Annotated in this window: 98 protein-coding genes, 2 tRNA genes, 2 pseudogenes and 1 CRISPR repeat array (2 of these 103 only partly in view); of the genes and pseudogenes, 63 read left to right on the top strand and 39 right to left on the bottom strand. The window is 43.3% G+C overall.

Annotated elements, in window-relative coordinates; translation table 11 throughout:
• The 3 genes from BLQ60_RS01855 to BLQ60_RS01845 all read left to right on the top strand — a co-directional run.
• On the top strand, positions 1-1,264 hold the 3' portion of the coding sequence (locus BLQ60_RS01855) for a 3-oxoacyl-ACP reductase (RefSeq protein ID WP_092615140.1). It extends 131 nt beyond the left edge of the window; 1,264 of the gene's 1,395 nt are visible here — the last part of the coding sequence; its start codon lies off the left edge, out of view; it ends in the stop codon at positions 1,262-1,264.
• Between the two features lie 119 nt (positions 1,265-1,383).
• Positions 1,384-2,241 (top strand): MaoC/PaaZ C-terminal domain-containing protein, encoded by an 858-nt coding sequence (locus BLQ60_RS01850; RefSeq protein ID WP_092615138.1) that lies wholly within the window; start codon positions 1,384-1,386, stop codon positions 2,239-2,241.
• 234 nt (positions 2,242-2,475) lie between these two features.
• Complete coding sequence (locus BLQ60_RS01845; protein WP_378235162.1) at positions 2,476-3,744, top strand: serine hydrolase domain-containing protein; 1,269 nt, start codon at positions 2,476-2,478, stop codon at positions 3,742-3,744.
• 118 nt (positions 3,745-3,862) lie between these two features.
• Here the strand turns inward: BLQ60_RS01845 and htpX are convergent, their stop codons facing one another.
• Both htpX and BLQ60_RS01835 read right to left on the bottom strand, forming a co-directional pair.
• A complete protein-coding gene (gene htpX, locus BLQ60_RS01840; protein ID WP_092615132.1) occupies positions 3,863-4,762 on the bottom strand; it encodes a protease HtpX in 900 nt (299 codons plus the stop codon).
• 209 nt (positions 4,763-4,971) lie between these two features.
• Positions 4,972-5,772 carry a lytic transglycosylase domain-containing protein gene (locus tag BLQ60_RS01835; RefSeq protein ID WP_244515952.1) on the bottom strand — a complete coding sequence of 267 codons (801 nt, stop codon included), beginning with the start codon at positions 5,770-5,772 and terminating at the stop codon, positions 4,972-4,974.
• A gap of 879 nt (positions 5,773-6,651) precedes the next feature.
• Here BLQ60_RS01835 and ttcA point away from each other — a divergent pair.
• The 7 genes from ttcA to prpF all read left to right on the top strand — a co-directional run bounded on the left by ttcA (position 6,652) and on the right by prpF (position 14,993).
• Entirely contained in the window at positions 6,652-7,509 is an 858-nt protein-coding gene (ttcA, locus tag BLQ60_RS01830) for a tRNA 2-thiocytidine(32) synthetase TtcA (protein ID WP_092616001.1), read from the top strand.
• Between the two features lie 175 nt (positions 7,510-7,684).
• A complete protein-coding gene (gene cgtA, locus BLQ60_RS01825; protein ID WP_092615126.1) occupies positions 7,685-8,896 on the top strand; it encodes an Obg family GTPase CgtA in 1,212 nt (403 codons plus the stop codon).
• Between the two features lie 185 nt (positions 8,897-9,081).
• Positions 9,082-10,215, top strand: coding sequence for a glutamate 5-kinase (proB, locus tag BLQ60_RS01820; protein ID WP_092615123.1), 1,134 nt, complete (start codon positions 9,082-9,084; stop codon positions 10,213-10,215).
• Positions 10,216-10,544: 329 nt separating this feature from the next.
• On the top strand, positions 10,545-11,585 hold the full coding sequence (locus BLQ60_RS01815) for a serine protease (protein WP_244515928.1): 1,041 nt from the start codon (positions 10,545-10,547) through the stop codon (positions 11,583-11,585).
• Between the two features lie 87 nt (positions 11,586-11,672).
• Positions 11,673-12,290, top strand: a complete 618-nt coding sequence (thiE, locus tag BLQ60_RS01810) for a thiamine phosphate synthase (protein WP_092615117.1) — start codon at positions 11,673-11,675, stop codon at positions 12,288-12,290.
• A gap of 54 nt (positions 12,291-12,344) precedes the next feature.
• Positions 12,345-13,646: a glutamate-1-semialdehyde 2,1-aminomutase gene (gene hemL, locus BLQ60_RS01805; RefSeq protein WP_092615114.1), complete on the top strand. Its 1,302-nt coding sequence runs from the start codon at positions 12,345-12,347 to the stop codon at positions 13,644-13,646.
• A 138-nt stretch (positions 13,647-13,784) separates the two neighbouring features.
• Positions 13,785-14,993 carry a 2-methylaconitate cis-trans isomerase PrpF gene (gene prpF / locus BLQ60_RS01800; RefSeq protein ID WP_092615111.1) on the top strand — a complete coding sequence of 403 codons (1,209 nt, stop codon included), beginning with the start codon at positions 13,785-13,787 and terminating at the stop codon, positions 14,991-14,993.
• Positions 14,994-15,060: 67 nt separating this feature from the next.
• On the opposite strand, the gene BLQ60_RS01795 is transcribed toward prpF, so the two are convergent.
• From BLQ60_RS01795 to trxB, 3 genes are all read right to left on the bottom strand, one after another.
• The gene (locus tag BLQ60_RS01795) at positions 15,061-15,864 is read right to left on the bottom strand and encodes an arginyltransferase (protein ID WP_092615108.1); all 804 of its coding nucleotides are present in this window, start codon (positions 15,862-15,864) and stop codon (positions 15,061-15,063) included.
• A gap of 69 nt (positions 15,865-15,933) precedes the next feature.
• Positions 15,934-16,686, bottom strand: a complete 753-nt coding sequence (gene aat, locus BLQ60_RS01790; RefSeq protein ID WP_092615106.1) for a leucyl/phenylalanyl-tRNA--protein transferase — start codon at positions 16,684-16,686, stop codon at positions 15,934-15,936.
• Positions 16,687-16,802: 116 nt separating this feature from the next.
• The gene (trxB, locus tag BLQ60_RS01785) at positions 16,803-17,750 is read right to left on the bottom strand and encodes a thioredoxin-disulfide reductase (RefSeq protein WP_092615103.1); all 948 of its coding nucleotides are present in this window, start codon (positions 17,748-17,750) and stop codon (positions 16,803-16,805) included.
• 462 nt (positions 17,751-18,212) lie between these two features.
• Between trxB and BLQ60_RS01780 the strand changes: the two genes are divergently transcribed.
• Positions 18,213-21,203: a DNA translocase FtsK gene (locus tag BLQ60_RS01780; RefSeq protein ID WP_092615100.1), complete on the top strand. Its 2,991-nt coding sequence runs from the start codon at positions 18,213-18,215 to the stop codon at positions 21,201-21,203.
• 151 nt (positions 21,204-21,354) lie between these two features.
• Positions 21,355-21,990, top strand: a complete 636-nt coding sequence (locus BLQ60_RS01775; protein WP_092615096.1) for a LysE family transporter — start codon at positions 21,355-21,357, stop codon at positions 21,988-21,990.
• Between the two features lie 178 nt (positions 21,991-22,168).
• On the opposite strand, the gene BLQ60_RS01770 is transcribed toward BLQ60_RS01775, so the two are convergent.
• The 8 genes from BLQ60_RS01770 to cas1f form a co-directional block, all read right to left on the bottom strand.
• Entirely contained in the window at positions 22,169-23,566 is a 1,398-nt protein-coding gene (locus BLQ60_RS01770; RefSeq protein ID WP_092615092.1) for an amino acid permease, read from the bottom strand.
• 196 nt (positions 23,567-23,762) lie between these two features.
• A CRISPR array of direct repeats spans positions 23,763-24,031; the repeat unit is 29 nt; unit sequence TTTTCTAAGCCATCTATGTGATGGGACAC.
• A 131-nt stretch (positions 24,032-24,162) separates the two neighbouring features.
• Complete coding sequence (gene cas6f, locus BLQ60_RS01765) at positions 24,163-24,774, bottom strand: type I-F CRISPR-associated endoribonuclease Cas6/Csy4 (RefSeq protein WP_092615089.1); 612 nt, start codon at positions 24,772-24,774, stop codon at positions 24,163-24,165.
• A 2-nt stretch (positions 24,775-24,776) separates the two neighbouring features.
• The gene (csy3, locus tag BLQ60_RS01760; RefSeq protein WP_092615086.1) at positions 24,777-25,793 is read right to left on the bottom strand and encodes a type I-F CRISPR-associated protein Csy3; all 1,017 of its coding nucleotides are present in this window, start codon (positions 25,791-25,793) and stop codon (positions 24,777-24,779) included.
• Between the two features lie 88 nt (positions 25,794-25,881).
• Complete coding sequence (gene csy2, locus BLQ60_RS01755) at positions 25,882-26,856, bottom strand: type I-F CRISPR-associated protein Csy2 (RefSeq protein WP_092615083.1); 975 nt, start codon at positions 26,854-26,856, stop codon at positions 25,882-25,884.
• Positions 26,856-28,232: a type I-F CRISPR-associated protein Csy1 gene (csy1, locus tag BLQ60_RS01750; protein WP_092615999.1), complete on the bottom strand. Its 1,377-nt coding sequence runs from the start codon at positions 28,230-28,232 to the stop codon at positions 26,856-26,858. Before csy1 ends, csy2 begins: the two co-directional genes overlap by 1 nt.
• A gap of 270 nt (positions 28,233-28,502) precedes the next feature.
• Positions 28,503-31,097: a type I-F CRISPR-associated helicase Cas3f gene (gene cas3f / locus BLQ60_RS01745; protein ID WP_378235138.1), complete on the bottom strand. Its 2,595-nt coding sequence runs from the start codon at positions 31,095-31,097 to the stop codon at positions 28,503-28,505.
• The gene (locus BLQ60_RS14245) at positions 31,087-31,950 is read right to left on the bottom strand and encodes a P-loop NTPase family protein (protein ID WP_378235137.1); all 864 of its coding nucleotides are present in this window, start codon (positions 31,948-31,950) and stop codon (positions 31,087-31,089) included. Before BLQ60_RS14245 ends, cas3f begins: the two co-directional genes overlap by 11 nt.
• A complete protein-coding gene (gene cas1f, locus BLQ60_RS01740; protein WP_092615080.1) occupies positions 31,950-32,912 on the bottom strand; it encodes a type I-F CRISPR-associated endonuclease Cas1f in 963 nt (320 codons plus the stop codon). The genes BLQ60_RS14245 and cas1f overlap by 1 nt, the downstream gene beginning before the upstream one ends.
• Before the next feature lie 300 nt (positions 32,913-33,212).
• Here cas1f and rraA point away from each other — a divergent pair, with 300 nt between their 5' ends.
• The gene (gene rraA, locus BLQ60_RS01735) at positions 33,213-33,716 is read left to right on the top strand and encodes a ribonuclease E activity regulator RraA (protein ID WP_092615077.1); all 504 of its coding nucleotides are present in this window, start codon (positions 33,213-33,215) and stop codon (positions 33,714-33,716) included.
• 45 nt (positions 33,717-33,761) lie between these two features.
• Positions 33,762-34,553, top strand: a complete 792-nt coding sequence (locus tag BLQ60_RS01730; protein ID WP_092615074.1) for a glutathione S-transferase N-terminal domain-containing protein — start codon at positions 33,762-33,764, stop codon at positions 34,551-34,553.
• A 191-nt stretch (positions 34,554-34,744) separates the two neighbouring features.
• Here the strand turns inward: BLQ60_RS01730 and BLQ60_RS01725 are convergent, their stop codons facing one another.
• A complete protein-coding gene (locus BLQ60_RS01725; RefSeq protein ID WP_092615070.1) occupies positions 34,745-35,719 on the bottom strand; it encodes a LysR family transcriptional regulator in 975 nt (324 codons plus the stop codon).
• Positions 35,720-35,810: 91 nt separating this feature from the next.
• On the opposite strand from BLQ60_RS01725, the gene BLQ60_RS01720 reads away from it, so the two are divergent.
• The 8 genes from BLQ60_RS01720 (at position 35,811) to BLQ60_RS01685 (ending at position 44,917) form a co-directional block, all read left to right on the top strand.
• The gene (locus BLQ60_RS01720; RefSeq protein ID WP_092615067.1) at positions 35,811-37,046 is read left to right on the top strand and encodes an acyl-CoA dehydrogenase family protein; all 1,236 of its coding nucleotides are present in this window, start codon (positions 35,811-35,813) and stop codon (positions 37,044-37,046) included.
• An 80-nt stretch (positions 37,047-37,126) separates the two neighbouring features.
• Positions 37,127-38,236, top strand: coding sequence for a phosphotransferase family protein (locus BLQ60_RS01715; protein ID WP_092615064.1), 1,110 nt, complete (start codon positions 37,127-37,129; stop codon positions 38,234-38,236).
• Between the two features lie 45 nt (positions 38,237-38,281).
• A complete protein-coding gene (locus BLQ60_RS01710) occupies positions 38,282-38,980 on the top strand; it encodes a histidine phosphatase family protein (RefSeq protein WP_092615997.1) in 699 nt (232 codons plus the stop codon).
• Positions 38,981-39,024: 44 nt separating this feature from the next.
• On the top strand, positions 39,025-39,768 hold the full coding sequence (locus BLQ60_RS01705) for an SDR family oxidoreductase (protein ID WP_092615061.1): 744 nt from the start codon (positions 39,025-39,027) through the stop codon (positions 39,766-39,768).
• Between the two features lie 119 nt (positions 39,769-39,887).
• Positions 39,888-40,646: a Nif3-like dinuclear metal center hexameric protein gene (locus BLQ60_RS01700; RefSeq protein WP_092615995.1), complete on the top strand. Its 759-nt coding sequence runs from the start codon at positions 39,888-39,890 to the stop codon at positions 40,644-40,646.
• 192 nt (positions 40,647-40,838) lie between these two features.
• Positions 40,839-42,914 carry a DNA polymerase III subunit gamma/tau gene (gene dnaX / locus BLQ60_RS01695; RefSeq protein ID WP_092615058.1) on the top strand — a complete coding sequence of 692 codons (2,076 nt, stop codon included), beginning with the start codon at positions 40,839-40,841 and terminating at the stop codon, positions 42,912-42,914.
• 218 nt (positions 42,915-43,132) lie between these two features.
• Entirely contained in the window at positions 43,133-44,284 is a 1,152-nt protein-coding gene (rhlB, locus tag BLQ60_RS01690; protein ID WP_092615055.1) for an ATP-dependent RNA helicase RhlB, read from the top strand.
• 207 nt (positions 44,285-44,491) lie between these two features.
• Positions 44,492-44,917 (top strand): hypothetical protein, encoded by a 426-nt coding sequence (locus BLQ60_RS01685; RefSeq protein ID WP_092615051.1) that lies wholly within the window; start codon positions 44,492-44,494, stop codon positions 44,915-44,917.
• A gap of 94 nt (positions 44,918-45,011) precedes the next feature.
• Here the strand turns inward: BLQ60_RS01685 and BLQ60_RS01680 are convergent, their stop codons facing one another.
• Positions 45,012-45,428 carry a hypothetical protein gene (locus BLQ60_RS01680; RefSeq protein ID WP_244515927.1) on the bottom strand — a complete coding sequence of 139 codons (417 nt, stop codon included), beginning with the start codon at positions 45,426-45,428 and terminating at the stop codon, positions 45,012-45,014.
• 269 nt (positions 45,429-45,697) lie between these two features.
• On the opposite strand from BLQ60_RS01680, the gene BLQ60_RS01675 reads away from it, so the two are divergent.
• Entirely contained in the window at positions 45,698-47,203 is a 1,506-nt protein-coding gene (locus BLQ60_RS01675; RefSeq protein WP_092615048.1) for a cation:proton antiporter, read from the top strand.
• A 116-nt stretch (positions 47,204-47,319) separates the two neighbouring features.
• Here BLQ60_RS01675 and BLQ60_RS01670 read toward each other — a convergent pair whose 3' ends face one another.
• Positions 47,320-48,513 carry a sugar transporter gene (locus tag BLQ60_RS01670; protein ID WP_092615045.1) on the bottom strand — a complete coding sequence of 398 codons (1,194 nt, stop codon included), beginning with the start codon at positions 48,511-48,513 and terminating at the stop codon, positions 47,320-47,322.
• Positions 48,514-48,773: 260 nt separating this feature from the next.
• Positions 48,774-49,664: a pseudouridine synthase gene (locus BLQ60_RS01665; RefSeq protein WP_244515951.1), complete on the bottom strand. Its 891-nt coding sequence runs from the start codon at positions 49,662-49,664 to the stop codon at positions 48,774-48,776.
• Between the two features lie 213 nt (positions 49,665-49,877).
• Here BLQ60_RS01665 and BLQ60_RS01660 point away from each other — a divergent pair, with 213 nt between their 5' ends.
• The gene (locus BLQ60_RS01660; protein ID WP_213030454.1) at positions 49,878-50,387 is read left to right on the top strand and encodes an SRPBCC family protein; all 510 of its coding nucleotides are present in this window, start codon (positions 49,878-49,880) and stop codon (positions 50,385-50,387) included.
• Positions 50,388-50,405: 18 nt separating this feature from the next.
• On the opposite strand, the gene BLQ60_RS01655 is transcribed toward BLQ60_RS01660, so the two are convergent.
• Both BLQ60_RS01655 and BLQ60_RS01650 read right to left on the bottom strand, forming a co-directional pair.
• On the bottom strand, positions 50,406-51,317 hold the full coding sequence (locus tag BLQ60_RS01655) for a LysR family transcriptional regulator (RefSeq protein WP_092615039.1): 912 nt from the start codon (positions 51,315-51,317) through the stop codon (positions 50,406-50,408).
• A 116-nt stretch (positions 51,318-51,433) separates the two neighbouring features.
• Positions 51,434-52,180, bottom strand: coding sequence for a YebC/PmpR family DNA-binding transcriptional regulator (locus BLQ60_RS01650; protein WP_092615037.1), 747 nt, complete (start codon positions 52,178-52,180; stop codon positions 51,434-51,436).
• Between the two features lie 242 nt (positions 52,181-52,422).
• Between BLQ60_RS01650 and BLQ60_RS01645 the strand changes: the two genes are divergently transcribed.
• Both BLQ60_RS01645 and BLQ60_RS01640 read left to right on the top strand, forming a co-directional pair.
• Positions 52,423-53,052 carry a glutathione S-transferase family protein gene (locus BLQ60_RS01645; RefSeq protein ID WP_092615034.1) on the top strand — a complete coding sequence of 210 codons (630 nt, stop codon included), beginning with the start codon at positions 52,423-52,425 and terminating at the stop codon, positions 53,050-53,052.
• A gap of 119 nt (positions 53,053-53,171) precedes the next feature.
• Positions 53,172-54,050 carry a DUF4349 domain-containing protein gene (locus tag BLQ60_RS01640; protein ID WP_171259026.1) on the top strand — a complete coding sequence of 293 codons (879 nt, stop codon included), beginning with the start codon at positions 53,172-53,174 and terminating at the stop codon, positions 54,048-54,050.
• Between the two features lie 98 nt (positions 54,051-54,148).
• On the opposite strand, the gene BLQ60_RS01635 is transcribed toward BLQ60_RS01640, so the two are convergent.
• The gene (locus tag BLQ60_RS01635) at positions 54,149-54,694 is read right to left on the bottom strand and encodes a 1-acyl-sn-glycerol-3-phosphate acyltransferase (protein ID WP_092615989.1); all 546 of its coding nucleotides are present in this window, start codon (positions 54,692-54,694) and stop codon (positions 54,149-54,151) included.
• 147 nt (positions 54,695-54,841) lie between these two features.
• Here BLQ60_RS01635 and BLQ60_RS01630 point away from each other — a divergent pair, with 147 nt between their 5' ends.
• On the top strand, positions 54,842-55,198 hold the full coding sequence (locus tag BLQ60_RS01630; protein ID WP_092615028.1) for a VOC family protein: 357 nt from the start codon (positions 54,842-54,844) through the stop codon (positions 55,196-55,198).
• Between the two features lie 115 nt (positions 55,199-55,313).
• Here BLQ60_RS01630 and BLQ60_RS01625 read toward each other — a convergent pair whose 3' ends face one another.
• Positions 55,314-57,920 (bottom strand): AAA family ATPase, encoded by a 2,607-nt coding sequence (locus BLQ60_RS01625; protein ID WP_451916699.1) that lies wholly within the window; start codon positions 57,918-57,920, stop codon positions 55,314-55,316.
• Between the two features lie 384 nt (positions 57,921-58,304).
• Here BLQ60_RS01625 and BLQ60_RS01620 point away from each other — a divergent pair, with 384 nt between their 5' ends.
• From BLQ60_RS01620 to rpmE, 4 genes are all read left to right on the top strand, one after another.
• The gene (locus tag BLQ60_RS01620; protein WP_092615025.1) at positions 58,305-60,575 is read left to right on the top strand and encodes an AmpG family muropeptide MFS transporter; all 2,271 of its coding nucleotides are present in this window, start codon (positions 58,305-58,307) and stop codon (positions 60,573-60,575) included.
• Positions 60,576-60,603: 28 nt separating this feature from the next.
• A complete protein-coding gene (gene gloA, locus BLQ60_RS01615; RefSeq protein ID WP_092615022.1) occupies positions 60,604-61,005 on the top strand; it encodes a lactoylglutathione lyase in 402 nt (133 codons plus the stop codon).
• Between the two features lie 149 nt (positions 61,006-61,154).
• Positions 61,155-62,138: a bile acid:sodium symporter family protein gene (locus tag BLQ60_RS01610; RefSeq protein ID WP_092615019.1), complete on the top strand. Its 984-nt coding sequence runs from the start codon at positions 61,155-61,157 to the stop codon at positions 62,136-62,138.
• A 276-nt stretch (positions 62,139-62,414) separates the two neighbouring features.
• Entirely contained in the window at positions 62,415-62,639 is a 225-nt protein-coding gene (rpmE, locus tag BLQ60_RS01600) for a 50S ribosomal protein L31 (protein WP_092615012.1), read from the top strand.
• A 157-nt stretch (positions 62,640-62,796) separates the two neighbouring features.
• Here the strand turns inward: rpmE and BLQ60_RS01595 are convergent, their stop codons facing one another.
• The 3 genes from BLQ60_RS01595 to epmB are packed head-to-tail and all read right to left on the bottom strand — an operon-like array spanning position 62,797 to position 67,796.
• Positions 62,797-64,995 (bottom strand): EAL domain-containing protein, encoded by a 2,199-nt coding sequence (locus BLQ60_RS01595; RefSeq protein ID WP_092615009.1) that lies wholly within the window; start codon positions 64,993-64,995, stop codon positions 62,797-62,799.
• Entirely contained in the window at positions 64,992-66,740 is a 1,749-nt protein-coding gene (locus BLQ60_RS01590; protein ID WP_092615006.1) for a hypothetical protein, read from the bottom strand. The genes BLQ60_RS01595 and BLQ60_RS01590 overlap by 4 nt, the downstream gene beginning before the upstream one ends.
• A 24-nt stretch (positions 66,741-66,764) precedes the next feature.
• Complete coding sequence (gene epmB / locus BLQ60_RS01585; RefSeq protein ID WP_092615003.1) at positions 66,765-67,796, bottom strand: EF-P beta-lysylation protein EpmB; 1,032 nt, start codon at positions 67,794-67,796, stop codon at positions 66,765-66,767.
• An 82-nt stretch (positions 67,797-67,878) separates the two neighbouring features.
• On the opposite strand from epmB, the gene efp reads away from it, so the two are divergent.
• From efp to BLQ60_RS01555, 6 genes are all read left to right on the top strand, one after another.
• Positions 67,879-68,448: an elongation factor P gene (gene efp / locus BLQ60_RS01580; RefSeq protein ID WP_092615001.1), complete on the top strand. Its 570-nt coding sequence runs from the start codon at positions 67,879-67,881 to the stop codon at positions 68,446-68,448.
• Positions 68,449-68,640: 192 nt separating this feature from the next.
• On the top strand, positions 68,641-70,743 hold the full coding sequence (locus BLQ60_RS01575) for a carbon starvation CstA family protein (RefSeq protein WP_092614998.1): 2,103 nt from the start codon (positions 68,641-68,643) through the stop codon (positions 70,741-70,743).
• A gap of 188 nt (positions 70,744-70,931) precedes the next feature.
• Positions 70,932-71,195, top strand: coding sequence for a YbdD/YjiX family protein (locus tag BLQ60_RS01570; RefSeq protein ID WP_378235160.1), 264 nt, complete (start codon positions 70,932-70,934; stop codon positions 71,193-71,195).
• A 216-nt stretch (positions 71,196-71,411) separates the two neighbouring features.
• Entirely contained in the window at positions 71,412-72,419 is a 1,008-nt protein-coding gene (locus BLQ60_RS01565) for an AAA family ATPase (protein WP_092614995.1), read from the top strand.
• Positions 72,420-72,456: 37 nt separating this feature from the next.
• A complete protein-coding gene (locus BLQ60_RS01560) occupies positions 72,457-73,377 on the top strand; it encodes a DUF58 domain-containing protein (RefSeq protein WP_092614992.1) in 921 nt (306 codons plus the stop codon).
• 2 nt (positions 73,378-73,379) lie between these two features.
• Entirely contained in the window at positions 73,380-75,554 is a 2,175-nt protein-coding gene (locus BLQ60_RS01555) for a transglutaminase TgpA family protein (protein WP_092614989.1), read from the top strand.
• Between the two features lie 86 nt (positions 75,555-75,640).
• Here BLQ60_RS01555 and BLQ60_RS01550 read toward each other — a convergent pair.
• The 3 genes from BLQ60_RS01550 to ychF all read right to left on the bottom strand — a co-directional run bounded on the left by BLQ60_RS01550 (position 75,641) and on the right by ychF (position 77,591).
• Positions 75,641-75,717: transfer RNA gene (locus BLQ60_RS01550), tRNA-Val, on the bottom strand.
• A gap of 274 nt (positions 75,718-75,991) precedes the next feature.
• The gene (locus tag BLQ60_RS01545) at positions 75,992-76,357 is read right to left on the bottom strand and encodes a hypothetical protein (RefSeq protein ID WP_092614986.1); all 366 of its coding nucleotides are present in this window, start codon (positions 76,355-76,357) and stop codon (positions 75,992-75,994) included.
• Between the two features lie 142 nt (positions 76,358-76,499).
• Positions 76,500-77,591: a redox-regulated ATPase YchF gene (ychF, locus tag BLQ60_RS01540; RefSeq protein ID WP_092614982.1), complete on the bottom strand. Its 1,092-nt coding sequence runs from the start codon at positions 77,589-77,591 to the stop codon at positions 76,500-76,502.
• 293 nt (positions 77,592-77,884) lie between these two features.
• Between ychF and BLQ60_RS01535 the strand changes: the two genes are divergently transcribed.
• The 3 genes from BLQ60_RS01535 to epmA all read left to right on the top strand — a co-directional run bounded on the left by BLQ60_RS01535 (position 77,885) and on the right by epmA (position 80,821).
• The gene (locus tag BLQ60_RS01535) at positions 77,885-78,652 is read left to right on the top strand and encodes a glutathione S-transferase family protein (RefSeq protein WP_092614979.1); all 768 of its coding nucleotides are present in this window, start codon (positions 77,885-77,887) and stop codon (positions 78,650-78,652) included.
• 62 nt (positions 78,653-78,714) lie between these two features.
• On the top strand, positions 78,715-79,818 hold the full coding sequence (locus BLQ60_RS01530; protein ID WP_092614975.1) for a 4-phosphoerythronate dehydrogenase: 1,104 nt from the start codon (positions 78,715-78,717) through the stop codon (positions 79,816-79,818).
• Between the two features lie 46 nt (positions 79,819-79,864).
• Positions 79,865-80,821, top strand: coding sequence for an EF-P lysine aminoacylase EpmA (epmA, locus tag BLQ60_RS01525; protein WP_092614972.1), 957 nt, complete (start codon positions 79,865-79,867; stop codon positions 80,819-80,821).
• Between the two features lie 64 nt (positions 80,822-80,885).
• Here the strand turns inward: epmA and BLQ60_RS01520 are convergent, their stop codons facing one another.
• Complete coding sequence (locus BLQ60_RS01520) at positions 80,886-81,110, bottom strand: hypothetical protein (protein WP_092614969.1); 225 nt, start codon at positions 81,108-81,110, stop codon at positions 80,886-80,888.
• Between the two features lie 73 nt (positions 81,111-81,183).
• A complete protein-coding gene (locus tag BLQ60_RS01515; RefSeq protein WP_213030457.1) occupies positions 81,184-81,681 on the bottom strand; it encodes a thioesterase family protein in 498 nt (165 codons plus the stop codon).
• 112 nt (positions 81,682-81,793) lie between these two features.
• Between BLQ60_RS01515 and hemB the strand changes: the two genes are divergently transcribed.
• Positions 81,794-82,807, top strand: coding sequence for a porphobilinogen synthase (gene hemB / locus BLQ60_RS01510; RefSeq protein ID WP_092614963.1), 1,014 nt, complete (start codon positions 81,794-81,796; stop codon positions 82,805-82,807).
• A gap of 95 nt (positions 82,808-82,902) precedes the next feature.
• On the opposite strand, the gene yaaA is transcribed toward hemB, so the two are convergent.
• Entirely contained in the window at positions 82,903-83,679 is a 777-nt protein-coding gene (gene yaaA, locus BLQ60_RS01505; protein ID WP_092614960.1) for a peroxide stress protein YaaA, read from the bottom strand.
• Between the two features lie 224 nt (positions 83,680-83,903).
• On the opposite strand from yaaA, the gene BLQ60_RS01500 reads away from it, so the two are divergent.
• From BLQ60_RS01500 to BLQ60_RS01475, 6 genes and pseudogenes are all read left to right on the top strand, one after another.
• Positions 83,904-84,530: an alpha/beta hydrolase gene (locus BLQ60_RS01500; protein WP_092614957.1), complete on the top strand. Its 627-nt coding sequence runs from the start codon at positions 83,904-83,906 to the stop codon at positions 84,528-84,530.
• Positions 84,531-84,697: 167 nt separating this feature from the next.
• Positions 84,698-86,035, top strand: a pseudogene (locus BLQ60_RS01495) (CitMHS family transporter).
• 253 nt (positions 86,036-86,288) lie between these two features.
• Positions 86,289-87,296, top strand: coding sequence for a quinone-dependent dihydroorotate dehydrogenase (locus BLQ60_RS01490; protein WP_092615980.1), 1,008 nt, complete (start codon positions 86,289-86,291; stop codon positions 87,294-87,296).
• Between the two features lie 61 nt (positions 87,297-87,357).
• Complete coding sequence (locus BLQ60_RS01485; protein WP_092614954.1) at positions 87,358-87,942, top strand: CvpA family protein; 585 nt, start codon at positions 87,358-87,360, stop codon at positions 87,940-87,942.
• Positions 87,943-88,063: 121 nt separating this feature from the next.
• On the top strand, positions 88,064-89,608 hold the full coding sequence (gene purF, locus BLQ60_RS01480; protein WP_092614951.1) for an amidophosphoribosyltransferase: 1,545 nt from the start codon (positions 88,064-88,066) through the stop codon (positions 89,606-89,608).
• A gap of 236 nt (positions 89,609-89,844) precedes the next feature.
• The gene (locus BLQ60_RS01475) at positions 89,845-91,707 is read left to right on the top strand and encodes a M48 family metallopeptidase (protein WP_092614948.1); all 1,863 of its coding nucleotides are present in this window, start codon (positions 89,845-89,847) and stop codon (positions 91,705-91,707) included.
• Between the two features lie 129 nt (positions 91,708-91,836).
• On the opposite strand, the gene BLQ60_RS01470 is transcribed toward BLQ60_RS01475, so the two are convergent.
• The 3 genes from BLQ60_RS01470 to BLQ60_RS01460 all read right to left on the bottom strand — a co-directional run bounded on the left by BLQ60_RS01470 (position 91,837) and on the right by BLQ60_RS01460 (position 94,193).
• A complete protein-coding gene (locus BLQ60_RS01470; protein ID WP_092614945.1) occupies positions 91,837-92,475 on the bottom strand; it encodes a 3-oxoacid CoA-transferase subunit B in 639 nt (212 codons plus the stop codon).
• Between the two features lie 3 nt (positions 92,476-92,478).
• On the bottom strand, positions 92,479-93,183 hold the full coding sequence (locus tag BLQ60_RS01465) for a CoA transferase subunit A (RefSeq protein WP_092615977.1): 705 nt from the start codon (positions 93,181-93,183) through the stop codon (positions 92,479-92,481).
• Between the two features lie 122 nt (positions 93,184-93,305).
• Complete coding sequence (locus BLQ60_RS01460; protein ID WP_092615974.1) at positions 93,306-94,193, bottom strand: LysR family transcriptional regulator; 888 nt, start codon at positions 94,191-94,193, stop codon at positions 93,306-93,308.
• Between the two features lie 216 nt (positions 94,194-94,409).
• Here BLQ60_RS01460 and BLQ60_RS01455 point away from each other — a divergent pair, with 216 nt between their 5' ends.
• From BLQ60_RS01455 to BLQ60_RS01425, 7 genes are all read left to right on the top strand, one after another.
• Positions 94,410-95,396 carry a quinone oxidoreductase family protein gene (locus tag BLQ60_RS01455; protein WP_092614942.1) on the top strand — a complete coding sequence of 329 codons (987 nt, stop codon included), beginning with the start codon at positions 94,410-94,412 and terminating at the stop codon, positions 95,394-95,396.
• 79 nt (positions 95,397-95,475) lie between these two features.
• Positions 95,476-96,324, top strand: coding sequence for a TauD/TfdA dioxygenase family protein (locus tag BLQ60_RS01450; RefSeq protein ID WP_092614939.1), 849 nt, complete (start codon positions 95,476-95,478; stop codon positions 96,322-96,324).
• Between the two features lie 91 nt (positions 96,325-96,415).
• Complete coding sequence (locus BLQ60_RS01445; protein WP_092614936.1) at positions 96,416-97,465, top strand: beta-keto acid cleavage family enzyme; 1,050 nt, start codon at positions 96,416-96,418, stop codon at positions 97,463-97,465.
• 241 nt (positions 97,466-97,706) lie between these two features.
• Positions 97,707-99,029, top strand: coding sequence for an MFS transporter (locus BLQ60_RS01440; RefSeq protein WP_092614933.1), 1,323 nt, complete (start codon positions 97,707-97,709; stop codon positions 99,027-99,029).
• Positions 99,029-99,685, top strand: a complete 657-nt coding sequence (locus BLQ60_RS01435) for a DsbA family oxidoreductase (protein ID WP_092614930.1) — start codon at positions 99,029-99,031, stop codon at positions 99,683-99,685. Before BLQ60_RS01440 ends, BLQ60_RS01435 begins: the two co-directional genes overlap by 1 nt.
• A gap of 86 nt (positions 99,686-99,771) precedes the next feature.
• Entirely contained in the window at positions 99,772-100,095 is a 324-nt protein-coding gene (locus BLQ60_RS01430) for a Rieske (2Fe-2S) protein (protein ID WP_244515949.1), read from the top strand.
• Positions 100,096-100,132: 37 nt separating this feature from the next.
• On the top strand, positions 100,133-101,119 hold the full coding sequence (locus BLQ60_RS01425; RefSeq protein WP_378235159.1) for a YeiH family protein: 987 nt from the start codon (positions 100,133-100,135) through the stop codon (positions 101,117-101,119).
• A 232-nt stretch (positions 101,120-101,351) separates the two neighbouring features.
• On the opposite strand, the gene BLQ60_RS01420 is transcribed toward BLQ60_RS01425, so the two are convergent.
• On the bottom strand, positions 101,352-102,371 hold the full coding sequence (locus BLQ60_RS01420; protein ID WP_092614922.1) for an AraC family transcriptional regulator: 1,020 nt from the start codon (positions 102,369-102,371) through the stop codon (positions 101,352-101,354).
• 428 nt (positions 102,372-102,799) lie between these two features.
• Here BLQ60_RS01420 and BLQ60_RS01415 point away from each other — a divergent pair, with 428 nt between their 5' ends.
• The 5 genes and pseudogenes from BLQ60_RS01415 (at position 102,800) to prpC (ending at position 108,849) form a co-directional block, all read left to right on the top strand.
• Positions 102,800-103,438: an RBBP9/YdeN family alpha/beta hydrolase gene (locus BLQ60_RS01415; protein WP_092614919.1), complete on the top strand. Its 639-nt coding sequence runs from the start codon at positions 102,800-102,802 to the stop codon at positions 103,436-103,438.
• 340 nt (positions 103,439-103,778) lie between these two features.
• Positions 103,779-105,546, top strand: a pseudogene (locus BLQ60_RS01410) (DUF1302 domain-containing protein).
• Positions 105,547-105,640: 94 nt separating this feature from the next.
• Positions 105,641-106,666 carry an AraC family transcriptional regulator gene (locus BLQ60_RS01405; protein WP_092614916.1) on the top strand — a complete coding sequence of 342 codons (1,026 nt, stop codon included), beginning with the start codon at positions 105,641-105,643 and terminating at the stop codon, positions 106,664-106,666.
• Between the two features lie 159 nt (positions 106,667-106,825).
• Positions 106,826-107,713: a methylisocitrate lyase gene (prpB, locus tag BLQ60_RS01400; protein ID WP_092614913.1), complete on the top strand. Its 888-nt coding sequence runs from the start codon at positions 106,826-106,828 to the stop codon at positions 107,711-107,713.
• Positions 107,713-108,849 (top strand): bifunctional 2-methylcitrate synthase/citrate synthase, encoded by a 1,137-nt coding sequence (prpC, locus tag BLQ60_RS01395; RefSeq protein ID WP_092614910.1) that lies wholly within the window; start codon positions 107,713-107,715, stop codon positions 108,847-108,849. The genes prpB and prpC overlap by 1 nt, the downstream gene beginning before the upstream one ends.
• Before the next feature lie 196 nt (positions 108,850-109,045).
• Here prpC and BLQ60_RS01390 read toward each other — a convergent pair.
• The 5 genes from BLQ60_RS01390 to BLQ60_RS01370 form a co-directional block, all read right to left on the bottom strand.
• Positions 109,046-109,119 (bottom strand) — tRNA-Trp (locus BLQ60_RS01390).
• A gap of 125 nt (positions 109,120-109,244) precedes the next feature.
• Complete coding sequence (locus tag BLQ60_RS01385; RefSeq protein WP_092614907.1) at positions 109,245-109,658, bottom strand: HIT family protein; 414 nt, start codon at positions 109,656-109,658, stop codon at positions 109,245-109,247.
• Between the two features lie 168 nt (positions 109,659-109,826).
• Positions 109,827-110,102, bottom strand: a complete 276-nt coding sequence (locus BLQ60_RS01380; RefSeq protein WP_213030453.1) for a YARHG domain-containing protein — start codon at positions 110,100-110,102, stop codon at positions 109,827-109,829.
• A gap of 175 nt (positions 110,103-110,277) precedes the next feature.
• A complete protein-coding gene (locus BLQ60_RS01375; RefSeq protein WP_092614904.1) occupies positions 110,278-111,150 on the bottom strand; it encodes an NAD(P)-dependent oxidoreductase in 873 nt (290 codons plus the stop codon).
• Positions 111,151-111,290: 140 nt separating this feature from the next.
• Positions 111,291-112,448 (bottom strand): alpha/beta fold hydrolase, encoded by a 1,158-nt coding sequence (locus BLQ60_RS01370; RefSeq protein WP_171259025.1) that lies wholly within the window; start codon positions 112,446-112,448, stop codon positions 111,291-111,293.
• Between the two features lie 202 nt (positions 112,449-112,650).
• Between BLQ60_RS01370 and BLQ60_RS01365 the strand changes: the two genes are divergently transcribed.
• The 4 genes from BLQ60_RS01365 to BLQ60_RS01350 all read left to right on the top strand — a co-directional run.
• Entirely contained in the window at positions 112,651-113,850 is a 1,200-nt protein-coding gene (locus BLQ60_RS01365; RefSeq protein WP_092614898.1) for an O-succinylhomoserine sulfhydrylase, read from the top strand.
• Between the two features lie 202 nt (positions 113,851-114,052).
• Entirely contained in the window at positions 114,053-114,382 is a 330-nt protein-coding gene (locus BLQ60_RS01360; protein WP_092614895.1) for a YbaB/EbfC family nucleoid-associated protein, read from the top strand.
• 219 nt (positions 114,383-114,601) lie between these two features.
• The gene (gene recR, locus BLQ60_RS01355) at positions 114,602-115,204 is read left to right on the top strand and encodes a recombination mediator RecR (RefSeq protein ID WP_092614892.1); all 603 of its coding nucleotides are present in this window, start codon (positions 114,602-114,604) and stop codon (positions 115,202-115,204) included.
• A gap of 95 nt (positions 115,205-115,299) precedes the next feature.
• Positions 115,300-115,343, top strand: the 5' portion of a protein-coding gene (locus BLQ60_RS01350) for a ribonuclease D (RefSeq protein ID WP_092614890.1). It continues 1,084 nt past the right edge of the window; the window shows 44 of its 1,128 coding nt (coding positions 1-44); it begins with the start codon at positions 115,300-115,302; its stop codon lies beyond the right edge, outside the window.

Here is a 115,343-nt window from a genome sequence, read left to right as displayed (position 1 = left end):
ACTTGGCGCAGCAGTCAATAGTACCTTGTCTGGGGCGATCAGTCAGGTGTTGAGTAATATTCATGCAGACACCTATGCAGGCAACAATGCTCAGTTGCAACAAGCTGCGGCGGATGTGGGGTTGAATCTGCGTGCATTTAATAGCGGCGATAAAGAGTCAAAGTTTAAAGCCTTGGTGTTTGATGCATCAGGTATTGAAAACGCAGACCAATTAAAAGATTTGTATAACTTCTTCAATCCTGTTGCGCGTCAGATTTTATCTTCTGGTCGTGTCATTGTGATTGGTACGACACCAGAAACTGCGGGTAGTGTTTCTGCTGCGATTGCACAGCGTGCGCTTGAAGGCTTTGTCAAATCAGTCGGTAAAGAATTTAAAAAAGGTGTGGCTGCGGAATTAGTCTATGTTGATCAAGGCGCAGAAGCCAATCTTGAATCGACTTTACGTTTCTTATTATCACCACGTTCTGCTTATGTGTCAGGGCAAGTGATCCGTGTCTCTAAAGCCGATGTTGCCAAAGAAATCGATTGGAGCAAACCGCTTGCAGGCAAAACTGCGGTGGTCACGGGTGCCAGTCGTGGGATTGGTGAAGCGATTGCGCATGTATTGGCACGTGATGGCGCACATGTGATTTGTTTGGATATTCCACCACAACAAGCCGATCTTGAACGTGTTGCAGGGGAAATCGGTGGTTCGGTATTGGCGCTCGACATTACTGCGGCAGATGCAGGTGAGAAAATCAAAGCAGCGGCAGCGAATAAAGGTGGTCTGGATATTATCGTACATAACGCTGGGGTGACGCGTGACAAGACTTTGGCGAATATGAAGCCTGAGCTTTGGGACATGGTGGTTAACATCAACCTTGCATCCAATGAGCGTGTCAACGACTACTTATTGAATAATGATGGCTTGAATGCCAACGGTCGTATCGTATGCGTGTCTTCGATCAGCGGTATTGCAGGCAACTTGGGTCAAACCAACTATGCGGTATCTAAAGCAGGGGTAATCGGTTTGGTGAAATTCACTGCACCGACCTTGAAAAATGGCATTACCATCAATGCGGTTGCGCCTGGTTTTATTGAAACGCAGATGACTGCTGCGATTCCATTTGCGATTCGTGAAGCGGGTCGCCGTATGAACTCGATGAGTCAAGGCGGTTTGCCAGTCGATGTCGCAGAAACGATTGCGTATTTTGCATCGACTGCATCAACAGGTCTCAATGGCAATGTGGTACGTGTTTGTGGTCAGAGCTTGCTGGGCGCATAAGCTCCTAAGCATGAGTTATTGATGATGAATAATTTAAGAAGGGTGCATGTCACCCTTTTTGATTGAGAGATAACAATAGACTATTTTTTATGATTTGAATGAATGTTGAGAGTACAGCAATGAAAACACGTCATTTTGAGCAATTACCAAAAGCCTATACCGCTTACCCAAAGGTCATTCAAGGGCTGATTAACAAAGGCAAAAGTAAAGCCAAAACCTTGCCACAAGTGGAATACGTGGTGGATCGTTTAGCGATTGATGCTGAACATCTGCATAAATATCAAAAAATCTGCAATTTCCCTGTGAATAATGACGTGCCTGCGATGTATTTGGCGGTGTTAGCGCAGAGCCTACAGATGCATATGATGACCAGTGAGCCATTTCCTTTTGTATTATTAGGTTTGGTACATATCCGTAATCAGATTACCCAGTACCGTCCTATTTTAGCCACTGAAGTGCTGCAACTGAGCTGTCAATTTGGCGAATTAACACCACATGATAAAGGTGTGCAGTTTGACTTTATTATCAGTGCAAAAGTTGCTGATGAACTGGTCTTTGAAGGTTTAACCACTTATTTATCTCGTCAAAAAGTCACTGAAAAACCAAGTGAAAATAGCAAAACTGACAAAAAGCCTGATTATCAGCTCAAGCAAACATGGCGTTTGGCAGAAAATACAGGGCGTCGTTATGCGATGATTTCGGGTGATTTTAACCTGATTCACATTCACGCACTCACTGCAAAAGCCTTCGGTTTTAATAACGCAATTGCACATGGCATGTGGAGCAAAGCACGTGCATTGGCAGATTTGGCGCCACTGCCAAGTAGCTATCGTGCAGATGTATGGTTTAAATTGCCAATGAAACTGCCATCCCAGGTGGCGTTATTGACCGCAGCATCAGGTAAGACTACTGATTTTCTGGTGGAAAATGTACAAAGTAAGAAACCGCACTTGGTCGGTGAGCTCAGCGCATTATGATTGGTTGAGTCGTATGCGCAGATCAAATGATCAAAAAACGGGTGTTGAACACTCGTTTTTTTATGCTGAACATTGCGAAATGAAGATGGATAGGATGTATTTTTATGCTTAGTAATTTCTAGCACATTCCTGTAAATTCGATTGATTCTGCAATTGCCATTAGTGCTAAAATTGGTCAACAATAAAAAGCATGGTGACAATTGAGTGGTGAGTGAGTCGATGCAAAGTTTAAAAATTCTCAAGAAAATAACACACGGCAAAAAAGATAATTATCGTGGTGAATGTATTGAGCAGTTTCTCCCATTGGCGAATGTGTTGAGTCAGATTCAGCCTGAAAGTACTCCAGGCGGTGCGGCGATTAGTGTGTATTACCAAGGTCAGTCGATTGCTGAGCTTTACACAGGTGAAGCGAATGCGGGTGAACTTTGGGACGCGCAGCATATGGCACTGAGCTATTCCACAGGCAAAGCGGTGATTGCCACGCTCACACATATTTTGGTCAGTCAGGGGTTCCTCAGCTACGATACACCGCTTATGCAATATTGGCCTGAGTTTGGACAACATGGCAAAGAGAAAATTACCTTGCGCCATGTGTTAAGTCATCAAAGTGGATTATTTGATATACGCCACACCATTGAAAATGCACAGGTGATGCTCGATTGGCAGGCGATGTTGCATGCCTTTGAGCAAGCTACACCTCGCTTTGCAGCAGGGACGGCTACAGCATACCAAGCGATGAGTTTTGGTTGGTTGATTGGCGGGACGATCGAAAAGGTCATGAACAAGCCACTCGCTGATGTGCTCAAACAATACTTGGTCGAACCACTTGGTTTGGATGGGGTGTATTTTGGTGTACCTAGCGATCAACTGCATCGTGTTGCTCGCCCAATTAAAAAAGAAAAAAGTGCAATTACTAACGCATCACAAGTACAAAAACCACGTAAACCATTGAATAGCGATGGACGACGTCCGCTTAGTTTTACCGAACGGGTGATTAGCCTCAGTGGTATTAATCCCTATGATGCTGAAGATGCCTTGGTGCCACGCAGTATGGGTAAGTTTGACTTTTTCAGTGATCAAGGTCTGCAAGCGGTGATTCCGTCTGCCAATGGCGTATTTAGCGCTGATAGTCTTGCAAAAATGTACGCGATGCTCGCCAATGGTGGCGTGTGGCAAGATCAAGTGTTGATTAAACCAGAAGTTTTTCAAGAATTAAGCACTATTCAAACTCATGCACGAGATCGTGTCATGCCGATTCCGATGCATTGGCGTCTAGGCTATCATCGTGTCTTTACCCTCGGCAAGCGTGTACCTACTGCATTTGGGCATATTGGCTATAATGGTTCAGGCGCTTGGTGTGATCCAACCCGAGAGCTGAGCTTTGCGTATATACATAATTTTAAATCGGGCAATATCACTGGCGACTATCGTCTTTGGTGGCTCACGCAAACTGCATTGCAATGTGCGGATCAGCTGATTCAAGGCAAAAAGTCTTGGTTTTAAACTGATGATCTCTTTGTTTCTTAGAGAATTTAGATAAAAAATTTTCATAAAAAAACGCCTCTCATAGTGAGAGGCGTTTTTCATATTTCATATGACTACATTACAAATCACATTTCATTTATTGCACTTGTAGTTTTTGTAGCGCTTCTACACGTTGCTCAATGCTCGGGTGAGAGTGAAACAACGCTGCAAAACTAAAGCCTTGATGTTGACCTTCAGCAATCGCAAGTGCTTGCATTTCTTTAGGCATTTGATCAGGTAGGTTTTGCTCATCACGTAGACGAAGCAATGCATTGATCATGTTTTGCTTACCTGCTAAGCGTGCACCTGCTTCATCCGCACGGTATTCACGATAGCGAGAAAACCACATCACGATCGCAGACGCCAAGATACCAAACACAATGTCTAACACCATGGTAATCGCAAAATAAGCCAGTCCTGGCGCTTCACCATCACCACGACCAAATACTGCACGATCAATGAAATCACCAACGATACGGGCAAAGAACATCACAAAGGCGTTGACCACACCTTGAATCAGCGACAAGGTCACCATGTCACCATTGGCAACGTGACCAATCTCATGCGCAAGTACCGCACGCACTTCATCCGCAGACATGCGTTCCAGCAAGCCTGATGAGACTGCAACTAAGGCGTCATTTTTATTCCAACCTGTGGCGAAGGCATTCGACTGAGTCGAATAGAAGATCCCGACTTCAGGCATTTTGATCCCAGAACGCTGTGCCAAATCAGCAACTGTAGTGAGCAACCATTGCTCTGCTTGGTTACTTGGAGATTCGATGACTTGTGTGCCAGTGGTTTTTTTGGCAATCCACTTTGACATAAAAAGAGAAACAAAAGAGCCTGCCATACCAAACACAAGACAGAACATCAAAAGATTCGTAAGATTTAAACCGCCCGCACCGTGATAGCTACCAACGCCCAATATCGATAAAATTAGACCAGCGACAACGAGTACCGCGAGGTTGGTAAGCAAAAACAAACCAATCCGCATCATGGACTTTTTCCTCAAAATAATAATAGAAATTAGATGTGCGACTGAAAGTTAAAGTTCACGTCACATCAGTGATTGAATATATCACTAAAATGTTATGGGGCAATTAAAAATGATTTCAAGCGGTGTAACGAAAGATAACGTATACATCTCAGGTCGATTCATACTGAGTCTAGTTTAGATTTCAAGCCATGAAGCATCTGAACATACAGTTAATCGCTGATGGTGATATTGGATGAGGTAAAGGCATTTTCATTGGCAAAGGTGCGACGTGCAGCACGATCAGTAAAGTTACCATCACTCAGTGCAATGATTTCACGGCGTGGTAAATCCGTTGGGCTTGGCGTGTAATTTTTAGAAGTCGCCACGACTTTAACAGGATTGTCCGTACTAGATAATGCCAAGCCAGACGCATAGAGATTTTGATAACGGCTCATCACTCGGCGCACATAATCTTGGGTCTCACGAAATGGCGGGATGCCATTATATTTGTCAACATTCCCTTCACCAGCATTATAGGCTGCAAGTGCCAGAGACGTATTGCCGTTAAAGCGTTTGAGCAACCAGCTGAGATATTTGGTACCACCATAAATATTTTGCGTGGCGTCAAAAGCATTGGCAACATTAAAACGACGGGCAGTCGCAGGCATCAGTTGCATCAAACCTTGTGCACCAACAGGTGAGCGCGCATTCGCGTTAAAGCTCGATTCGGTATGCATGATGGCTTTGACCAAACCTTCAGCAACACCGTACTGCTGTGCTGCCCCACGAATAATACTGTCATAGGCGTCCTTTGAACGGCTAAAACTCGGTAAAACGGATGATTCAGAATTGCCCCAATTGTTATAGTTGTGGACATTAGTATCTTTGTAGTAGGTCACTTTTTCTTGGTGGTAGCCTGAACTGCTTACTTTTTTGTTGGTCAACAATGCCGTACCTTGATGGTCGCGATAGACATACAAATTGCCAGCTTGCGCAAGACTCGGCAAGCCAATCACAATACTACAGGTCATTAGGATCGGTCGAATCATGTTATTCCATTGCATATTATTATTTTCCAGCAGTTGTTACAAAACACGCCAAAAATAGCGAAACCCCACAGCATTGTAGCAAAAAATCAGCAAAAGGTAATATAAAATAACATTATGGTAATTAATTGATTGATTTTTAACCACACTGTTTTGCGACGATGACCATTGCGAAAATATCTGAAAATTTTTTCGAAAAAAACGCTTGCATTAGATAAGTTGTTGTAAATAAACATTAAAAATAAGTGGTTAAAATTTAACCAATTTAAGGTGATGCCTTAAATTTTCTTGGAAAATCGCTGTCAAGTATCTAGATATCCATAAAGTTATCCACAGCTTTTGTGGACAACTAAAAAACTGTTTACACATCAAGCAATTTAGCTAATTGAGAAGCATTATTAATTAAATAAGGTGTTGATGACAAGCCGATGAACATGACATAAATTTTTTTTGACAAATGCCATCGAATGCGCCTTGTTTTGTTTCTTTAGGGCGAGTACTCGCTACTTTCAAATTTATTGTGTTATTGCAGCTTAAGTTTCATTGATTTTTTCTCGGTAATTTTTCTTGATCAAGGCTTGGGTATCCTAAGCTAAATACGTTAGAATAGCCGACTTTGTTTAAATATGTACGGATTTCCTCGTGTCTAGTAACGCATCTCAAGACGCTGTGCTGAATATTTTTAGCCCAGAACAATCGACGCCATCGCCAAAATCATCGGATGCTGTGTTTGAAACTGTCGATGCGGTGCAAACGACGTTGTCTGAGGATTCGCAGCACGACGGGCAGGATGATTCTTTTGATGACGATGAATTTTATGCAGATGATTTTCAAGATGAGAGTTTTCAAGGTTTTCAGCCTGATTTGCCGACCAGTGCAGCCTATTATAAATTATTAAAAAAATTACGCCGTCAGGTGGGACATGCCATTCGTGATTTTAATATGATCGAAGATGGCGACAAGGTCATGGTCTGTATTTCTGGTGGTAAAGACAGCTACACTTTATTGGATATTATGTTGCAGTTTAAGCGCATCGCACCGATTAATTTTGATGTGGTGGCGGTCAACTTAGATCAAAAACAGCCGAATTTCCCAGAAGATGTTTTGCCGAAATATTTAGAAGAAAACAACATTCCCTATTATATTTTGGAAAAAGACACCTATAGCATTACCAAGCGTTTAACGCCTGAAGGCAAAACCTATTGCGCCGTATGTTCACGTCTGCGTCGTGGTTCGCTGTATGGTTTTGCGCAAGAGATTGGCGCGACCAAGGTGGCGCTCGGTCATCATCGTGATGATATTTTGGCGACATTTTTCTTAAATCTGTTTCATGGTGGAAGTCTAAAGGCGATGCCACCGAAACTGTTGTCTACGGATAAGAAAAACATTCTGATTCGACCACTTGCTTATGTGGAAGAAAAAGACATCATCAAATATGCGGAAATGCGTCAGTTCCCAATTATTCCGTGTAATTTGTGTGGTTCTCAAGAAAATCTACAGCGTGCCATTATCAATGACATGCTCCGAGATTGGGATAAGGCGCATCCAAAGCGTTTGCACAGTATTTTTGGTGCACTGCAAAATGTCTCGCCATCACAGCTCGCTGATCGTGAGTTGTTTGATTTTGAAGTCTTAGATTCACAGCGGGAATTTGATCTCAAAGATCCTGAAGAAATGAAGAATCGTTTGGATGTGGTGAATTTAAGCCTTTCAGCTGACTAAGTATTTTAGGCTGATTTTAAATTGGACTAAAGATTGGACTTTAGCTAGACCGATTTTATTTTATGTGATTGTTTTTTCACAGTACTTTTTATTTTTAATTTAGGCATTGTCACAGTGTGCTGAATGCAAACTGTGGCATAATAAGCCGTTTTTATTCATGTCGAGGTTGGTGCGCATGCGCTTTGTAGATGAAGCAGTCATTACGGTAGAGGCAGGTGATGGCGGCAATGGTGTTGCCAGTTTTCGCCGTGAAAAATTTGTGCCTTTTGGTGGTCCGGATGGTGGTGATGGAGGTCGTGGCGGTAGTGTCTATCTACAAGCCGATGATGATACCAGTACCTTAGTGGATTTCCGCTATACTCGCCGTTTCCGAGCGGAGCGTGGCAAAAATGGTGCGGGTGCAAACTGTACTGGTCGTGGCGGTGAAGATGTCATCTTAAAAGTGCCTGTTGGTACCACCATTGTCGATATGGACAGTGGCGATATTATTGGTGACTTAGTCGCTGATGGTCAGCGCGTTATGGTCGCTTGCGGTGGTGATGGTGGTTTGGGCAATACCCATTTTAAATCGTCAACTAACCGTGCGCCTCGCCAATGTACCCATGGTCAAAAGGGTGAAGTACGAGAAGTTCGCCTAGAGCTCAAAGTCTTGGCGGATGTCGGTTTGCTTGGTATGCCTAACGCAGGGAAATCAACCTTTATTCGTTCGGTCAGTGCGGCGAAACCTAAAGTTGCGGATTATCCATTTACCACGATGGTGCCGAATCTTGGTGTGGTCGATGTCGATCGTCACCGTTCATTTGTGATGGCGGATATTCCTGGGTTAATCGAAGGTGCGGCGGATGGTGCAGGGCTTGGGATTCGATTCCTGAAGCATTTGGCACGTACACGTATTTTACTTCACATTGTCGATGTACAGCCGATCGATGGCTCAGATCCTGTACATAATGCACGTGCGATCTTGGCTGAGCTTGAGAAATTTTCACCGACCTTGGCACAGTTACCTATCGTTTTGGTGTTGAATAAACTTGATCAACTCGCTGAAGACACGCGTGACGAATGGTGTCAGCACATTCTTAAAGAATTACAGTGGGAAGGTGCGGTATTCCAAACTTCTGGATTATTGGATCAAGGCACTAAAGAAGTGGTTTATCACTTGATGGGTCAAATCGAAGAGCAAAAAATGCTTGAAAATGATGATCCTGAATATGCAGCTGAAGCCAAAGCATTCCGCGAGCAGTTAGAAGAAGAAACCCGTGAGCAAACACTAGCTGCCAAAGAGGCGTATCGTGCAAAGCGTAAGGCGCAACGAGATGGCACGGATGTGGATGAAGACGACGATGAAGATGATGATAGCGACATGGAAGTGGTCTATGTGCGTGATTAATGATTGATAATTAATGATCAGTATCAAGTAATTCGTCGATTTGGCGCACGATGCGGTGCGCTATTGAAGCGGGGCATCGTCATTGCATGTGATTGCGTACACGTCCAGTCAAAGGGGCTTAAGTCATTATGGCTTAAAAGTTTAGACAGGTTTTGCACTCAGAGAAGGAAGTAAGTTAAATCATTATGATTGAAGTATTCGAAGATAAGCGTGTATTGACTCAAAGCAAACGTATTGTGGTCAAGATTGGCTCAGCATTACTCACTGCCAATGGTGAAGGGCTTGATTTAGAAGCGATTTCTCATTGGGCTGAACAATTGGCACAGTTGCATTTCCAAGGGCATGAAATTTTATTGGTGTCCTCTGGTGCAGTCGCGGAGGGCATGGTGCGTATGCAGTTGCCTGCACGTCCGACAGATTTGCCAGGACTTCAAGCCTGTGCTGCGATTGGTCAAATGGGCTTGGTACAAGCGTGGTCGAGTGTATTTGAGCAACATCACATTCGCTCAGCGCAGATTTTGATTACCCATGATGATTTGGCAGATCGCCGTCGTTATTTAAATTCTTGCGATGCATTGCATCATTTGATTGATTGGCGGGTGATTCCAGTGATCAATGAAAATGATACGGTGGCGACCAATGAAATCCGTTTTGGTGATAATGATACGCTTGCGGCAATGGTGGCAGCACAGGTACAAGCTGATTTACTGATCATTTTAACCGACCAAAATGGCATGTATGACGCAGATCCTCGGAGTAATCCTGAGGCAAAATTGATGCATACCGTGCGTGCCATGGATGAGCAACTGTTCGAAATGGCAGGCGGTGGCGGTGTGCTGGGTCGTGGCGGTATGGTCACTAAGGTGCGTGCTGCTCGCTTGGCGGCGAAAGCAGGTTGTCCAACCATTATTGCCAATGGTGATACAGAAAATGTCTTACACCGTCTGATGAAGGGTGAGGTGATCGGGACATTATTTACTTCGGATAATGATCGCATCACGGCACATCAGCAATGGCTTGCAGCACACCTACAAATGGCGGGTCGTTTGGTCTTGGATGATGGTGCGGTACGTGCCATTAAAAAAGAAAAGCGCAGTCTATTGCCTGTCGGTGTCAAAGAAGTCGAAGGGCACTTTGACCGTGGTGATGTGGTCGAGTGTGTCGACTTGCAAGGCGTGCGGATTGCTGTTGGTCGGGTGAATTTTAGCTCTCGTTCGGCAGCGTTGATCAAGGGCTTGAGCTCGGATAAAGTACAACAAGTGCTTGGACAAGTGCGCTCGCTAGAAATGATTCATCGCAACCACATGGCGATTTATTAACATCTTCTGTATTAGCGATCGTGAAAGTAAAAAGGCTTAATCTGTGAGTGATTAAGCCTTTTTAATTTAAAAAAATAATGTAACTCGCTGTTATTTATTGAGAACAATAATTTCAAAGTGAATAATGTTTTAATAATTATGCGCATTCCTAGGCGTAGATTGTAACTTAAATCTCAATGCAATTTGATTAAATAATGTCATTCATACATATGAATTTATTGTTATAATATGTAAAATTGGTTGGATTGTTTTAAGCAAAAATCTCTACTAAGCGTCGGACAAAGTAATTATGGTCAAAAACTATTGATAAAATATTGGGGCAAGTTTTGATGAGATTTATTTTTATAATTCTTTTTGCTTTAGGTGTTGTACAAATGACTCAGGCGAGTGATTCACTTAAGCCAAGAATCATTAATGGAAATACTGCATCGGAAGCTCAGTTTCCTTGGCAAGTTGCGATTACCATTCATCCAGATTATCCATATCCCGCATATGTTTGTTCTGGTAGCATGATTTCTGATCGTTGGATCTTAACTGCTGCACATTGTGTGGAAGAGCAAGAATTAGATGGTCAAAAAATTGATTATTATATTGTGGCTGGAACGAATGCGCTTGATTCAACACAAGGGCAAACAATTAAGGTCAAACGTAGCTTCATGCATGAGCAATATAATAGCACTGCATTTTTTAATGATATTGCAGTACTTGAGCTGGAACAGCCTATAGACATGCAAAAATGTGGTGCAAATTGTCAGATTATTGAGCCAATTAGCCCATCAATAGAAACGCAGAATTTACGTGCATCGACCAATTTGCTTGCAGCGGGTTGGGGTGTAATTGAAGATTGCGAGACGAGTGGCTCAGCATATTGTACATCTAGCGAAGATGAGATAACGCCTGAAGAGTTCTATGCGACGCATCCATATACATTGCAATACACGACATTAAATCTTGTTGAGTGTATTTCTTCTACATCAAATTATCATCCAGCACAGATTGGTCAAAATATGTTTTGTGCAGAATCCAATGCGACACCAAAATCGGATACATGTTTTGGCGATAGTGGTTCATCACTCACATTAAAAAATCGTGCTGGAAAGTCGTATGCTGTAGGGATTACAAGTGCGGGAGAAGGTTGTGCGCAGGAAGGATATCCTGGGGTATATACTAAAATCTCTAGCTATCAAAAGTGGATTCAAAACACCACGGGTATTCAACTCATTGAGCGAACAGAAGAGCCAGCAACCGAACAACCGACGAACAATTCAAGCTCGAGCAAAAGTAGTGGCGGCGGTAGTATGGGAATCTTCACTTTAATTGGTTTGATCGGTTTGAGTTTATTACGTTACCGTAATCGTACTGCGCTGTGATCAGGTCAAGTTAATTATTAGTTGCTACTTGGTTTGGAGTGTTGATGGGTTATAATTCTACGCATCAACACTTTTTCAATTGATATTATGCACGGCTTATACCTCATCACCAATGATGATCCATTCGATCTATTATTAGAAAAAATCTGCGTTGCACTTGCGACACAGCAGATTGCGCTGTTGCAATATCGCCGAAAAAAAATCAATAAATCTGATCAAGATGCTGAAATTGAAAAAATTTTAGCCATTTGTAATCAATACAATGTACCGCTCATTATCAATGATGATCTTCAGCAGGCACAGCGCTTTGGCGTCCATCTGCATCTTGGGCAGGATGACGGCTCAATGGTTGAAGCACGACAGCTTTTAGGTGAATCTGCGATCATTGGTCGCACTTGTTTAAACGATTTATCTTTAGCCGAGCAAGCAATCAAAGATGGCGCAAGCTATGTGGCATTTGGTGCGATCTATGGCTCAAGCACCAAGCCTGAAGCGGGTAATATAGGCTTGGATGTACTCAAGCAAGCCAATGCACAATTCCAAACGCCGATTTGTGCAATCGGTGGCTTAACGGCGGAGAATTCTCAAGCGGTCGTGAGCGCAGGTGCTGATTTGTGTGCTGTGGTCAGTGATATACTTGGGCTTGAACCATCGCAAATTGCACAGCGCATAGAGACATGGTCTGCTTTATTTAAATCTGCGTAATTTATTCTGATCTTGGTCAGCATCCTATTTAAGTTATTGAAATCGAGAAATTTTATGTTTACTTCTGCCAAACAAGCACAACTTTTTGAAGAAGCCTCGAAGCACATTCCAGGTGGCGTGAATTCTCCTGTACGTGCTTTTAAAAGTGTTGGTGGTACACCTGTATTTATCAAACGGGCAAAGGGTGCATATTTGTGGGATGAAGACGACAATCAATATATCGATTATGTCGGCTCTTGGGGGCCGATGATTTTGGGACATTCTCATCCTGACGTGGTGCAAGCGGTGCAACGTGCCGCAGAAGATGGCTTGAGTTATGGCGCACCGACGGTTGCGGAAACTTCGCTAGCCGATGTGATTTGTGAAATTCTGCCATCGGTCGATTTGATTCGTATGACCAACTCAGGCACAGAGGCCACCATGACCGCCATTCGTCTAGCACGTGGCTACACTGGACGAGATAAAATCATCAAGTTTGAAGGCTGTTATCACGGTCATTCGGATTCACTTTTGGTCAAAGCAGGCTCAGGTTTGTTGACCTTGGGTGAACCAACCTCAAAAGGTGTCCCAGAAGATTTCGCCAAACACACCATCGTCTTGCCATATAACGACATTGAGGCATTAGAGCAATGCTTTGCAGAATATGGTGAGCAAATTGCAGGGGTGATCGTTGAACCTGTGGCGGGCAATATGAATTTAGTCTTGCCGAAAGATGGCTTTTTACAGGCGATTCGTCGTGTTTGCGATCAATATAAAGCAGTGTTTATTATTGATGAGGTGATGACAGGCTTTCGTGTGGCACTTGGCGGTGCGCATACGCTGTACAATGTCGAACCTGATTTGATTACTTTAGGAAAAATTATCGGTGCAGGGCTTCCTGTCGGTGCGTTTGGTGGTAAGCGTGAAATCATGCAATGTATCGCACCACTTGGTGGCGTCTATCAAGCAGGCACATTATCAGGCAATCCGCTGGCAATGCGTGCTGGTTTGGCGATGTTTAAACATATTCGTCAAGATGGGTTTTATGCAACACTTGAAGCGCAATTGGCAAAACTGTTGGCAGGATTGCAAGCAGCTGCGAATGACGCTGGTATTGCTTTTAAAACCCAACAAGTCGGTGCCATGTTTGGACTGTACTTCACCGATCAAGACGATTTATCGAGCTTTAGTGCGATGCTGAAATGTGATGGTGACGCTTTTAAGCAATTTTTCCACGGCATGCTCAAACGTGGTGTCTATCTTGCGCCATCCGCATTTGAAGCGGGTTTCATTTCTTCCATGCATAGCGATGAAGATATTGAAAAAACCATTGCTGCAGCAAAAGCAACTTTTGCTGAAATGGTAGAAAATGTCTAGTTTTGGTATTTTTTATCAATTTTCCCCGTAAAGTCTAAATGCTACACTTTGCTCGGTTTGCTTTGTTTGATGTGGTTTGATTCACTGCTGAGACAAAGCCAGTCGAGCATGTTTTGAATAATGAAAAAAGGATTTTTTATGTCAGTTTCTTCCGATACAACCCCACAAAAACAAATCAAAATCCCTGCAACCTATATGCGTGGTGGCACCAGTAAAGGGGTATTTTTTAGGCTGGATGATCTGCCAGCGGCGGCGCAGTCAGCAGGGCGCATTCGTGATCAACTTCTACTGCGGGTGATTGGCAGTCCTGATCCTTATGCTAAGCAAATTGATGGCATGGGCGGAGCGAGCTCAAGTACCAGCAAAACAGTAATTTTGTCGAAAAGTGAATCACCAGAGCATGATGTGGATTATCTGTTTGGGCAAGTGTCGATAGATAAAGCCTTTGTTGATTGGAGTGGCAACTGTGGCAATCTCACCGCTGCGGTGGGAGCATTTGCGATTAGCAATGATTTAGTCGATGCAGATCGCATTCCTGAAAATGGGCTATGTACAGTACGCATTTGGCAGAAAAATATTGAAAAAACCATCATTGCGCATATTCCGATCACTGATGGCGAAGTGCAAGAGTTGGGAGATTTTGAACTGGATGGCGTGACCTTTCCTGCGGCAGAAGTACAAATCGAATTTCTGGATCCTGCCGATGATGGTGAAGATGGCGGTGCGATGTTCCCAACGGGAAATGTGGTGGATACCTTAGAAGTACCCAATATTGGTAGTTTTCAGGCAACCTTTATCAATGCAGGCATTCCAACGATTTTCTTAAATGCGGAAGATTTGGGCTATACAGGCACAGAGCTACAAGATCAGATTAATAATGATAATGATGCTTTAACAAAGTTTGAAACAATTCGTGCCTATGGTGCGTTTAAAATGGGTTTAATTCAAGATGTTGCAGAAGCGGCATCACGTCAACATACCCCTAAAATTGCCTTTGTCGCCAAACCGATTGACTATGTATCATCAAGTGGCAAACAGGTTTTAACGGCAGATATTGATGTGCTAGTACGAGCGCTATCGATGGGTAAACTGCATCATGCCATGATGGGTACGGCGGCGGTGGCAATCGGTACGGCGGCAGCGATTCCTAATACATTAGTCAATCTTGCTGCTGGTGGTGGTGAGCGTCAAACTGTGCGTTTTGGTCATCCATCTGGTACGCTCAAAGTCGGTGCGGAAGCGATACAACACAATGGGCAATGGCAAGTGAAAAAAGCCATCATGAGCCGTAGTGCACGTGTGATCATGGAAGGTTGGGTACGAGTGCCTGCGGATACTTTAAAATAAATTCTCAGTTTGAAGAAGTTGCGCAAATGATTTTGGGCAACTTTGTGTTGTTTTGGAGAATTTTAAATCACCGACTTAAATGAGATGGCAACGTGGTCAGTAACGAATCGCCAAGCCGTTGGATTTCATCCGCATTGAGGTGTTGATTCAAGCGATGCCATTGTCCATCGAGTAAAATTTCAAGTGGCGCATAGTGCGATTTATAATTCATCTTATTGGAATGTGGCACCCAATAACCGAGATAGAGATAACTTAAGCCCTGACTTTTGACATAATTGATTTGATTGAGAATGGAATACACACCCAAACTGCGTTTGGCTTCTTCAGGCTCAAAGAAAGTATAGACCGCAGATAAACCATCATCGAGTTGATCGCAGGTCGCCACACTCATTAAGCGATCACCTTTCCATAGTTCCAGAAAAAAACTGTCGGTACAGCTATGCACAAGGAATTTTTCAAATTGCTCATAGCTCGGCGGAAACATATCGCCATCATGATGACGCAGACGAATATAGCGTTCATACAAATCATAATGATAATCTTGCGCCTGAGAAGTCGGGGTAATGCGCATTTCCAAATCTTGATTGCGCTTAATGGCTTTTTTTTGTTGACTATTTGGCGTAAAAAGCGCAGCAGGCACACGGGAAGAAAGGCATTGCCGACACAGGTGACACTCTGGGCGATAAATAAAATCACCACTGCGGCGAAAACCAGAACGAGACAGTTCAGACAGTGTGACGGTGTCAATGCGCTGCATTGGATCAAGAAAAACCATACGTGCCGAACGCTTCACCAGATAACTACAGTCATGCGGTGGCGTGATGTAATATTGCAAATCATCTAAAGAGGTGAATGGCGTATATGATTTCATTGGCAATACCTGTATTGGTCTAGGTTGATTGTCAATTTGATGATACTGATGAATCGTCGCAGATGAGATTCATAATGATTGTATCATTGCAAGTCCTTTCGTAGAAAATACACTGTTTTGATATGGTTGCCAATCGATATTGGGCTGAGTGATGGTTTTTTCTAAAGATTGTAAAAAATCAGCTCGAGGCAGGGCAGTCGCACCGAGGCTCATCAGGTGATCATTGACTAATTGACAGTCTACCCACGGCAATTGTTCTTTTTGGGCGAGTAACATCAGCGTATAAAATGCCATTTTTGAGGTATCGACACGCAGATTAAACATCGATTCACCAAAGAAGCCACGTCCAAAATTCAGTCCATACAATCCGCCAATCAGATCTTCGTCATCCCACACCTCAACACTATGCGCAAAACCCAGCTGATGTAGCGCCACATATTGCGCAATGATTTCCTCACTAATCCATGTCTCTTGGGCGTAGCTACGCGGTGCTGCACATTGCGAAATCACTTTTTCAAAGGCTTGATCAAATCGGATCTGATAATCAAATTTTTTCATGTTGCGTAGCAGACTTTTACTCGGTTGAAATTGCTCAGGATAAATTACACAACGTGGCTCAGGACTCCACCAACAGATCGGATCATCCTCATTAAACCACGGAAATAAACCCTGTTGATAAGCACAAATCAAGGTGGACGGTTGCAAGTCACCGCCAATACAAATCAATCCCTGTCCATGCGGATCAGCCTCGTTAATATCAGGAAAATCATACACACAAAAGGCATTGTGCAGATTGTCTTGATTGGTGTGAGAAGTGGACATAAAACGCCTTGTTTAAGACTATTGTTGAAAAAGTATAAAGCAATTTCAGACAGTAAAAAACCAAAGCAACTGACGTCACTTTGGTTTTGAATGATTGATCTAATAACAGGTGTAGATTACAGATTATCTAAATACACATCCGCATCTAAGGCAGCCATACAGCCCGAACCTGCCGAAGTAATCGCTTGGCGATAAACATGATCGGCAACATCACCCGCAGCGAATACACCGGCAACACTGGTTGCTGTGGCATTGCCCTGTAGACCGCTGTTAATCACGATATAGCCGTCTTTCAAAGTCAACTGATCTTGGAAAATTTCGGTATTTGGCTTATGACCAATTGCCACGAATAAACCTTGTACATCAATATCTTGGGTCGAACCATCTTGGGTAGACTTGATGCGTACGCCAGTTACACCAGTTTGGTCGCCAAGCACTTCATCGACTTGGTTGTTCCAAAGAATTGAAATTTTACCTTCCTTCTCTTTGGCAAAGAGGTGATCTTGCAGAATCTTCTCAGAACGCAAGCTGTCACGACGATGCACCAACGTCACATGCGAGGCAATATTGGATAAATACAAGGCTTCTTCCACCGCAGTATTGCCACCGCCAACGACCATGACTTTTTGATTTTTATAGAAAAAGCCATCACAGGTCGCACACGCACTGACACCTTGACCTATGAATTTTTGTTCAGATTCAAGACCGAGATATTGTGCAGTTGCACCTGTGGCAATAATTAACGCATCACAGGTATACTCGCCCATATCACCTTTGAGGACGAACGGACGGGTTTTTAAATCGACTTCATTGATGTGATCATAGAGTAGCTCTGTGCCAAAGCGCTCTGCATGCGCTTGCATACGCTCCATCAACGCAGGACCGGTTAAACCTTCTTCGCCACCTGGCCAGTTATCAACTTCGGTCGTGGTGGTGAGCTGACCGCCCAGTTGCATCCCAGCGATCAATAAAGGTTTTAAATTGGCACGTGCTGCATAGACCGCTGCGCTATAGCCTGCAGGACCAGAACCGAGAATAATCAATCGTGAATGACGCGCACTCATTTTGCTTTTCCTTAAATTAATTGCTTTCAATATCTTGAAACGATGGCGCAAGTATACGTGATTTATGCAGAAATTTGGGACTTTGTTCGACGTGTAATTTTAATCTTGAAGATCAGCTTTTTCGATGGGCGCTGTTTTTGCTCAGTTTTTTTAACTTTGCTTTTTGTTTTGTTATTTAGCTAGTTATTTGCAGCTGTACGGGGCAGAGTCAGGATTGTGCTGATTTTAGGCAAGTGCACTTTTTTTGTATGCAAAGCTAGACAATTGCATAATTTGACAAGATTTTCGCTGCAAAGCTGTGCATAATATAAAGTTGCTGTTTTTATTGCATTCTTCAGCGCTTTTTTCTCTGGAATACCGTGAGATGCACTGATGAAACTATCGAATTTAAGACAGTTTGCAGGTCAAAGTCTGATTTTTCCAAAATCATGGCTGGAAGGTTGAATAATAATAGGATCATTCATGAGTGTAGCAACTGGTCAATATGCACATCGTGTCATCAGTACCATTTTCCTCGTATCATTTGGTATTTATCTGTTTTTGGCGACGGTGACATATACCCCTTTTGATCCAGGTTGGATGCGTGTATCGAGTGACACGCAACAGGTGAGTAATGCCAGTGGTGTCGCAGGCGCTTGGCTTGCCGATATGCTCTATGGCTTATTCGGTTGGGCGGCGTTGCTTTTGCCATTGTTCTTGATCATCGAAGCGATCCAAGTGTGGTGGCCACGCAGTTATTTGACCCGTCCGTTTCGCTACGCAGCACAGTTTTTTATTATTCTGACCACATCTGCGCTATTGTACTTTTTTTGGCAAGTGCCAACCGATTCTTTGGTCAATGCTTCGGGCGGGATTATTGGTTATGAAGTGGGACGCAGTCTGTCGAGTATGGTGGGCTTATATCTCGCTGTGATTTTCTTGGTGCTCTTTATTTTTGCTTTGTGGACTTTTGCCTTTAAAATCGAATGGCTGAAAACAGGGCAATTGATCAAAAATATTCCTGACTATCTGAATGATTTATTTTATAAAAATGTGCCAAGTGACGCCGAAGATTTTGATCTTAGTCTAGGTAAACAATCTGCATCGAGTAAAATACAGACAAAATCACCTTCTAAAAATAGCGATGATGGGTTAATTCAAGAGCATCATGCGGTGCAAAGTGAGGATGATCAGTCGGACTTGCATCAGCATCTACAACAACAGATACAAAATGATTTTAGCGAGCATCAGCTTGAACGAAAAATTGCTGCTCAGCCGAAAACCACCACTGCGCAACCACCTCAAGCAGAAGCGATGCACAGTTTGCATGACTTACAAGCGTCGAGTCATGTTGCGGAGTCATCTCGCCCACAAGCGAGTGAAGTGCGTCCACAACATGATCTGCATACTGCGGTGCAGAATGATCAGCATCAGGTGACAGACACTGACTTTGATCCATCACATGATGAAATTAGCCAGTTGATCGCAGAAGCCGATCGTCATTTGAGTGAGCAACACGCTCGACCACACTCAGTGTCCAGTACGTCTGGGCATGATCAAACCATGATTGATTGGTCGGATGACGAAGTTTTTGATGAATTGCTCGCCGCCGTGCCAGAAGCACAGTCTGATACGCCACACACGAAGCAAAATGTCGCAAAGCACCCGATTTTTGATCAGAAACCTGTCGAAGAAGCGGATTTGGATGCTGAGCAACGTGCCTATTTGAACAGTCGTTTTACCCAAGCTGAGCAACAGCATCAAGTGCTTACGCAAAGTGAAAATGCACAAAATGAACTTCCACAAAGTGAGCAGAAAGACTTACATGCCTTAAATAAAGAAGAATTTATCGAGGCGTGGCAAGAAACCGCAGGCAAACCTGATGACGAAAAAAATGATGCATTTTGGGATGATTTAGATGCGCCTTTAACCGATGCCTCAGGTCGTCCAGTGTCGGCTGCCATGCAAGTGGTCGAGCGCCGTAAGCATTTATCTAAACTGCCTGAAATGGAATTGCTGGATAAAGTTGATCCGAATAAAAAGGTCAATTTCACCAAAGAGCAGTTGGATCGTTTGTCTGAGTTGTTAGAAATCAAATTACAAGACTTTAATGTCAAAGCAACTGTAGTGGAAGCACAGCCCGGTCCTGTGGTCACACGATTCTTACTTGATCTTGCACCAGGGGTAAAAGCCTCGAAAGTCACTAATATTTCTCGAGATTTGGCACGTTCTATGTCGATGGCATCGGTACGTGTGGTCGAAGTGATTCCAGGTAAACCGTATATCGGGATTGAGATTCCAAACAGCGCTCGTGAAATGGTACGTTTGATTGAATTGCTGGAAACGCCAGTTTATCGTGATCCAAATGGATTGATTAGCATGGCGATGGGTAAAGATATTTCAGGTAATCCTGTACTAACTGATCTTGCCAAAGCACCACATATGCTGGTTGCGGGGACAACAGGTTCAGGTAAATCTGTAGCTGTCAACGCCATGATTCTGTCGATGTTGCTCAAATACACCCCTGATCAATTGCGTTTGATTTTGATTGATCCGAAACAGCTTGAACTTGCTAACTATAATGATATTCCACATTTGCTTACACCCGTCGTGACCGACATGAAAGATGCGGTCAGTGCACTCAACTGGTGTGTCAATGAGATGGAACGTCGCTATAAACTGATGTCATTTATGAAAATTCGTAAGATCACCGACTACAACCGTAAAGTGGAAGAAGCGTTGATCAATGGTGAAGATTTGATCGATCCAACGTGGAAGCCAAGTGATTCAGCGACGCAAGATCGTGCGCCACGCTTGACGCCATTACCAATGATTGTGATCGTTGCCGATGAGTTTGCGGACATGATCATGCAAGTCGGTAAGAAGGCGGAAGAAATGATTACCCGTCTTGCACAAAAGTCACGTGCTGCAGGGATTCATTTATTACTTGCGACACAGCGTCCGTCGGTCGATGTCATCACAGGTTTGATCAAAGCCAATATTCCGACTCGTGTTGCATTACGAGTGAACAGTAAAATCGACTCTCGAACCATTCTCGATGCAGGTGGTGCAGAGGACTTGCTTGGTCATGGTGATATGCTGTTCTTAGGCCCTGGGAAAATTGAACCTGAGCGGGTACATGGTGCATTTATCAGTGATGATGAAGTGAATCGGATCTGTGATGCTTGGCGTGATCGAGGTTCGCCAAATTATGTTGATGAAATCTTGACGCCTTACGATGAGGAAGGTGGCGCTGCGGGCGGTTATGATTCTGGTGAGGGTTCATCTGAGCGTGATGCACTGTATGATGACTGTGTGTCATTCGTGCTGGAGTCCCGTAAAGTCTCGGTCTCCTCGCTTCAGCGCAAGTTTAGCTTAGGCTACAACCGTGCGGCACGAATTGTTGACCAAATGGAAGAAAATGGTTTGGTCAGCCCAATGGGCGCCAACGGTAAGCGAGATATTTTGGTTTAATTTCGTGTCTCGCTGTACTACACTGATGGTCTAAATCTCTAGCGATTTAGACCATTTTTTATGGATTAGAAGTTATACTGATTTTTACGATCCGATTTTGCGATCCGAATTTGCAAATTATTTTTTGTACACTGATTTTGTGAGTAGTCTGATGTTCATTGCCTTAGCAACCCTGATTTTCATTCATTTTTGTGCCTTGATTACCCCAGGCCCAGATTTTTTCTTGGTCTCACAAACGGCGATTAGTCGTTCTCGACGGGACAGTCTGATGGTGGTTGCAGGGATTACGCTGGGTGTGATGGTGTGGGCGATGCTGGCATTGCTTGGCTTAAATATTTTATTTGAACAAGTACATTGGTTGAAGCGGTTACTGTTCGTTGCTGGTGGTTTGTATCTGTGTTGGCTCGGCTATCAGATGCTACGTGCGGCGTTTGCCAAACAAGACCAAGATGCAAATCAAGCGAATGCAGTCAATATCACGACTTTGCCACAAACGGCTTGGCGCTTTTTCTTGCAAGGCTTTTTGACTAATATCTTAAATCCCAAAGCAGTGATCTATTTTGGCAGTGTATTTTCGCTATTTTTAAATAATCCAGCACTGGATAATTTGCACGGCTTACTTTTTGTCATTGTTTCGATTGAAACCTTTTTGTGGTTTACCTTGGTGACCTTTGTCTTTTCATTGCCAAAATTTAAGCGTGGCTACGAAAAAGCACGGCAATGGATTGATGGTTTTTCAGGGGGGATTTTTACCGCATTTGGTTTGTATTTGTTGGGTCAGAAGTAACTGTTTAGAAGTGCGGATTACTTATAAGTGCGCATGACGTTGACATGGCTGATTATTATCAGCCACATTTCAATGTAAAGATCAGCATCAGCATGAATAGAATAAAGCACATAAAAAATGCGAGTAATTTGCATTGAACTCGCACATTTATTTTAGAACAATTGGCTAATCGTCATATTTAAGCAGACCGATTGGGTTTGATCCGCCAGTAATAGTGCACATAACATAACAGCATAATCAGCAAACAACCGGCAAAGCTGGCACGCATGCTTGGATCATACGCCATACTCAAACAGGTAATCACACAAAACACACCACCAAGTATCGGCACGATCGGATACAGTGGTGCAGAGAATTTCAACTCTTGGCGAGTCCGACCAGACTGATACCATTGACGGCGAAAATTAAACTGGCTGATACAGATCGAAATCCACACAATGACCATGGTAAATGCGGCGATATTGAGCAGATTCTCAAAAATAACCTCTGGTGCATAAAACTCAGATAACAGTCCTGGCAATGCACCCATCATGGTCGCCATAATCGCAAGTAACGGCGTGCCTGATTTGGTCAATTTGGAAAATGCTTTCGGTAATTTATCCTGATCAGACAACGACCATAGCATGCGTGATGCCGCATAAAGCCCTGAGTTGGCAGCAGAAAGTAGCGCAGTGATAATCACAAAACGAATAATATCTTCAGCATATGGAATCCCGATACGTGAAAATACGCTGACAAATGGACTGTGGCTAAGTCCATGTGCGCTATCCACCGCAGTGGCTTGATACGGCAATAGGGCGCTGATAATGACAATTGTCCCGACAAAGAAAATTAGCAAACGCCAAATCGCCGCATTAATCGCTCGTGGAATATTTTTTTCAGGATGTTCTGCTTCACCTGCAGCAACACCGATCAACTCTGTCCCTGAAAAAGCAAAATTCACCACCAACATGGTCGCAAAGATCGGCCAAAGTCCTTCAGGGAACCAGCCATGTGCGGTGAGATTGGAGAATAATGGGGCAGTGTCGAAACCCTGCATCGGTAATACACCGAAAATCGCCATACAGCCGAGCAAAATAAATACGACAACGGTGACCACTTTGACCATTGCCAACCAAAATTCAGATTCGGCAAAAAAGCGGGTAGAGCTGACATTTAAGATAAACACAGTCGCCGCGAATATCACCGTCCAAATCCACATCGATACATGTGGAAACCACTCCTGCATGAGCAGTGCCGCCGCAGTAAACTCTGTACCGAGCGTGACCGTCCATGTCAGCCAATACATCCACGTGATCATATAGCCCGTGGCTGGATTGATATAACGATCTGCATAAGCCCCAAATGAACCTGCAACAGGCATATGCACAGCAAGCTCACCCAAGCACAGCATGACCATATAGGCGATCAGACCGCCAAGCGCATAGGAAATAATGGCGCCGATCGCACCAGTCTGAGAAATGACTTCACCTGAGCCAAGAAACAAACCCGTACCAATCGCCCCACCTAAGGATAACATCACCAGATGACGCCGTTGCATGGCACGTTTTAACTGTGGAGTAGCAGTGTTCGACATGTGTTTTATCAAAGCGCAAAGGAGGCTATTCTAGTCGTTGTGTCCTAAAGAATAAAGATCAATGCTTGAGTCTGTATAGAAACACAGCGATTTCGGTGAGTTATCCGATCAAGGGGCGTTGGATGTTTAAAAAATCGAGATTCAGCCATCTATGTGATGGGACACAGCACAGATGCTGTCATCTTGATGTCTTCTTTTTTCTAAGCCATCTATGTGATGGGACACCAAACGGAGGCTCGTTGCTTGCTTCTTCTGCTTTTCTAAGCCATCTATGTGATGGGACACCAGTAGCCGCTGCCACGGCAGGCATGTTATATTTTCTAAGCCATCTATGTGATGGGACACACCTCATCAACAAACAAACGAGGTGGGGAAATTTTCTAAGCCATCTATGTGATGGGACACGTAGATCGCATGACCAAAGCCCATAATCTTTTTTTCTAAGCCATCTATGTGATGGGACACTATAAATTATCACAAAAAAATAAGCCATAACAGTGCCTTAACCCTAAAAAGTATCAAATACCCAAAATTTTTGGCACATGTTATAACTTATTGATTTTATTAAGCTGTTAAAGAGTCAAAAAAATAATGGGTCAAAACTCGGGAACAGTTGAATTTTGACTTAAACCATACGTTCCAAATTTCCCGAGATGTTCAGTTTCTACATTTTGCTTAGAAATGTACAAATTAAACGCATGCTTTGGCTGATCTACATCACTGCTACTTTGGCTTTTTAACTGGATAAATGGCTCACCACGCTTGCGTTCTGCAAACAGTTCAAAATACTTTGCCGATTCTTCCACAGAAATATTGCGTCGCTTCGCTTGGTGCAAAATGCGAGTCTGCTTATTTTTGAGGGGTCGAATACGGCTATAGACTGCATATCCAGTAATTTTGTCCTTCGGAACATCTCTAGGTCGAGTGACATGCACATAGTCTTCGAGTCGATCTAACCATTTTTGCAAATTGAGTTTTTCGAGTTCTGCAGGACTATTGGCAAAGATACGGATTTTACTGCCCAAGTGTCCAAGTTGTTTTTGTTCGTGCAGACGATACTGCGGAAAAGATACGCCGTAAGCAATCTGTTCTGCATCGTCTTTTTGCTCGACAAAGGCGAGATGGAGTTGGGTGTAGAGTTTTGACCAGATGAAATATAAGGGGATCTCCGCCTGTTCAATGATGGTGATTTCTTGGTAGAAGTTCATAATTATTCCTTACCACTTTCACCAAACACGCCACCACGAATTAATACGCTCATGACATAATGTTGTTGTTCAACTTCAGGTGCTTCGGCTTTGAGTACCCATTTGTCAAATAGGCTATAAAAATCCATTTTTTGCTTAGGTTGGCGAAATGCAGTACCCATTGTGGTCACGGCACCATAGGGCTCAATGGCAATCGGAAATTGATTTTCTTCAAAATCTGGATACCAAGTATCAATCGTGCGAATGGCATTGCCAATTTTTTGTGAATGCATGCCTGCTTTATCATTGATTTTATACAGCTCTTTGCTTTTGGTCTTGCCAGTATCAAGCACTAATTCTTGAGAAGGGTAAACCTCTTGACCATAGCCCATGACGGCTTTGGCTTCGATATATAAAATGACAAATGCTTTATCGCTTAGCCCTTGTTCAATCAAACTGGCAAGCGCTGTTAAATGATCATTTGTATAATCAAAGTTTTTTAGGGTAATGGCTTTAGCATCATCAAACTGCATGACTTTTTGCTCACCATCCACTTTACATTTCACAGTCACACTAATTTTTTCTGCGCCAACACGGTTGCGCCATAACCAACGTGCATTGGCGATATTGGTCGCATAGCGTTTCGCCAGTTCACTCACGCCGTGATCTGATAGATAGGCTTGTACAGTTTGTTCCAAAGCCTTTTGATAATCACGGTCGTTACAGACATTTGGTTTGCCAGTAAAAGGCAAAACCTTGCAACTCCATGATGCGATTAAGGTATCACAATCCTCATGCAGTGCTGCAGCATCGACTTTTTGTAGATTGGCTTTTTCGATTTCTGCATCGAGTTTGGCGGGGTCGTTAGCAATCGCATTTTTGAGTCGATTACTGATCGTGCCTCGGACAGATTTTTCTGAAATAGTCACAGGCAGGATTTGTTTTTTATCATCAGCGCTATTACTTTGTGAGAAAAATGCATCTGAAATATCTAAGTTACGTTCAAATGCCAAAACGCTTGCTGTTTTTAAATTACTCATGTTATTGCTCCATGTATTGGTTTGTTTACAAAATTATGATTGGGGTTGTTGTACCAAAAATAAGGTACTGTGGTTGGTTGGTATCGCTTTATACAAATTCAAAAGGATCACTTTGGCGTACCAAATACAGCGACTTTTCAGCATCATGTTCGTACCGCCAAAATGCCGTAGAGATTTGATCATTTGCTTTAAGGTGATATGGATACAGCCACTTCCCTAAGCCATAGATGGCTTCAACATATTGGCTTGGATATTCTGGATTTCGTACATTTTGCATGACACCAGCATCAAAGCACTCTGAAATACCCTGATAGCCAATAGGCATCGGCACAAGCCAACCGTAGCCAGTTTTGGCAGAAGTTGCAGACCATTTTACGTCGCCATTTTCTGTGGCTTCGGGAATATGGTGAATGGTACAGACATCAAGTAATGCATCTAAAGCCGTTGCATTAGGATATTTGTCTTGGAATGTTTCAATGATTTGTGCAAAGTCATCTTGAGCGTCCATCAAAACAAACGCAGGCATCAACGATGGAATCACATCATCGAGCTGATGACTTTGAAAAAATTCTACAGGCTTGTATTTTGAGAGACCATGCACACTGCCACCTGCGATGCGTTGTTGTTGAATCCATTGGGTGGTTTGATTGACTAATAGGTGACTTTGTTCATCACTCAGATGTGCCGTACCAAGCACTTCAACCACAAAAGACATGGTGAGATGACATTTGCCTTCTTCGATAATTGATGCAGTATCACCATTTTTCTTAAGTGGGTTGCGTGTTTGGTTAAAGGTGTAGTTACTATATTTGCTTGAACGATAGACTTGTGGCTGACAATCGTGGCAAGCGAGTAGAACACCACTCAGTGAAAATCCTTTAAATACCTCATGTGCCTGTAACTTGCGAGACATGGCGTGGAATGCACCTAAAAAACCTGTAATCGCAGGGAAGCCGTAGGTGATTGGACTGGAGATACTATTGGCGCCAGTGATCTGTACTTGACGAAATAGTATGTAGCCAACTGTTTGCGCTAACTCATTTTGATGTTGTTGATCTTGCATTAGAAAATCCCTCGACCTTCACGTTCGTATTGTTTTTTCAAGGCTTCAATTTCACGTTTCCACTCCTTGTGTTCTGCTTGGGAAAAATCCGAGGCTTGCTCAGGAAATTCTTGTTTAAGCAAAGCATTTAACCAATCAGCAAAGTGATTGATAATGATTTCGTGCCAGTCATCTTTTGCTTGCTCAATGGCAAATTCCTGTTCATCAGGCAGGGCAGCACGCTTTGGATCAAGCCAGTATTTGTAAGGCATATCGAGTGCAAAATCTTTTGACCAACCTGCAGGTAATGTCGTGCGAATGCTATGCACTAAAGCAAAAAGAATATGTAGTACGTTATCAATTGCTTCTTTACGTGTATCACGCACATCGACCGTATTCTTAATTTTTTTCATCACACCAAAAATATCTTGAATTGCTTCTCGTGCTGGATAAATCAGTGCATTATTATCAAAAATCGAACGCTTAAACTTAGATAACCTAAAGTTGAAATCTCGTCCGATCATCGGTGGAAGTGAAGGTAATAAATAATTGCGTCCGCCTTGCTTACTCATCAGTTGGCTGACGTTTTGTGGTTTTGTCCCGCCGAGTTTTACCGTCGCCAAATTAAGCATACTGACATAAGGTCTTTGCTCAGCATTTTTTTTAAAACGGTTTTCTAGAGCAGATTTATTTTCTTCAGAATAGCGTAATTGATTGATTCGTTGATAGGTTTCAAAGGTCAGCACCGAAGGATATAGTGGAACAATGGCAATGTATTTTAAATCATCAATATTTGAGCAATCGTAAGGATTCATCGCCCACAATGTCTGCTTATTACGCTCGTGGCTACTTGGTTGATCAATACTACTCTGCAATGTATCTTTAAAAACTGCATGATAATTCTGCGCTTGCTGAGGATTACTTGCTAATGAATCAATAAAGTCACTATTGTCACTCAAAACTAAATCACGAATCTTGATGCCGTCACTCACCTGAAAATCAAAAAAGGTGGCTAAGGGCAGGGCGGCTGCACTACCATTGGCATCCAAATACTCACTTTGAACGGAATGTGTGCCGACAATCGATGACGATAATTCGTGGTTCGGTTTAAAAGTGACGTTATCACCTTTGGCATCGGGATGAACGCCCTTGCTAATGTGTGTCCCGAAGTTGAGCTGTTTTGCCATACGATTGACCGCATCATCTAGCCAAGCGTCACGCTGATATTTCTCTTTGATTTCAGTAATACTTGTTTCTAATTCGGTAATTTTTACGGTGTCGCCATCTTCTTTTGCTTTAGCAAGTTGCTTTTGTTCAGTTTCCGACTTTTTCATAAACTGACTATGTAAAAAGTTGGGAATAGCAGATTTTGCTTGTTCGGACGTTTTTTCATTCATTTTATTTTTCACCATTTCAATGATCTTTGAATCATAGTAAAGCATAAATCAAAAAACACTCCATACTATTTATAGTATTTAAAAAAATAAGTTGTTAATAAATATTTCATTAATGTTGGACGAATTAAATGTATATCAGTAATATTCAAAACCTACCTCAGTGGTAGCTTAGAAAATACTATTTATAGTATTCTCCGTTCCCCACCGCACAGGTGGCTTCGCTAAAAGGCATGAGGTCAGACTTCATGCCTTTCTCCTTTGTGTCAAAACTCATTGCCTGATAAATCCCAAATATTCACTAAATAACCAGCCACGACTATTTTGCTTATCTATTCGATCCAAAGATACGCTGGCATAACGGATCGCCATGCTATTGATGCTGTATTCAGGTTCGTGCTGTTGTAGGTTCAGCAAGGCTTGCTCAAGTGTGGTATTGAGCCATGGGCTGATTTGACTGTGCTCAAAATCAAAGTCGAGATTTTTAAAAGATTGATTTTGCGGTGTAGAGTCGTTGAGTGTATTGGCATAGACATCTTCGGCATAGTAAGCATCAAAACCAATTGGACTTTCCTCATTCGGGATGACTAACCAATCTTCTTGTGCAAAACCAGCATTATCTCGAAAAGAGCTCAGCTGTTGCAGATGTGTGTTGGCTCGATGTGAGGCGCTGTGATCTTGCCAGTAAGCATTAACATAGTTGGTTTGGGCATTATTCATGACATTCGCCATGACACGATGCTCAAGCTCAGCAAGACTTTGAATGGTATTTTGCGTATTACTTTTTAGATTTTTATCTTTAGCGATGCGTGGTTGTGCATCGACTTTTTTCAGTTGAGCTTCGCTGACTAAATCACATAAATCATAGCTATGCGGTTTTAATTTAAGTGTTTCAAAACCTGGACGCACAAAGACAGGCATTTTTTGCGATTTGCCTTGGTTGCGTAGATGCCGAATGTTGTATTGCATAAGCAGAATATTGGCATTCATGGCAATTTTCTCAGGGCGGTGTCGCCAAACACGTCCTGCAAGTTGTATGATTGAACGCATCGAACTTGGTTCAACAATCGCCCAATCGTAATCGTGATCCCGTCCCACTTCGGCAACAGGCGTTGCCAACACGATAAAAAGATGATTTGTTACATCGCTTTTGGCTAAAGCATTTTGGATTTCAGAATGTGAAAATATGCGATTGGGCTGTGATGAGGAACGTTTCAAGATACGGTCAAGACGATTTTCCAGAGCATTACGAAGCACTAATAATTGCTTGGAATGATAACAAGCCAAATGAATATGTGTGTCAGTTGGAATATTCGATTGTGCAAAGAGCTGTAGGGCAATTTGTGTCAGTTGGCTGATATTGGCGATACGCACCAAGCCAATGCTGATACGCTTGGTAGAAACCTCATCGACCTGATGATGCTGTTCATGCAGTTGTATCGCACCTTGTATGATGGATTGACCAAGTTCAGCATAAAATTGGGCTTGTTTCTCATGATGATATTTTGCTGTAATTGCTAAAATTTCTGCTTGGCGACGAACAGGCTGTACTTTTAAAAAATCGATGCGTTTGGCAATGAACTTTTCATGTGCTTGATTAAATGTACTTATGTCTGCACATTGTACGCTCATCATGGCTTTTTCTTGCTCATCAAACCATGCACAAACAACAGTTGGCGAAGATTTATTTTGACTCTGATTAAATAAATTCCGACCTGCAAGATAGGCGTGATACAAACCTGAAATCAAATCAGGTGTCAGTGTGGCAGAGGAGAGCAATACCCGAGAACCAAATACGCCTGCCAAGTGAACTAGCCGAGCGAGTGCAGGCAAATCATTTTGGTCAAAATCATCTGGCTCATCTAAAATCAAATCACTACTGAGTAAGCGGAGCATTGGCGCAATGAATTTCCCACCACGTTTGCATTCACTGGCTTGAATGATATGATCAACCGTGCAAGTGACAATCGGTGAAAAGAGCAAACGGCGTGCTTTGTTATCGGTCAATATCGTATCGATATTGAGTTCGCTATAATCTTGATAGTCGATGCTTGAATCGAGCCATTCTTCGATAAGCTCCTCACTGGATTCACTACCAAACACAGGTGAAGTATGTTGTGATGATTCAGCCTCATTAATAATTTCAATATTTTGTTTATCCTTTTGGTTGTATTCAAAAAGATTTTTATTGGCTGTACCACCAACGAGTATCGCAAGCTGTTCATCATTCAGATTTAAATCTTGGCGAAAACTTTGCCCAGTCTGTAAAGTGAGTACACGTAGCCCTAATGCAATGGTAAATCTTGCGCCAACTTTCGGATCGGCGAGTCCGTACATGATGCGTGCATTGCCAATGGTTTTACCGCAACCTGTTGACGCCATATTTACGCCAAAAAAACCATCGGTTTGGCTGGCTTGTTGTAATGATTTTGCCAGTTTAAACGCATGATTTTGCCATGCAAATCGTTCAATCGATGTATTCTTCTCAAGCGCTCGATGTTTTTCAAGCGTTGGCATCTGCGTGGCAATATTTGGCAAATGACGTGCAAATTTGGCTGTAAACGTGGCAACGCCGATCAGGTGTTCATCTAATGGTTGCTTGGTTTCTCGTGTTATTTTATCTGTATTGGCTGACAGAGTTTTAAAATCCTCAGCGCCCTCAACACGACGGCTGTCCGTATCAGCTAGGCTAGAATAATTATGGTCTCCAATCATCAAGGAAAGTCTGGAGAGATAAAGTAAAAAGGTATCTTGTATCGGCTTTTGTTGCTCGGTGGCTTCTTGGCTAATCTTCATTAAATTAATGTCTGTCAACGCTTTATTTGACCAACGCTTGATATGCTTTTGCCATGCTTTGCTAAAAACCACCAGTTGCTTGAATTGCCAAAAGTTTTGGCATAATTTCGTTTTGACTCTTATCCTCTAAAGTCCGTGGATTTTTCACCCAAAAATCAACTGGTCTGAGTTGTTGATAAAATCCACTCAAGGTGCTATTGATTGCAATACGATCATTTTTAAGTCGAATAATTTCACTTGGCTTATAAAATGTTTCGTGTACTGGCGGTAAACGGTGATGCGTCACGATTAGCCAAGCCACCCACTGCGCAAGTGGTGGCAAAGTCGCAATGTTGGTTTTATCGGGATTGCATTGCTTAAATCGTTGTGCAATATCGTTCTCGGATAACCATTGTTCAATATTGAGTAGACGATTTAGCCATGCCTTATCGTCGGGACAATCCGCAATGAGAAGTTCAAACAGCTTGAGTGAAATCCATTCGTGGCGATAGGGATCGCCTATAAACGAACTTGAGGTCAATTTGTTTTGAAATCCAATCGTTGATTTTCCAAGATCGTGCAACAGTGCGGAAAGTGTGGCTATGATTTGAATGCTAGGGGCATATTGCCAATTATTCTCCCATTCATTTTGCAAAATTTTTCGTTTGGTGGAGTTCACAGGCACTACACCTTCACTATTAAATTTACTTCGATTGCCCACCACCCATAGCAATTCACTACGCCGTCGCCCACGTATCCAGTGACACGATACCGCAGTATTTTTAGTAGCGGTCTGACGGAGCAGTTTCTTCAGTGCAAGCAAGCCATCTTCGGTAATCACGGTCTGCCACGTATTATCTCCAATCCGATCAGCAAAGGCATCGAGCACACGTCGAGTGCGTGCTAAGGCTTTCTTTTCACATTGGCTAATCAAGGTCACGATCATCAGTCATGCACCCCGCTTGAGAATGTGTTTAGCGATTGCGTTTTGACTTGATCGAACATAACGTCGAGACATTTATGTTCGGTGAATTTCTGTAGGATTTGCTGGCGGAATTCTTGTTCTTTCATGCCTTCTTTGGCACAGAGAAAGGCGTAGGGGAGCACCACAGCATCTTTGACCAAATCTGCGACATCAAATACCAATGCGCCACGCCGAGTTTTACCGTGCATCACTGCAAAGCCATGCGGAATGCCAAGTACCCACAGTGTGGTTGCAGCGAGTCCATAAGCGAGATAATTCCCATGATTGAGAAAATCATTGGCAAGGTCGCCTTGTTCAGGATGACGCTCAAAAGACATCTGGCATCGTGTGGCGGCAATTTTATACAGTTGTTTAGTGGTCTGTGCCTCGGCGAGCAGTAAATCCGCCACCTTGCTCATGCGTGGGATTTTATTACGGTAGCCTTGCAAGGCATTTTGAATGTCTTGATCATCCAGATGAAAGCCTTCTGCACGGAGGTCACGATCTTTTGCCCAAACTTGTTGGATATAATCCAGTCGGGCATGCTGGAAGGCTTTGGCGACTTCAAGACGCTTCGCCTCATCGAACCAAAACGATAACCAGCCTTGCACATATTCGGTTGGACGATATTCACTTTGAGGTGTCAGCCATTCGATCTCTGCACCTGAGAATAATGGCGTCCCACCACCACCGCAAAAGCCGACCAAAACACCTGCACTACATAGCATACGCATCGCCGCATTGGTGATTGAGGTACCTGTACCAAGCAAAATCACCGTGGTATTGGCGATGGGAATATTCCAATATTGATTTTGATTTTTTTCTTCGGTGAGATAGAGCACACGACCGTCTTTTTGCATGACACGGCAGTATTCGAGGTAGTACAGATTGGCACGTTTGGAGTGCAGAATGGCTTTTAAGTCGCTTGGATTGAGTTGTTCCATCTTATTCCCCAGCTTTAATCTTCGATACTTTAATTTTCCGATATTTAAATTTTCCGATACTTAAATTTTCGATTTTGTTCATATATTGCATTTGATATTGATACTAGCTGAATAGACTGTTTGAAGAAAGTGGTAAAAATTCATTAACGACATGCTGTGTCGTTTATTTTTTTTACAACTGATCGAGGTTTGTGACCGATCAGAAATTTGCAAATTTAACCTGCAATGGTATAACTAGAATCTATTGATATGTTCTCTTAATATTTCATCAAAAATAATTGCAGATAACTGGAGTCGAATATGAGTGTTGCTTTTGTGACGTGTGATCTCTTGGATGATAACGAAGATAAAGATTTACAGGTGGTTTCTCCCTCGATCGATGGTAAATTTTTCCGTAGTTTCGGCGCACGCAAGACCTTCGGTGGTCAAGTGGTCACAGTGAAATGTTTTGAAGACAATTCACGTGTCAAAGAGCTCTTAGCAACCGATGGCACTGGCAAAGTGTTAGTGGTGGATGGTGGTGCGTCGATGCGCTGTGCCTTGATGGGCGACATGATTGCCGAGTCAGCGGTGAAAAATCACTGGAATGGTGTAATTATTTACGGCTGTGTGCGTGATGTCGATGCCATTGCAACGCTTGATTTAGGTGTGCAAGCACTGGCGTGTATTCCACAAAAAAGTACCCGTAAAGGCGTCGGTGAAACAGGTTTGACCTTAGCATTTGGCGGGGTAAGCATTGCTCAAGATGATTATATCTATGCTGATAATAATGGCATCGTGGTTGCCAAAGAAGCATTGATTTAACACATTTATTTGCAAAAATCATGGATTGAATAGGGCTACAACATCATGAAAAACAATACTGGAAAACGCCATCGTACCAAGGTTTATCAAGCCTTAGCATCGACTTTTGTGACTTTACCTCGGGGCGTGATGGGCACGGCTTTCCCCAAGCAACCTGAGAAGCCATTAAAGCTCTATGAGTTTGAGGCGTGTCCATACTGCCGTCGGGTTCGGGATGTGATTACTCGGCTCAATCTCGATGTGGAAATTTATCCGTGTCCAAAAAATGGCACACGCTTTCGTCCAATGGTGCAGGCGTTGGGTGGGCAGGCGCAGTTTCCATTTTTGATTGATGAGAATACTGGCGATCAACTGTATGAATCCAAAGCGATTATTGAACATTTATTTGCTAATTATAGTCGTAAAAGCAAGGTGCCGTTAAGTTATCAATTCCTGCCGCCATTTGCGTTGGTCGGTGGCTTGGCGACAGCGGTGAATAGTTTTGATGGCATGACGGCGAGCGCAAATAATGTCAATCGTGAAGCACCTGAACAGTTGTTAGAGTTGTGGAGCTTTGAAGCGAGTCCTTTTGCACGGATTGTGCGTGCTAAGCTGACGGAACTGGAAATTCCCTATAAATTGCATAGCGTGCCGAAAGAGCGTTGGCAAGATCAAGGGCCAGCCAATGCACGACTAAAACCTGGCAAATATGAACCGCTTGCAGATGGTAAGCGTGCGCAAGAATTGGCGAAGATGCAGGGCAAAATGCAAGTGCCATTTTTGATTGATCCAAATACAGGTGTGGAGATGTTTGAATCTCGGCAAATTGTAAAATATTTGAACAAGCAATATGGTTAAATCGTTTTCTAACAATCGTTGAAATGAAACTGTCTCAAAATCCAATTTTCAACCCCACCTAACCTCCCCTTAAAAGGGGAGGAATTTTTACTATTTGATATTATTAAGTGGTCTTCCCGATGTGAAGGGGTTTTATAGTTGAAATAAGTGTCAATCAATTTCAGGACTAGAGACGTACATCACATATCCATTCAGATCAATTGCGCCAGTTTTAAGATTTCCGCACGTAAAAATTGATGTCGAGGATTGTGTGCCAAATCCTGATACCAATACATGCCAATATCAATTTTAGGTAAGGCAATCGGCAGTTCATGCACATGAATGCTATCGGCATAGTGCAGATTTTGCAAAATCAATTTTGGAATGGTCAACATCGCCTCAGGATGTTGTGCCAAGACTTGCAAAGCGGTGGAATAGTGTTGACAACGCAGTAGAATCTGTCGTGAGAGTTGTTGACGATTCAGATCAATATCTTCCACCAATTGCCCAGTGCGCCGTGAGGATACGCCGATATGCGGTGCATTGAGATAGATGCTTTTATTGACATTTTTCTGCTGACTACACACCACAAAATGATCTTCAATCAAAGATTGATAATGAATATTGCTTGGACAATGCTGTTTCAGGTCAATCACAAAATCCGCTTGCTGAATGCTGAGATCACTAAACATGGTTTTGCGATCGAGCTTTGCACTCAAGAATTGAATCTTTAAATCCAGACTGTGGAAATGGGCGAGCAACTTTGGAAAGATGATCGGTTCAATCTCGTCATGTACAGCAATTTTTAAACTGTGAATGGCTTTGGGATCGAAACTATTTTGTGAAGTGGCAATATTTTGAATGGTTAATAATGCCTGTTTGATTGGCGTGTAAATCTGCTCAGAAAATGGCGTCGCCAACATCTTGTGTCCAGCTCGGATAAACAGCTCATCACCAAGCTGTTGCCGTAGACGTTGCAGGGCATGACTGACTGCAGATTGACTGATACACAGAATCAGCGCGGCTTTAGAAATGCTTTTTTGCTCAAAAATGGCGATAAACAAAGGATACAAGTTAATATCGACACGATGAAACTGGCTAATGTCTAGGTTGTCATTAGCTTCTAGGTTATTAGAGTCGCTGGTTTGTTCTTGGTGGTTTAGATTGTTACTATGAATTTTATTCATAATCTTTGTGTCAATTAAATCATTTCATTCATAATAATTATTTGCGTATGCTATGGCAATAGACAATACAAATTCGCAAAGGATTTCCACCATGTATGAGCTCTCTGATCGCGCCAAAGACTATATCCAACGTACAGAACAATTTATCAAAGATGAAATCGAGCCAGTCGAGGCAGATTTTTGGCATGACGTACATCGTCTCAATGTCGATGGCGATTGGACGAAATGGCAGTGGCCAGCGATGCTGGAAACCTTAAAAGCCAAAGCCAAAGCCGCTGGACTGTGGAATATGTTCTTACCTGATGCAACATTAGGTGCAGGGCTGTCGGTACAGGAATATGCACACATTGCTGAGCGTACAGGACGCAGTTTGATTGCGCCAACCGTATTTAACTGTAATGCGCCTGACACGGGCAATATGGAAGTGCTTTGGCGTTACGGTAGTGAAGCGCAACAGGAACAATGGCTCAAGCCTTTACTTGCAGGTGAGATCCGTTCGGTATTCTGTATGACTGAGCCAGATGTTGCTTCGAGTGATGCCACCAATATGCAAGCCACTGCGGTGATCGAAGGCGATGAAATTGTACTGAATGGTCGCAAATGGTGGTCGTCAGGTTTGGGTGATCCAAATGCCAAAGTGATTATTTTTATGGCGCATACCCCTGATGAATCCAAAGATCGTCATCATCAGCATTCCATGGTCTTAGTGCCAGTGAATACGCAAGGCGTGAAGATTGAGCGCATGTTGCCTGTGTTTGGTGACTACGATGCACCGCATGGTCATGGTGAAGTGAGTTTTGATAATGTACGTGTACCTGTGGCGAACTTTATCGGCGGTGCAGGGCAAGGTTTTGAGATTGCACAAGGTCGTCTAGGACCTGGACGGATTCATCACTGTATGCGTTGTATCGGTGCGGCGGAAAAGTCATTGGAACTGATGATTGATCGAGGTATGTCACGTAAAGCCTTTGGTAAAGAATTATTAAAGCTAGGTGGCAATCTAGAACGTGTTGCAGAAGCACGTGTTGCGATTGATCAAGCCCGCTTGCTGACCTTATACGCAGCCTATAAGATGGATAAAATGGGCAATATGGCAGCGCTGACAGAAATCTCTGCGATCAAAGTGGTTGCGCCAACAGTACTACAAAATGTGGTGGATATGGCGATCCAAATTCATGGTGGTGCGGGTGTTTCTAAAGATACACCACTGACCGCATTCTATGCGCAGGCACGTGCACTACGTCTTGCGGATGGACCAGATGAAGTGCATAAAGGCATGATTGCCAAATTGGAATTGATGAAACGAGGCTATGCGTCTCGACGCTAAACAATGTAAATTATTGATGTAAATGGCGAATTGAAAAAGCGCACAATTGGAAAATTAAGCAGTTGATAAAGGATAATTTCATGGCAATCATCGATATTGGTGGCAATGTCCGAAACGGTGAAGAACTTGATATACAAGCAGTAGAAACATGGCTTAAAAATCAACAGGTTGATTTGCAAGGTCAAGTGCAAGTCACGCAATATTCGGGCGGTGCATCCAACTGGACTTATCGCCTGAAGTACGACAATGTGGATTTGATTCTGCGTCGCCCACCGAAAGGCACCAAAGCCAAATCGGCGCATGATATGGCACGTGAATATCATGTGCAAAACAATCTCAAACCTTTCTATCCAGTGCTTCCTGAGATGGTGGCGCTGTGTCAGGATGAGTCGGTGATTGGCTGTGATTTCTATGTGATGAAGCGCATTGAGGGCATTATTCCTCGTGCCAATTTGCCCAAAGAAATTGACTATACTGAAGCCGATGTGCGCCAGCTCTGCATCAATGTATTGGACAAATTGATTGAGTTGCACCAAGTGCCATATCAAGGCACCGCCTTAGAACAACTGGGCAAAGGCGATGGTTATTGTCGTCGTCAAGTCGAAGGTTGGGATAAGCGCTATGCCAAAGCCCGCACCAAGAATGTCCCATCGTTTAACTACGTGCGTAAGTGGCTCTTGGCAAATATTCCTGCGGATACCAAGACTTGCGTGATTCATAACGATTGGCGTTTTGACAATGTCATTCTTGACCCACAACATCCGACCGAAGTGATTGGCGTATTGGACTGGGAAATGGCAACACTTGGCGATCCGCTGATGGATTTGGGTTCAGCATTGGCGTATTGGGTGGAAGAAAGCGACAATAAAATTTTCAAAGCCACACGCCGTCAGCCGACCAATCGCAAAGGCATGTTTAGCCGTCAGCAAGTGGTGGATTATTATCTGCAACAGACAGGTTTAACGCCTGAGAATTGGGCATTTTACGAAGTGTTTGGTTTGTTCCGTTTGGCGGGTATTGCACAGCAGATCTACTATCGCTATTACCACAAACAAACTGATAATCCAGCCTTTAAAAATCTATGGATCGTGATTCATGCCTTGCATGTGCGTGCGTTAAAATTGATCACCCAACAAAAAGTGGCTAAGCATCCGATTGGTAAGCAAATTTTACAGCGAATTAGTAAATAAATCAGGCAATAAATGAGTGTAGCGGATATAAAAGGTAGCAAAAGTATGACCACGATTTATCTGATTCGACATGGACAAGCCTCATTTGGTGCCGCCAATTATGATCAGCTCTCAAGCAAGGGCGAGCAACAAGCGACTTTGCTTGGGCAGTATCTTGCCAAAATTTTAAAAGAACAACCTATGGCGTATGCAGGGACGATGCAACGCCATCAACAGACTGCACAGCTTGCCTTAGCAGAAAGTTTCCCAGAGCTTGCGGTGAATAGTGATCAAGGTTGGAATGAATTTCATCATCAGCAAGTCTTTGCCAAATTTGATGAGCGCTTTAACCAACCTGATGAGTTGAAAATGGCGATTTTACAAGAGAAAAATCCACGGGCGTATCTGGCAAGCATCTTCGATCAGGCGATTGAGCGCTGGGTCGGCAATGAATTTGATCATGAATATGACGAGTCTTGGACGGCATTTTCGACTCGGGTGAATGGGGCATTTGATGCTCTATGTGCTGATTTCGCAACGAAAAAGCCACGTTATGCGGTGGTGTTTAGCTCAGGTGGTGTGATTTCCACCATCGTCGGACATCTACTTGGACTGGATGCGAAAAGTATTTTTCAGCTGAATTGGTCGATTGCCAATACCTCGATCACTACCATTCGCTTAAAAGGCAACGATCGACAGCTCCTCAGCTTAAATGAACATCACTTTATCAAAGCAGAAAATGCAGATTTACTGACGTGGATTTAACTGAATATTTTTAAACAAAATCATTGAAATTTAAGGATCAAATCATGGCAAAAACAATTTTAATCACAGGTGCAAGCTCAGGACTTGGCGCAGGAATGGCACGTGAGTTTGCCAAAAAAGGCTATAACCTTGCGATTTGTGCACGCCGTCAAGAGCGCCTAGATGCACTGAAACAAGAGCTGGAAAGCCAATTCGGCATCAAAGTCATTGCTAAAACCTTAGATGTTACTCACTATGATGATGTCTTTACCGTATTTAAAGCCTTTCAGGCGGAATTTGGGCACCTAGATCGCATCATCGTCAATGCGGGTGTGGGTGAAGGTCGTCGCATTGGCAAGGGCAACTTTGCCATTAACCGTGCTACGGCAGAAACCAACTTTATCTCAGCGCTTGCGCAGTGCGAAGCTGCAGTGGAAATTTTCCGTGCGCAAGATGCAGGACATTTGGTGGTGATTTCATCAATGAGTGCGGTACGTGGCTTGCCAAAACATTTGTCGACCTATGCGGCGAGTAAGGCTGGTGTTGCGCATCTTGCCGAAGGCATCCGAGCAGAACTGCTCAATACACCGATCAAAGTCTCTACCATTTTCCCCGGCTATATTCGTACTGAGCTGAATGAGGGGGCGAAAAAACTACCTTTTGAAGTGGATGAGAAAACAGGCTGTAAAATCTTGGTGAAAACCATTGAAAGTGAACCTGTCAAAGCCTACGTGCCAAAATGGCCATGGTTGCCACTTGGTTTGGCGATGAAAGTCTTGCCACTACGTATTGTCAATAAGTTGAGTTAGTCTTGCAGTCATTTTCACTTTGATTTTCAGCGAGCCTTGATCGGTATGCAGGTTTTACTTTAAGACAGACGCTTATTATTGTTAGACTATCAGTAATATAAATGAGTTTGATGGAAACAATGGCAACACTGACAGAAATATTGGCGTGGTGCGAACAGACTTTACAGGTTTCGCAGTTTAAAGATTATTGCCCAAATGGTTTGCAAATCGAGGGCAAAGCTGAAGTGCAAAATTTGGTCAGTAGCGTCACGGCTTCTCAAGTGGCGATCGAGCAAGCACTAGATTTAAAAGCCGATGCCTTGATCGTGCATCATGGTTATTTCTGGAAAGGCGAGCCAAGCCCATTAACAGGGATTAAAGGTAAACGTATCAAACAACTGATGCAAGCAGATGTATCTCTAATTGCCTACCATCTGCCACTCGATGCACATCCAACACTGGGTAATAATGCGGCTTTGGCAGAATTATTAGGCATTAAAATTACAGGTTCGTTAGACAGTTCAGAGCGTTTCCCAATTGGTAATGTTGGTGAACTGGATGGCGCTTTAACACCTGATCAATTTACTCAGCGAATTAGCGACGTATTAGGTCAACAGCCGATTCATATTGCATCGGGCAAATCGACCATTCAGAAAGTTGGCTTTTGTACAGGCGGTGCGCAGGATTTTCTTTATAAAGTAGCCGCTTTAGATTGTGACGCCTATATCTCAGGCGAGGTCAGTGAACGCACTTATCATGAAGCCTTAGAATATGGCGTGGATTATTTTGCAGCGGGTCATCATGCGACGGAGCGCTACGGCGTACAGCGATTAGCAAAGGCTTTAGCTGAGCAATTCCAACTGACACATCATTATGTCGAATTGCCCAACCCAATTTAATCGCTGTTATCACATGGAAATCTAAAGCATTTTCTCAATGTATCTTTTCATCGATTAATGTGCATGGTTTAGGCGATTGTTCTTGGATTATGGTGACGTCGTCTATAGCGCTCAATCTAGTTAATGAAAGCCAATAAAAAACAAGGTATGCTAAGCAAGTTGATTTAAGGCTATTCATTTATGCAACAGGTTATGTATCAGGTACTTGCACGCAAATATCGTCCACAAAATTTCAGTCAATTGGTCGGACAAAGCCATGTGTCGAGAGCATTAAGTAGTGCTTTGTCACGGGGGCGTTTGCATCATGCGTATTTGTTTACTGGGACTCGTGGTGTGGGTAAAACCACCATTGCACGGATTTTAGCAAAATGCTTGAACTGCGAAACTGGTGTGACTGCAACGCCTTGTGAGCAGTGTAATGTCTGTAAATCGGTCAATGCAGGACGATTTATTGATCTGATCGAGATTGATGCGGCGTCACGGACACGTGTCGAAGATACCCGAGAGTTGCTTGAAAATGTACCCTACGCGCCGACGCAAGGTCGATATAAAGTATACCTGATCGATGAAGTGCATATGCTCTCAACGCATAGCTTTAACGCCTTATTAAAAACCTTAGAAGAACCGCCTGAACACGTAAAATTTTTATTTGCGACCACCGATCCGCAGAAATTACCAATTACGGTGATTTCACGCTGTTTGCAGTTTACCTTGCGACCACTCGCCAAAGATGAAATTTTCCATCATCTGGATCAAATCTTAAATACTGAACAGATCGAACATGAGTCCGATGCACTGTGGCAACTCGCCGAGTCTGCACAAGGCTCGCTTCGTGATGCCTTGTCTTTGACCGATCAGGCGATTGCCTATGGTCAGGGTCAGGTGGCAACGCAAGATGTGATCGACATGCTGGGTCTGATTGATCAAACCTTAGTTTTTGATTTATTGAATGCGATTCATCAAAACCAAAAAAATGTTGTGGCGCAGTTAGTACAACATATGCGTCAGCAAGCGATTGATGTACAGCATGTTTTGGAACAATTGATTTCGATTTTGCATGAATTGGCGGTCATGCAGATTTTGGGCGATGTGAATCATACACAGACTGCTCAAAATGCTGACTATAAAATGAAACTGGCAAAGCAAATCCAAGCGCAAGATTTGCAACTGTATTATCAGATTGCGGTACAAGGTCGTGCAGATTTGAGCCTTGCACTGACACCAGAGCAAGGCTTTGAAATGTGCATCATGCGACTTTTGGCATTTCGTCCCTTGTCCGTCAATGAAGTGATTCAGCCTACAATTGAGCATACAACGATTGCACAGAATGTTATTGCTGATTCACAGGGTAAACAAAATTTAAATCAGCAAATTACTGAAACTTCTCAAGTCAACGAACAAATTTCAGAACAGATTATAGATCAAGGTAATGATTCAGATCATGGACAGCACATTGAATTAGCACATGAAAATGTTGAATTACAAAATCAACAATTAGAAACTCATGACGTTGAATTAGCGCAGACAAAGGAAGTTGAATCTTCTATTGATACTACGCAAAGTGAAACGGCTTTAAATCTTAAAGCACAAACCGAAATTTCATCTGAAACAGATGTTGAAGAACCGATTCAGCAGAACGAAACAGCGCAAGAATTAATACATGCTCAAGAAATTCAACAGGAAAAATTAGAAGCTGAATCAGTTCAATCAGAACCCACTCAACCAGATGATTTTAAAGAAGAAATAGATACTCAAGCAACGCCTGTAAAATCAGTTACTCAAGAGCAGATTATTTCACCAAAAGAAGAAGTTGCAGTTTCAAATCCAATCGAAACACTGAGCGTTGATGATCCACGCACATTATTACAGCCACAAGAGCAAACATTAGAGGGCGAGTGGGATGTAGCGAAATGGGATTATTGGATTCGTCAGTCGGCATTGTCACCAGCGGTCAAAGAATTGGCGCAACGTGGCGTGATGCAAGGTGAAATTGCTGGCAAATGCACCCTGCATATCGAATCGAATTATCTAAATATGTTGCAGAATTTCTTACCTGATCTAAAAGAAGCCTTAACGGCTTTAAATCCAAATATACAGCTTGAACTGAGCGATACAGTGCTTGATTCAGATAGCCCGATTCAGTTGCAACAACAGCGTAAACAACACGCCTATTCTGTGGCAGAGCAGCAGATTCGTTCGCAAATTGTGGTGAAACAGTTGCAAGCGCAATTCCAAGCGGAACTGGTTGATTTGAAATTAAAAACCTAGGCTACCATCTTTAAATTTCCTCTTTAAAAATGGAGGGAAGATTTTAGTGTGTAAAAAGTTAACGCTGAAATAAAACCCATCATGCGAAATTTCAGCGTATAATGCCGAAGTTTTATTGATGTGACTTCCGTTTGTTAGGCATCATTAATAAAGCACTCTGAATTTTATCGATTTAAGTCAAAGGACAAGACCTTTATTGGTCGCAAAAGCACTCAATTATGACCCGTGGATTTGACCAGTTACAGCTACACCCAAAACTCAAACGTGCCATTGATGCGTTGGGCTACACCCATATGACGCCGATTCAAGACAAGGTGCTGAAATATACTTTGGGCGGTCATGATGCGATTGGTCGAGCGCAAACTGGAACAGGCAAAACCGCTGCATTTTTGATTAGTATCATTAATGATTTGCTGAATAAACCGATCGAACAAGATCGCTTTCGTGGTGAACCTCGTGCTTTGATTCTTGCACCGACTCGTGAGCTTGCGTTACAGATCGAAAGTGATGCCAAAGAGCTCACCAAATTTACTGATTTACATATCGTCACTTTGCTTGGTGGTGTGGATTTTGATGTACAGAAAAAGCGTCTAGATCAAAACTTTGTCGATATCATGGTGGCAACGCCAGGTCGTTTGATCGATTTTGTTGAGCAAAAAGAAGTATGGCTTGATCAAATCGAATTTTTGGTGATTGATGAAGCCGATCGTATGCTCGATATGGGCTTTATCCCTGCGGTGAAAAAAATTGTGCGTTATTCTCCGCCAAAAGATTGCCGTCAAACCTTATTTTTCTCAGCGACCTTTAATATTGATGTGTTGAATTTGGCGCATCGTTGGTTATTCGAACCGATCACCGTCGAAATTGAACCTGAAAAGAAAACCAATGCCGACGTTGAGCAACGTGTCTATATGGTATCGAATTCAGACAAATATCGTTTACTCGAAGATGTTTTGGCGAATGAGCCGATTGAGAAAGTCATGATCTTTGCCAATCGCCGTGATCAAGTGCGCCGTCTATTCGATCGTCTGAAAAAAGATGGTTATAAAGTCGGTATGCTCTCGGGTGAGATTTCTCAAGATAAACGCACCAAGATGCTGGATAATTTTAAGAAAGGCAGTATCAACATTATGATCGCCACCGATGTTGCAGGTCGTGGTATTCACGTGGATGGCGTGTCGCATGTGGTGAATTTTACCTTGCCTGAGCAGTCGGATGATTATGTACACCGTATTGGGCGTACAGGTCGTGCTGGTGAGCAAGGTGTGAGTATTAGCTTCTTATCGGAAGATGATGCCTTTAACTTGCCAAATATTGAAAAAGCGATCGGGCAGAAGCTACCTCTGACACGGCTGGATGGGTATTGTTAAAAGCACCGCATGTTGATTACATGATGAGTAAAAGCATATTTCAGAATATGCTTTTTTTATTTGTGTTGCTCAAGATGATCTGCCTGATGTGGTTTACACATGGCACTTTGTACAATCATTGGCGCTATGCTAGTTTAGTACGAAGATTCAGCGTTGTTGTTCTGATCCTAGTAGATAGGTCAGTGCGACTTTTCAAGGAGATGAAGGATGCAAAAAATAATATTCAATATTGGCTTGCGCCTCAGTGTCGTTGTAGGCTTGCTGTTTGCTAGCACATTGGTGCTTGCCCATGACTATCCAGATGAAATTGGTCAATGTGCCAGCGTCAATCATGGCAAACTAGGCAAGGCACAACGATGCATCATTGCCACAGGTTTTGGCACAGGTGCTTCATATATGCATCTTACTTTTGGGCAATCTGAGGCATATATTGGTAACCCAACCGACTGCCCAGAATATGAAGCCAAAGGATGTGCGCCAACAGTAGGCAAGTCGCATGAAGATGCCAATGAAGGCATGTATTATCATCGGGATCGTCAGACTGGCGAGATTATTTCAGGTTCGGATGAAGGGGCTTGGTTTTGTGCAAAGCGCAAGGATAATCAGCTCGATGTCTGCTATGTCTATCGATAATGTGGTTTTTTACTTGCGAATCAACAGCGGATTCTACGCAACGATTGAGCGCAAAATCCTCATTACGACACCTCATCAAGTTTAGGCAGTTTGATTAAGACTGACAATAAAAATCTAAGGTCACTTGATAGTCGGTGTCTTGACTGATGTTGACATCCTTTCCTAGAAAAATTCCTGCAATAGCGCCTGCTTGATTGATCATTTTGCCCGTATTTTCATCGCCAACACCGTTATAGACCAATTTTTCATTGCTCACCACGGGTGACGTGCCACGTTTACAGGTATTTTGAGCCGCTTTGATAGCGTTGTTTTGTGCGGTGATTTTGTCTTTGCCCATGCCTGTGATTTGATATTGATTATTTTCTTTTTGCATCGCTAGACTACTGGTTTGAGTGCTTTGACAGGCGGATAACAGCACGACGACAGCACATGCTGTTGCACAGGCAATTGCTTTGCGTGGTGAAAATGACACGTTAGCGCTAAAGTTGGTGTTTTCTGAAAATTTCGCCATGAATTTTTATTCCTCAGTGTTGCAAGTGTGCTATTTAAACGCAGTAATGATTTGTATTTCACCAATATTTTGGAAAATATCAAAATATCTACGGTCAGTATGCTTAATTTATTGAGATTTTTGATAGGGCTAATGTATGAAAAAAGATGTGCAATACCAAGTGAATTGTAAATGTTTCATATTGATCTAACTGTGCAAAATTTTGACAAAACTGTGACAGGAGATGTGTATACTGAGTCATTACACTTTGTTTCATATAGAACGTCACGATGGGCAGTTATTTATTATTACAAGTACTGACAGTGGTCTTTTTGCTGTCGATTTCCACCACATTATTTAACAAAAAGATTTTAAATTTTCCTGCGGCGATTGGTGTGCCGATTATCTCAGCGCTGTTGGTATTTTTATTGCAATGGGCGGCGAGTCTGTTTAATAGCAGTGACATTATTAGTGTCAATATTGACAAAATTGAAGAGACTGTCCGCAAGTTCAACTTTTATGATTTTTTGATTAATGGCGTGATTTGCTTCATTTTGATGGCATCGGCATTGAAGTTCAAAGTCTCTGATCTAAAGAAATATTGGAAACCGATTGGCATTCTTGCCAGTCTGGCGTTGGTGTTTTGTGCGGTATTTTTTGCAGGCTTGCTGTATGGTTTTCAGTGGCTCATCGGTCATAAGGTCGAGCTTTTGGTGTTGTTGCTTTTGGGGGCAGCACTTGGCGCAACCGATCCGATCGGCATCAAAGGCGTACTCAGTTCGGTCAAGGCACCGCATCATTTGATGGTCAAGCTCGAAGGCGAATCACTGTTCAATGATGCGATGTGTATTGCCTTGTTTATGACCATTTTGAATATTATTCAAGGCGACCATATTACCGTGGGTCATGTGATGTCACATTTATTCATGGAAATCTTTGTGGCGTTCTTGATCGGTCTGGTAGTGGGGAATCTAGCACTCTGGGTACTCAAGCAACAGCATGAGATGGAGTCGCTGATCATGACCACAGCGGTGTTGGCATCAGGATCATATCTGCTGGCGCTGTTCGCCAATGCCTCTGCACCGATTGCTTGCGTTATCGCTGGCTTAGTAGTTGGGAATAAGTGGCATGAAGTCGTTGCTGCACGAGATATTGAGGAGGTTAATCATTTTTGGCATACCTTAGAAGGCATCATTAATGCGTTCTTGTTTACCTTGATCGGGCTGGAATTATTCATTATTGATTTGAGTAAAGAGTTGGTACTTGGTGGTGTGGTTGCCTTTTTGATTTTGCATTTGTCACGTTTTGCAGCGAACTTCCTTGCGTTTGCTTTTTTTCCATCAGTGGCTCGCAAAAGCTATAATGGTAGTCTGGCGATCTTGTCGTGGGGTGGCGTGCGTGGCGGGATTTCGCTGGCATTGATTCTTGCTGTGGCAAACTTCGATGTGTTGCATCCGTATAGCGATATTTTGATTGGCTATGCCTTTATCTGTGTATTGCTTTCAGGTGTAGTGTGTGGACTCGGTCTGCCTCAGGTGATGAATGCGTTTTATTATAATCCTGATGAGCCGAAAACAGGCTTGATGGGCTGGTATCAGCGTATGTGTCATCGCATGAATTTACGCAAAGTACAGTATATTATCGAAGAAGACAGTAAGGGCAATGAAGTGATTAGCATTTATGACCCAAGTGCTTTGATGAAAGATAAGAAAAATCCAGATGCAGGGCATCCTGAGAAAACCATCAAAGATGTCGAAACTGAAGTGCAACGTCTGGAAAATCCAGATAATTTTTAAAAGTTTATCTTTTCAAGTGATTTGATCATTGATCTGAACGCATATATTGAACAATCGTGATAAAAAAAATCCTCAGTTTAAATTCTCTGAGGATTTTTTAATGCTGAGACGTTGGCTTAGCTGATGTGCTGTGTGCTTTGATGATTCACGGTATACATCATCAGCGCTACTGCAAACAGTGCAATCACCCCACCAATGATGCCAATATAGTTCAAACCATAGTGCATACTGACCACACTTCCAAGCAACGCACCGCCACCAATGCCGATATTGTACAGTGATGAAAGTAAAGACATTGCCAAATCCGTTGCATCCGAGGCAAATTTGAGCACAAAAGATTGTAAGACTAAACCGAAGCTCATGATGCCAATGCCCCAGAAAATCGTTACCACACTAAAGCCATACAGATTTTGACTCATCGGCAAAATGGTACATAAACACAATGCCAAACACGCTGTGGCAAAAATCGGAAAGGCTTTTGGTAGACGCTGACTAAACTGACTAAACAAAATCGAACCAACAATACCCGCAGCCCCATAAATCAACAACAAAGTCGTGGTTTGCTGTGAGCTAAAGTGCGCCACCTGCATGATAAACGGCTCAATATAGCTATATGCGGTAAATTGCGCAGTAATCACCAAGATGGTAATCAAGTAAATCATCACCAACGCAGGGCGCTTCATCAGCATCGGTAGGCTTTTCAGTGAACCTGTATTGACACTCGGCACATTCGGTAGAGCACGGAACAACACAAACGCAGTAAGTCCTGCACAGATGCCAATTAAGGCAAACGTATCACGCCAGCCAAAATATTCACCGACCAGACGTCCAAGCGGAATACCGAGTACCAACGCCAATACTGTGCCAGTAGAAAGCAAGCCCAGTGCTTGAGTTTCTTTACCTGCAGGTGCAACACGTACCGCCAAAGACGCCGTAATCGACCAGAAAATCGCATGCGAGAGCGCAATACCGACACGGCTAATGACGAGGACGGAAAAGCTCCACGCAAAATACGACAGCACATGGCTCAGTACGAACAGCGCAAATACGCCAAGTAACAACTGTTTGCGCTCCATATTGCGAGTGAGCAACATCAACGGAATCGAGGTCAAGGACACGATCCACGCATAAATGGTCAGCATGATACCCACATGACTGGTGGTCATCTGATAACTGGCTGCTATATCACTGAGTAATGCCACAGGCACAAACTCTGTGGTATTAAAAATAAACGCTGCCAGCGCCAAAGCAATGACGCAAACCCAACCTCCAGACAATGCAGGTTGTTCGGTTTGTACATAAGTATTCATAGGCGTATCACACGAAAAAAGATACAACAGAAAAATGGGAGATTTTCCGCGCATATTATGCTTGTTTCTGGATTCTGTAAAACAAAATATATTTTTTAAAAACAATGAATTAACAAAAATAGTTATTGGGAATAATTCTTATAAATGTAACAAAGATTTACAGGTGAAATGGTTGTATTTTATACAAAAATAAAGGGCTAGATTTTGAATCCATTTGCAGATTTTTAGGCAAATAATATGTGGCTTCGCCTTGGAGGTGCTTAAAGGGATAAATCTCGCTTGGATTCAAACATCATTTTTTCATGGCTAATTGGATCAATAAATTCAATCCGTTTTGCCAAAAGCTGTAAGGGTTGTGAAAAGTCGGCTTTATCACTATGTTTTACGATCGGATAGAGCGGATCATTTTTTAAAGGCAAGCCAAGCGAATGCATATGCACTCGAAGCTGATGTTGTTTACCTGTGATCGGTTTGAGCTGATATTTTGCCCATTCATCGTCTTTTTCTAAAATATCGATCAAAGTACAACTATTTTCTGCCTGATCAGCGAGGATTTGCATGGTGTAAAACGGCTCGCCCTTGGCAAGATGGGCTTTGACCTCGCAGGGAAAATGGATGTCGGGATGAAATGGCGCAATGGCATGATAGGTTTTTTGCACCTTTCGCTCGGCAAAAAGTTGCTGATAGCGATGTCGAGTCTCTGGCACTTTTGAAAAGAGAATAATCCCCGCAGTTTCACGATCTAGGCGGTGAATTGGTGTCAAACCTGCATTATTGCTGTGTTGTTTGAGTCGAGTTAACAGCGTTTGCTGTACATACTGCCCAGTTGGACTCACTGTGAGAAAGTGCGGTTTATCCACCACCAGTAAGTGTTCATTTTCAAACAATATCTCATGGGCAAAGGGCACGTTGATTTCATGGCTGAGCTGACGATAATAATAAATATGTTGCTCTGGTTGATAAGGTGTATTGACGTTCAATACTTGATTTTGCGCATCAAAAATCAACTGATTGTCAAAGCGTTCACGCCATTCTTGCGCAGATATATGCGGAAACTGCTGGCACAGAAAAGCATAAATAGTATGAATCGCATTTGCTTTTGGATCAAGTTTTGGCAAAAAAACTTGGCTGGCACTCACACCATGACGCATTGGTGGTTGAATATGTTCGGATTTTTTCAAGGTGTCGTCAGCATCATTTTTAATATGCGCATCATATGCTGGTTCATCATCGATCTCAAGTCGGATCATGATGTGTTCTGATATAAATATTTTTAATATCTAAAATACAAAAGTATGATTAGTATTATAATTTATGCTTAATTATGCTGTACCTACTGAAATGAATAATGAAAGGTGCAACACATGATGAATGCTATCCAATGGCCACAAGGTTATTTACCAGGACAAACTGACAACTTCGCGTCAAATGAAGTGATTGTATCGGGGCTGAATAGCCAGCAGGTTTGGTCATTCTTGACGACTGCGACTGTATGGCCGACGTATTATAAAAATTCGTCCGATGTACAGTTACCAGAAGGTGTAGAGGAGCTGCAACTTGGTACAGTATTTTTCTTCAAAACCTTTGGCTTTCCTGTTGATGCAGAGGTGGTTGAATTGGTTGCACCAACCGCAACACAAGTAGGACGTATCGCTTGGCATGGTTGGGCTGGAGAAGGAGATAGTCGACTTGATGTACATCATGCGTGGCTCATCGAGGATTTATCAGAATATCGTGTACGAATCTTAACTCAAGAAACGCAAAACGGTGCGCCAGCAATCGAGCTTGCCAATACCAAACCAAATCCGATGATTAACGGTCATCAAGAGTGGTTAGATGGTTTGGTTGCGATTGCCAAGCAACATGCAAAGTAAAATGTAAAGCAATGTGCATCATTTTGCCAAATCATGATAGATGCTCCCGATCAGTTGGCGTAACCATTGGTGGGGAGCATGATGATGTGTATGTGCATGCCAGACCAAACATTTATGAAAAGTCGGGATGGCTAAGGGTATATCTAATACTTTGAGTTCAGCATCTTGCGGGATAAGCCGAGATGGCATGATGGCAAATAAATCGGTACTTGCGAGTAACTCAGGAAGCACTAAAAAACTATGTAAGGACAAGACGACTTCTCGTTGTAGACCGTGCGTTGCTAAGAGTTGATCAACAATTCCTTGAAAAGCATCGCCTTGCTGTGACACCAATACATAGGGTTGCGTGCAAAAATCTGCCAAAGTGAGCTGATGACGCTGTGCAAACTCATGTTGCTGATGTACAGCACAAATATAATGTTCCTCAAATAAATGCTGAGAATACAAACTTTCATGGGTTTGTTCGGGGGTGACGAGGGCAAAATCCAAAGCACCTGTTTCGAGCTGTGCGTAGATTTGATCAGGTTCGACATCGAGTACAGCGATGCGAATATGTGGTGCTTGCGCTCTGAGTAACTGGATTAACGGCAAAATGACGGTTTTGATGGCATAGTCGCTGGCTGCGATACGAAACTGAGCCGTTGATTGATTTGGTTCAAAAACAACAGGTTGCATCATCAGCTTGGCATCATTGAGCAGTTGCTTGATGGGCAGTGACAGTTCTTTGGCTCGTTTGGTTGGGGTAATGCCACGTTGATTACGAATAAAGAGCTGATCATCGAAGTGATCTCTTAATCGACTGAGCATGCCACTGACTGCAGGCTGCGTTAAATTCAGACGCTTTGCTGCCGCTGTGACACTCTGTTCATCGAGTAGCGCATCGAAGGCTTTGAGTAGATTGAGATCAAAATTACTAATATCATTATCCATGATGCATCTCTAAATATTTATATGAATAATTTATAGTGTAATTTCAAATTTGGTCAATAAAAAATGCCACGTAGAACGTAGCATTTTTAAATTCGGTGACTCGAGTAAAGCAAGCCTTACTCAAGCTCAGCCAATACCTCATCGCTAAATTCGACATTGGTATAGACGTTTTGCACATCGTCCAAATCTTCGAGCATATCAATCATTTTCATGATTTTTTTGGCTTGGTCGATGTCGGTAATTTCTGCTTTAGTCGATGGGTTCATTACCACTTCGGCATTATCCGATTTTAAACCTGCTTCGGTTAAGGCATCTTGTACCGCACCGAAGGTTTCAGGGGTGGTGATTACCAAAATACCATCTTCTGACACTTCGATGTCTTCTGCACCCGCTTCAAGCGCCACATCCATAATTTGATCTTCAAGTGAGGTATCTTCAAAGCTGATTTCACCACGTTTGGTGAACAAGAATGCCACTGATCCGTTAGTGCCCAAGTTACCATCGGTTTTTGAGAAGCAGTGACGCACATCAGGCACGGTACGGTTTAGGTTATCGGTCATAGTTTCCACAATCACCGCAACACCGCCAACGCCATAACCTTCATAGGTCACTTCTTTTAAATCATCGTTATCTTCACCGCCTGCACCACGTTGGATGGCACGGTTAATCACATCACGGGTCATGTTGACCGAGAGTGCTTTTTCCACCACAGCACGCAGACGTGGGTTACTGGCAGCATCGCCACCGCCTAATTTTGCCGCAGTGACAATTTCACGGATATATTTGGTAAACACCTTGCCACGGCTGGCATCTTGTTTTGCTTTACGATGCTTGATGTTTGCCCATTTTGAATGACCCGCCATGTAAAAGTACTCCGACGCTATTTCAATAATTAAAGAAAAAAATGTGGCGAAATCTTAGCATAGCCAAGGATTTTTTGAAAATATTCAGTTGCGACTTTTGTATGGAAAAATGTGCAAATGCAGGCAAGCATGATATAAAAATAGGCAGAGTATAGACATGATCACGGATCAAGTGAAATACGATGCATAATGTCATTTAATATAGAAAATGACAGTAATCTGCCAAATCTCAGGAGTAATAAATGATTGATTTATATTATTGGGGTACACCAAACGGACACAAAATTTCGATTGCCCTTGAAGAGATGCAACTTGCGTATCAAGTGCATCCGATTAATATCCTGAAAAATGATCAGTTTGATCCAGAATATTTAAAAATTTCACCGAATAATAAAATTCCAGCCATTGTCGATCATGACAGTTTTGATGGCGAACCGATTGCGATATTTGAATCTGGGGCGATCTTGCAGTATTTGGGACGAAAAACAAGACAGTTTTATCCAAGCGCTGAGCGTGAACGTATCGAGGTCGAACAATGGCTGATGTGGCAGATGGGCGGTTTTGGACCGATGCTAGGGCAGAATCATCACTTTTCCAAATTTGCTCCTGAGCGTCTGGAATATCCAACCAAACGCTATCAGGATGAAACCAAGCGCTTGTATGGCGTCTTAGATACGCAATTGTCGAATAAAGATTTTGTTGCTGGTGCAGGGCGAGGTGCATATTCGATTGCAGATATGGCGATTTTTCCGTGGATGTGTCGTTATGACTGGCAAGGAATTGATTTAAATGATTATCCACATGCCAAAACCTATTTTGAGCGCATTCAAGCTCGACCAGCAGTACAAAAGGCATTACAGATAGAGGTTTAATTTATATTATATTTCACTTAAGATGGGTTTAATATTATCAATCCATCTAGGTATTTTCAGCGATGATAGAAAAGGATCACAATCAAAACAAAAAATTGTTGGCTCCAGCACTTATCTCCATGCTATTGCTCAGTGCATGTGCCCAGCAACATGAAAGTTCTAGAGATGCAGGGATAGAAGCTGCGGCAAGTGTCAGTGAGGCAGATTATGTTGACAATCCTGCACAACTGCTTTCTGAAACCCAGCAACAATTGGAACAGTCTCGTCAGTTGGTCAAAGCAGCGACTGTCCGCTTCGAAGTGGAGAATATTGAAAAAACCACAGCCGCCATCGAGCAACAACTCGTTGGGGTGGGCGGATATGTCGAAGCTCGAACTATGCATTATCAAGTTGAAAACTATCAACGGCTGAATCAAGGTCATGGACAGCTCAATATTTTGGAGAAAATCGTACCAACCTCAAGTATGGTGGTACGTGTGCCCAATGCAGAGGTCGGTCGTTTTCTTAATGCATTGCCTGCGATGATGAAATATTTTGATCAACAAAGTTATGAAGCGAAGCGATATGAGCTCAAACTTTTAGAGCAAAAGCTAGAAACCGCATCACAGTCACAAGAAGTATCGGATGCGACCGATCAACAATTGCAAATTCTTAGTCAGCAAGAAGCGCAAGATCGTTTGAAATACAGCACGATTGATTTGCATTACTTCCAAAGCCCACAGCTACGCCAACGTCAAGACCTAGACTTTGAACAAGCGGTCGAGCAACATCAAGCACCGTTTACTCAGCGGATTGGGCTGTCGATGCAAGCTGGATTTGAAGGCTTTAAAAACAGTATCTTATGGTTGTTCTATATTTGGCCATTTTACATCGTCTTGTTGCTTGCTTATCTGCTATTTCGTTTTGTTCGCAAAAAAATCAAACAACGTAAACAGCGTAAAACACTGGCAAGCTCACATGCGAATGTGATAGAAACCAGCTCGCATCCAGATGAATAATGGCAATGGCTCAGAATCATTCAACTAAGTGAACGAAACGATAGCGTTAAACGAGTTCTGAGCCGTCAATCATGCGCTAATCATGAGCCAATGATGAATTAGTCGATACGCACATCCACGCCATATTCAGCATATAAGGATTTGATTTTAATCAGGTCGGACTTTAAATCTGTTGGGTAGATTTTGGCAAATACACCGCCTTTTCTACTTTTAGCATGCGCATACATGAGAATGATCGGCACATTGGCTGCTTTGGCGATATGCCAAAACCCTGTGCGAATTGGTCGACGCGCCACGCCATCTTTAGCACGGGTTGCCTCAGGGGCGATCACTAGACTAAATTGCTCATGTGCATTAAAAATTTCGACCATTTGGCTGACTACATCAGTATTTTTATCCCGATCGACAGGAATTCCGCCGAGTTGGGTCATGATGTGTTTCAGCGGTCCTTTAAACCAAGTTTGTTTAATTAGAAAATGCGCTTTGATCTGTAAAATATTCAGTAGTGCGAAGGCATGTACCGCATCCATATTGGTGGTGTGTTCAAAGCCAATCATCACTTGCTTGTCCTCAAGCAGGCTTGCATCGGCGTGATATTGCCATCCCGACAGTTTAAAAATACTTTCGCCGAACCATTTTTTTATCATTTAAATTGCTCCTAAAAATCAGTTGCGAATTATCCAGAAAAATAGCCAGATAAAGCAATATGAAAAAGCACCAAAAAGATGATAAACATGATAACTTGCAACACCAGTGCATTTGATAAAACGATAAATACGGAAACTGAGTCCATGCAAAATGATCATATTGCTGCCAATTTGCCCTCGAAAAATTTCACTGAAACCATTAAATTTTATCAATCACTTGGTTTTGAAGTGCAATATCTGTCCGAACAATGGCTGATTTTGCAACGAGGTCATTTACAACTTGAATTTTTTCCTTACCCTGCGCTTGATCCGAGCAATTCTTATTTTAGTGCGTCGGTATGGGTTCATGATTTAGATGCGTTGTATACCACTTGGCAACAGATGGATTGGCAACAATTTTCTGCGTCAGGTCGTATGACCGAATTACAACAGCAGGGCGATCTGCGCATCTTCAATGTAATTGATTGTCATGGTAGTTTACTGCGATGTATGGCGTTATAAAAATGGCTCAGCGTATTGCATACACTGAGCCATTTGATGGCTATTCTGAGTTAAGCTGAATTCATCCGAGTTAAGCGAATATTTTGCCATCACTTGGACGTCATGACTTAATTTTTTACTTTTTCTTCGCTTTGAATTTGCCAGCGCAAGATTTTGAGCGAGCTTTTTTAGATGTCAGACTTTGATTGGTTTCAGTGGTTTTGTCTTTTTTCTCTTTATCCGATTTGGCTTTCTCAGCTTTGGCTTTTGCTGACTTGTCTTTTGAGGCTTTTGCCTTTTTCGGTTCTTCGATTTCACCATCTTCGACCGCTTGCCAATAGTTGAGCTGTTGCATGACCGCCGCAAAAATCGAGCCTTTACTATATTGTCCATCTTTATCCATCACACCCACAGGTCGTGACATTAAGATTTCTAGGGCTTGATCGATGGTATCAATGGCGTGAATGTGAAATTTACCTTCGTTCACCGCATCGATGACTTCTTGACGTAGCATCAGATGTTGCATGTTTTGACGAGGGATGATCACACCTTGCGAGCCTGAGAAGCCTTGCAGTTTACAGGCATCAAAGAAGCCTTCGATTTTGGCATTGACGCCACCGATCGGTTGGACTTGTCCAAGTTGGTTCATCGAACCTGTGATTGCCCAAGATTGATCAATCGGAATTTGGCTAATTGCTGAAATCAATGCAGAAAGTTCCGCCACAGTGGCACTATCACCATCAACTTCGCCATAGCTTTGTTCAAAAGCGAGCGCTGCTGAGAAGTGTAGCGTTTGCGTGCGTCCGAAATGCGCCTTTAAGAAACTCGACATGAGAAGAACGCCTTTGGCATGGAGCGAGCCACCCAGTTCGACACTGCGCTCAATATCGAGAATATCACCGCCACCTTGATAGACCGAAGCAGTCAAGCGTGATGGTAAGCCAAACTCGACATCGGCATAATGAATCACGGATAACGCATTAATCTGACCCAAACGATAGCCTGAGGTTTCAATCAGTTGCGTACCACGAGATAGGTCTTGCCAATACAGCTCACGCAAATAGCCAAGACGATATTGACGATGTTGCAATGCCATATTGATGTGTTCGGCGGTCACTGTTTTGGCATCTTGTTGCACGGCATGATGATGCGCTTCACGGATCAAATCACCGAGTGTCGACGCATGCAAGGACAAAGATTTTTGATCTTCGGCTTGACGGCTTGAGTCAGTGAGTAGTGCAGCCAGTGCAGAACGATCAAATGCACGCAATTTATCCCGTTGCACATAGTCGGCGATCAGTTGCATATAGGCTTGTTCATTGGCTTCGGTACGAGGCAAAGTGTCGGTAAAATCGGCACGGATTTTAAACACACTACCAAGCTCTGGCTCGTATTCTAAGATTTCATAGTAAATCTGTGGTTCAGCCAGCAGAATCACTTTCACGGTCAGCGGAATAGACTGTGGCTCAATCGAGATACTACCCGTTAAGGTCAGCATGTGTTCCAGTGAGGAGAGCTTGAGTTTCCCCGATTTCAATGCACGTTTTAAACCTTGCCAAGCATAGGCTTGTTCGAGCATTTGTTCGGCTTCGAGAATCAGAAAACCACCATTGGCACGATGTAAGGCACCCGAACGAATCAAAGTGAAATCGGTGGTGATGGTACCCATTTGCGTGAGTTGCTCGACATGACCAAGCAAATTGTAATGGGTTGGGAAATCTTCAAAAATGACAGGTGCACCAGAGTTGGCTTTGTGTGTGGTGATCACATTGACTTGGTAGCGGGCAGGCACACGGTTGAACGTGGTTGGGCTAAAATCATCTTCCTCACGATCCAAAATCAGCTCGACATGCTCAATAATGTCTTTGGCATAGGCTTTAAGATAATTTGCCAGATGCTCAACGCCTTCAAACCGCTTATAAATGTTTTGAATTTTTGGTTCGACCACTTGTTTGGCAATATCATGATTCAAATCAATCACTTGATCTCGTGCCGTGTCTTCCATGTTGCCGAGGGTTGAACCGAGACGTTGCAACTTTTTATCCATATAGCGGATATTTGACGCCATTTTCATGCGAATTTTTGGATCAAGCGCATCGATGTCGTGCTGACTCATCTCTTGCGAAGCGACTTTATCCGAGTGTTCATCAATCGGGACATCGTGTACTGGCACAAAGAGGTGCTCTTCATTTTTGGAGACCAATTTCAGCGATAGAGATTCACCTTCTTGGGTCAACTCAAGTAGCGCATCTTGTTGCAACTGACTGACTTGCCCACGAATCATTTCAATTTGTTTGTGATATGTATCCGCACTAAAACGACGCTCTAACTGCTGTAATATTGCGCCCCACATATCATGCATGGCTTTTTGAAATTTTGGTGCTTGACCTGCGCCGAGTTCAAGTGCCAAAGGTTGACGCGCATCCTGAAAATTGTTGACATAGACCCAGTCAGATGGTGTCGGCAGATTTTTGGCATGTTGGTTCAGCAAGCGCTTGATCATGGTGCGTTTGCCAAGTCCAGCTGTACCAACAGCAAAAATATTGTAGCCAGAATAAGGTAGGCTGAGTCCAGCTTCGACGGAGGCTTTGGCACGATCTTGACCGAGAAAATCATTCAGCGCATTGATGCGTCGAGTTGAGCTTGGAATTTTATCCAGGTCGGCAAAATGGGTCAGCTGTGCCACTTGCAGTTTTGTGTTTTGCATGGTGCTGGCGATGTGTGTATTTTGTAGTGCGCTAATTTGATTGGTTTTTAATGGGCTGGTCAGTGGATTGGGTTTAATGGAGTAATCTTGTGCTAAAGGTTGAGATTCGGTGATGGTGTTGTGAGCTGCTTTTTGATTGTTAATCACAATTTAATCCATAGAGATTGAGTATTACTTTAGCTATTAAAGTGACAGTTTTATTGCTTTAATTCAAGTGAAAATCTAAGATTAATCGGCGTCAAGCGCTGAGTTGGATAAAACATGATTGATTTAGCCGAGCGTGTTGATTTTATGCACTAAAAAGGTCTTCAAAATCAACAATAAAGCCTTAATGTTCATTTGTGACAAAATGTGCGAAATGAACGTGTTAACATGACCTGACACGGGTTTAACAACAATGATTGCGGGAAAGAATGATTGATGGCGAATGCAAATCAAGCGGAAACAAATGAAAAGATTCAGAAAAATTGGGGCAGTGCCTTTCATGCGTTTTTGGATCGTCGAGCGATCATTATGCTGTTTTTGGGCTTCTCGGCGGGGATACCAATTCTACTGATTTTTTCCAGCTTATCGCTATGGCTTGGTGAAGCGGGCATCGAGAAAAGTGCAGTGACTATGTTCAGCTGGGCGGCACTAGGCTATTCTTTTAAATTCGTCTGGGCACCGCTGATCGATGAAATTCCTGTCCCATTTCTGACCAAGACTTTAGGGCGACGTCGGGCGTGGCTGTTAATTGCACAATGTCTGATCATGGTGGCGATTTTTATCATGGCAATGTCGAATCCTGCCATGGGATCATCACAGCTGATTCAGATGGCGATCGGTGCGGTATTGCTTGGTTTCGCCTCAGCCACACAAGATATTGTGATTGATGCCTATCGTATCGAGCTTGCGCCAACGGAAATGCAAACGGTACTGGCGTCGACCTACAACGCTGGTTATCGCATCGGGATGATTATTGCGGGTGCAGGGGCGCTATTTATCGCCGCAGCCTATGGCACAGCGAAAGGTAATTATATCTACGAAGCGTGGCAAAAAACCTACTGGATCATGGCTGCAGTGATGATCATTGGTGTGATCACGACTTTGACCGTTGGTGAGCCAAAAGTTGAACGAGTTTATAAAAGTTATAAAAAATCAGATTATTTACGCTTAGTTTTTGTATTTTTCTGTGCTGTCATTGGTTTGGTCATCGGATTTATTTATATTGGTAAAGCTTTGGCAATGATTACGGTAGATGATCCATTTTTGTCTTTTCTTTTAGCGGCCATACGATTTATTGGTTCATTTTTGATTGCATTTACCATAGGTTATTTTCTTGTGCAACTCGGTGCAGTTAATCGTCAGATGGCAAAAGAAACGTGGGTTGCACCATTTGCCGATTTCTTTAAGCGTTATGGATTAAAACTTGCTTTAGTGTTGCTGTTGTTGATTGGTTTTTTCCGTATTTCAGATATCGTCGCAGGTGTGATTTCTAATGTCTTTTATCAAGACATGAACTTTAGCAAAGAGCAAATCGCCGAAGCTGTGAAAATTTACGGTGTCATTTTCACCTTGATTGGTGGCTTTTTGGGTGGCTTACTTTCACAGCGATTTAATATCATGAAAGTGATGTTTATCGGGGCAATCTTAGCCAGCAGTACCAATTTGATTTTTATCGCACTGGTCAAATCAGGTGCGCCAACTTCACAGGTCAGTGTCGATGTTGCTGGACAACATTATACTGCGAATACCGACGAAGTCGGTTTTTGGAAAGTGGCGATTCCAACTGCCGTGCTGGCACAGGATCGACAAATCGTCACCAAAGTTGCTTATCAAAATGGCGATGACAGCAAACAGGGTGTACAGGTCGAGCGTGCAATGCCTTACTTGGTCAGTGATTCACAAGCAATTGCTTCAAAAGTAATGGATTCTAAAGCAACAGATTCAACGTATGCAGATGCATTAAATCGGGTACAAATTCAATTGTTACCGCTAACACGTGATGGCTATTTAGAGGTCAAAGAGCGTGACCAAAGTGTGGTGGTTGAAGGTCAGGTCTTGGGTCTGACGACCGATGAAATTGCGCAAAATAATGTGGTACAGATTCAGCTTGACGGTGAGTCTTTTGATGCCAACGTAGATCAGCATGGCAATTTCACCGTTGCGATTCCAAGTGATACCCTTGCTAAGGCATCGGCAAAATCATTGATGGCGACATATCAGTTGAATGCTGATCAGCAATTTAAAACGCAGAAGGGTTATGAGGTACAAGATTCGACCTTAACCTTTGATCCTGCAAAAGATTATCAACTGAATAACTTGATTGATCCGTTACCAATGATCGACGACTCGCAAGCGACACAAGTGGTTTCGGGTAAAGTGGTGAAGGAATATAGTAAGTTTTGGCTGTACATGGCGATCGTGATGGACAATCTGGCATCGGGCTTAGCTGGTGCAGCATTTATCGCATTTTTATCGAGTTTGACCAGCGTGTCCTTTACCGCTGTTCAATATGCGATCTTTAGCTCACTCATGACCTTGACGCCGAAAATCATTGGTGGCTATTCTGGCACGATCGTGACCAATATTGGTTATCCAAACTTCTTTTTGATGACCACTTTGATTGGTATTCCGATCTTAATTCTTGTGGTCTGGGTGGCAAAATTGCTAAAAGCACATGAACGCCAACAGACTGAAAACTCCCATTAACCAACCACCCAATCGTGAGGAAAATACGATGCGTATGTTGCATACCATGTTACGAGTCGGCAATTTGGACAAGTCTTTGCAGTTTTATACCGAAGTGCTCGGCATGAAGTTGTTGCGTCAACGAGACTATGAAGAAGGGCGCTTTACCCTTGCATTTGTCGGTTATGGCGACGAATCCGATCATACCGTGCTTGAGCTGACGTATAATTGGGATACCTCAAGCTATGACTTGGGTGACGGCTATGGACATATTGCGATCGGTGTTGAAGATGCGTATCAAGCCTGTGAACAGATCAAAGCACGTGGTGGCAATGTGGTGCGTGAAGCAGGCCCAATGAAAGGTGGCGTGACTGTGATCGCATTTGTTGAAGATCCCGATGGCTATAAAGTGGAATTGATTCAACAAGATCAGAACGCACGCAATAACTAACAGTATGGTTTAAACTTCATTACAGATTTCGCTGTTGTAAATGATGTGATGATTGTCACAAGTGTAGGAATTGACTTGATTTTTCCAACTCGGCGTATATCATCAACGCCGAGTTTTTGTTTTTCTATCAATCGAAGAAGTTGAAAATAATGGCACTTAAATATTTTGCGGTGGATCGTTTCACGATATTACTGGTTCTGATGGTTTTACTTGCCAGTTTTTTCCCGATTTCAGGGCAGTGGGCAGAAGGCTTTAATACACTGACCACGATTGCAATCGCCATTTTATTTTTTCTACATGGGGCAAAGCTCTCTCGAGAAGCCGTGATTCAGGGCATGATGCACTGGCGTTTGCACAGTTTGGTCTTTGCTTTTACTTTTATCGTGTTTCCATTGCTCGGCTTGCTAGCAAAGCCGATTTTGCAACCGATGCTCGGTGATGCGCTGTATTTGGGCTTTTTATTTTTATGTTTCTTGCCTTCTACGGTGCAATCTTCGATAGCCTTTACCTCTGTCGCTGGTGGTAATGTCGCAGGTGCGGTCTGTAGCGCCTCATTTTCCAATATTATCGGTATGTTTATTACGCCGATTTTGGTCAGTTTTTTTATTCTGGGGCAGTCTGAGCATGCCTATGATCCGAGCAGTGCGATTATCAAAATTGTGGCGTTGCTGTTAGTACCATTTGTCTTGGGGCAACTGCTTCGTACATGGATTTACCCCTACATGGTCAAAGTGCCGAAGTTGGTCAAAGCCTTTGATCAGGGCAGTATTTTGATGGTGGTCTATGGTGCGTTTAGTAGTGCGGTGATTGCTGGGTTGTGGCAGCAGTTGGATGCGGCGACATTATTTTATTTAATTGTTGCCTGTTCGGTACTACTCACCATCATCATGTTGCTTGCATTCTATATCCCAAAATGGCTCGGCTTTAATCGTCCAGATCAGATCACCATCTTTTTCTGTGGTTCGAAAAAAACTTTGGCAAGTGGCGTACCGATGGCACAAATTTTATTTATCGGACAGCCGATGGGTATGTTGGTATTACCGATCATGATTTTCCATCAAATTCAGCTGATGGTTTGTGGGGTGATTGCCGCCAAATGGGCAAAGCAAAACCTCGATACCTCTGATCAGTAATTGCCGATAATGCGAGGTGGGTGACTGGTATTGAATCGCTGGTATTTACTTCAAAATCACTGTATAATAGCGCCCACTTGTTGTGCTTAGCTCTGACCTTGTGGGTCTCGGTGGGCCAAAAGAAATGGTCTATTTTCGTGTCAATCTGCATCATTTTAGCTTTTCAAAAAAAAAGCATTAAAGTTGCCTTTTCCTCAAATGTTGATATTGCAGTCGATTTTGAGAGTGGTTGATAGCGAGAATAGCAAAACCTTTCTCACTCAGGAGTCATCGACCATGCGTGCCGATATTCACCCAAAATACGAAACATTAACAGCAACTTGCTCTTGCGGTAACGTCATTGAAACACGTTCTGCATTGGGTAAAGATTCTCTTTATCTTGACGTTTGTTCTGCGTGCCACCCATTCTATACAGGTAAACAAAAATCTGTAGACACTGGTGGTCGTATTGACAAATTCAAGCAACGTTTTGCGGGTATGTCTCGTAGCATCAAGCGTTAAGCTGAGGCTTGCGATCAATCGAAATGATCGTAAACGACAAAAGAAAAATGGGCTGTGTCTTCACAGCCCATTTTTTATGTGTGATGCTTGCGTTGGATCAATCTACTCAAGCATTTTGAATTGGTAAAAATGAAGCAAGAAGCGGAATAGTGCGAGCTTAGCTGGCACTGTTCACAAATTCGTTTTGCTTCGGTTGATAATAATTACCTTGTAGATAGCGTACATCGACAGTCCATGCATTGGCAAATGCGGTCATATCATCTAAGTGACTGATCAAGAATTTGATATTATTGTCATGCTCACGGAACTGATCGATTTTCTCTTGTAATTCAACCATGCCTTCATCACTTTGCAACTGTAGGCTAAAGTTTTGCGTAAGTTTGGCAAACGCCAATTTTAGCTGTTGCAATAGATGCACACTATAAATCGAATCACCGAATTCTGCGATTGCCACATCCAAGCCTTGTTCTTGAATCGATTTAAGCACTTGGGTATTGCGATCACGATTCATCAAAATATCTGCTTCATTGAACTGTAAAATCAATGGTTTTGCATATTTCGAGTTAATCAGATTGACCAGTTTGCCAAGTAAGGCTTGAATGGTTGCGTCTTGCAAACTGCTGGCATGAATGTTTACCAAAATACGGGCTTTTGGACATTTTTGAATGAATTGATGCAAGCGTTTTGAGGCTTCGATCAATATCCAACGATCAACCCGAGCGGCAAGTGATGGATTGCGTTTTAAGGCATCGAACTGAGAAAAGGCAATGTTTTTTTGCTCATATTCAAAGCTGGCAGTCACTTCAAACACATGCGCATCAATATCTTCTTTGTCATAGAGTTGCTGAAAGTGTAGTGCAATCGAATTATTCTCGATTTGTGCAACCAAAGACTTTTCAGTTTCATCCAAGGTGGCATCGTTGGTGCTGTCGATCACAGTCGAAGTGCTTGTATTATCAGAGGGCTCAAAAGTTAAACCTTGCGCAGGTTCAGATTCACCTAATGATACTGATAATGGGGCAGAGTTGTCCGTGCTTAGGCTCAAGCTAGGCGCATCATCTACTGAGCGCTCATCACTAGAATCAAGGCTCAGCGTCATATCGAGCGCAGGATTATAATGGTGTTGATAAGCAGATTCGAGCAGTTGTTCGATTTGGCTGACATCGTGTTGCGCAGACAGGTTTTGAAAACCTACAGCCAATTGCACAGGAAAAGTCTGTGAGCCCACGGTAATTTGGCTTGGTAATGCTTGTGCTAGTGCCTTAAGCGCATTTTTTAATGTTGCGGCGGAGCTTGCGCTAATGACAGTGACAAAACTCTGCTCAGCAATGCGCAATACAGTGCTTTGGGCGGCATGTTTTTGTGCGAGTTGGCTGAGCTGTGTTTGTAGTGCTTGGAAAAATAACGTGGTGCTATTCCAATGTGTTTTGAATTGCGCAGGATCAACGCCATTGATTTTAAACATGACCAGCGCAGATGCATTTTGACTGCTAAGCGCTTGCTGACAAAGTTGCACCACATCATCAAGCCCTGCAAAAGCACTGTCATTCGATGTGATATTTGCTGTGTTACTGTCAGTGACAATCACCAACTGTAATGCAGGCTCATCATCAAAATTACTTTCTGAAAATTGTAGATTCAGTTGCTTTTGCTGTGCTTTTGGGTTTTGACTGAGAATGCTAAAACTCGAATTGCTAAAATCGCCACGACTGAGCTTTTTATAGCTTTGTTTAAAACTCTGTTGATCTTGTGGTTGTAAGATATCTAATAAGGGCAAACCAATCAGACTATCTGCGTCGTTTACTGCAAAAAGCTCGGCATATTGTGCATTGGCGGAAACATGGACACCTTCTTGAAAGGTCGCCACAGCATATTCTGTGGTTTCCACTAAGTTTTGCGTTTGTTGTTGGAGTTGATCAATCTCTTGTGTGAGCTGTAACTCTTTGCGCACCAATCGTGAATAGGTAGTGGCACGTGCCAAACTTACAGTCAACTGTTGTAAATCTTGCGGATTAACAATATCAAAAATGCCTTTTTGATAGGCTTTATTTAATTCGTTCGGCTGATTTTGAATATCATCTGACAATAGAATCACAGGAATAGTTTTACCTTTTGATTCAATAAATTCCAGTGCACGATCGAAGTCAAAGTCATAGGCATTCTGATAAAGAATCACATCCCAATTCAGATTTAACATTTTTTCAAAACTGGCAAGGTCATCCAATAATTTGCCATGTGCGGAAAACCTAGCATTTAAGCCTTGCTGAATCACATTTAAAGTATTTTGTTGACTATCAATCATCAAAAAACGGATCACTTGTGCTTGAGACTGTTTGTCTTTTGAAAGTAACTTCATTTCAGGGCTTCCCACAAATCCTGTGTGTCTATACTATTCACTTGTGCATCAAAAAAGTCGCTCAGTAAGCTGAGTTTAGATTGCTCGAGTAAGTCGAATTCAAATCGTGCACAGCTTTGCACTAGACTAATGCTCTGTGTTAAAAAAATACGTAGCTCAATTGTACCAAATCGTAGGCTTAGGTTTTGATTTTCATGAAAAATTTGCGGACTCGGTAAGATTAGCGAGAAGTTTTGTTGCTCATCTCGCACCAACAATGTTGGATGGTAGATTGTGTCTGTGGTTTGTTTTGCCAGCGATACAGCTACTGGCGCCATTTTACGCACCACTAATTCCACACCAAATTCCACACTCTGTTGATTGGTGCTTTTCAGCCAGCGAATCAGTGCACCAGCCCACGGCTCATCTTCTTTTTCACGTAATAAGATAAAATCACCCGTACGCAGATGCTTTGGTAGGGTTTCATGCCAACTTAAACAAAAGCCTGAGCTACTGCGGTTGACGATATGTGGCTGATAGATTTTGGTAATTTCAGCGTTATAGCGTTGCTCATAGTTTTTAGTAGAAAGCTGAAGCTCTGGATCGGATGCCAAATCTGAAATACTTTGGGCGCTATTGCGTAAACTTAAGTCAGTTTCACGTAATAAGGTTTCTTTAAAATGCTTGGCACCTGATAAAAAATAATGCGCAGAACTAATGCCCAATGCCACATCAACATCACCTTCATCAGAAAAACGGGTATTTTTCCGTTCGCCGCTTTGACTCAACGTGGTTAATAAATGGCTTTTAATGACGATGTTGAGATGCTGTTGTTCTTCCTTGGAGAAATAACGGGCATTCGGCTGCATGGTTGATTCGATATAGCTGAGCAATTCCGCCGTTTCGATATACAATGTATCTTTTTGATTCGCTGCTTTGCCTAAAACCGTTGTAGGCGGACGATCTTCAAACAATTGACAGCAAAATTTATAATCAGGTTTTGGCTCATTGTGCAATCTGACCATATGCAACCAATAGCCCAAGCAGGATTTTAGGTTTTTTAAATCTTCTTGGCGTAACTTATAGTTATTCAAGAGGCTAAGCAGAACCAGTTCGATAAATGCATTTTCGATATGTTCTTGGCGGGTCTGATATTTTTCCAGATGCACATCAATTTTGTCTTGATCAAAACGAAAGGCACGCGCCATCCACAGAATATCGTAGGCGGTATGCCAAAAATATTTCGGCTCATTAAAGTAAATCAACTGTAATGAATATAGTAGATCGGTTAATAACTTGATCACTGCATAAGCGCAATAGGTTCGCAGAATAGTGAGTTTTTTCTTACGGGACAGTTCAAAAATCGAAAACTTATGATTTTCAAGCTGATATTGCACACGCTTTGCCATATCTCGATAGAGTAAAGCGTGCTGGCATTTAATCTCTAACACCAAATCGGCAATTTGCTGATCTCGCAAGGTATCGATCATGGCATTATTGAGATAATGGTGCTCGAGCGACAATAACAAATGTTGCAGATCGGGTTCGATATTTTGCAAAATTTTCCAGCGGGAGAGGTCACTACAGTTTAATCCACGCAGTTCAAGCAAAGTGACAAAGACTTGTTTGGCAGCTTCGCCAAGATCAAGCTGTAATAGATTGGATGCCCATTTTTGGGTATCTGTTTTAAAATTTGTAATATAGGTCAGTTGCTTAATATTTAAAGTAACAGACTCTTGGAACAGCTTTTCCAGTTTCACCGTCATGCTCGACCCCCTAACCATCTCCCATCAGAAGACGTTCAGTGGCGTTTTGTGTAGCTCCCCTGAAGTCTCACGAACGAGTTTTGGCACCAAATACCCTGGTAATTCTTTTAAAAGCGCTTGATAAATTGTCTGTGCGGTTGCATCTGTTATTAGAAAGTGTGATGCACCTTGCACTTTATCTAAGACGTGCAAATAATAAGGTAGCACACGTGCATCAAACAGTCGATAGCTCAGCGCCTTTAATATATAAAAATTGTCATTAATTTCACTTAAAAGTACAGATTGATTGAATAAGGTCACATTGATGTTGCAAAGTTTACGCATCGCTACATCAAAATCGATGTCCAACTCATTGGCGTGATTGCTGTGCACCACCAAAATTACCTTTAAACGTGTTGTAGCTAAAATCCGTAATAAATCATCATCGATACGCTGCGGAATCACCACTGGAACACGACTATGAATGCGTAAGGTTTTGATTTGTGGCAGCTGTTCAAAGCGATTAATCCACTGTGCCAGCTTGTCATTGGATACAGTGAGCGGATCACCGCCACTCAAGATAATTTCGTTAATTTCAGGATGATCTCGAATATAGTGTTCGATGGCAAACCAATCTCGGGATTTTGGTAAATTCTCCTGATAAGGAAAATGCCGTCTAAAACAATAGCGACAATGAATCGCACAAGCCCCTGTAATGGTCATAAGAATACGTGATTTATATTTATGCAACATGCCAGGCAGGGTGTTGGCTTCAAGCTCGCCTAAAGGATCGGCGCTAAATCCTGCTTGGATTTGTTTTTCCATATCCTGCATTTCTAAGTGGTGCGGAAAAACTTGCAAAAATAAAGGGTCGTAAGCATTGCCCACTTGCATCTTGGCAACAAACTGACGAGGTACACGCAGTTTAAACTGTTGATGGGCATGTTGTGACAGCAGTTGTTCTGATTTGAGGTCGTGTGTCGTGAGCTTTAATAACGCCAAAAGTTCTTCTGGATCAGAAATTAAGTCATTCAGTTGCGATTGCCAGTTTTTCTCTTGGTATAAATAGTTTATCATGCGTCACGAATTGATAATGCGATGCGGCATTATAGTATAGTTGAACCGTTTATTTTATTTATAAAGTTGGAGTGTGCCGATCATGGCCAATTATTCTACAAATGAATTCAAGTCAGGTCTTAAGGTAATGCTTGACGGCAACCCATGTTCAATCATGGAAAATGAATATGTAAAACCAGGTAAAGGTCAAGCCTTTAACCGTGTGAAATTGCGTAACCTTAAATCAGGCAAAGTGCTTGAAAAAACCTTCCGTTCAGGTGAGAGCCTAGAAGCTGCTGACATCATGGAAGTCGAGATGGAATATCTCTACAACGATGGTGAAATGTGGCACTTCATGAACCCAGAAAGTTTTGAACAAATCGCCGCAGAAAAAGCTGCGATGGGTGATGCTGCAAAATGGCTCAAAGATGACTCAAATGAAAAATGTACTATCATGCTATTTAATGGTGTACCTTTGAACGTGAGTGCGCCAAACTTCGTGATCTTAAAAATCGTTGAAACTGATCCAGGCGTGAAAGGTGATACAGCGGGTACAGGTGGTAAACCTGCAACACTAGAAACTGGTGCTGTAGTACGTGTGCCGTTATTCGTACAGCAAGAAGAAAGCATCCGTGTTGATACCCGTACTGGGGATTATTTAGAACGTGCTTAAACGAAACGTGCTTAATTTCTGAGCTGTATTAAAAAATCGAAAAAGGAGATGATCAATTCATCTCCTTTTTTTATGCCAAAGTCGTAGTTCAAAAGTCGTAGAGATGCAGTACAGTTGAAACAAAATTGTTGCTAAATATTTTTAAACATTTGGGTTAAAACATGGCGCAACAGCTACTCAAGAGGTATCAACATGGATGTGACACACAACCAGACCACGGCAAAATCTAAAATTATTTGGATTCTCGTTGCGATTGTCGGCGCAATTTCTTTTGGGATCTTGGCGCTCAGCCGAGGTGAACATGTCAATGCGGTATGGCTGGTACTCGCAGCAGTATGTATCTATAGTATCGCATATCGCTTTTATAGTTTATTCATTGCACAGAAAGTCTTTGAGCTGAATGATCGGCGATTGACACCAGCGCATCGACTTAAAGATGGCTTGGACTATGTGCCAACCAATAAATATGTCTTGTTTGGGCATCACTTTGCTGCGATTGCAGGTGCAGGACCTTTGGTCGGACCAATCCTTGCGGCACAAATGGGTTATTTACCAGGGACGATTTGGCTGTTAGTCGGTGTGGTGATGGCAGGTGCAGTACAAGATTTCTTGGTGTTATTCATTTCTACACGTCGTGATGGGCGCTCACTCGGTGAAATGGCGAAGCAAGAGCTCGGCTCTTTTGCGGGTGTGATCGTGATGCTCGGTGCGCTTGGGGTGATGGTCATCATTCTTGCGGTCTTGGCGCTTGTAGTCGTTAAAGCATTGGCAGAAAGTCCGTGGGGCGTATTCAGTATCGCAGCGACTATTCCAATTGCCTTGTTTATGGGCATTTATATGCGCTTTATCCGTCCTGGGAAAATTGCTGAGGTGTCGATTATCGGTTTTGTACTGATGATGATGGCAATTGTCTTTGGTGGAAATGTCGCCGCTGATCCATATTGGGGACCACTCTTTACCTTGACAGGTACGCAGCTCACTTGGGCGCTGGTAATTTATGGTTTTGTCGCATCGGTGCTGCCTGTGTGGTTATTACTTGCGCCACGTGATTATCTTTCTACTTTCTTGAAAATTGGTGTGATTGCAGGACTTGCGATCGGTATTGTGATTGCATTACCTGAAATGAAAATGCCAGCAGTGACGCAGTTTGTCGATGGTACAGGACCTGTATTCTCTGGTTCGTTATTTCCTTTTCTTTTTATTACCATTGCCTGTGGTGCGATTTCAGGTTTCCATGCCTTGGTTTCGAGTGGTACTACACCAAAACTGGTCGATAACGAAGTCAATATTCGCATGATCGGCTATGGCGGGATGTTGATGGAATCTTTCGTGGCGATCATGGCGATGATCTGTGCTACGGTGCTTGATCCAGGTGTTTATTTTGCGATTAATGCGCCTGCGGCGGTGATCGGTACAACAGTTGAAAGTGCATCTGCAGCAGTTAGTCAGCTTGGTTTTGTAGTCAGTCCTGAGATGCTCTCGACTTTGGCAAAAGAAGTGGGTGAGCATACGATTTTATCTCGTACGGGTGGTGCACCGACCTTTGCGATTGGTATGGCGCATATCATTTCTGAGATTTTCAACAGTCGTGCCATGATGTCATTTTGGTATCACTTTGCGATTTTATTTGAAGCCTTATTTATCTTGACTGCGGTCGATGCAGGGACACGTGCTTGTCGTTTCATGGTGCAAGATACTGCGGGGATTGTCATTCCATCGATTAAAAACTCAAGCTCGTTTATTGGGAATTTAATTGGTACAGGTGTTGCAGTATCGGCTTGGGGATTCTTCGTCTATCAAGGCGTAGTCGATCCGCTCGGTGGGATTAACTCCTTGTGGCCACTATTCGGTGTGGGTAACCAGATGCTTGCTGCGATGGCATTGATTTTGGGTACAGTGATTTTGTTTAAAATGAAAAAAGAAAAATATGTTTGGGTGACCATTGTCCCAACGATTTTCTTGTTCATCACCTGTATGACTGCGGGTTGGCAGAAGATTTTCCATGAAAATCCAAAAATTGGCTTCCTTGCACAGGCGAATCGCTTTAAAGAGGCATTAGCCCGTGATGAAATCCTTGCGCCAGCAAAATCGGTTGCAGAGATGCAAACGGTAATTTTCTCTAATCAAATCAATGCAGTGTTGTGTGGCTTCTTTATGATCGTGGCGATCGTGATGATCTTTGCATCGATCGGCATTATTCGCCGTGCTTTGGCAAGCCCAACGCCAACAGTGAATGAAGCGGAAGCGATTTATACAGAACAACCGATGACGGCTAACGAGTTCAAAGGGCATTAATTGGTCTTTGTGAGTATCTCAAGCGCTAGGGTAATGTGGTTTTTATAAAGTACATACCCGCTTTTGAATATCAGCAAACTGATTCTAAACAAACCGAGTCTAAACACACTGAACAAACAAGTTGAAGGACGATGAATATGCAAATCAAACCATTCAATTTAAAACTGTTTCGTAATGGCAAGGGTGTGATGGTGCGCATTATTAAATTCACCATCATGTCGCAAAAACACTTGTTACTATCACCAAAAAATTGGTCAAGAATCGCTGAGCTGTGGCAACGACTGCAGCAGAGCTTTCGGTTGATGGTTGGTGTGCCAGATTATCAGGCATATCTTGAGCATATGCGTGAGCATCATCCAGACCTCGATGCGATGGATGAAAAAACATTTTTCCGATACTGTGTCGATGCCCGCTATCCATCTCAGGGCAATATGAAAAAATGCCCGTGTTAAAGGTATGATTCAGCAGATGAAGTGCTTGTTAAAATCAAGATAAACAGTGCAAAATCAAACAAAAATCGTGTAATCTGTAATGCAGAGTACACGATTTTTTTATTGCTAATTTCGTTGAAGTCGATTTGCCTGCGATGCGTTTTATAAATGATAGTTTTATACACGGCGGATTTAACAACGATATTACGACTTTTATGATTTTAGGGGTGTGTCATCATGTTGTGGTCAAAGAATAAAGCGGATCATCCACAATCTTTTCATAGTAATGGTCAAGTGTCTGAGACACAGTCCACCGAACAGATTGAAAAAGCGCTCGCTCAACTACAAACACAACTTGACGCTATCTTTCCAAAAATTCAAAGCTATTTAGATCAGCTCAATCAAGTGGTGTTAGATAAACCTGAGCAAATCAAACTGGCGGTATGCTGTCTCATCGCCGAAGGGCATTTGTTGTTTGAAGATATTCCTGGACTCGGTAAAACTACCTTGGCGCATGCGTTGGCGACCTTGTCAGGGCTTCATTATCAACGGATTCAATTCACCAATGATTTGCTGCCAAGTGATATTTTAGGCTCAAATATTTTCCATCCCGAAAAATCGCAATTTGAATTTAATCAAGGGGCTATTTTTAGTCAGATTTTGCTTGCCGATGAGATCAACCGCAGTAGCCCAAAAACGCAAAGTGCGCTACTTGAGGCAATGGAAGAAGGCATGGTATCGATCGAAGGTGTGCGTCATCAATTACCTCAGCCATTTTGGGTAATCGCCACGCAAAATCCTCTGCAACAATCGGGTACTTATCCCTTGCCTGAGTCACAGCTTGATCGCTTCTTGATGCGACTGTCGATGGGTTATCCTTCGGCTGAGGCAGAGCGGGCATTATTGCGTGGTGAAGATCGCCGTAAATTGCTGGATCAGATTGACTCGGTGCTCTCTCAAGAGGATGTACTACGTTTGCAGGCTTTACGTGAGCAAGTGATTTTATCCGATGCGATTTTGGATTATTTACAGCGACTTACAGCATGGACTCGCAGTAAAGTCACAGGTTTATCGACTCGTGGTTTATTGGCACTCAAGCGTGCCACACAAGCCTATGCGCTGATACAGGGGCGTGGTTATGTGATTCATGAAGATGTGCAAGCGGTGTTTGCTTCGGTAGTAGCGCATCGGATTCATCTGTCGGAGCAGGATTTAAAACAGGCCTTACAGACGATTGAGCTTTAAAAAATTCAACGTGAATCCTGATTGACGATGACAGAATATGATTAAAAAACGATGGCAAAAATGGATTGGCAGACGCTTTCAACTGACCGAGCAACGTACGCTCAAGCAAAATGACGTGTTTGTATTTTTCAATCGGGAAGGTTATCTGTTTTTAGTGTTGTTGATCATTACCTTTATTGCTGGGGTGAATTATGCCAATAATTTGATATTGGCATTGTGCTTTTTACTCACAGGGATTTTGGTGCTGAGTTTTTATTTGGCATTTCGTCAGCTCTATGGTTTAACGATTGATTTGGAAGTGGAACAGCTTGGGCAAGTCGCACAGCCGTTGACTTTAAAATTTCAATTTCGTCCTGCAAAAAATCAAATTCATCTGCATTTACGTTGTCAGTTTCAAAATACAGCCAAGAAAATTACCGTACTGAAATCACCGATGGTGGTGCAATTTACCGATACACCGCTAAAACGTGGTTTGCATCGTTTAGAACGCTTTCATTTTTTTAGTGTTTATCCGTTTGGCATCATCAAAGCGTGGAGCTATGTCTTTCCTCAGCGGGAAATTTGGATTGCACCTGCGCCACTCGAAGTGGATTTACAGCATTATGGATTGCGTCAGCAAAATGAACGAGAACAAGTCGGCAATGAGGACTTTAGTCATCTTCGAGAGTTTCAGGCGGGAGATGCGTTGAATCGGATTGCATGGCAACAATACGCCAAAGGACGAGGTTTGTTGGTCAAAACCTTTGAACAGCATCAACATCAGCAATTAGATTTTAATTACACTCAAATGACACTGTCATTACATGAAGAGAAATTGTCGCAACTCATGTATTTGGTTCAACAAGCCTACGATCAACACATGGCATTTTCGCTACAGCTACCATCAGCTCAGCTTCCATTAGGAATCGGTGAACAGCATTTTCATCAAGCCAAATTGATGCTTGCACAGGAGCCTTGATCATGAGAATTTTCAAGGCTAAAAAAAACCAACCTGATCAATTTGATTCGTTAGTTGAAAATCAGCACAGCGAAAATGTGCGTCAAGCGATTGCTTATAGCCCGCTCAGTCAAAAGAATTATCAATCCTTACTGCTCGCCACCTTTCTGGTGCTATTGCCACATTTTTATTATTTACCCATTGCTCAGACAGTTTTAATGCTATTGGTACTGGCGTTTTGGCAATGGCAAATTTTAAAAAAGGGCACGATTGTTCAGGCACAAAAAGGCTTAAGTGCGAAGCTACTACAATATGGCGTTGTACTGACAGGTTTAGTGATAATTGTTGCACAGTATGGCACTTTTGTTGGTGTCGATGCGGGTTGTGCAGCATTGGCGCTCATTTTATTAGGCAAAGGTTTTGAACTCAAAAATTATCGTGATGGCATTATTCAGTTTAATTTTGCCTTATTTGTGGCAGCGTCAGCATTTCTTTATGGGCAGGGAATTTTTACCACCATTGCGGTGTTGATTGCGATTTTCCAATGTTTCTATGGCATGTATCAGTTGCAAAGCTATCACAGTGCTTATGAAGAAGTGCTGGTGCAAGATGTGTCGGTCAAGCAGCTCAGACAACATGCCTTTAAAACGGTGTTGAAACTATTGCTATTTGCTGCGCCAATCATGGTGATGTTGTTTTTGTTTTTTCCACGTTTTCCACCGCTATGGAGTATGCCAAGCAATAGTAAACAGGCGACGACTGGGGTCAGCGATAGTATGTCACCTGGTGATATAGCCAATCTCAGTCAGTCCAATGCGTTGGCATTTCGTGTGGTGTTTGATGATCCAAATCAATTGCCACAGCCCAGTAATCTGTATTGGCGGGCGATGGTGCTGGATGATTATGACGGCACGACGTGGACACCCAGTCGCATGACACGCTATAACTATGGTATGTTGCCTGAACGTGGTCAATCGACTTGGCAAATCCCAAATTGGTATCAAATTCCCAATGGTCAAAGTGCACAACTTGCCACTTACCAACTGATTTTAGAGCCGACATTTCAGCGTTGGGTGTATAGCCTTGATCATAGTGTGTCGCAGTTTCCACTACGGATGAAGCCTGATCTGAGTATTCAGTCTTTTGGAGAAATTGCGCGTCGTGAGCAGTTTGATCTAGCCTATATTTTGCCTAAACCACGTGCAAATCTTGAATTAGATGATTTGACTCGTCAGCACAGTTTAGACTTACCAGAGGAGCGCAATACGCAGACTTTGGCATTTGCACAGCAACTGTTTCAACAACAAGGTAGTGATCCGAAGCGTTATGCCAATGCCGTTCTCAATTGGATTCGTACCAATAATTTTAGTTATACCTTATCACCACCATTGCTCGGTGATGAGCGCATTGATGATTTTCTGTTTCGGACTCGATCAGGATTTTGTGAGCATTATGCTTCTGCGTACACCAATCTGATGCGGATGGTCGGTATTCCTGCACGTGTGGTGGTGGGCTATCAAGGCGGGAAGTCTGCACCTGATGGTGCGTCGTGGGAAGTCCGTCAGCTTGATGCGCATGCGTGGACGGAAGTGTGGTTTGCGGGTGAGGGCTGGGTGCGTATTGATCCGACTGCTGCGATTGCACCTGATCGGGTCAATCTCGGCATGCAAGACTATGCCAATCAAAATGATGCTGTGTTTGGTGATACTGCACTAGGCAACTGGTCAAGCTCAAACAACGTTCTGATCCAAGCACGGATTTGGATGGACTACGCCAGTTATCAATGGCAGAGCAAAGTCGTAGGATTCGACCAAGGCACACAACGAGATTGGTTAAAGAAATTTTCAATTGATAATCTGTCTGAGCAATTGATAGTACTTATTGTTGCATTGATCACGGCAATTGGATTGGTGGTATGGTGGCTATCACGTCAGCAAAAAGTGAAGCGTTCCAAGCTCGATCATGCGCTAGAAAATCTCTCTAAGCGACTGCAAAAGGCGGGATTAGAACGTCAGCCAAATGAACCCGTATTGTCGTGGTTAAAGCGGATACAACTTGATAACCAAGCCAATCAACGTATATCAGCACAGCAACAGCTTGATGAAATCATTCAACAATATGCGCAACATCTGTATATATCCAAACTCCCAGATGAAGCATTATCCAAATTAATCAAGCAACTGGATCAATTTGAATAAAATGCTTGGAAAACTTTTATATTTATCGAAACCAATTTTAGCGCATAAAAAAGCTGATGTGAAATACACATCAGCTTTTTGAAACTTGGTAGGCATATCCAGACTCGAACTGGAGACCTCTACGATGTCAACGTAGCGCTCTAACCAACTGAGCTATACGCCTAAGTGATGCGAATCATAGCATTATTGGTTGAATAGACAAGTGTTTTTTTGAGTTTTCGATGCGATTGCATATTTCACAAGCAATTTAAATCAATCAGCATCAATTTGAGAGCGAAAATAGGAGAACATACATAAAACGGATAGTGCCCGAGAATGGTTAACGCAGTATTTTGAGTCGCATTGAAGTCGCAAAAAGAATAAACCCCATAACATGTCTCCACATTATAGGGTTTTGAATTGATGTAACCTTACCTAAATCATAGGCAGTGCTTCAATTAGTTTTGTGCAGCTTCTTTTACATCAGCAGCGCCAGATTCAACCGCACCAGCGACAGCAGCAGTTGCATCTTTTGCAGCGCCAACAGTCGCATCAGCCGCTTCGCCAGCAGCAGTTGCAGTTGCGTCAGCCGCTTCAGAAACAGAAGTCGCAGCAGCATCACCAGCAGCTGCAGTTGCATCAGCCGCATCACTTGCAGCAGCAGCGGTCGCATCGCCAGCAGCTTCTACAGCCGCACCAGCGTGGTCAGCAGCCGCTTCAGCGTGTTGTTCAGTTGCAGTTTCAGCAGGTGCTTCTTCTTTTTTGCCACAACCAACGAAAGCAACAGCAGAAGCTAAACCCAAAGCGATTAATAATTTATTCATTTTTTAAATCCTCATAAATGGCATCTGAAACGAATCAACGTTTCGAGCCAAATATTATACGATTTGCTAAAAAAATCTAGCAATTTTTCATAAATTTAGTGAATTAAGTCACAAATTTAATGGCGCAAATAGCAGATTTTGTTTAAACATTAAAACGGAAATGCATCACATCGCCATCTTGCACGATGTAAGTTTTGCCTTCTAAGCGCCATTTCCCAGCTTCTTTGGCGCCAGACTCACCGTTGTATTGGATGTAGTCGTCATAGGCGATCACTTCGGCACGGATAAAGCCTTTTTCAAAGTCGGTATGAATCACACCAGCAGCTTGTGGTGCAGATGCGCCAACTTTCACCGTCCACGCACGCACTTCTTGTACACCAGCGGTAAAGTAGGTTTGTAAGCCAAGTAGCGCATAACCCGCACGGATCACACGATTGAGTCCCGGCTCTTCCATGCCCATCGCTTCTAAGAACTCTGCACGTTCATCTTCTTCAAGCAGTGAAATTTCTGCTTCGATCTGATTACACAGTGCGACTACGACGGCATTTTCTGATTCAGCCAGCTCACGCACTGAGTCCAAATATGGATTATTTTCAAAACCATCTTCCGCCACATTGGCAATGTACATGGTTGGTTTTAAAGTCAGCAAACCAAAGCCTTTGATCAGTTTGCGTTCATCATCAGATAAATCCGCAGCACGAGCAGGGCGACCGTCATCGAGTAATGGTTGAATTTTTTCAAGCACTGCTTTAGTAGCAATGGCTTCTTTATCACCACCTTTAGCAGTTTTTGTTAAACGTGTAATGGCTTTCGATACGGTCTCTAAATCAGCAAGTGCAAGTTCGGTATTGATGGTTGCAATATCATCGAGCGGATCAATTTTTCCGTTGACATGGATGACATTTTCATCTTCAAAACAACGCACCACATGGGCAATCGCATCAGTTTCACGGATATTGGCAAGGAATTGGTTGCCTAGACCTTCACCTTTGGAAGCACCTGCAACCAGTCCTGCGATGTCGACAAATTCCATCGAAGTTGGGATTTCACGTTGTGGTTTGACGATGGCAGAGAGTTTATCCATGCGGTCGTCAGGCACAGGCACCACACCTGTATTTGGCTCAATGGTACAAAATGGAAAGTTTTCAGCGGCGATGGCTGCTTTGGTCAGTGCGTTAAATAAAGTGGATTTCCCCACGTTTGGCAAGCCGACAATACCACAATTAAAGCCCATAAAATCTACTCAAATACGCTATTTTTACTGCGCCACATCATACAGCAAATTGCTCATGAAGTCAGTCATAAACGCACTTTGCAAAAGATGATTTTTCTAGCATGCAAAAGTGCTGAGGAAAATTGAACTAGCACTTTGATTTTGTATTTTTTCATTGAAATTATAGGATTGCTTTGTATTTGGCTTTTGCGCAGTTGGTGAAATCGGTTTAATATGCCATGTAAGAAAAGATTTCACGACTCGATGTGCAAGCATTTGATTGAAATCACAGAAAATCCATCTTCGGAGTTTACATGCGTATTTTGTATCAATTTCCGCTGTCATTGTTTTGTGAGAAAGCACGCTGGTTGCTCGATCATAAAGAGCTCCATTATGTAGCGAAAAATCTGACACCTGGTTTTCATCGCTTAACCACACAACACCATACGCAAAGCAAACATTTGCCCGTACTCAAAGATGACAATAAGTGGATCGCTGATTCTAGTAAAATTGCTGATTATTTAGATTGTTACTATCCTGAACATGCCTTGATTCGTAGCGAGCCTGAGCTACGTGAACGAATTTTAGAAATTGATGCCTTGAGTCAAGCGTTTGGCATCCATGTGCGACGTTGGTTGTTCTATTTTATCTTGCAGTTTGAGCATAATTCGGCGATTGAGGTGATTTTGGGTGAACGAGGTTGGCTTCGTGATCTCAAAGCCTTGGCTCGCCCAACCATTAAATTTGCCATTAATAGCTATCATCACATTACAGGTGATACCGCACTGGAATCCAAGCAAAAAATTGATGCAATGATTGAACAATTCAATCAAATCTTGGTCGATAATGGTGGGCAATATATGGTGGCAGATCGACTGACGCTTGCAGATATTGCGGTGTGTAGCATGATTGCGCCATTGATGATGATTGAAAGCACGCCGTGGGAGCGTGAGCAACACAGTGAAACTGCGCCTGAGGTGATGGCGTTTCAGCATTATTTATCGCAAATTCCACTTGGGCAATATGTACAGCGTATTTATGAGCAGGAGCGCAATGCCAGAGTGGATTGGCGTGGTATTTAGTCTATTGGCGAATATTTAGACTGTTTCAGTGTTCTTTTTAAAATTGTTTTTGGATCAATGTTATGAAAATTGTCGCAGATGAAAATCTAGCGTTTACCGATTATTTTTTTGCAGAGTTTGGCGAAATCCAAAACTTGGCAGGGCGCAGCATTTCTAACAATGATCTGAAAGACTGCGATGCGCTATTGGTGCGTTCGGTGACTAAGGTCAACGAACAATTGATTAAAAATACCCCCATCAAATTTGTCGGTAGTGCCACCATCGGTACAGATCATCTCGATATTTCAGCTTTAGACAGCCATCACGTTCCATGGGCAAATGCCGCAGGCTGTAATGCCCAAGCGGTTGCAGAATATGTTGTGACCGCATTGTTGACACTTCGACCTGAGTTAATTGATGCAGGGCAGTCGTTTTGTTTGGGTGTGGTCGGTCTAGGCAATGTCGGGACACGACTGGTGGCTTTGGCGCAGTTTTTGGATTGGCGTGTGATTGGTTATGACCCTTTTGTAGCGCATGCTTCGGTTGAACAAGTCGATTTCTCAACCTTGTTGAGCCAATCCGATGCGATTTCGATTCATGTGCCTTTAACCAAAAAAACTGACGTGACAGCAGAACATGCGACGCATCATCTGTTTAATGAAAATGCTTTGAATCAAATGAAAACAGATGCAATCCTTATTAATAGCGCACGCGGCTCGGTGGTTAAAGAGCAAGCCTTACTTGCAGATATTGCCAAGAACAATCGTCAAGTGGTGCTAGATGTGTTTGAACATGAACCGCAAATTTCCGCTGAGTTACTCAATGCTTTAGCGATCGCAACACCGCATATTGCAGGCTATAGCCTTGAAGGGAAGGCGAGAGGCACGCAAATGATTTATCAGGCGTTTTGTAAGACTTTTGATAAATCAGCAGATAAAGATTTTGTACCATTACTTGATCGTTGCGAGCCACTTTTAGCGCAAGAACAAGATGCCGAAAATGCCAAAGCTGAATTTAAAACACAGCTCATGCAAAATGTAAGCACCATTTATGATATTCGCCGTGATGATCAAGCCTTGCGTGCATGTTTAAACGATGGCGTAATTCAGCAGAAAGCCTTTGATGATCTTAGAAAAAATTATCCGCTACGCCGTGAATGGTCTGCCTTTGGTGCAGAACTATCGTGAACAATCATGCTTTTGAGAATGAAAATTGACTGAAACCACTTTTAAAATGACCTGCGATCTAGAAGCCTTACAAACACGAGCTAAGCTATATCATCGGATTCGTTCATTTTTTGCTGAGCGCAATGTATTGGAAGTAGAAACGCCATTATTGTCCCAAGCAGGCACGACTGATGTGCATCTTGCATCGGTGCAAGCCTTACGTCATGTCAATGGGACGAAAGCAACGCATTATCTGCATACTTCGCCAGAGTTCGCCATGAAGCGACTACTTGCCAGTGGTAGTGGCGCGATTTATCAAATCTGCAAAGTGTTTCGTGATGATGAACATGGTCGCAAGCACAATAGCGAATTTACCATGTTGGAATGGTATCGTCCTGATTTTGATCTGAAAGATTTGATGTATGAAACCACGGATTTATTAAATATTTGTCTGCAAGATCGTTTCGATGAAGTGCGTCCGATGTTGCTCAGCTATAAGCATGCTTTCCAAGATCGTTTGGATATCAATCCGTTGCATGCTAGTTGTGAGGAGTTAAAGCAATGCGCACAGCGTGTTGGCTTGGATGTACGACTTGGCGATGATCGTTTAGCCTATATGGATTTGTTGTTTTCGCATATGGTCGAGCCGAGTTTGGGTTTTGATACCCCCGTTTTTCTGACCGATTTTCCACCTGAGATGGCATCACTTGCCAAGATCAGAACCGATGAAGACGGTGAGCAGGTCGCAGCACGTTTTGAGGTGTATATCGAGGGCTTGGAACTTGCCAATGGTTATGATGAACTGAGCGATGCAACTGCGCTTCGTCAGCGTTTTGAAGCGGATAATCAGGCACGACTTGCACAAGGCTTAGAAGCTATGCCAATCGATGAGCGATTGCTTGCAGCATTGGAGTTTATGCCTGCATGCTCAGGGATTGCACTCGGCATTGACCGTTTATTGATGGTTGCGATGCAACGGATGCGGTTGGAACAGGTGATTAGCTTTCCTGCGCATTTGGCTTAATTTAAGACTAGATTGGATCAGGAAATTAATGGTGCATAATCTCTATGCACCAAATTAATTATGCTTACCAAGTAACGATTAGGTGTATCGCAAGAAGAAATATTGGCAAAAATAGTAAGGTTAGTAATAATCCCCAAAAGGTATTTTTTAAGTATCGTGGAGTGTAACTCTTAAGAAATTCTTGCCTGTCTTTTTCTAGTTTGAGTTTTTCCATGCGTTTTCTTTGTTTTGCTCGCATTTGTTGACTTTCTTTTTTATATTTTTCGATGTGTTCTTGTTGATTTTTCATCAGTTGATTATTTTTCTCAGTAAAGATAGGCGATATATCACATACTGCCTATCTTTGTAATTATCAAAATAAATCAATACATATACGACCCTATACCCGTCGCAATATGTGTACCTTGATCATTGTGCAAATCCATGCGCATGACACAGCTTTTCCGACCAAGGCGCACGACTTGCGCTTTGGCAACAAAATACTGCCCACGACCTGGGGCAAGATAATCTACTCGAAGATCTAATGTTGCCAATTTCCCGACTTTCTTGGTGGTTTCAGCAAAAGTCTCTGGTGTGCTACAACGATAGAGCTCACTCATCGCCACGATGCCGCCCATACTATCAAGAATGGTTGCTGTTACCCCGCCATGTAAGATTTGGAATTGCACATTGCCAATCAAATGCGGTGCCATCTCGACATAGCCCTCAATCTGATCATCAACCACACGCATTTTGAGATGATTGTGAGTATAGAACGGCGAACGGGTGAAAGCGATACAGAGCTGTTCCAAGATCATCGGAAAGTCGTTTTGATTTTCTGCGGTAATATGACCCGTCCATTCCTGTTGTTGATTATTCAGCATTCTCGTTCGATTCCTTAAAAAAATTCTTTCGTACACAAGACCATAGACACATCGTCTTAAAGGCGTACAATGTTGCCCGTTATAGTAATAGATCAGATAGAGGTTTGTAATGACTTATACGTTCAATCGTCCTGCATTTCCTTCCACACGTATGCGTCGAATCCGCAAAAATGACCGCTTGCGTGACATGGTCAGCGAAACGCAATTGACCACAGACCATCTAATTTATCCTGTATTCGTATTACCAGGCACAAATCAAGCACAAGACATCGCCAGCATGCCGAAGATTCAGCGCTTATCTGCCGATTTATTACTGAAAAAAGCGGAAAAACTGCTCAATCTTGGCGTTTCAAAATTGGCATTATTTCCAGTCACCCCACAAGAAGATAAATCTCTGAATGCAGAAGCTGCTTGGCGTGAAGATGGTTTGGTACAAAGCACCTGTCGATTACTGAAAAAAGAATTGCCTGAAATGGTACTGATCACCGATGGTGCACTCGATCCGTATACTACACATGGGCAGGACGGCATCATTGATGATACTGGTTATGTACTGAATGATGAAACCGTCGAATGCTTGATCAAACAAGCCTTGAGCCATGCCGAGGCAGGCAGTGATGTGATTGCGCCAAGCGATATGATGGACGGACGTATCGGCGCAATTCGTCAAGCACTTGAGCAAAACGGGCATATCTATACCAACATCATGGCGTACTCGGCGAAATATGCATCGAGCTACTATGGGCCATTTCGTGATGCTGTGGGTTCGGCGAGTAACTTGAAAGGTGCAAACAAATATAATTATCAAATGAATTTCGCCAATCGTGCCGAGGCGTTACATGAAGTGGCGTTAGACATTCAAGAAGGCGCAGATATGGTGATGGTGAAACCTGGGATGCCGTATCTCGATGTGGTGCGTGAAGTAAAAGACACCTTTGGCGTGCCGACTTTTGTGTATCAAGTGAGTGGTGAATACGCCATGCACATGGCGGCGATTGAAAATGGTTGGCTGTCTGATAGTGTGATCTTAGAATCACTGATGTGCTGTCGTCGTGCGGGTGCAGATGGGATTTTGACTTATTTTGCAGAAGTGGCTGCTGAGCAACTCAAAGCGCAAAATTAAACAGAATATATCCACGAAATCACTTAGGGCGCAGTGTGGATAGGCATCTATACTGCGCCCTGAACTATTTTAGGATACGAGTAGTATTCTAATAGTTAGGCTTGCTCATCTCGTTTAAAGACCAATTCCTGAGCATTGGAATTTTCAGCATCAAAATAATAACCATCGACATTGAAGTCTTTAAGCTGTTCGATTTTTTTCAGTTTGTTTTGGATGATAAAGCGTGACATTAAGCCACGGGCTTTTTTGGCATAGAAGCTGATGACTTTGTATTTGCCATTTTTCTGATCAAGAAAAACAGGTTTGATTATTTCACAATCCAAAATCTTTTCATTGACCGACTTGTAGTATTCATCAGAAGCGAGATTGACCAGAATCTTAGACTTTTCAGCCTGCATATCGTCACGTAGTCGCTCAGTGATGCGATCACCCCAAAACTGATAGAGATTGTCGCCACGTTCATTTTTTAGTTTGGTGCCCATTTCTAAACGGTAAGGCATCATCAAATCCAGTGGACGCAGCAAGCCATACAAGCCTGAAAGCATGCGTAAATGTTGCTGGGCAAATTTTATCTCAGCGCTATCTAAACTGGTCGCATCGAGTCCTGTGTAGACATCGCCTGTAAAGGCATAAATCGCTTGACGGGCATTGTGTAGATCAAAATCCGCTTGCCAATCTCGGAAGCGATCGACATTGAGCTGGGACAGTTTTTCACTGATGTGCATCAACTGACCAAGCTGTGACGCAGACAGTTTGCGTGCTTCTTCGATCAATCGTGCAGAATCATCCAGCAAGCGAGGCTGGGTGAATTGTTCAGTCGGTAGTTCTGATTCGTAATCTAAGGATTTGGCAGGGGAAATGACGATAAACATAATATTTTTAATCGGTATCAACAATAATTGGCTTAGCTTAGCAAATCTTTAAAAAATCTGCCAATAGGATTCTACGATGTTTTGCATCGGGATGAACATTTTCAGTGATACAGCGTTGTTATTGAATCATTCAAATATTGATCATGCACAATTTTTCAGACAATTTTTTTGCGCAAAGATTGCTACAATAGCCAGCAAAATCCGCATACGCTTACGAGAGAACGATGACTGAAACAATTTTTTTGCAATGTGAAGCAGGGCAAGTGCAAGTCTACGAAGATCGTCCAGACCAGATCAAAGCCATTGCTTTGGTGACCCATCCACATCCATTAATGGGGGGCAATCCTAAGCATAAAATCCCGCAACTGATGTCAGAAATTTTCTTGGCAAATGATTGTCTGGTATGGCGACCGAGCTTTCGTGGCGCAGATGACTCGCATGGTACACATGATGATGGAGTTGGCGAGAGCAAAGACATTGCCAACCTCGCCGTGCAAATGCAAGAAAAGTATCCTAACTTACCGTTTTATGCGGCTGGTTTTTCTTTTGGCTCGCATGTTTGGGCAAAAAGTTTTCATTTGCTCGATCCAGCACAGCGTCCAAAACAGCTTATTCTTGCGGGGCTTCCAGCAGGGCGAGTACGGGATTTGATTGATTATAAAACCCCTGAAATTGATCACGATATTTTGCTGGTACACGGTGAGCAAGATGAGATTACGCCACTTGCAGATGTGGTGGCATGGGCGAAACCACAGCGCCATCCGATCACCATCATGCCTGGTGCCAATCACTTTTTCACAGGTTATCTCAAGCCGCTCAAAGTGGTGTTTGAGCGCTATCTTAAATTTTAAATTGAAGAAAAAATAGTGCTTCTCAGTTGTCAGCTTAGACTGTGGTCTTGGTCGCTTGGAATATGAAGTTTAACTTCCTAAAATAATTGGTTTCTCCCTGTACCTAATCATTGCCAGTGTATTAGAGATATGGATATGTAGACCAAGCTGATTAGGATGTTGTACGAATGCTGACACTTTTAGGGATCTGCATGATCATGTGCTTTATGTACTTGATCATGAGCAAGCGCTTGAGTGCAATTGTTGCACTGATTTTAATTCCAGTTATTTTTGCCCTAATAGGATGGGGGCTCGGATTTTTCGTAGACAGTTTAAGTCATATTGAGCTAAATCATCTTGGCGAATCGATGCTAGAGGGCATCAAAAAACTTGCACCAACGGGTGTGATGTTATTGTTTGCGATCATGTATTTTGCATTAATGATTGATTCGGGATTATTTGATACAATCATCAAATGGATTTTAAAGATCGTCAAAGGCGATCCATTAAAAATTACTTTAGGGACAGTGTTGCTTACGGTGATGGTGTCACTGGATGGCGATGGCTCGACCACCTACATGATCTGTGTGGCAGCGATGATGCCACTGTATTCTCGCTTGGGTATGAACCCACTGATCATGACCTGCTTGATGTTGCTGTGTAGTGGTGTGATGAATCTTACCCCTTGGGGCGGACCGACTGCTCGAGCTGCTAGCGCCTTACAAGTCGAAGCCAGTGAAGTCTTTATTCCGATGATTCCATCCATGCTGATTGCCATTGCATGGTTATTCTTCCTTGCCTATATGTACGGCAAATACGAGCGTAAACGTCTTGGCACGATTGAATTTACTGATTTAAGCCATGCCGATAGCATCAGCATCTCAAAAGACCCTGAAGCACAACGTCCACATTTACGTTTGTTTAATGCCATCTTGACTACGGTGTTGATGGTGTCATTAATGTTTAGTGTAATGCCAATGCCGATTCTATTTATGCTCGGTTTCTGAGTTGCGATGGTGGTGAATTATCCAGATGTCGAGATGCAGAAAAAGCGTATTGCTACACATGCGGACAGTGTCTTGGCTGTGGTCGGCGTGATTTTTGCTGCTGGGGTGTTTACAGGCATTCTATCTGGGACGGGTATGGTCGATGCCATGTCGAAGCAGTTTGTGGCAATTATTCCTGAGAGTATGGGACCGTTTATGGCGACGATTACTGCTGTACTGAGTATGCCACTGACATTCTTCATGTCGAATGATGCTTTTTATTTTGGGGTATTGCCTGTTCTTGCAGAGAGTGCGACACATTATGGCTTGCTCCCTGTGGAGATTGCCCGTGCTTCGATTGTGGGACAGCCGATTCACTTATTGTCACCTTTGGTACCATCAACTTATCTACTCTGTGGTTTGGCGTCCGTCGAGCTGGCGGATCATCAACGCTTTACCTTGAAATGGGCATTTATCACCTGTTGCGTATTGATGGGTAGTGCCATGATTTTTGGCGTGTTCCCACTGATGGTAAGCTAACTTTGGTTTGCTAACACTTCATTCCAAAATAGAAATATTCAATTTCTAATCATGCCATTCAAGTGATTTGAATGGCATTTTTTATTGGTGATCATTTTATTGGAACGAATGTATTGAGCGGAATATATTAATCTGAGCGCATTGATTGTGATGTGTTGTTTTCAAAGGACTTTACTGCTAAAGCGCTGTATTTTTGCATACAGTTCACGTACACTACATGGCGATTTTTCCAGAAACTGCTCAGCAAATCACCATGTTATATTCTTTAGCTCGTCCATTATTGTTTAAACTTGAAGCAGAACGTGCCCATGAAGTGACTTTATCGTCATTGAAGGTGGCGCACAAACTTGGTGTGATTCAAAATATTTATAAACAATATCAAAAGCCTGTGACCTGTATGGGGATTCAATTTCCCAATCCAGTGGGCTTGGCTGCGGGACTGGATAAAAATGGCGATTATATTGATGCGCTGGCAGCACTCGGCTTTGGTTTTATCGAAATTGGTACCATTACCCCGCGTCCACAAGCGGGCAATCCACATCCACGCTTATTTCGTCTGCCTGCTGCACAAGCGATTATCAACCGTATGGGCTTTAATAATGACGGTGTGGATAAGCTGGTCGAGAATGTAAAACATGCCAAATACCAAGGTGTGCTCGGCATTAATATCGGTAAAAATGCCGATACGCCAGTAGAGAATGCCACAGCTGACTATTTGATTTGCCTTGAAAAAGTCTATCAATATGCCTCTTATGTCACGGTCAATATTTCCTCGCCAAATACCAAAGGTTTGCGCAGTTTGCAAAGTGGTCATGCCTTGACAGAATTGCTGGAAACGCTAAAAAACAAACAGTTAGATTTGGCAGCAGAACATGGGTTTTATGTACCGTTAGTGCTCAAAGTTGCGCCTGATTTAACCGCTGAGGATGTACAGTTTATTGCAGCGCAATTGCTCAAGTTTAATATCGACGGATTGATTGTCACCAATACCACGCTCAGCCGTGAAGGTGTTGAAGGTATGACACATGGTGAGGAACAGGGCGGTTTATCGGGCGCACCAGTCTTCACAAAAAGTACGCAATGTTTAACCCAATTTGCGAAAATCTTACAAGATCAAATTCCATTGATCGGTGTCGGTGGTATCCTGTCAGGCGAGCAAGCAGCACTGAAACGCGCTTCTGGTGCGAGCTTGGTGCAAATTTATAGTGGCTTGATCTATACAGGACCAAATCTAATTGCGGATTGTGTACAGTCTTTTTAAGCGTTGTGAAGTTAAGCATTGTGGCGTGTGACAAATACATTTCACATCGAGGCATTAACCCATGAATACCCTTGATATAGTCATGATCGTCTTGATCTTGATGAGTACCTTAAATGGACTGCGTCAAGGTTTGATTCATGCTTTTGCCAACTTGATCGGCTGGGTCATGGCATTGGTGTTTGCCACAAAGTTCAGTGATACCGTTCGTCCGCTGATGGGTTGGCTCAGTCAAGATCAGACCGTACAACATATTGCCGCCTTTATCGTGATTGTGTTGGCGGTGATTGTCCTGACGTGGACAATGGGCTATTTGCTACATCAAGTGATCAAAAAGCTGAAATTATCATGGTTTAATCGTTTGGCAGGTGGCGCATTTGGTTTTGCTAAGATGGCAGTGGTGTTTTTAATTGCCATTCACATTCTGCAAGGTTGGTTTGCTCAGACCCAAATTTGGCAATCTTCAAAATTAATTCATGTCTTTAGCCCATATGCTGAACAAACACTAAAATATTCTCAGCAGATTGTGCAAAAATCGACTGAGGAAATCGAAAGCCTAAATTCTGATGATCATTCTAAAGCGCAAGGTGCTATAATACCGCCCGCAAATACGAAAAATCAGTCGACGACTGACAATCCATTTTTGTGATGTGTTTGGAAAATCGTATTTTATTAAAGTCGTTGTTGCCGAATTGATCATGACGTGTTTGATGAGCACATCTATGATGAAATTTATTTGGATAAATTCCTAGCCTGTCTGCGAGGTTTCTATGTGTGGTGTGGTCGGTATTGCTGCGAAGTCGCCAGTAAATCAGATGTTATATGATGCGTTAACCATGTTACAGCATCGTGGACAAGACGCAGCGGGGATTATCACCTGCCATGATGGGCGTCTCTATCTTCGTAAAGATAACGGGATGGTGCGTGACGTATTCCATACCCGTCATATGCGGGCTTTGGTCGGGAACTACGGCATCGGTCATGTGCGTTATCCTACCGCAGGCTCATCCAGTAGCGCAGAAGCACAACCATTTTATGTCAACTCACCATATGGCGTATCTTTGGCGCATAATGGTAACTTGACCAATGCCGCTGACATTCATAAAGATTTGTTCAACAGCGATTTGCGTCATATTAATACTGACTCAGACTCTGAAGTCCTACTCAATGTGTTTGCTCATGAGCTGCAAAAATGTGGCAAAGTCAAACCCGCTGCCAGTGATATTTTTACCGCAGTTGCCAGCGTGCATGAGCGCTGCAAAGGTGCCTATGGCGTTGTGGCGTTGATTACTGGACATGGTTTGGTTGGTTTTCGTGATCCAAATGGGATTCGTCCATTGGTTTATGGCTCACGTGAAACCGACACAGGCGAGATCGAATATATTATTGCCTCTGAATCTGTGGCGATTACCTCGCTCGGCTTTAAGATCGAACGTGACCTTGAACCAGGTGAAGCGATGTTTGTCGATAGCACAGGCAAATTGCATTTACAGCAATGTGCAAAAGCGCCATTACATCGTCCATGTATCTTTGAATATGTCTATTTTGCCCGTCCTGATGCCACCATTGATGGTATCTCTGTGTACAAAGCTCGCCTAAAAATGGGTAAAAAACTGGCGCATAAAATTGTCAAAGAGTGGGGCAAAGAACACGACATTGATGTGGTGATTCCGATTCCAGATACCAGCCGTACTTCTGCATTAGAATTGGCGAATTATCTGGGTGTGAAGTTCCGTGAAGGCTTTATGAAAAACCGTTATATCGGTCGTACCTTCATCATGCCAGGGCAACAGCAACGTAAAAAATCAGTCCGTCAAAAATTAAACCCTGTAGAACTTGAGTTTAAAGACAAAAATGTCTTGCTGGTCGATGATTCGATCGTGCGTGGTACCACCTGTGAAGAAATCATTCAAATGGCGCGTGACTCAGGTGCAAAACAAGTGTTCTTTGCGTCTGCTGCGCCAATGATTCAATATCCGAATGTCTATGGTATTGATATGCCAGCAAAATCTGAGCTGATTGCAGCGGGTCGTACTGTAGAAGAAGTGCGCCAAATCATCGGGGCGGATCGTTTGATTTTCCAAGACTTGGATGATTTGAAATCTGCAGTACGCACCAAGAAAATTCCAAAAATTACAGAATTTGATTGCTCTGTTTTTGATGGACATTATGTGACCGAAGGCATTGATGCGGATTATCTAGCTCGTCTTGAACAGAGTCGTAATGACACTGCCAAGAAGAAAAAAGACAACTATATCGATGTCAATGTTGATGCCTCTGCGGTCGATCTGACAGGCATTCGTGAAGATGCCTAATGTATTTTGCTTAAGGCATTTTGCTTGATGCATCAATAAATGACCTAATAAAGCAAGCAGATGTTGGAGAATGTCTGCTTGCCTTTCTTATAAAAATACGTTATCACTGAGCAAAGTCGTTGTGATTTAAACACTTTTGCACCATGCAGATGTTCATAAAAGCATTTTGACAACAGCACTATGCGAGATCGTTGCTGTATACAGGTCGAATTATGTTAGCCAAATTGAACTTTCAAATGTTCAAATTACCTATTGTCTATCTTTTTGCAGTGATTTTAGTCATTGCGGCACTCAATTTCATTTTCGGTTTAATTGTTCATTTCGTCGATCAGCAACAATCTATCCTCTGGCATGTGCTCAGCCCTTTCGTTGTGATCGGGATTCTATTACTCAAAGGTTTAAATATTGGCTATCGCATGGTGCTCTATAAGCGAGATGGTCGATTGGTGGCTCGACACCTGCGTGCACGCAGTATTGAACGCCTAAATGCTGTGCCGAACGAGCATCTGGCGCTAAGCATTAACGATGAGCTAGCAGCGCTCTGCGCCAGCAAACCTGCCTATTTATATTTATTGCCTGATGAGCTGGGGATCAATGCCTTTACCGTTGGTTTCTCTGAACGGGATGCCACCATTGTCCTGACATGGGGCGCATTGCAGTCGATGGATTATCCTGAACTCAAAGCGCTCATTGCACAGCAATATGTGCATATTCAATCGCAGGCGTTTGTTGAGCATACGCGGATGTTGATTTGGTGTAGTGGCTTCTTATTTTTTTCACAGCTTGGTAGCATCTTTGTGGTCAAAGGCACCAAGCGTAAAGCCTTGGTCACGGACAGTAAATTTGCAGCAGTTTATGTCGCATGGGGCGGATTTATTTGGCTGTTGGGCAGTCTTGGGGTGCTGATCAGTCGTTTAATGAAATTTTTGCTCTATGCATGGCGAGAGTATCGGGTTGATCAACGCACATTGAATCTGATTGATGAAATGGATTTGTTGCATTGTTTAAGTCGTATTTATGTGCATGCTTATGGTTCTCAGATTTTCCGTGTCGAATCTGAGGCGCTTGCGCATATGTGCTTCGCCAATGCTTTAACTGCGCAAAGTTGGTTTCGAGTGCATGGTGCGCTGGGCGATCGCATTGATCAACTGCATGATTTTCGGGGTCAAATTGTCAAGTTTAAATATGATCAACAGTCGATCGATTGGAAGAAAATTGCCACGCGGTTTTTATTGCCGACCAATGAAAACCGTGTGTTAGAGATTTTTGATACCAGCAATCAATTTTCGATCCAGCCTGCGCCCGTCCTTCGATTATCGCCGATTAGTTTTGCCAGCAAAGATGCCATGAAACCGCTCAGTGTCGAGCTAAGACGCAGTTGGCAACGTCCCGAAGTGATCGTACGTGCCATGCAAACGGCAACTGGTAGCCGTGAGATTATTTTGGCGATTTTTATGATTCGCCAATATCGTGAATTTATTCCTGAAGATGCCGAAATTAGCCGAGCGATCGTTGAGGCTTTACTTAAACTTGATGGGCGGATACACCTGCAAATCTTCGATGAAGCACTGCAATATATTGATCGTATGCCGAATATTATCAGCCATCATTTCCTCAAAAAAATCGCCATGATTATCCAATCCGATGGCGAAATTGGTCTATTAGATAGCTTGTTATTTGATCGGGTGAAATCGACGCAGTCCTTACTCGATGCCGCACTGCCGACCATGCGAGAAAACTGTCTGACTGAACTGGTGGTGGTGGTTGATGCCATGTTGCACGTCCAGCAAATCGATAGTGTACGGCAAATCATAGTCAGACAACGTATCCTCAAACGCATCCTCAAGCATGATGAATTGGCGGCGTATACCCGAATTACCGAACATGAAATCGATCTGGGGCAATGCTTACAAAGTATTGCGGGTTTGCTGACTCGGCAACGCATGTATTTTCTGGCGGTGATCGAACGAGAAATGTGGTCAAATCGTATTATTAGTCAAGATGAATTGGATGTTTTGGAATTGTTGTATTGGCGTTTTGGCTTTCATACGGAGCAGATCGTTGCTCGAATGCTCAAACAAAACAGCTTGATGATTTGATATACATTGATGTGTAGATGATGATCTGATTTTGCCAAATTAAAAACGCCAGTACATTGTGATACTGACGCCTGTACGGATATCTATTTTAACGACATTTTGCAATTCACTTTAGATGCTCATTGAAAATCAACTCACTTGCGTTAGGAGAGGGACATCTGTCGCTGCTTGGATTTGCGCTTCCGTGACATCTTTTGCCAGCTCCACCAAGACCATGCCGTCCTTGGTTACATCGAGCACACCAAGATCGCTAATGATTCGACTAACCACGCCTTGACCTGTCAGTGGTAGGCTACATTGCTTGAGAATTTTCGGTAAGCCGTCACGGGTACAATGCTCCATCAGCATCACGACTTTTTGTACGCCAGCGACCAAGTCCATTGCACCGCCCATACCTTTGACTTTTTTGCCTGGAATCATCCAGTTGGCAAGATCGCCTGATGCGGATACTTCCATCGCACCTAAGATCGCAATATTGACGTGTCCACCACGGATCATGGCGAAAGATTCCGAACTGGAAAAAAATGCGGCTCCACGACGTGCGGTAATGGTCTGTTTGCCCGCATTGATCAAATCCGCATCAAGGGTTTCCTCTGTTGGAAACTCACCAATGCCCAATAAACCATTTTCAGACTGTAGCCAAATATTCATCTCGCTGGGAATATAGTTGGCAACCAACGTCGGCAAGCCAATGCCGAGATTGACATAATAGCCATCTTGTAGCTCTTGTGCGGCACGCTGTGCCATCTCAGTATGCGTCCATGCCATGCGTTATGCCTCCACTGTGCTTAAAGTACGTTGTTCGATATGTTTGGTTGGATTGGGATTGACGATGATTCGATCAACAAATATCCCTGGCAAATGCACATCATCGGGATCAATCTCGCCTATTTCGACCAATTGCTCGACTTCAACCACGGTAATTTTGCCCGCCATGGCACATTCAGGATTAAAGTTGCGTGCTGTTTTGCGAAAGATCAGGTTGCCTGCTTTGTCTGCCTTATAGGCTTTGACCAAGGCGATATCTGCGGTGAGGGTCGGTTCGAGCAAATAATTTTTGCCATCAAATTGACGCACTTCTTTGCCTTCGGCGATCAATGTGCCGACACCAGTTTGGGTGAAAAATGCGGGAATACCTGCACCGCCAGAACGCAACTTCTCGGCGAGTGTGCCTTGTGGGGTGAGTTCAACTTCCAATTCACCTGTTAAAAATTGCCGTTCAAATTCTTTATTTTCACCCACATAGGAGGAGATCATTTTTTTGATTTGTCGGCTTGCCAGTAACTTACCAAGACCAATGCCATCCGTACCTGCATTGTTGGAAATACAGGTCAATCCTGTGACACCCGTCGCCTGTAGGGCGTCGATTAACACCTCGGGAATGCCACACAAACCAAATCCACCCACTGCGATAGTCTGCTGATCGGCGACAATATCTGCCAGCGCATCTTGTGCATGATCCATCACTTTATTCATCGCTTTATTCATCCACTGAACCTCATGTTCGATTTATTTTTATTAGTAACACTGCTCTTATATTTTTAGAAATTGATTGTTTTGAACGTGTGATTTAAAAAATTTATCAATGATTCAAATTTTTAAAAGATGAATTGCTGTTCTTGTAGCATTTGAATAAATTCACTGGAAATACTCGAGAGCTGAAAATCTTTTTTATAAAGTATTCCTAATTGAAGCTGAACATGATCATCACTGATTTCAAGCAATTGATTGTGCTCAAGGTCGATACAACGCTGAAATTGACGTGGAATCGCACTGACGCCCATACCCAACGCCACAAAATTCGATATTGAGCTGATCTGATGACATTCCACTTTTAAATCCAAAGTCAGTTGATATTCCAGACATTTTTGCTCAATGATCTGACGCACGATCGACGGATTTTGCAAGGTAATAAATGATTCGGCACATAATTGTTGCCATGTGATGGTAGGTTGAGAGGCAAGGTGATGGTTTTTGGGCACGACGGCTATAAAATCTTCTTGTAACAAAGGCACAAAGCTCAATTGCTCGGTTTGGCTCGGCTGAAAGCATAAACCGATTTCAAAAATTCCATCTTGGACTTTTTCGATAATTTTTTCATTTGGCACATCATGAATTGAGAAACTAATGTTGGGATGGCGCTGTGCAAAGCGTTCGATGAGTGCAGGCAAAATCGCATGAGTAGCGTAGGGCATAGACGCAATATTCAAAGTGCCTCGGTTAAATTGAAAGCGCTGTTTAAGATCTTTTTCCATTTCCTCCCAGTTGGCTAGGAGCTTTTTTGCAGCAGGAATCAGCGACGCACCTTCAGCGGTGACTTCTACACGGCGGGTGTTACGGCGAAACAGTTTACCGCCAAATTCTTCTTCTAAGGTCTTGATTGTGATGCTTAAAGCCGACTGACTTAAAAATAATTCTTCCGCCGCTTGGGCATAGTTGAGGGTGCGTGCCACTGTCAAAAAGGCTTTCAGTTGCTTCAATGTCATGGGTGCGAATCCTTTGCCTAATCCTTTCATTTTAAATAATAAAATAACCCAAATCGACATTAACGAACAAGTCAAATTCATCGCTGTACGCAGATCATGTCTGCCGTGTCGCATAATGCAAAGTCACTGTCGTGATATGTAAAGTGTCCAGCCAGTGACTCAGGTAATTTTGTTGCAGGATTACAGAATACTGAACTAATCAGCAGGGATGGCAATATGACTTCAGCTCAAGCAATACGATTCTACGAAGCAGGATCTCCAGACGTTCTACGTTTTGAAGACATTGAGGTGGCACAGCCTGCGGCAGGTCAAGTGCTGCTTCGTCATGTCGCTGTAGGTCTGAATTATGCAGACACTTATTTTCGTGATGGCACTTATCCGATTCCATTCCCGAATGGAATGGGCGTAGAAGCTGCGGGTGTCGTTGAAGCGGTCGGTGAAGGCGTGAGCAATGTTCAAGTCGGCGATCGTGTCACCTATACTGGTTTTTTAAATACTTTGGGTGCCTATAGTACCGCACGTCTGATCGATGCCGATGTCTTGATCAAGCTCCCCGAAGGCATCTCCTGTGAAACTGCTGCTGCGATGACCATGCGTGGTCTGACGTCAGCCTATCTGATGCGCCGTATTTATCCATTTCAATCTGGCGATACCATTTTACTGCACGCTGCTGCTGGCGGTGTGGGCTTGATCGTGACGCAGTGGGCGAAACTGTTGGGTCTCACCGTGATTGGCACGACTTCAAGTGAAGAAAAAGCAGCGATTGCCCGTGCGCATGGTTGTGATCATATCATCAATTATAGCCATGAAAATGTCGCAGAACGCGTTCGTGAATTGACCAATGGCGTGGGGGTGCAGGTGGTGTTTGATAGCGTTGGCAAAGATACCTTTATGTCGTCATTGGATTCGCTCAAGCGTCGTGGTTTATTGGTCTGTGTTGGTACGGCTTCTGGCGCAATTCCAGAATTTAACCCCGTACTGTTGGCAATGAAAGGCTCATTATTTATCACTCGACCTGCATTGGCAGATTACATCGCCGATCCTGCCGAGAAACAAGCCTTGGCAGATGAGCTCTTTGACCATGTGATCAATGGGCGCATCAAAATCGAAATTAATCAACGCTATGAACTCAAGGATGCAGTTCAGGCACATCGTGATTTAGAAGCACGAAAAACTACAGGATCTTCGATCTTTGTGATTTGAACATGATCTTAGAACTCGATCTATGAACATGATCATTGAACTAGTTATCTAAAATTGTTATTGGAAAAGGAATTCTCCCATGCATATCGAACAATTGAGTTGCAATATTGGTGCAGAGCTACAAGGCATTCGCCTAGCGGATGCGATACATGATGATGATTTATTTGCAGAAATTCGTCAGCAACTTTTACAACATCGGGTGCTGTTTTTACGCAATCAAGATCTGACCCGTGCAGAGCATGTGGCATTTGCTGAACGTTTTGGACAGTTGGAAGATCACCCTGCGGTCGGTAGCCATCCCGATCATCCTGGATTGGTGCAAATCTATAAAAGCCCAGACAGTCCAATCGATCGTTATGAAAATGCTTGGCACAGCGATGCCAGTTGGCGTCAAGCGCCACCGATGGGTTGTGTCTTGCGCTGTATTGAGTGCCCTACAGTGGGTGGTGACACCATGTGGGTCAATATGGTGGCAGCCTATGCCAACTTGCCTGAAGAGATCAAAGCGAAGATTGCCAATTTGCGAGCCTATCACAGCATCGAAGCCAGCTTTGGTGCAACCATGCCGATTGAGAAGCGTTTGGCGCTCAAGGCACAGTTTCCAGATGCGGAGCACCCAGTGGTCAGAACACATCCTGAGACAGGCGAGAAGATTCTCTATGTCAATGCATTTACCACACACTTCAGCAATTTTCACATTAAGGAAAATGTCCGTTTTGGACAAGATGCCAATCCCGGAGCGGCAGACTTATTACGATATTTGATTAGCCAAGCCTACATTCCAGAGTATCAAGTGCGCTGGCGCTGGCAACCGAATAGCATTGCGATCTGGGACAACCGTTGCACCCAGCATTATGCAGTGATGGATTATCCGCCGTGTCACCGAAAAATGGAACGGGCAGGCATTATCGGTGATGCAACCTACTAAATTTTAATGCTTAAAATCTGACACTTAAAATTTTGTGCTCAAATTTTATTGAATTCGAATGCTGATTAAACAAAGAGATAAGGAGATTGACATGCAATTTTTTGACGATTCATTGCATCCTGAAAACATGGACAAAGTAGTCATCACTGTGGCGCCGTATGGTCCTGAGTGGATGCCAGAGGATTTTCCAGAAGATATTCCCGTGACTATGGATGAGCAAATCCAAAAAGCGGTGGAATGCTATGAAGCTGGTGCAACGGTTTTGCATTTGCATGTGCGTGAGCTCGACGGCAAAGGCTCAAAACGGTTATCCAAATTTAATGAGCTGATCAAAGGGGTACGTGAAGCTGTGCCTGAGATGATTATTCAGGTCGGCGGATCGATTTCATTTGCACCAGAAAGTGAAGGTGAAGCGGCGCTGTGGCTGAGCGATGACACCCGTCATATGCTTGCTGAACTGACACCAAAGCCTGATCAAGTGACGGTGGCAGTGAATACCACGCAAATGAATATTATGGAGCTGTTATATCCTGAATATCTCAAGGGTACGTCACTTGAGCATCCAGCGATTCAAGAAGCCTACGCAGAAATGACCGTGCCTGCAGGACCAGGTTGGTTGGCTGAGCATTTGAAACGCTTGTGTGCCAATGGTATTCAACCGCATTTCCAATTAACAGGGATGCATGGTTGGGAAACGTTGGAACGTATGGTGCGTAAAGGCTTGTATAAAGGGCCATTGAATTTGACATGGATTGGCATTGGTGGCGGTTTTGATGGACCGAATCCATTTAATTTCTTTAACTTTATCCATCGTGTACCTGATGGCTGTACCTTGACGTCGGAATCTTTACTGAAAAATGTCTTGCCGTTGAACACAATTTCGATGGCGATGGGTTTGCATGCGCGTGTCGGCAATGAGGATACCATCATTGATCATCGTGGCGAGCGTTTTGGCTCAGTGCAACAGATTCAGCAAACCGTGCGCATGGCGCATGAACTGGGTCGTGAAGTAGCAAATGGTAAAGAGGCACGTGAAATCTATCGCATCGGTGTGCAGTACGACAGCATCGAAGAGACCTTGTTGGCAAATGGGATGGCACCGAACCGTCGCTCAGGTCAAAAAGGTGTGCCACAGCGTTAAGTTATTTTTACTAAATGCTTTTCAGAGCAATGTCTCTGAGATGAAGGTCGTTTGCGTCAAATTGGTTTGTTTTGGTTATTGTGATTTTAGTTATTGTGGTTGAGCACAATATTCAGTCTGAGGGAATTTTGACTGATCAACTTGTTCAGACTGTGATTTAGGTAAAGAGGACTTCTTAGATCACAGTTGAACCCTTACTATCACAATGCCATGGTAATGAATATCAATACATGGAGGTTTTATGGATGCTCATCAAATGGCGTCTGCGAATGATGTAGATACATCACAGAACGTGACCCGTCGCTATGCGTGGATGGTGTTTGCACTGACATTTGGTTTGTTGATTTCAGACTATATGTCGAGACAAGTGCTGAATGCAGTTTTTCCTTTAATTAAAAGTGAATGGACGCTGACCGACAGCCAATTGGGCTTGCTCAGTGGTATCGTTGCCTTAATGGTCGGTTTGCTGACACTGCCGTTGTCGTTGATGGCGGATCGCTTTGGGCGGGTCAAAAGTCTGACCATCATGGCAGTTTTGTGGAGTTTGGCGACCTTGGGTTGTGCGCTGGCGCAGAGCTATGAGCAGATGTTTATTGCACGCTTTATGGTGGGTGTCGGTGAAGCTGCTTATGGCAGTGTCGGCATTGCTGTGGTGGTTGCGGTATTCCCTCGAGAAATGCGTGCCACATTGGCTGGTGCATTTATGGCTGGTGGTGTATTTGGTTCATTCCTTGGCATGTCCTTGGGTGGCATCATGGCGGAGCACTTTGGTTGGCGCTGGGCATTTGCAGCGATGGCATTTTTTGGTTTGTTCTTGGCAGTATTGTACCCGATGGTGGTCAATGAGAAAAAGATTGGCATGGCGCCGATTAAAGATGCCAACAATCAAGTGGTCAAACCGAAAAAAAGTCCACTGCGCAGTCTGTATTCAAGTCGTTCTATCGTCGCAACCTATATCGCCAGTGGTCTGCAACTCTTTGTCGGTGGCACGGTGATTGTCTGGATGCCAAGTTATCTGAATCGCTACTATGGCATGAGTACCGATAAAGCGGGGATTACCTCTGCGTTTATTGTGCTGTTTAGTGCTGTCGGTGCGATTTTGTGTGGCATGTTGTGCGATTATCTCGGCAAAAATCGCCCAGACCGCAAAGTGCTTTTAGCAATCATCTACTGTGTCCTCGGCTGTGTGATCTTGGTCAGCGCATTCTCACTGCCGCCTGGCACAACACAAATTGCATTGATTTGCTTAGGCATGTTTATCGCCTTAGGCACCATGGGGCCGTCCAGTGCAATGGTGGCGAATCTCACCCATAACTCGGTGCATGGCACTGCCTTTGCGACATTGACATTGGCAAATAATTTCTTAGGTCTAGCACTTGGTCCATTGGTGGTCGGCAAACTCTCTGACATTATCGGTCTCAACCAAGCATTTCAATATATGCCGTTGATGAGTATTTTCGCAGCGGCGGTATTTATCTATGCCAAACGATATTATCACCGTGATATGGAACGTGCTATTGCCAACGCTGATTTACAACAACATACGCAAAATAATGGTGACTGATCATGAAACAACTCTTACCCATCGATGTGTATTTTGATTTTATCTGCCCATGGTGCTTGATTGGCAAGCGACAATTGCAACGTGCAACCGCAATGCTCAATCAATATCACCCAGAAGTCCAAGTCCATGTGCGCTGGCACGGTGTACAACTGCTCACTTATTTGCCAGCCGATGGCGTGCCGTTTGATGAATTTTATTTGGATCGACTGGGTAGCCAAACTGCGGTCGAACAGCGCCAAGAACAAGTGCGTCAAGCTGCCAAAGCAGTTGGCGTAAATCTGGATTTTAAGCGCATTCACACCATGCCAAATACAGCCAAAGCGCATCATTTATTTGCCAAATTAAATGCAATATCAACGTCTGAGCAAACTGAAAAATTGTTAGAGCGACTATTTTCAGGCTACTTTCATTATGCCGAAAATATTGGACAGCAAGAGACTTTGCATCGTATCGCATTAGAATGTGGCTTTGATGCAGAACAGCTCAAAGCCATATGGCAAACGCCAAACTTGGCGGATATTTCTCGTTATCGGGCAGGGCATGGCGTGCCGTACTTTATTATTGATGGGCGCTTTGCTGTTGCAGGTGCAAGTGCTTCAGAACATTTGTACCGTACCATGTGTGATGCGCTTGGAATCAATGAGGTGGCGTCATGAATCAAGATACACACGAGAATCATGAGCAGACCGACCTGACACGGACTCAATTTGAAAAACCACATTTTGAAGCGCCAGATTTTGACGTGCCATATTTTAAAGTGCCACTGGAAAAAGTGCCTGCCATCGGCGAGCGTACTTTTTTGCAAGTCGATGATCGGTTTTTGGTGCTGTTTAATATACAAGGGCAATTCTACGCCATCGATGATCGTTGTCCGCATCAGGGCGCATCACTTTTTGGTGGTAAGTTAGATGGTTGTACCATCCAATGTGGTGCGCATGGTTTACGTTTTGATGTGGCGACTGGTTTTTTAGTCAACTCAAAATCCATGAAAATCAGCACCTATGCAGTACATTGCGTTGCGCAACGGCTATACATCTTGCTTGATCAGGAGTCTGCGCATGGCTAACTCTACGCCAGTCAGCACCAGCCCAGCGAGCACGTGGATGCAACGCATTCGTGAGCTTGCGCCAGGTTTTGCGATTAGTGCCGTTGCCGCAGCGGCTGCGACCTTTTTGTCCGAGCATTATGGCGCACCTGTGATGTTGTTTGCCTTGCTCCTTGGCATGGGATTAAGTTTTCTGTCGGCAGAAGGGCGTTGTAAGGCTGGAATTGAGTTTACAGCACGTACCGTGATGCGCATTGGCATTGCATTACTTGGCATGCGCATTACTTTGGAACAGATTACCGCACTGGGTTGGCAACCTGTGGTGTTGGTGATCACGTTAATTATCGTGACCATTTCAGTCTCCGTGGTGGTGGCAAAGCTGATCGGCTTTCAAAAACTCTTCGGCATGTTGACTGGCGGTGCCACAGCGATTTGCGGTGCGTCGGCTGCGCTGGCGTTATCGGTAGCGCTACCCAATCATCCACAAAAAGAAAAGGCGACTTTGTTCACCGTGATTGGCGTGTCGGCATTATCCACCATTGCCATGATCGTCTATCCCATGATTGCACAGTGGCTGAATCTGTCCCCACAAGCAGCAGGCATATTTTTGGGGGCAACCATTCATGATGTGGCGCAGGTGGTCGGTGCGGGCTATAGTATGTCCACTGAAACGGGCAATACCGCCACGGTGGTCAAACTGATGCGTGTAGCGATGTTGCTCCCTGTGATTGTCTGTGCGGCGATGATTACTCGTATGCAAGGTGCATCCGTAAATGGGGGCGAACGTCCGCCACTCTTGCCTTGGTTTGCAGTTGGATTTTTGATCTTGGCATGTATCAATAGCACAGGCTGGGTACCAAGTCTTGTACAAGGTGGGATCAATGAATTGTCACGCTGGTGCTTGGTGATTTCGATCAGTGCGCTTGGTATGAAAACCCAGTTTAAAGAACTGGCAACAGTCGGTATGAAACCCGTACTGTTTATGGTCGGTGAAAGTATTTTCTTGGTGCTGTTGGTATTAGCTATGATGCATTGGTTGTTTTAAATTACTGCACGAACACACTCGGTTGACGTAAACTAGGTCAATAAAAAAATTACTGAACAAAAAATGGCTGATTTCAAGTGATGTTGAAATCAGCCATACTGTTTTAAAATGCACTGTTTAAATCCCGGTTTTCAATGCTAATCTAAGATGTATTTAAAATTCATAAGAATGCGTTGAATTACAAAAAGTTTAATCGAAACAAATCTAGCGAAGATGCAAAAACGAAGCGACATTACGCAGGTTGGGTAATACGATGACTATTTCGCCATGAGGTCGGTGACACACCAAATTGACTGATAAACCAACGGGTAAACGAGCTAGGCATGGCATAACCGAGAATATCGGAGACTTGGCTGAGGCTATAGTTTGGATTGCGCAAATAGCGCAACACCAAGACACGGCGCACATCATTGATGAGCGTGCTAAAACTGGTATTGGCTGCTTCTAAACGACGCTGTAAAGTCCTGACATTGACACCATGCGTGTGTGAGACTTGTGCAATCGTGGCACGCCCCATCGGTAATAACAAATAGATGCTTTTACGAATATCAAATATGATCGATGATTCATTTTCATTGTGCAGTAGATCAATGTCTAAATAACGCTGTGCATGATCTGCCATCGCCGTATTGGATTGCGGATTAGTTTTGTCCAGCTCGGCGATCGTGCAAACAATGCCGTTAAATTCGCTACCAAATTCTAAATTACAGCCAAAAATTCGTTGATGCACGCTCAGATCTTTAGGTGCACTGTGATTGAAATGCACACTCAGCGGTTTCCATTTTTGAGATAATAGCGCAGCGCAAAAGCGATGGGTGATACCGACTGCCAGTTCGATTGACTGCCGACTATAATCGGAAATATCGGAGATTACTTCGATGCGAATAATGACTATATTGCCGACTTCTTCAAGGCAAATCTCTAGCGCATTATTGATTAGGTTGCGGTAGCGCACGATGGTTTGTAGGGCATCACGCAACGTATGTTGATAACTCAGTAGCAGGCTCAACTCACCAAAATCAGCAAGTTGACGTTCTTCTGCCATATACAGTCCAAACACATCACAACCGCTGAGCTCAGCAGATTTTTCCAGTAAGCGAATAGCATTATCTACAGGGATGCGCTGTTTATAGTCATTCAAATGCGCTGGGTAAATCTCTGCACTGGAGAGTAGCTGATAGGGATTGAGATTGAGCCGCCGACTGACATCGAGATAGTTTTTTAGTACGGCGGTATGCGCAAGTGGCACCATATGCTTTCTCCCTGTATTTGCACAGCCTTCCTAGCTGTATATAAGCACGGCGAAGCAATGTGTCAGATCAACAGTGTGATTGATATTGCTTCAGACCTAGGTTCATTAGACCTAAGTTCATTATCGAATTGGTACGTTGAGAATGCAATGGATTTCCGTAGCGGTTTTGGATTTTATGCTGATTGATTAAAAATACTGCACCGACGAATAAATAAAAAAACCATATAAAACAAATCATTGTGTAATATAAATAATCATTTTAAATATGATGTCAAAAAGTATTTGTCATGAAAAGATAAGTCAATGACGTGCATTGTATCGCTGGGCGAGTCATTTCGATCTATGTTGAATCATCACCCGACTTCACCGAGCGAAGGATATCGCACAGGCAGAAGTCAAGGCAATGACAAGATAGGACATCGAACAGTATGGATAACTGCCAACCCAAAGCCACCGTTTTAATCATCCCTGGTTTACGTGATCATGTCGCCGAACATTGGCAAACGATACTGGCTGAACGCTTGGACAAGGTGCGCACCGTTCCACCATTGGAAGCAGACAAGTTAAATTGTGCAAAACGTGTTGCACAGATCCAAGCCACGATCAAACAGATCGAAGGGGATGTCATTTTGGTTGCACATAGTGCTGGCGTGCTGATGACCGTGCACTGGGCGGCATTACATTGCAATAAACGTCATGCAAATAGCACAGAACAAAACACAGATCATCGCAACCGAGTAGTTGGTGCGCTATTGGTGACCCCGCCAAATCTCAATCAACCGTGGCCAAGCAACTATCCAAGTCCAGAAGCACTCAGCGCCGAAGGTTGGTCGCCTTTACCCAATCAAGCCTTACCTTTTCCAAGCATTGTTGTGGCGAGCCAAAATGACCACTTGGCGTCATTCACCGCAGTACAGCAGATGGCAAATGCTTGGCACAGTGAACTCTATGATGCGGGTGCAGTCGGGCATTTAAATCCTGCCGCTGGTTATGGCGAATGGGCGGATGCGATGCCACTGATTTTGCAGTTAGATGCGGTGCAAGATACGCAATTATTGCCGATGTAAAGCATTGTCCAACTCATCTGTCGTACAGGATTTTAAATTTGATCGCTGAAATGACCAAAAGACAAATTCTAATGACGGCAAGACAAAATTTACAATTTAGAAAATATTAATTTAGTAATTACCTGTGTCTGAAAGCGAATGTCAAAAGTACATTGATCTCGACAGACAGACAACAGCAGATTGAAGCAATTCAAAAGCAGATGCGCCAACAAAGGAAGGCTCATCAAAAACCATAAAATCCACCGATTAATCATATTGATATGGAGATAATATGATGCACAAGGTTGTTTATTTACGTTTGAAAAAAAAGCGCATTGTCTTGCTGATGCAAAGCAGTGCAATGCTCGGATTAGTTTTTGCAGCAACATCCGCTTCGGCAAAGAGCATTCCCATTAATGATGAGTGGAGCTTTGAAACCACCACCACGCTCAGCGCAGGCATGAACTGGAGTACCGAAGATGCAATCGATACACTGGTGTATAAACCAGACGCCAATCATATCGGCAAATCAGGCAATAGTATCGATGTCAATGGTGATGATGGGCACGTCAATTTTGATCAATATGATGTGATTTCCCAAGTGCTTAAAGGTTATACCGAGTTTCGACTTAAAGGCGTCGATCAAGGTGCTGTGCTTAGTACCAAATATTGGTATGACCATGCTTATGAAACTGGGCGGGGCGACTTAAAAGAATTTGATGATTCTGTTTGGCCTCGTCTGGCAAAGTTTAAAGGCATTGATCTTTGGGATGCGTATATTTGGAAAAACATTGCCTTTGACAATGGTAAAACCGCCAAACTTAAGCTTGGTAAACATGTCGTGCCTTGGGGGAAATCGCAATTTTTCCAAAATGGTCTCAATAGCGTGATGGCGTTTGACTATGCTGCCTTTAATCGCCCAGGGGGTGATCCTCGTGAAAGAGTGATTCCTGTGGAGCAGTTTTCATTTGATCTGGGCTTGACGAAAAATCTGAAATTGGACGGATTTTTATCAGTTTAAATTTCGACCTTCTGTAGTGGATGGCTGTGGCACGTTCTTTGGTGTGTCTGATTTTGTTCCAGAAAACTGCGGTCCTATCGTGATTACCGTGACACCGGGTGACAAACTGACAGAGACTGCACTCGAAAACAAAATTTATATGCCACGGACAGAAAGCCAATATGCCAAGGATGGTGGCGAGTATGGTCTGTCGCTCAAGCAAACCATTCCGAGCTGGAATAATGCGGAGCTTGGGGTTTATTTTGCCAATTATCATAGCAAAATGCCGAATTTTGATGGTGTTTCCGTGACTGCGCCAGGTGTGGCAAATTTTAATACCTCTGAATATTATTCACTCTACCCAGAAGATATCAAGATGTACGGCTTGAGTCTGAGTGCTAAGGTCGGGGACACCAATCTCTTTAGCGAGCTGACCCACAAGCCTGATCAGCCATTTCAGCGCAATGGAACCGATGTCGTGTTTGCACTAGTGTTGGATAATAAGACACCACTGACCGAAGCGGGAACCTCCGTTGATCTGGGACAGCATCTGCAAGGCTGGGTGAGCTTACCTGTGACACAGTTTTCGCTCGGTGCGAGTGGCAGTAAGAAGAACATATTTGGTGCAGATAGTGCCAGTTGGGCTGCAGAGATGGCGGTCAATCACGTTGATGATATTGGCAACCATCGTCTAGGTCGTGTCGGCGCTTTTGGTCGCAGTGAGCTATCGACGGGTGCCTATGATCCTGAAACCAAAGCCAATCAATGTACGCCGTATGGTACGGCGCACTTGTCGAATGATGAGATTGATCGACTCAATGAACGCTATTGTAATGACGAAGGGTTTGTCACGGAGTGGTCTTATGGTTATCGTTTGCGTGGTGCATTGACTTATAAAGATATCTTACCTTCTACAGTGATTTCACCAAGTGTTGCATTTCGACATGACATTCAAGGATTTAGCCAAAATTTCCAAGAAGATCAAATGAGTGTGACGGCTGCGGTCTCCGCCACCTATCAGCAAAAATACACGGCTGAATTGGGTTATACCAATTTCTTTGGGTCGAATGAATTTAGCATCATCGATGACCGAGATTTCGCATCTTTAGCTTTTAAGGCAAATTTTTAACAGGGTCTTTATCCATTTTAGATCACCTCAAACCCCCACACATGATGAGCGAGCGGCATTTGTCTGCTCGCAATCATTTTATAAGGAAGGAGCAATGCACCGTTTAGCCCCCATTCGACCAGCACAATCCAATCCGATTGGGATATTGAAGCTGATTGCTGACTATTTAGATGAACAGGGCTTTGACTCAAATGCAGTTTTTGCGCCGTTTGGTATTTTGCCTGATGATCTGAAAAACAATATGTATCCGATCTCATTACAGACCCAAGGGAAAATTTTACAGACCGCCGAAGCATTGACAGGCTGTGATCATTTGGGATTGTTGATCGGTCAAAAAGCACAATTTGCCAATATTGGACCGCTGCGATTTTTGGTGCTCAATGCACCGACCATGCGGGATGCCATGCAGAGCTTATTTAGCTATGGCAGGATGTGGTATCGCGGACAAAAATTGGATTTGCTTGAAGAACACAGCTATGCACGGATTTGCATGAATATTGATGGTGATATTCCAAGCAAAGGGCAATATCAAACAGCATATCTGGTGGCGATGGTTTCAATTATTGAAATGATATTGGGGCAAACTTGGCGACCATCTTTGGTTCGGATTTCCTATCCCAAACCCGCATCTGCGCATCTTTATGAAAAAGCCTTTGGCTGTCCCGTATGGTTCGGTCAATCGCAACATGAAATTTTATTTCCTGCGTCACAGTTGGATCAGCAGCGTACAGGGCATGATCAACAACTGGATCACTTTCTCAGACAGCACTTGTTCGCGCTGAAAAGCCGTGAACATGTTGATATGATCGGTCAAATATGTAAAATCATTGAAGAATTATTGCCACGACAACACTGCACGGTGGAGCGAGTTGCAGAATATTTTTCCATGCATCGCTTTACCTTATATCGCTATCTCGCCAAACATCACACCACTTTTGAAGAATTATTAGAAACCACTCGACAAAAAAGTGCCATTCATTATCTTAAAAATAAAAATCTGATGCTAATCGAAGTGGCGAATCTGGTCGGATATGACGATCAAGCGAATTTTACCCGAGCATTCAAGCGCTGGTATGGTATCACTCCAGGGCGCTGGCGCCGTGCCAATATTCGTTTTTGAGGCGTATCAATTGCAACAAGTTGCATCATTTGAAGACATGACATTTTCATCATGATGTGACGAAATGACAAAAAAATATCGCCAAATGACAAAATAGCATAGGTTCAGATTGCTAATCTAAATGCAAAGCAAGGACAATCAACAGACAAGGACTGGAATATGACAGCGCAAAGCTCCGCAGGAACTCGATTTAGACAGGCACTCGAGACTGAAAAACCATTACAAATCATCGGTACGGTCAATGCCTATGCTGCCATGATGGCAAAGCAAGTCGGCTACAAAGCGATTTATCTCTCGGGCGCAGGTGTCGCCAATTATTCGTATGGCTTGCCAGATCTTGGTATGACTAGCCTAGACAATGTCCTCGAAGATGTACGCCGTATTACCGAGCGGGTAGATACGCCGTTATTGGTGGATATTGATACAGGTTGGGGCGGCGCATTTAATATTGCACGATCAGTCAAGCAGATGATTGCAGCGGGTGCGGCGGCTGTACACATCGAAGATCAAGTGGCGCAAAAGCGCTGCGGCCATCGTCCAAATAAAGAAATCGTCAGCCAACAAGAAATGGTCGATCGTATCAAAGCTGCTGTCGATGCCAAAACGGATCGTAACTTTGTGGTCATGGCACGCACCGATGCCTTACAAAAAGACGGCTTACAAGCAGTCATTGATCGGGCGTGTGCCTGTGTCGAAGCTGGTGCAGATGCGATTTTTGCTGAAGCGATGACCGACATTAGCATGTACAAGACCGTCTGTGATGCGGTCGGTGTGCCTGTACTGGCAAACATTACCGAGTTTGGTGATACACCGTACTACACCAAGGATGAATTGGCGGAACTGGGGATTTCGATGGTGCTTTATCCACTGTCTGCAACCCGTGCCATGCAAAAGGCAGCGCTGGGCGTCATGCATGCCATTCGTCAAGATGGCACACAAATCAACGTACTCGACACGATGCAACAGCGTAAAGAACTCTATGAGTTTCTCGATTATCACACCTTTGAAAATACATTAGATAAGCTGTTTACACAGGAGAATTCATAATGGCTGAAGGAAAAGTCTTATCAGGCGCAGGATTGCGTGGACAAGTGGCAGGGAAAACTGCACTCTCAACCGTCGGTAAAAGTGGTGCTGGATTGACCTATCGTGGTTATGATGTACAAGACTTGGCGGAAAATTGTCAATTTGAAGAAGTGGCTTACCTGATTTTCTTCGGTGAATTGCCAACCACCGAGCAACTGACAGCGTATAAAGCCAAACTCAAATCACTGCGTCAGCTCCCATCTGCACTCAAAGAAGTGCTGGAGCGGATTCCAGCAGACTCCCATCCAATGGATGTGATGCGCACGGGCGTATCCATGCTTGGTAATTTGGAAACAGAAACTGCTTTTGAGCAGCAACAAGAAGTGTCAGATCGGATTTTGGCGACATTACCTGCCATCATCTGTTACTGGTATCGCTATAGCCATGATGGCGTGCGGATTGAAGAAAATACCGATGACGACTCCATCGGTGCGCAATTCTTACATTTACTGCGTGGCGAAAAACCAAATGAACTGCATGAACAGGTGATGAATGTCTCGCTGATTCTCTATGCAGAACATGAATTTAACGCATCAACCTTTACTGCTCGTGTTTGTGCATCAACATTGTCTGATATGCATTCATGTATCACAGGGGCGATCGGCACATTGCGTGGTCCGCTACATGGTGGTGCTAATGAAGCCGCAATGGACATGATTGAACATTGGCAATCTGCTGATGAGGCCGAACGTGAAATGCTCGGTAAACTGGAGCGCAAAGAAAAGATCATGGGCTTTGGTCATGCGATCTATAAAGACAGCGACCCTCGCAATGCCATTATTAAACGCTGGTCTGAGCGCTTAGCCAAAGATGTTGGCGATACGGTGCTCTATCCAGTGTCTGTGCGCTGTGAAGAGGTGATGTGGCGTGAGAAAAAACTGTTCTGTAATGCAGATTTCTTCCATGCATCGGCGTATCACTTTATGGATATTCCGACCAAGCTGTTTACCCCGATCTTTGTGATGAGCCGAGTGACTGGCTGGGCTGCGCATGTGATGGAGCAACGTGCGGACAATCGTATTATTCGCCCAAGTGCAGAATATACAGGGTATGAGCTACGCAAAGTAATACCGATTGCTGAGCGTCGTGTGGCTTAGCATTTTTGCCAAATAATCGACTAGATAACCAACTAGGCAATCAACTAGATCATCAAAATGTAAAATCATAAAGTCTGACAACCATAGATTCGAGCTGATCTATGGTTTTTTTGTGGATTTTTTATGGATAGTATCGAGGGCAGTATTTTTAATACATAAAAAAACCTGTTGAATATCAACAGGTTTTTTTAAAATTTGGCAGAGGATCAAGGATTCGAACCTTGACGAACGGTTTTGGAGACCGTCATGCTACCATTACACCAATCCTCTAAATATGTCTGATCTCTCAAGACGATGCGAAAGATAACATAGCATCATCTGGATTTCAATATCAGGGCAACTAACTGCACAATTCTAAATCAATTTCTCAAATAATTGGCAATAATTTGTGCAAATCATAGTGCAGCTTTAATTTTTTCAGCCAGCGCTACAATTTTCGCTTGATCACCCATTTGGCTGGCATGTTTGCCAAGTTGATGCACCGAGGATGGAATCAAATGAAAATGAATGTGTGGTACTGTCTGACCCGCTTCTTCACCTGACAGTTGCATCAGTACAATGCCTTTGCGCTCTAAGGCAGTTTCAATCGCCTTTGCGACTTTCTGTACGATCTGAATGGTGTAGGCAGCATCTTCAGGATCAAGATCGAGCAGGGTAACCGCAGGAGATTTAGGAATCACCAAAGTATGACCTTCGGCTTGTGGCATGATGTCCATGAACGCCAAGGTTTTTTCATCTTCATAGACTTTAATTGCAGGAATTTCGCCACGTAAAATCTTTGCAAAAATATTTTGATCATCATATGCCATGCGGATTCGTTCCTTCTTCAGTTGTTTTCGATCAAATGTACAATAAAAATGTATGCCAATCAGTGTAACGTAAAAAAGCCGAATAACCATGCTATTCGGCTTTGATTTTTTATCCGATTGAATTTTCGCTGAATTACAGTGATCCGACGAAAAGCGCAAGGAATTGGATTACAAATCTTTTTTCGGGCAATTGAGTTCTTTTTGTTTGCTCTCAATTTGTGCTAGGCGATCTGCTTCAGGGCCACTGAATTTTGGTTTTTTGGTGTGGCAGTCGTCATTGCCATATTTCTTTTTGGCATCTGCATCTTTAAAACAATAGCCGTGCGCTGCATAAATCAAGGCTTTTTGCTTTTGCAGTTGGTCGCACTGTGCATCTGCAGCATAAGCACTACCAAAGCCTGCAAAGACCAGACTTAACGCTGCCATTTTCATCATCAATTTCATTCAATGTATCCTCTCGGTTAGGTGAGTACATGCTCGAAGTATAAGGCATATATCGGGATAGGGGGCATTTGTTTCAAGATGTAATGGTTGTACATATGTAAAATAATTGAAAATTAAATGTGACAACGCAGAACAATGTCACATTTTGTATAGATTTTACCAAAGCATCGAGGTTTTATTTGATTTCAATCTGGCTCCAAGATTCATAAAGTTTAACTGCTGCTGAAAAATCACTGTCTGGCTCGCTGGTCAAATTGGCTGTTTGGATCAAATTCTGCGTTAAGCTCAAGAGTGGCGTAGGTAATTTTGCTTGCTGTGCCAGTGCCAATGCAATGCCTGTGTCTTTTGCCAGTAAAGGCAGGGCAAAGGTCAAAGGAAATTCACGGTTTAAGATGCGCTGTGGCAACACCATTTCTGTGACAGCACTTTTTCCACTCGATGCATTGATGCATTCCAAGGCGCTATTGAGATCAACACCATTGGCTTTGAGCGTGGTAAAGCCTTCTGCTGTCGCCCACAGGTTGGCAGCAAGGAGCATATTATTCACCGCTTTGACTGCAAAACCCGCACCTGACTCGCCGACGTGTTTGATTAATCCACCAAAAGGTTCAATCGCTGCATACGCCCGTTCAAATGCCTGTGCGTCACCGCCAATCATCACGGTTAATGTACCGTTTTCTGCACCAATGGTTTGACCTGAAACAGGTGCATCGAGAAAGTGTGCGCCTTGTGCTTGGAGGAAAGATGCCATTTTGACCGCAGATTCAGGCACGCCACTGGTACAATCGACCCAGATCGCCCCAGATTTTGGTGGGTACTGTGTAATGATACTTTCTACTTCGGCGCTGGTTGGCAGGCAGGAGAAAATAATGTCCGCTTGCGTGGCTTGCTCGATAGTGACAGCTTGCGTGCCGTATTTAGCGGCATGTTGTTCGGCTTTGGCGAAATTACGATTCCACACCATGACCTGTGCGAAAGATTTCGGTAAATGCGCTGCCATGCGATAACCCATCGCCCCCAAGCCAATAAACGCCACAGAATTTGTCATCACACTCTCCATTTCTCAGTCCGATTCATGCAAAAATTCAATTGAATTGCGCAGTTAATCTAACATGCAAAACGAAGACATGGGGATTAAACTTTGTACGGATAAATAGGTGGAAAGCGCTGATTTGAATATTGCTATTTTTAATGCAGTTGAGAACGCTGTGTTAGCCACGTTTGGAGTTCTGCCCAAAACACTGAGGCATTTTGACGACCAGAAATCATGCCAAGATGACCGCCTGGGGCAGATTGCAGCTGAATGTCATGACTTGAAGTGATATTCAGCAAAGGGTGTAGCGCTTGCTCGGTAACAATGTCGTCATTGTCCCCGTAGACCAACAACAAAGCACTGTGAATTTTTTGAAAATCAAAATGATGATGTTTATACATGGCTTGACCGTGTTTCAACGGATTTTGTAACCACACCCAAAAAATCAGATCACGCACAATCGCCCCAGGGTAATCGACCATATCATCTAAAAAATCGGAGAGCGTTGCATGGGCGCTGACCACATCTAAATCGTGCGAATGGCGCAACATTTGCCAATGGGTATTCAAGGTTTTCATTGGATTTAACAGCTTATAGCCAATCGAATTTAGCCATGCAGGGCTATGAATCCATTGTAGATTCATCTGATGTGCCAGCCAGTCTTGTTTGTGCTGTTGATCGACTGCAAACATCGCAAAGGATTTGGCGAAGAGTTGTCCGATCCAGCCTGACGCATGGGTATCAATCGGACTGCCCATAATCACCAGATTACGAATCTGCTGATCTTGACCTGATGCGGCATAAAGCAAACTAAAAATACCACCCAAACTCCAACCATGAATCGAAATCTCTTGGCAACCCGAATGCTGACGTGCGGCTTGGATAAATTTTGGAATCGCGGTAAAAATAAAATATTCAAAGTCTAAGTGGCGATCTTGGCGATCTAAATTGCCCCAATCCATCAAATACACCTCAAAACCATGCTGATTTAAATAGCCGATCAGGGAACGATCTGGAAATAAATCATAAATCGACATTTTGACTGCCAACGGCGCAATCATGATCAGTGGAATCTGTTGAGGGGAATCCTGAGGAGAGTGTTGTGCAGGATAGTAACGCAGTTTAGATTTCCCCAAGGTTGCGATCACTTGATAAGGCAATTGTTGCGATTGAATCTGTGTAGCATGATCAAAAATACGTTGACGCAAATGCTTGGTCGCTGGTTTAAGTCGAGTGCGATACAGACGCCCCATTTTTTGGCGTTGAAGTTGTACTTTAGATTTGGGTTTTCTGAGTAAACTGAGTAAAGACACGTGTTTGCATTTCATCCATGTGTTGCTGCATTCGCTGATGCAGTGATCCGTCATCATTCATCTTCGGGCATTGGCAATAGAAAGTCGAGTATTTTCACTGCACTGTAGCGAACTTTTTCAGATTTTACCTTGACCAAAACTATCAGCACTAGCACAATGAAGCGAGTTTTTTGTATAGGGCAGTCGACTTGACTGTAAACACATGTCCCAATCCTCTGATGCTTTTGAAGAACAAGAATACGCTTTAGCCACTTTGGCGATTCGTACAGGTCATGATCGTACCCATGAGGGCGAACATAGCGAACCGATTTTTTTAACCTCATCTTTTGTCTGTGAAAGTGCTGCCGATGCTGAGGCGAAATTTTCAGGGAAAATCGAAGGCAATACCTATTCTCGCTATACCAATCCGACTGTACACACCTTTGAAAAGCGTCTCGCAAAATTAGACGGCGCTGAGCGTGCGATTGCCACCAGTTCAGGAATGGCTGCAATTCATGCGATGTGCATGGCATTTTTAAAAGCGGGCGATCACGTGGTGTGCTCCCGTGCTGTATTTGGCTCGATTATTTCGTTGTTTGAGAAATATGTGATGAAGTTCGCTGTGGAGGTGACCTTTGTCGATCTTGAAGATATAGATGCATGGAAAAATGCAGTTCGTCCAAATACACGCTTATTATTTATCGAAACCCCATCAAATCCGCTAGCACAAGTCGGTGATATGCAGGCGATTGCCGATATTGCCCATGCGCAGGGTGCATTATTTGCGGTGGATAATTGTTTCTGTACCCCGATCTTGCAACAGCCAATCAAATATGGCGCGGATTTGGTGCTCTATTCAGCGACCAAATATATCGACGGACAAGGGCGTGCGCTCGGCGGTGCGGTAGTCGGCAGTCATAAACTGCTCGAGGAAGTCAATGGTGTGATTCGTACGCTGGGCAACTCGATGAGTCCGTTTAATGCATGGATTTTCTTAAAAGGTTTAGAAACCTTGAATATCCGCATGAAAGCGCACTGTGAAAATGCGCAAAAACTGGCTGAGTGGCTTGAGCAACATGACAATGTTGAAAAAGTCTATTATGCAGGCTTGCCAAATCATCCACGCCATGCGCTTGCTAAGTCACAGCAAAAAGGCTTCGGTGGTGTGGTCTCGTTCGTGGTAAAAAATGGACGGAAAGGTGCATGGCATGTGATTGATAGCACGAAGTTTTTGTCAATTACCAGTAACTTAGGTGATGTCAAATCCACCATTACCCATCCTGCGACCACTTCACATGGCAGAATGTCAGATGAAGCGAAACAAGCTGCTGGCATTGCCGAAGGTTTGATTCGGGTTTCTGTTGGACTAGAAGATATTGATGATATTATTTACGACTTAAAACGTGGTTTAGACCAACTCTAGGAAATTCGATAAACCATCTGCGTAGGCAAATTTCTGCGTTGCTCCTTGCTCGCAATCCTCATGTACCTTATGTACACTGCGGTTGCTGTGCGAGGTGCGCCTTGAAATTTATACTACTCGCTAGGTTTATCAAAGCTTCTTATATCTTTATAAAGATATGAAAATTTGAAACTGATTTAATTTTAAATGAAAGGATAACACTATGAATATCAATATGTTGATGCAACAAGCACAGCGTATGCAAAAAGATATGGAAGAAAACATCAAGAAAGCCAAAGCAGAGCTTGCACAGACTGAAGTGCATGCAGAAGCTGGTGGTGGTCTGGTCAAAGTGACCATGACCGCTCGCTTTGTAGTGAAACGCATCGAAATCAATCCTGAATTATTGCAAGATGATGCCGATATGATCGAAGACTTGATTGCTGCTGCGGTCAATGATGCTGTGCGTCAAGCCGAAGAAATTTCAGATGAAAAACTCAAAGGTGCGAATAGTGGTATGGGGTTGCCACCAGGTCTGTCAGGTATGTTCTAAAGGGAATACGGAAAACCACCTGCGTATGCAAATTTCTGCGTTGCTCCTTGCTCGCAATCCTCATGTACATTATGTACACTGCGGTTGCTGTGCGAGGTGCGCCTTGAAATTTTCATTACTCGCTAGGTTTTTCGAATCCCCTAAATTTAATGCGCTAAATTAAATTAGGGCATTTTATTCAATCAAAATTTATCATTTAGTTTGTTGTGTTCTTGAGTTATGTATAGCGATCGCTTTAGTTTTCTTGTGCAAAAGTTGCGTTTATTGCCCAGTGTCGGCTCCAAGTCTGCACAGCGTATGGCATTGCATTTGCTCTTGCGCCAGCGTGTCGGTGCATTGGAACTCGCTCAAGCGATCACCGATGCGGTAGAACACATTCATGAATGTTCGATTTGTCATTCATTGACTGAGTTGGATGTCTGTGAAATTTGCTTGGATACCGAGCGAGATCAGCAAGTGCTCTGTGTGGTGGAATCGCCTGCGGATGTGTTTGCAATTGAGCATAGTGGTAGTTTCAAAGGACGTTATCACGTATTACATGGTCATTTGTCACCGCTTGATGGCATTGGTCCTGAAGAAGTGGGTATTCCGCACCTTTTGAAACGATTAAGTGATGGGAAAATTCAGGAAATCATTCTTGCCACCAATGCTACAGTGGAAGGTCAAGCGACCGCACACTATTTGGTCGAAGCCTGTCGGCATTTGCCTGTGCGGATTAGTCGCATTGCGCAGGGCGTACCGCAAGGTGGTGAGCTAGAATATGTCGATAGTCATACCTTGCATCAGGCCTTGACGCATCGTCTGCAGTTAAACCAAGATTAAGTTTTAGTATTTAGATTGTTTTTTGTTTAAGTTGTTTTTATTTAAATTCTTTTTTGATTAAATTATCAGTCTAGTGTGATTGATTAAGGAATCCCATGCACTATCAATGGATTGCATCGCAAGCTGCTTTGCCAGCAAT

Origin of the sequence: Acinetobacter marinus (genome assembly GCF_900096915.1) — a bacterium.
Taxonomy (GTDB): domain Bacteria; phylum Pseudomonadota; class Gammaproteobacteria; order Pseudomonadales; family Moraxellaceae; genus Acinetobacter; species Acinetobacter marinus.
This window is presented reverse-complemented; position numbering and strand designations above follow the sequence as displayed.

Excerpts from the sequence above, each read along its gene's own strand:
- BLQ60_RS01360 (WP_092614895.1), top strand. The coding sequence starts at position 114,053 with ATGAATATCAATATGTTGATGCAACAAGCACAGCGTATGCAAAAAGAT.
- gloA (WP_092615022.1), top strand. The coding sequence starts at position 60,604 with ATGCGTATGTTGCATACCATGTTACGAGTCGGCAATTTGGACAAGTCT.
- efp (WP_092615001.1), top strand. The coding sequence starts at position 67,879 with ATGGCCAATTATTCTACAAATGAATTCAAGTCAGGTCTTAAGGTAATG.
- BLQ60_RS01660 (WP_213030454.1), top strand. The coding sequence starts at position 49,878 with ATGATGAATGCTATCCAATGGCCACAAGGTTATTTACCAGGACAAACT.
- purF (WP_092614951.1), top strand. The coding sequence starts at position 88,064 with ATGTGTGGTGTGGTCGGTATTGCTGCGAAGTCGCCAGTAAATCAGATG.
- cas6f (WP_092615089.1), bottom strand. The coding sequence starts at position 24,774 with ATGAACTTCTACCAAGAAATCACCATCATTGAACAGGCGGAGATCCCC.
- BLQ60_RS01590 (WP_092615006.1), bottom strand. The coding sequence starts at position 66,740 with ATGACGGTGAAACTGGAAAAGCTGTTCCAAGAGTCTGTTACTTTAAAT.
- dnaX (WP_092615058.1), top strand. The coding sequence starts at position 40,839 with ATGTATCAGGTACTTGCACGCAAATATCGTCCACAAAATTTCAGTCAA.
- BLQ60_RS01460 (WP_092615974.1), bottom strand. The coding sequence starts at position 94,193 with ATGACATTGAAGCAACTGAAAGCCTTTTTGACAGTGGCACGCACCCTC.
- epmA (WP_092614972.1), top strand. The coding sequence starts at position 79,865 with ATGACCTGCGATCTAGAAGCCTTACAAACACGAGCTAAGCTATATCAT.
- BLQ60_RS01465 (WP_092615977.1), bottom strand. The coding sequence starts at position 93,183 with ATGAATAAAGTGATGGATCATGCACAAGATGCGCTGGCAGATATTGTC.
- BLQ60_RS01670 (WP_092615045.1), bottom strand. The coding sequence starts at position 48,513 with ATGAATACTTATGTACAAACCGAACAACCTGCATTGTCTGGAGGTTGG.
- BLQ60_RS01555 (WP_092614989.1), top strand. The coding sequence starts at position 73,380 with ATGAGAATTTTCAAGGCTAAAAAAAACCAACCTGATCAATTTGATTCG.
- BLQ60_RS01450 (WP_092614939.1), top strand. The coding sequence starts at position 95,476 with ATGCATATCGAACAATTGAGTTGCAATATTGGTGCAGAGCTACAAGGC.
- BLQ60_RS01780 (WP_092615100.1), top strand. The coding sequence starts at position 18,213 with ATGAGTGTAGCAACTGGTCAATATGCACATCGTGTCATCAGTACCATT.
- BLQ60_RS01520 (WP_092614969.1), bottom strand. The coding sequence starts at position 81,110 with ATGAAAAATCAACAAGAACACATCGAAAAATATAAAAAAGAAAGTCAA.
- BLQ60_RS01545 (WP_092614986.1), bottom strand. The coding sequence starts at position 76,357 with ATGAATAAATTATTAATCGCTTTGGGTTTAGCTTCTGCTGTTGCTTTC.
- hemB (WP_092614963.1), top strand. The coding sequence starts at position 81,794 with ATGACTTATACGTTCAATCGTCCTGCATTTCCTTCCACACGTATGCGT.
- epmB (WP_092615003.1), bottom strand. The coding sequence starts at position 67,796 with ATGATAAACTATTTATACCAAGAGAAAAACTGGCAATCGCAACTGAAT.
- BLQ60_RS01715 (WP_092615064.1), top strand. The coding sequence starts at position 37,127 with ATGGCAATCATCGATATTGGTGGCAATGTCCGAAACGGTGAAGAACTT.
- BLQ60_RS01630 (WP_092615028.1), top strand. The coding sequence starts at position 54,842 with ATGCAAAATGATCATATTGCTGCCAATTTGCCCTCGAAAAATTTCACT.
- BLQ60_RS01375 (WP_092614904.1), bottom strand. The coding sequence starts at position 111,150 with ATGACAAATTCTGTGGCGTTTATTGGCTTGGGGGCGATGGGTTATCGC.
- hemL (WP_092615114.1), top strand. The coding sequence starts at position 12,345 with ATGTTTACTTCTGCCAAACAAGCACAACTTTTTGAAGAAGCCTCGAAG.
- BLQ60_RS01475 (WP_092614948.1), top strand. The coding sequence starts at position 89,845 with ATGTTCAAATTACCTATTGTCTATCTTTTTGCAGTGATTTTAGTCATT.
- BLQ60_RS01560 (WP_092614992.1), top strand. The coding sequence starts at position 72,457 with ATGATTAAAAAACGATGGCAAAAATGGATTGGCAGACGCTTTCAACTG.
- BLQ60_RS01595 (WP_092615009.1), bottom strand. The coding sequence starts at position 64,995 with ATGAAGTTACTTTCAAAAGACAAACAGTCTCAAGCACAAGTGATCCGT.
- cas1f (WP_092615080.1), bottom strand. The coding sequence starts at position 32,912 with ATGGAACAACTCAATCCAAGCGACTTAAAAGCCATTCTGCACTCCAAA.
- BLQ60_RS01500 (WP_092614957.1), top strand. The coding sequence starts at position 83,904 with ATGACTGAAACAATTTTTTTGCAATGTGAAGCAGGGCAAGTGCAAGTC.
- BLQ60_RS14245 (WP_378235137.1), bottom strand. The coding sequence starts at position 31,950 with ATGATCGTGACCTTGATTAGCCAATGTGAAAAGAAAGCCTTAGCACGC.
- BLQ60_RS01705 (WP_092615061.1), top strand. The coding sequence starts at position 39,025 with ATGGCAAAAACAATTTTAATCACAGGTGCAAGCTCAGGACTTGGCGCA.
- BLQ60_RS01770 (WP_092615092.1), bottom strand. The coding sequence starts at position 23,566 with ATGTCGAACACTGCTACTCCACAGTTAAAACGTGCCATGCAACGGCGT.
- BLQ60_RS01685 (WP_092615051.1), top strand. The coding sequence starts at position 44,492 with ATGCAAAAAATAATATTCAATATTGGCTTGCGCCTCAGTGTCGTTGTA.
- BLQ60_RS01850 (WP_092615138.1), top strand. The coding sequence starts at position 1,384 with ATGAAAACACGTCATTTTGAGCAATTACCAAAAGCCTATACCGCTTAC.
- BLQ60_RS01575 (WP_092614998.1), top strand. The coding sequence starts at position 68,641 with ATGGATGTGACACACAACCAGACCACGGCAAAATCTAAAATTATTTGG.
- BLQ60_RS01365 (WP_092614898.1), top strand. The coding sequence starts at position 112,651 with ATGTCCCAATCCTCTGATGCTTTTGAAGAACAAGAATACGCTTTAGCC.
- thiE (WP_092615117.1), top strand. The coding sequence starts at position 11,673 with ATGCACGGCTTATACCTCATCACCAATGATGATCCATTCGATCTATTA.
- BLQ60_RS01640 (WP_171259026.1), top strand. The coding sequence starts at position 53,172 with ATGCTATTGCTCAGTGCATGTGCCCAGCAACATGAAAGTTCTAGAGAT.
- BLQ60_RS01445 (WP_092614936.1), top strand. The coding sequence starts at position 96,416 with ATGCAATTTTTTGACGATTCATTGCATCCTGAAAACATGGACAAAGTA.
- BLQ60_RS01535 (WP_092614979.1), top strand. The coding sequence starts at position 77,885 with ATGCGTATTTTGTATCAATTTCCGCTGTCATTGTTTTGTGAGAAAGCA.
- BLQ60_RS01710 (WP_092615997.1), top strand. The coding sequence starts at position 38,282 with ATGACCACGATTTATCTGATTCGACATGGACAAGCCTCATTTGGTGCC.
- BLQ60_RS01455 (WP_092614942.1), top strand. The coding sequence starts at position 94,410 with ATGACTTCAGCTCAAGCAATACGATTCTACGAAGCAGGATCTCCAGAC.
- BLQ60_RS01380 (WP_213030453.1), bottom strand. The coding sequence starts at position 110,102 with ATGAAATTGATGATGAAAATGGCAGCGTTAAGTCTGGTCTTTGCAGGC.
- BLQ60_RS01665 (WP_244515951.1), bottom strand. The coding sequence starts at position 49,664 with ATGCGTCATGGTGTGAGTGCCAGCCAAGTTTTTTTGCCAAAACTTGAT.
- BLQ60_RS01700 (WP_092615995.1), top strand. The coding sequence starts at position 39,888 with ATGGCAACACTGACAGAAATATTGGCGTGGTGCGAACAGACTTTACAG.
- BLQ60_RS01570 (WP_378235160.1), top strand. The coding sequence starts at position 70,932 with ATGGTGCGCATTATTAAATTCACCATCATGTCGCAAAAACACTTGTTA.
- recR (WP_092614892.1), top strand. The coding sequence starts at position 114,602 with ATGTATAGCGATCGCTTTAGTTTTCTTGTGCAAAAGTTGCGTTTATTG.
- BLQ60_RS01720 (WP_092615067.1), top strand. The coding sequence starts at position 35,811 with ATGTATGAGCTCTCTGATCGCGCCAAAGACTATATCCAACGTACAGAA.
- prpF (WP_092615111.1), top strand. The coding sequence starts at position 13,785 with ATGTCAGTTTCTTCCGATACAACCCCACAAAAACAAATCAAAATCCCT.
- BLQ60_RS01675 (WP_092615048.1), top strand. The coding sequence starts at position 45,698 with ATGGGCAGTTATTTATTATTACAAGTACTGACAGTGGTCTTTTTGCTG.
- cgtA (WP_092615126.1), top strand. The coding sequence starts at position 7,685 with ATGCGCTTTGTAGATGAAGCAGTCATTACGGTAGAGGCAGGTGATGGC.
- rpmE (WP_092615012.1), top strand. The coding sequence starts at position 62,415 with ATGCGTGCCGATATTCACCCAAAATACGAAACATTAACAGCAACTTGC.
- ychF (WP_092614982.1), bottom strand. The coding sequence starts at position 77,591 with ATGGGCTTTAATTGTGGTATTGTCGGCTTGCCAAACGTGGGGAAATCC.
- BLQ60_RS01775 (WP_092615096.1), top strand. The coding sequence starts at position 21,355 with ATGTTCATTGCCTTAGCAACCCTGATTTTCATTCATTTTTGTGCCTTG.
- htpX (WP_092615132.1), bottom strand. The coding sequence starts at position 4,762 with ATGATGCGGATTGGTTTGTTTTTGCTTACCAACCTCGCGGTACTCGTT.
- BLQ60_RS01655 (WP_092615039.1), bottom strand. The coding sequence starts at position 51,317 with ATGGATAATGATATTAGTAATTTTGATCTCAATCTACTCAAAGCCTTC.
- BLQ60_RS01725 (WP_092615070.1), bottom strand. The coding sequence starts at position 35,719 with ATGAATAAAATTCATAGTAACAATCTAAACCACCAAGAACAAACCAGC.
- prpB (WP_092614913.1), top strand. The coding sequence starts at position 106,826 with ATGACAGCGCAAAGCTCCGCAGGAACTCGATTTAGACAGGCACTCGAG.
- BLQ60_RS01530 (WP_092614975.1), top strand. The coding sequence starts at position 78,715 with ATGAAAATTGTCGCAGATGAAAATCTAGCGTTTACCGATTATTTTTTT.
- BLQ60_RS01485 (WP_092614954.1), top strand. The coding sequence starts at position 87,358 with ATGAATACCCTTGATATAGTCATGATCGTCTTGATCTTGATGAGTACC.
- BLQ60_RS01730 (WP_092615074.1), top strand. The coding sequence starts at position 33,762 with ATGAAAAACAATACTGGAAAACGCCATCGTACCAAGGTTTATCAAGCC.
- BLQ60_RS01815 (WP_244515928.1), top strand. The coding sequence starts at position 10,545 with ATGAGATTTATTTTTATAATTCTTTTTGCTTTAGGTGTTGTACAAATG.
- csy3 (WP_092615086.1), bottom strand. The coding sequence starts at position 25,793 with ATGAGTAATTTAAAAACAGCAAGCGTTTTGGCATTTGAACGTAACTTA.
- BLQ60_RS01385 (WP_092614907.1), bottom strand. The coding sequence starts at position 109,658 with ATGGCATATGATGATCAAAATATTTTTGCAAAGATTTTACGTGGCGAA.
- BLQ60_RS01680 (WP_244515927.1), bottom strand. The coding sequence starts at position 45,428 with ATGGCGAAATTTTCAGAAAACACCAACTTTAGCGCTAACGTGTCATTT.
- BLQ60_RS01620 (WP_092615025.1), top strand. The coding sequence starts at position 58,305 with ATGGCGAATGCAAATCAAGCGGAAACAAATGAAAAGATTCAGAAAAAT.
- BLQ60_RS01415 (WP_092614919.1), top strand. The coding sequence starts at position 102,800 with ATGGATAACTGCCAACCCAAAGCCACCGTTTTAATCATCCCTGGTTTA.
- yaaA (WP_092614960.1), bottom strand. The coding sequence starts at position 83,679 with ATGTTTATCGTCATTTCCCCTGCCAAATCCTTAGATTACGAATCAGAA.
- csy2 (WP_092615083.1), bottom strand. The coding sequence starts at position 26,856 with ATGCAAGATCAACAACATCAAAATGAGTTAGCGCAAACAGTTGGCTAC.
- BLQ60_RS01795 (WP_092615108.1), bottom strand. The coding sequence starts at position 15,864 with ATGAAATCATATACGCCATTCACCTCTTTAGATGATTTGCAATATTAC.
- proB (WP_092615123.1), top strand. The coding sequence starts at position 9,082 with ATGATTGAAGTATTCGAAGATAAGCGTGTATTGACTCAAAGCAAACGT.
- BLQ60_RS01420 (WP_092614922.1), bottom strand. The coding sequence starts at position 102,371 with ATGGTGCCACTTGCGCATACCGCCGTACTAAAAAACTATCTCGATGTC.
- BLQ60_RS01440 (WP_092614933.1), top strand. The coding sequence starts at position 97,707 with ATGGATGCTCATCAAATGGCGTCTGCGAATGATGTAGATACATCACAG.
- rhlB (WP_092615055.1), top strand. The coding sequence starts at position 43,133 with ATGACCCGTGGATTTGACCAGTTACAGCTACACCCAAAACTCAAACGT.
- trxB (WP_092615103.1), bottom strand. The coding sequence starts at position 17,750 with ATGAGTGCGCGTCATTCACGATTGATTATTCTCGGTTCTGGTCCTGCA.
- BLQ60_RS01835 (WP_244515952.1), bottom strand. The coding sequence starts at position 5,772 with ATGACCTGTAGTATTGTGATTGGCTTGCCGAGTCTTGCGCAAGCTGGC.
- prpC (WP_092614910.1), top strand. The coding sequence starts at position 107,713 with ATGGCTGAAGGAAAAGTCTTATCAGGCGCAGGATTGCGTGGACAAGTG.
- csy1 (WP_092615999.1), bottom strand. The coding sequence starts at position 28,232 with ATGAATGAAAAAACGTCCGAACAAGCAAAATCTGCTATTCCCAACTTT.
- BLQ60_RS01650 (WP_092615037.1), bottom strand. The coding sequence starts at position 52,180 with ATGGCGGGTCATTCAAAATGGGCAAACATCAAGCATCGTAAAGCAAAA.
- BLQ60_RS01425 (WP_378235159.1), top strand. The coding sequence starts at position 100,133 with ATGCAACGCATTCGTGAGCTTGCGCCAGGTTTTGCGATTAGTGCCGTT.
- BLQ60_RS01565 (WP_092614995.1), top strand. The coding sequence starts at position 71,412 with ATGTTGTGGTCAAAGAATAAAGCGGATCATCCACAATCTTTTCATAGT.
- BLQ60_RS01490 (WP_092615980.1), top strand. The coding sequence starts at position 86,289 with ATGTTATATTCTTTAGCTCGTCCATTATTGTTTAAACTTGAAGCAGAA.
- aat (WP_092615106.1), bottom strand. The coding sequence starts at position 16,686 with ATGTCCACTTCTCACACCAATCAAGACAATCTGCACAATGCCTTTTGT.
- BLQ60_RS01610 (WP_092615019.1), top strand. The coding sequence starts at position 61,155 with ATGGCACTTAAATATTTTGCGGTGGATCGTTTCACGATATTACTGGTT.
- rraA (WP_092615077.1), top strand. The coding sequence starts at position 33,213 with ATGAGTGTTGCTTTTGTGACGTGTGATCTCTTGGATGATAACGAAGAT.
- BLQ60_RS01645 (WP_092615034.1), top strand. The coding sequence starts at position 52,423 with ATGATTGATTTATATTATTGGGGTACACCAAACGGACACAAAATTTCG.
- BLQ60_RS01405 (WP_092614916.1), top strand. The coding sequence starts at position 105,641 with ATGCACCGTTTAGCCCCCATTCGACCAGCACAATCCAATCCGATTGGG.
- BLQ60_RS01470 (WP_092614945.1), bottom strand. The coding sequence starts at position 92,475 with ATGGCATGGACGCATACTGAGATGGCACAGCGTGCCGCACAAGAGCTA.